Raw genomic sequence first — 113912 nt, 5'->3', positions numbered from 1 at the left:
GGGCTGGGCGGGCCAGCCGTCCTGGGGGAAGCTGTCGAGAACGACGAGCCAGTCCCGATGCCGTTCCAGCCGATCGCGCAGGGCGGCCGGGGAGGACGCGACGTAGGGTTCGTCGGCAGGGGAGAGGGCGGACCAGAGCTGACCGAGCCCGAGCTCCAGGGAGCCGGGCGAGTGCGCGTCGATCCAGTGGGTGAAGCTGTGGCGCCCGCCGTACGCCTGGACGTACTCCTGGACCAACCGGCGTCGCCCCATACCGGCGTCGCCGACGACGACGACCACGGCAGGCTGCTCGGGCGGTCCGGACGCCGCCCGGCCAGGGTCGAAGGCGGCTGCCAGAGCGGCGAGTTCGCGCTTCCGTCCGATCATCCTCGGCGGTTCCGGTGGGCTCAGGACCGGCCGGACCGGGGACAGCCGATCGGGCCGGAGCAGTGGCGGGTCCGGCCGGGGCGTCGGCGTCGCCTCCGCCTCACGACGCGCCGTCCGCGTCACCGCCGCGGCCAGCCGCGCGGCCAGTGCTGCGTGCTGGCCGCCCGCGCTCGCGAGGACCGTCACCGCGACCTCGGCGAACGGCAGGCTCCGCGCCGACAGCCGCACCTCACCGCCGGCCTCCTCGCCCACGTCGACCGCACCGACCAGCCTGGCGACGGCGCGGAAGTCGCGGGTGCCGCCGAAGGTCGCCGCGACCCGGCCGGAGACCTTGGTGAGCACGTGCTCCAGCACCTGGACGGCCTCGGTGCGGGTCAGCTCGGCGAGCAGTTCCTTCCGCACGCCGTCCCGGAAGTCGTAGACCTGCTCGTCCGGGTCGGTGGCCGCGCCGCCCCGGGGTGCGATCAGCCCGGAGAGGAACAGTTCGGCGAGATCGGTCTGCCCGGACTCCGGCACGGCGGCCCGCTGGACCAGCCGCATCACCGGCAGGCTGAGCGGCGCCGCCGCCAGGTGGCAGGCCAGCCGGTACGCGGCGGGCGAGCTGCCGGCCCGGAACCGGGCGACACGTTCGGCGGGCGTGGCCGGAGCGCCGGCGGGACGGGTCGGACGCTGCCGCTCGGGCATACCCGCGATCGGTGCGGCGAGCATCGGCGTCCACCCGGAGGTGCGGCCCGCGGTCAGGTCGGCCCACGGGGTGATCCAGTCGGCGTCGACCTCCAGCACCGGCAGCCAGCGGATGGCCGCCCGGGCCTCGGCGCCCCGGCTGCCGGGCGGGATGCCGGGCAGGGCGGCGTCCGAGCGGAAGGCCGGGACCGGCCGGCCCGCCACGGAGGCGCGTGCGGCGACGAGGGCGGTGCGCAGCGCCGTCCGGTGCCAGAGCCGCCGGGGCAGCACCTGGAGCGCGGCCGCGGGCCGGGCGGCGGCGACGCCGGCGAGGAACTTCGGCAGCTCCTTCCCGTACCAGGCCGGGCCGACGCCGTCGGTGAGGACGAGCAGGATCCGCCGGTCGGTCGGGTCGTTGAGCGGCCGGGACCAGTCGGCCCTGGCGGCGGCAGGTGCGCCCGGACGGCGCCGGTGGAACGGCGCAAGGGTGGGGACCGGCCGGTCGGTGTCCAGCGCCCAGCACCGCACGTCGGCGAACGCGCCGTGCCGCTCCAGCAGGGTGCTCAGCTCGCCCGCCAGCCGGTGCCAGACGGCCATCGTGGCGCCGGTGTCCACCAGCAGGTCGACCGAGAAGCGCGGTTGCTGGGCGGGCCGCCAGGCCGGGAGCAGGATGCCGGTCTCGGCGGTGGCCTCGGCCGTCGCCTCCTCGTCGAGGGTGGCCCGACCGGGGGCGTCGACCGCGCGGCGCAGCGGGCGCAGGGCCCGGGCCAGGGCGAGGCCGCCGTCCAGGGCGGCGGGCTGGGTGACCCGGATGACGTGGCCGCTGGGCTCGTCGGCTCCGGGGTTCTCGGGGCGACCCTGGCTCCCGGAGCGGTGGTGCAGCGCGACGTGCGGTCCGGTGGGCGGGCGTACGGGCGGTGGTGGCGGGGGCGGTGGGGGCGGTAGGGCGACGACGGGTGCCGGACCGATCGGGGTCCGCCCGGCGGGCGGGGGCGGCGAGGACTGCCACGGTACGACGGTCGACCTCGGCCGGGCCCGTGCGGGCCGCGGCGCTGCGGACGGTCGAGGTGCGGAGGGCATCGGTAGCGGTGGGGTCGGCGGGGACGGAGGCGACGGCGGCGCGGGCGGCGGCGGAGGAGGCTCCAGCATTCCGGCCAGCCCGGCGATCCACAGGACGTCCGCGAGGTCCTGCGGCTGCGGCCCGCCGTCGGCCTGCCGGAGCAGCTCGGCGAGCGCCTCCGTCAGCCCCTCCACCGGCCCGCCCGGCGATGCCGAACCCATCGCCGCTCAGCTCTCGTTGAGCGGACGGAGCAGGGCTTCACGTACCGCGTCCCGCCCCTGCTGGTCGGCCCTGAGTACACGTCCGGCCATCAGCAGGGCGTTCAGCAGCTGGTCGTTGGCCAGTTCCGCCCCGTCCTGCTGCCGGCGGAGGAACTTGGCGATCAGATCGGTGGTCGCGGCCGCGGCGGCGGTCTCCTCGCCCAGGTGGGCGGCGACCATCGCGGCCAACCGCTGCTCGTCCGGCGCCCGGATCTCCAGCCGGACGCAGCGCCGCAGCAGAGCGCTCGGGAAGTCCCGCTCGCCGTTGCTGGTGAGGACAACCAGCGGGAACTGCGCGCAGCGCACCACACCGCCGCGCACCACCGCCGTCCGGCCGTGGTCGGCCGTGCCGACCTGTTGCGGTTCCGGGCCGAGCCGCAGCAGTTCGGGGATCTCGAACTCGCCCTCCTCGAAGACGTTCAGCAGGTCGTTGGGCAGATCGATGTCGCTCTTGTCGATCTCGTCGATCAGCAGGACACGCGGTGTCCGCCAGGGCAGCAGCGCCGTCCCGAGCGGGCCCAGCCGCAGGAACCTGCCGATGGCGGGGGCCGCGCGTTCCTCCGTCGGGGGAGGGATCAGGAAGTCGTCCTCGGGCCCGCCCCGCCGCCTGGCCAGGCGTACGGTCCGGTCGTCTCCGTACGGGCCGGGCTCCGGAACGTCCGGGTGACGGCCGTTCCGGGAGAGTCCGGCCTCGTGCAGCCGCCCGATCGCGTCGTAGCTGTACAGCCCGTCGCGCAGGCTGGTTCGGCTGCTGATGGACCAGCGCAGCACCGGGCCCAAGCGCAGCTCGTGGGCCACGGCGTAGGCGAGGGTCGACTTGCCGACGCCGGGCTTGCCGGTGATCAGGAGGGGGCGGCGCAGGTGCAGGGCGAGGTTGACCAGCCGGACCTCCCGCTCGTCCGCCTGGTAGGCCGCCGCTTGCCGGACCCGGCCGAGCCGGCGGGCCGCGGAACCGGCCGCCGAGTCCTCCGGGGGCGGTGGCGGCAGCCGTTCGGGGTCGCCGTCCGGGTCACCGAAGGCACGCCACGCGGGCGCGGGCGGGAGCCCGGCGATCCCGCCGTGGGGGACACCGGTGCCCCGGTAGATCCACCAGTCCTCGGTCATGTGCGCTCCTGGCTCGCTTCGTGTCGCTCCGGGTTCCGCGGGGCGGGGGTTCGCGGTACGGCGTTCGCGCTCATTCGGCCATCCCCTCGTAGGGGTAGTCCTGGTCCGGGTCGACGCAGTCGGGATCGTCCCAGACCAGCGTGAGCGTTCGGTCCGGGGGCGGGGTCGGGTCCCGCACCCTTTTTCGGTGCTTGAGGACGGTGTAGGGCAGTTCGGCCAGCCGGGTGGGTTCGTGCTTCCGGAGGTCCTTCAGGAGGGTCTCCTTGCCTCCGGCGACCCGTCGCCAGAGCAGCACGGGCACACCGTCGAGATACATCGCGTCGTCCACTGCGCGTTGCATCGCGGGGTCGAGCTGCTCGTACGGGACATCGAGGCCCATGCAGGAGAGCTCGTGTTGATCAAAGATCCAGTCCGGTAGACCGGCTGCGTCGGCCGGACCGAGTGGCGGCCAGCCGATTCGCTTGAGGACCTCGGTCGGATCGGCTCCGTGGGTCCCGAGGTACTTCCAGCGTTTCCGCCAGTCACTCCGGTCAAGGTTGTAGTCGGAGTACCGTTCGAGCTGTCGGACCACCACCGGGTGCTGCTGGCCCAAGTGCCGGTCGGCGGTTCCGGTGGACCAGAGTTCGGCGGCGTACCCGAGGAGGGAACGCGGTAGCAGGAACTCGATCCGGACCGGGGCGTTCGGATCGAGGAGCGCCAGTCGCAGTTGCTCCCAGGCCGTCAGTCGCCCGCCGCCGGAGGCGAACAGCTCGCTCCTGGTGAACATCTCCTTGTCGCGGTGGCGGCCGACCCGCCGGAACTGCCCGCCGGCCAGCGGCTGGCGGTAGTAGGCGACGATCAGGCGGTACAGCGGGTCGCCGGTGTCCGGCGGGCTCTCCTCGTCGAGTCGAATCTGGACGATCAGCCGCTCGCGGGGGCCCGCCGCCGGGGCGGGCGCTCGGTCGGCATGGGAGGCGAGGAACCGGCGCAGAACCGGGAGCGATTGTTTCCGAGTGGCTTCGAGATGGTCGCCGAGCGCGCGGAGGAAGACGATCAGCGGGCCGAGCAGGTTGTCGTCGATCCGGCTGACGAGGAGGTCCAGGATTTTGGGCAGGTTCATCCCCGCCGTGTTGCGCTCCCGCAGCCCCGGGACGTCCTCCGGCAGGTGGCGGGCCGGCTCCGTCGGCTCCTCGATTGAGCTCAACTCAAGTATCACCTGGAGAAGTTCGCTACATGGAAGGTCGTCTCCGCTCTTCAGGACCCGCAGGACGAGCGCCAGCCATTCCCCTGCGCGCCTTTCCGGAGCCAGCGCCTCCAGTGCCTCGGCGAGGGAGTCCAGCGCGGTCCACGGATCGAGGGAGGTACGGATTGCTCGGAGGATCTCCCGAACGTGCAAATTCGGGGTGTAGTCCGCGCGGATGCCGGCCTTGATGCCGAGGGTCTTCGGTGACGTGTTCATCTCCCTCAGGACATCCTGGCGGAAGGTGAAATCGTACATCTGGTCGAAGCAGAAAATGATCTCCACGAGGACGTCCTCCGCCCCCGCCGGCCACGGCCCCCCGCCGCCCGGGGGCACGAACGGTGTCGCGCGCATCCGGCTAGCCGTCCTCCCGCTCGCCGAGGGCGCGCCCGACCACGGCGTCGAGTGCGTCGAGGGCGCCGTCGTCCGGGGCGAGTTCGGCCATCGCGGTCCGCAGTGCCCGCAGGGCCGCCCGGCCGTCGCGGAAGCTGCGGCAGGCGCGCACGATCTGGTGCAGATGGGTGCGGCGGTCGGGGCGTTCCTCGGCCTCGAAGGAGTGTGTCAGGCCGAGGTGCACGCCCATGGTGTCGAGCAGGTCGTAGCGGCCGTCGGCGCGGCGCAGCAGCTCGAAGGCCATCAGGGCGTCGACCAGCTCGCCGGGCCCGGGCGGCGCGGGCGGCGGAGGCGGTGGTCCGGGCGGGGCGACGCCCGCCGTACCCAGCAAGGCGGTCAGCGCGCCCACCGGGGTGTACCAGCCGCCCGCGTCCAGCTGGAAGGCGCGGCTGCCCTTGAGCACACCCCGCACCAGGCCGTCCCCGTCGACCAGCATGCTGCCGCTGTGCCCCTCGCGGATGCCGTCGCCGCGCACACCGAGGTACCGGTCCGCGAGGCCGACGACCCGCAGTCGAAGGGTGTCGGGCCGGGCGCCGGGGCCCGGCGTGTGCGTGGAGTACCCGAGGGCGGTCAGGACGGTGTCCGGTTCGGCCTCGGCGGCCGCGAGCCGGACCACCGGGTGGCCGGTCCAGTCGGGGACGCCGAGCAGGGCGAGGTCGGGGAAGGGGTAGTGGCCCTTGCCGTTGCCACTGCTGCCGCCGCCGTCCTCGCCCGTCTCCGGGGCGAGCCGGATGCGGTCGGCCGGGACGGTGTACTCGCCGGACTCGTGGCGGACGCCCACCGGCTCCGCCGCGCGCGCCGCCGGTGCGACCACGTGCGCGGCGGTGACGGCGAGGCCCGGTGCCACCAGGAAGCCGCTGCCGCGGAAGCCGCCCGCGACGGTGATCACGACGGTGCTGCGGCGCAGTTCCTCGGCCGCGGCGAGGCCGGGCCGCGCGGACACGGTCACTCGGCGTCGGCCGCTCTGGCGGCCGGGGCGCTCGCGCTGTCGGACGCGTTCTGTACGGGCAGACCTGCGGTGGCCGCCGCGGCCTCCTGCTGCCGGCGGCGTTCGGCGAGGTCCCAGGAGAGGCGGACGGTGAGCCCGGCCTCGCTGCCGGCCTCGGCGATGACACCGAGCAACTGGCCGGACTTGACGGCCAGTTTGAGCCCGAACTCGACCTCGAAGGTGTCGGGGGAGCCGGCCTCCCCCTGCGCGATGCTCTCCGCCGCCCAGCGGCCGACGCCCTGGACGGTGCTGCGCACCTGGTCCAGCGTCAGCGCCACGGCCGAACCCAGCTGCCCGGCAGCCCGTCGGCCCCCGCCCCAACCGGCGTCGCCGGAGTCCGCCCAGACGTCCGAAGGGGTCTCCGGGTGCTGGAAGTTCACCTCGCCGATGACCTCGGCCCGGACGGTCGTGCCGTCCCCGAGATCGATCGTCACCGTTTCGGCCATGCGTGTCCGCCCCCTTGGAGATCCCGCCCCCCGACGGTCCCTCACCATACCGGCGTCCTCGCACCGTTTGGCCTGGACGCCCAAGTCGGTTCGGTGGTGCGGGAGTCCGGCCCGGGGCGGGGATGGGCGGGGGGCGGGCGGTGGCGGTCAGGCGTCGGTGGGGAGGGGCCTGGACGGGTGGCCGGCCGGTGGGGCGGTGCGGGGGTAGCGGGGGAGGGGGAGGTCGAGGGCGGCGATGGAGTGGGAGGGGAGGGCGAAGGCGGTCGCTGCCTCCGGCGGGAGGTCGCGCAGGCCGAGGAGGCCGGCGGACAGCCGGGCGGTGGCGCGGTGCCAGTCGTTGATCCGCCGCATCAGGGTGTGGCCGGTGCCGAGGACGGTGTAGCCGCAGACCCTGGCCCCGGCGGCGCGGGCCCGGGCGGCGAAGGCGCGGGTGCCGGCGGGGGAGGTGACCCGGTCGAGGTCGCCGTGCAGCATCAGGACGTCGCGGTCGGCGAGCTGCTCGCACGGGTCCTCGGCCGGGCACCACGGGGCGAGTGCGACGACGCCGGTGACGACGGGGTGGCCGGCGACCCGGAGGGCGGCGCGGCCGCCCATGGAGTGGCCGACCAGCACGGTCGGGACCGGGCCCAGCTCCTCGGCGAGGTCGTCGAGGGCGGCGATCGCGTCCTTGGCGGCGTCGGCCCGCTCGCCGTTCCAGCCCCGGTGTCGGTAGCGGACGGTGCCGACGGCGACCCCGGCGCCCTCGGTCTCCCGGCGCAGCGCGTGCACGAAGCCGGCCATCCGCAGGCCGGCCAGGTTGACCGGGCCCGGGCGGGCGAGGCTGTGCTCCTGGCCGCCGTGCAGGACCAGCACCGCGGCGCCGGGCCGCTCGGGCAGCCCGCGCCAGACCAGCGCGCGGTGCCCGCCGGTTCCGGTACCGGTGCTGGAGCTGTTGCCGTTGCCGTTGCCGGGGGCGCCGCTCCTGCCGTTGCCGCCCGTCCTGATCCCGCTCACGCTGTCCCGTTCCCGCCCGCCGTCCGGGCCGTGCCGCGGACGGCCGTCCGTGCCGTGTGGACCGCCACTGTACGCACGGGGTGCCGGGGTGTTTCCAGCCGTTCTCCGTATTCCGCCCGGACCGCGTGCGCGGACGGTCCCGCAGGACCGGGCGGTCAGGCTGCGAGCAGGCCGTTCTGCCGGACCAGCCAGCAGATCGCGGTCAGCCGGTGCACCGCGAAGTCGTACCCGACCGGCTCGCGCCAGCCGATCTCGGCGAGCCGGTCCAGGAAGCCGCGCGCGTAGTCGGACAGCTCCGCACGGTTCAGCCGCCGCGGCAGCAGCTCCGGTCCCTGCGCGTACAGCAGCTCGCGCAGCTCGGCGGCGTGCTGGTCGACCGCCGCGACGAGGCAGGGCTCGAAGGCGAGCTCGGCCAGCCGGGGGCCGAAGGCGGCGACGATCCCGGGCAGCGGGCAGCCGTCCGGCCGGGGGTGCGGGGCGGCGGAGTCGAAGGGGAGGCGCCGGGGCGACTCGTCGGGCGTGGCGGGCATCCGTCCACGGTAGGCGAGCGCGGCGCCGGGGACGGCGGCCCGGGGAGGAGACCTTGGCCACCCCGGCGCGCGGGTCCGGGTGGACGCCCGGTGCGCGCCCGCCGGACACCGGGCCGACGGCGCCGCTTCCCCGGTTCGGGCGTGGGCACGGGGTGGTCTGTACCAGAATGGCCGGTATGGATCTTCGAATCTTCACCGAACCCCAGCAGGGCGCGAGCTACGACACCCTGCTCCGGGTGGCCAGGACCGCCGAGGAGCTGGGGGCCTTCAGCGCCTTCTTCCGCTCCGACCACTACCTGAAGATGGGCGGCGTCAGCGGCCTGCCCGGCCCGACCGACGCCTGGATCACCCTGGCCGGCCTGGCCCGCGAGACCAGCACGATCCGCCTCGGCACCCTGATGACCGCCGCCACCTTCCGCCTGCCCGGCGTGCTGGCGATCCAGGTCGCCCAGGTCGACGCGATGAGCGGCGGCCGGGTCGAGTTCGGCCTCGGCGCCGGCTGGTACGAGCAGGAGCACGCCGCTTACGGCATCCCGTTCCCGAAGGAGAAGTTCGGCCGGCTGGAGGAGCAGCTGGAGATCGTCACCGGCCTCTGGGGCACCGCACTGGGCGAGACCTTCGACTTCGCCGGCACCTACTACCAGCTGAGCGAGTCGCCCGCGCTGCCCAAGCCGGCCCAGGCGAAGATCCCGGTCCTGGTCGGCGGCACCGGACCGACCCGCACCCCGGCGCTGGCCGCCCGGTTCGCGGACGAGTTCAACCTGCCGTTCGTGTCGGTGGCGGACACGGAGGCCCAGTTCGGCCGGGTCCGGACGGCCGTCGAGCGGGCCGGCCGCAAGGCCGACGACCTGGTGTACTCCAACGCCCTGGTCGCCTGCGTCGGCCGGGACGACGCCGAGGTGGCCCGCCGGGCCGCCGTGATCGGCCGCGACGTCGACGAGCTGAAGGCCAACGGCCTGGCCGGCACCCCGGACGAGGTGGTGGAGAAGATCGGCCGCTACGCCGCCGTCGGCAGCGAGCGGATCTACCTGCAGATGCTGGACCTGGACGACCTGGACCACCTGGAGCTGATCGCCTCCCGGATCGCCCCGCAGCTCGCGCAGCTCGGCTGAGGCGGCTCTCGGCCGGGGTCCTCCGGGTCCCGGCCGAGGTCCTTCCGGATCCCGGCCGGAGGAGGCCGGGTCCCCGGGAACCGCTCGCTGTGACGCGCCCGGAGCGCTTCTGTGACGATCCTGGAGCGATAAAGGCTCGGCCCGGACCCGGTCTGACCATTAGTCTTTACTCTCTCTTGAAGGGGGAAAGCTCCTCGGGAGGAGGGACCGGGAGCACCCGGACCGGTGGGGAAGCAGGGGGAGTGCCGATGTCGGACGTGCAGGTCTTCGGGGCGGCTCGCGACCGGGCCGCGGCCCGCGACGGGGCAGCCCGCGACCGGGTGGTTCGTGACCGGGCGGCCCGCGACCGGGCGGTCCGCACCGTGCCGCGCCCCGGCTGCCGGGAGCTCGCGGCGGAGCCGTCGGCCGGCGTGCTGCGCCCGCGCGGCCTCCAGGACCTCCGCTCCGGTCGCGGTCCGGCTGCCGCGCCGAGTGCCCTGCGGTACCCGGCGGGCGACCTGCTGGTGGTCTCCGGGCTGCCGGGCAGCGGCAAGAGCACGCTCATGCGCCGCTGCGTACGGGCGCCGATCGTGGACTCGCAGCTGGTCCGCGAGGAGTACGCCTCCCGCGTCCCGTCCTGGCTGCCGTACGCCCTGTACCGCCCGCTGGTGCGCCTCGCGCACTACCGGCGGCTGCGGCGCGCGGTGCTCGCCGGCGGGCCGCTCACCGTGCACGACTGCGGGGCGGTGCCGTACGTGCGGCAGTGGCTGGCGCGGACCGCCGAGCGGCAGGGGCGCCGGGTGCACCTGATCCTGCTGGACGCCAGTGCCGAGGAGGCCCGCGACGGTCAGCGGGCGCGGGGCCAGGCCGTCTCCGCGTACGCCTTCGCCCGGCACCGGGACGCCGCGCACCGGCTGCGCCGCCGCCTGGCCGGGACGGGGCGGCCGCCGGCGGGCTGTGCGTCGGCCGTGGTACTCGACCGGGCCGGTGCGCGTGCCCTGCGGGAGATCGTCTTCGCGGCGTCGTAGTCTCGCCGGAGGCGGTCCGGGCGCCCGGTTCACCCCGTTCGTCCCGTCCCGCCGGTGGCGCGCCGCGCCGCGGGGCAGACGGGGTGTCACGTTTCGGACAGACCGGGGCCGGTACTGTGCGCATGCGCGCGACGGGAAATGCTCCATGTGCGGTGCCGTTCGACCGCTCAAACTTCCGGATTATGTCCGATTTGCCGTCAGAAGTTCCAGGCCGGAACATGTCTGACGCGTACACGCGACCCTGCGTAGCCTGTGGCTCGGCGGCCCCCCTCAACCGCCGTCCCCCACCACCCCCCTCAGGAGCGCAGATGCGTCGTTCCGCCCGTGTTTCCTCGCGTGCCACCGGCAGATTCCTCGGCGCGGCCGCCGTCGCCGCCGCCCTCGGGCTCACCCAGTTCGCGGCCCCGGCCGCGTTCAGCACCGCCAGTGCGGCCGCCAAGGCCCCGACCTCCACCGAGTGCAGCACCGGCGAAGCGGCCCAGGCCCAGGACTCCGCCGCCCGCAAGCCCGCCGGACACCCCGCCGGCCAGGAGCCCAACGCCGTCACCGACGCCCAGGCCAAGGCGATGGACAGCGACCTCCAGGGCCGACTGGCCCAGCTGGCGCACTCCGCCCAGGGCAACACCCTGCTGGCGCCCGGCGAGCTGGCCGCCACCACGACCGTCCCGGTGTACGTGCACGTCGTCCACTCGGGCACCACCGGCAAGCTGTCGGCGGCCACCGTCTCCAAGCAGATCGACGTCCTCAACGCCGCCTACAGCGGCCAGGGCACCGGCAACACCGCGAGCCAGTTCCGGTTCCAGCTGGTGGCCACCGACTACACCGACAACTCCACCTGGTACAACGGCGTCAGCCCGGGCTCCAGCGCCGAGAAGGCGATGAAGAGCAAGCTGCGCAAGGGCGCGGCCAACGCCCTCAACCTCTACACCGCCAAGCTCGGCCAGTCCCTGCTCGGCTGGGCGACGTTCCCCAGCTCCTACCGCTCCAACCCGACCGACGACGGTGTGGTCATCCTCGACTCCTCGTTCCCCGGTGGCTCCTCCACCAACTACAACGAGGGCGACACCGCCACCCACGAGGTCGGCCACTGGCTCGGGCTCTACCACACCTTCCAGGGCGGCTGCTCCGGCCAGGGCGACTACGTGGCCGACACCCCCGCCGAGCAGAGCGCGGCCTACCAGTGCCCGGCCGGCCGGGACACCTGCACGGCCACCGGTGTCGACCCGATCCACAACTTCATGGACTACACCTACGACTCCTGCATGACCCAGTTCACCCCGGGCCAGGTCGCCCGGATGGCGAACTCCTGGGCTGCCTACCGGGCCTGACGGGCCCCTCGGCCCGAACGGGCCGCACCCCGAGACGCTGGCGGGTGCGTGGCGACTGCGCCGCGCACCCGCCAGTACCAGTTCCGGCGCGGCCATGACCGGGCGAATGTCCGGGTTGATCTAAGTTTGGCGGGATACGAGCAGGTCGGACGAGCCGGTCGAACCCGTCGAGCAAGGAGCAGCGGCATGGCCAACAGCGCCAACCCCAGGATCGTCGTCGGTGTGGACGGCTCGCCCGCCTCGGAGCAGGCCCTGCGCTGGGCGGTCGACTACGCGCGGCTGGCCGGCGGCACCGTCCACGCCGTCGCCGCCTGGGAGTACCCGGCGTTCTACGGCTTCGGCGGGGCGAGCGTGCCCGCGCCCGAGTTCAACCCCGAGGAGCTCGCCGGCCGGATCCTCTCCGAGGCCGTCGCCCAGGTCGCCGGAGCGCGGCCCGAGGTGCCCGTCGTCGAATCGGTGCTGCCGGGCAACGCCGCCCAGGCCCTGCTGGAGGCCTCCGGCGCCGCCGTGCTGCTGGTGGTCGGCAGCCGCGGCCGGGGCGGGTTCGCCGGCGCCCTGCTCGGCTCGGTCAGCCGGCACGTCACCGAGCACGCCACCTGCCCGGTGGTCGTGGTCCGCCACGGCGTGGCCGGCGGCACGGCCGGCCACGCCGGGTGACCGGAGGGCGGTGGCACGGCGGACCGCCGCGCCGGGGAGGATGGACCCGTGCCCGAAGGTGACTCTGTCTTCCGCGTGGCGACCCGGCTGCGCGCCGTCCTCGCCGGGCAGGTGCTGACCGCCGCCGAACTGCGCGTGCCCGCCCACGCCACCGCCGTCCTCGCCGGACGCCGGGTGCTGGAGGTCGTCCCGCGCGGCAAGCACCTGCTCATCCGCCTCGAAGGCGCCGGCCGCTCCGAAGGCGGTCTCACCCTCCACACCCACCTGCGGATGGACGGCCGCTGGTCGGTGTTCGCCCCCGGCGAGCGCTGGACCGGCGGCCCGCCCGCACAGATCCGCGTCGTCCTCGGCACCGGGCTCGGCACCGCCGTCGGCTACCGCCTGCCCGTCGTCGAGCTGCTGCGCACCGCCGACGAGCAGCGCGTGGTCGGCCACCTCGGACCCGACCTGCTCGGGCCGGACTGGGACCGGGCCGAAGCCGTCCGCCGCCTCCGCGCCGACCCCGCCCGGCCGCTCGGCCAGGCCCTGCTCGACCAGCGGAACCTCGCCGGTATCGGCAATGTGTACGCCAACGAACTGTGCTACCTGGCCGGGGTCACCCCGTGGACGCCGGTCGGCGCACTCCCGAACCTCGACCGACTGGCCGCCCGCGCCCACCAACTGCTGGAGGCCAACCGGCTGCGCCCCGGCCACATCACCACCGGCGACACCCGCCGCGGCCGGGGTCACTGGGTCTACGACCGCGCGGGCCGCCCCTGCGCCCGCTGCGGCACCCTGGTCCTGACCGCCCAGCACGGCACCCCACCGCAGGACCGCCCGGCCTACTGGTGCCCGTACTGCCAGCGCGGCCCGGCCCCCCAGGGCCGCGGCCCGACCCCACGCGGCCGGCGCCCCCACCGCTGAGGCCCCGGCCTCAGGCCTGCTCGACCAGGGCCGGGTGGCGGGGGTCGTCGAGGCGGACGGTCAGGTCGGCGGCTTCGGTGGGGACGGTCTCCGCCGCGTAGCGGGCGAAGGCGGGGAGGGTCCACTGCTCCTCCGGTGGGGTCCGGCGTTGCAGGGCGGCGGGGGAGAGGGCCAGGTGGACGGTCAGTTCCAGGGGGAGCCAGCGGCCGAGGAGCAGTGCGCCGTCCAGCAGCAGGACCCCGCCGGCGGGCAGCTCGGTGTAGGGGGCGCGGGTGGCGCGGTCGGTCACCGGGTCCCGCAGGGACGGGAGCACCCGGCCGTCGCCGCCCGGTTCGAGTGGGTCCAGGACCTCGCGGAGCAGTGCCCCGTCGTCGAGCCACAGGTCGTGGTAGGCGTCCGCATCGTGTTTGCCGTACTCCAGCCGGACCGAGGCCGGGCGGAGGAAGCCGGCCGCCGGGACGCGCAGCGTCGGCAGGCCGCGCAGGCGCAGCGGTTCGACCAGGGCGTCCGCGAGCTCCCCGGGGCGGGCGGCCGGGGCGCCGTCCACGGCCACCCGGAGGCGGCGGTCGCCGGCCCCCGGGAGGGCGGCGATCCGGTCGGCGAGCAGCTCGACGAGGCGGTCGGGCGAGATCGGGCGAATCGGCACGGCGTCATCCTGCGGTCGGGGAGCCAGCGGGCCTGGGAGGTCGGCGTTCGTCGTCGAAGGGGGCGGCCGTTCAGGGGACGGGCAGCTCGCCCAGGCAGTACAGGGTGGTGTCGTGGCCCGCGTAGAGCCGGGTCCCGTCGCTGGCGACCGACCAGACGTCGACGCCCGGGCCGGTGTCGGTGAAAATCGTGGACAGTCGGCCCTTCTCCGCCTCGACGACGACGACGCCCGCGTCGGCCGGGCCCGGTACGAGCAGTCCGGAGCTGAGCAGCAGCGGCTGGCAGCGGCGGTCCAGTCGGAACGGCAGCTGGCACTGCCAGGTCTGCTCGCCGCTGCCCGCCTCGTGCGCGGTGATCAGGCCGTTGTCGCGCGGCACGTACACCCGGTAGCTGTCGCTGAGTGGCGGCAGGACGCGCCACTCCTCGCCCGGGCCGGGGCGCACCGACCAGCGCGGCGTGCCGTCCTCCATGCGCAGGGCCTGGACGCCGGCGGCCCCGGGGGTCGGCAGGTAGACGTGCCGCTGGTCCATCATCGACCAGGCCGGGGCGGAGCCCGCGGTGGTCCAGAGCCGCCGCCCGGTGGTGCCGTCCACCAGCGACGTGCCGGCGCTCGGGTCGGTGCCCCAGGTGAGGAGCCGGCCGCCGATGGGCAGCACGGTGACGGCGTTCTCGCCGCGCTCCGCGAACGGGCGGGACCAGAGCAGGCCGTTGCCGGTGACGTCCAGGGCGAACAGGGTGCCCCGGGTGTCGCCCCGGCTCCCGACCGTGCCGTAGACCTGCGCGCCGTCGCTGCCGTAGAGGGTGATCTGCTCGCCCAGCTCGGGCGGGAGCGGCTGGCTCCAGCCGGCCGCCGGGCCGGTCAGCGCGCGGGCGTCCACATGGCCGGTCGAGGTGGTGAAGAGCCGCCCCGCCCCGACGATCAGCGGTGAGTCCTCCGGCCGGCCCCTGAGCGCCGGCTCCTCGACGTTGCCGACCACGGCGCCGGTCGCCGCGTCGAGGATCCGCAAGCCCTTGGCCGTCACGTAGGCGGGCGCGAACAGCCGGCCGTTCAGCCGGCCCGGCGTCATCGGCTCCGACCCCCGGTACACCCAGAGCGGCTCGGACCCGTACAGCTTGCTGGGCAGCGGCTGCGGCTTCGGTGTCTCGGACGCGGAACCGCCCGCCCGCCGGGACACCCCCCAGACGGCGGCGCCCGCCGCCAGCACCCCGGCACCGATCAGCAACCGCCGCCGGCTCGGCCGGGGCCCGCCGCCGTCCTCACCACCGCTCACCACGTCGGCGGGCGCGGTCGTCCCGCCCTCGTCCTCGCCGTCCCACCGCCAGGACGCCTCGCCCGCCGATCGGTCGGCCGGTGTGCTCCCCATACTTCGCCACTCGTCTTCCCCCGGGGCAGCCGTCGCGCTGCACTGTCCACGGAGAATACCCAAGCCGCACGGCCGAGCGGCCCCTGCGGGCGGTCCCGGGCTCAGCCGGGGAGGCCGTGGTCGGCGAGGTCGGCCAGGACGTCCGCGTGGCAGGGCAGTGGGGCGCACCAGCAGGCCAGGCGGTGCCCGCGCAGCTCGGGAACGAGGGCCAGCAGGTCGGGGCGGGCCAGCAGGTACGCCCGGTACTTCCGCAGCATCTCCTCGCGCGGGAGCCCGGGGCCCGGGCGGAACGGGCAGTGCAGCGGTGACTCGGGGAGGGACCAGCCGCCGCGGTGCATCGCCCGGCCGACGTAGCGCACGTCGGCGAAGGCCGGGTCGTCGCGGTGGCCCTTGAGATTGACCACGGTGGTCGGGCCGGGGCCCGGGGTGCGGGGCGTCATGGGGACGATGGTGGCGCGGCCGGGGCCGGTGGGCACCCCGGGGCGGGTGGGGTTCACCTTGACAGCCCCTGGGGCCCGGCGTAGCAAGAGAGGATGCGCCAGGGTGTTCCGGCGGACCCGCCCGGTCCGCCTCCCAGCGACGGGGAAACCCGGGCGGTGCGTCCCGACCCGCGCCGTCCCGTGATGGGCGCTGCCCAGGACCCGCTGGGGCCGGCGGGCCGGGACCCGGCGCGGGAGCGGGAGGCCCTGCTGACCTCCGCCGTCCGGACGGTGCTCGGCGGCACCGACGCGCACGGCGCGACCGTCTACCTGCGCTCCCGCGACCGCCGCTCGCTGGTGCTGTGCGCGGTCGCCGGCGTGCCGCTGTCCGTGCTCGGCCCGTTCCGGCGGATCGCCGCCGCCGGTCCGCTGCCGATCGCGGTCACCTACCGCACCGGCCGCACGGTCCTGCTCGCCGACACCGAGGACACCATGCGGCGCTTCCCGCAGCTCGCCGTCGGCCTGCCGTACGACTTCGCCTCCGCCTACGTCCCGGTCCGGGCGGGCGAGGAGGTCTTCGGGGTGCTCGGGATGCTCTGGGCGGCCTCGGACGACGGAGTGCCCGAGGGCGCGCGCCGGCATGTGCGCGCGGTCGCCGCCCGGCTGGGCGCGGGACTGGCCGCGCTGGAGGAGGCCGGGCACCCGGTGGAGCCGAACGGCGAGACCACGGTCGTCGAACTCACCCCGCCGTCCGCGCCGACCACCCGGGTCGGCCTCTTCGACTGGGACGTGGCGCTCGGCGAGGTCGCCGCCGACGACCAGTTCTGCGAGATCTTCGGGCTCGCCCCGGGCGACTTCGACGGCCGGGCCGAGAGCCTGGCCGCCCGGATCGCCCCCGGCGACCTGCCGGAGTTCCGGGCCGCCGTGCGCGGGGCCCTCGACCGGGGCCGGGTGCTCGCCGCGCGGCTGCGGGTGCTGGACCGCGACGGCCACCCCTACCCCGTCGAACTCTGGGCCCGGGTGCCCCGCGACGGCCCCGGGGCCCGCGGGCGCCTGGTCGGCGCCGTGCTCGACACCCGGACCGGCACCGCCGCGGCCGCCGCCGTGGAGCGGCTGCGCGAGGGCGTCTTCTCGCTCGACCCGGACGGCCGGATCACCTACGCCAACCACAGCGTCGAGCTGCTGCTCCAGGCCCGCCGCGAGGACCTCGTCGGCCACCACCCGTGGCAGGTGCTGCCCTGGCTGTCCGACCCGGTGTACGAGAACCGCTACCGCGCCGCGCTGCTCTCCCAGCAGCCCACCGCCTTCCTCGCCCGCCGGCCGCCGGACCACTGGCTGGCCTTCTCGCTCTACCCCGACGCGCACGGCGTCACCGGCCGGGTGGTCGCCGCCGACCCGCCGCCCGACGCCGCCGCCCCGGCCGCCGAACCCTCCCCGCCCGGCACCTGGACCGGCCTCGGCGTCATGTACCACCTGCTCCAGCTGGCCAGCGCGCTGAGCGAGGCGGTCACCGTCCGCGAGGTCTGCCGGGCGGTGGCCGACGAGATCCTCCCGGCCCTCGGCGGACAGGAGCTCGCCATCTACACGATCCGCGAGAAGCACCTGCACCTGGTCTCGCAGAGCGGCTACCCGGACGGCTTCCTCGACCGCTTCGAGGGCACCCCGGTCGGCGCCCGGGTGCCCGGGGCCGAGACGCTCAGCACCGGCACCCCGATCTTCTTCGAGAACGTCGGACAGCTCGCCGCCGCCTACCCCGGACTGGCGCTGGACGACATGGGCGCCTGGGCGTTCCTGCCGCTGATCGCCTCCGGCCACCCGGTCGGCAGCTGCATCCTCGGCTTCGACCGGCCCCGCCCGTTCACCCTGGAGGAGCGCGGCCTGCTCACCGCGCTGGCCGGCTTCATCGCCCAGGCCCTGGAGCGCGCCCGGCTGTACGACGCCGAGTTCACCCTCGCCCGGGGCCTCCAGCAGGCGCTGCTCCCGCACCGGCTGCCGCGCCTGGACGGGATCCGGATCGCGGCCCGCTACCTGCCCGGCACCCAGGGCATGGAGATCGGCGGTGACTGGTACGACGCCATCGTCACCGGGCGGGACCTCTGCCTGGTCATCGGCGACGTCGAGGGCCACAGCGTCGGCGCCGCCGCCACCATGGGCCAGCTGCGCAGCGCCGTGCGGGCCTTCGCCACCGGCGGCGTCCCGCCGGACGAGGTGCTCGCCCGGACCAATCAGCTGCTGCTCGACCTCGACCCCGGACTGCTCGCCAGCTGCTGCCTGGTCCGCCTCACCCCGGGGGAGGGCACCGCCCTGCTCGCCCGGGCCGGCCACCTGCCGCCGGTGCTGCGCCACCCGGACGGCCGGGCCGAGGCGCTGGACGTGCCGGGCGGGCCGCTGCTCGGCGTCGACCAGCACGCCGTGTACCCGGTCAGCGACCTGCGGCTGGAGCCGGGCTCGGTGCTCGCCCTGTACACCGACGGCCTGGTCGAGGACCCGGCGGTGGAGATCGACGCGGGAGTGGACCGGCTGCGGGCCGCGCTGGCGGGCCCGGAGGTCGGCCGGCTGATCGCGGCGGCCGGGCTGGACGGCCTGGCCGACCGGGTGCTGCGGGAGGTCGGCTCCACGCACCGGGTCGACGACGTGGCACTGATGCTCACCGGGTACCGCTGACTGCCGGCGCGGGAAGCGCGGCGTACGCGGGGTACGTGGGGCAGGCGGGGCAGCGGAGTGCGCGGGGCCCCGCCGGGCCGTCCCGGCGGACCGGGAACGACTTTCGTCGGAGCCTGTGGCGACGAACGATGACGGCGGTGACCAGGGGCGATTCGTTAGCCTCGACGGGTGGACGTCATAGCGAGAGCCTGGTCGAAGGCGGTTCGAACGGCACTGCCCGGGCCCTGGCGGTTCGGGCTGGTGGTCCGCGAGCTGGTGGGAGCGCTGCTGATCGCCGGGCTGGCCGCGCCGATCGAGGTGCTCAGCGGCACCGGGCTGGCCCTGCCAATGGCGGTGGCCTCCGGCCTCGTCTTCCTGGTGCGCCGGGGACTGCCCGCGACCGCCCTGGTGCTCACCGCGGTGGCCAGCGGCCTCGGCGGCGGCACGCTGCCGCTGCTGGTCTGCGTCGGCTGGTCGGCCGGTGCCAGGATCCGCCGGGTCGGGGTGCTGGCCGGTTCGTTCGCCGCCGGCTGGGCGCTGATGACCCTGTTCGGGGTGCTCAAGGACGCCGGGCAGGTCCCGGTCAAGCTGATCGTCGGCTTCTCGCTGGGCGGCTACCTGCTGCTCGCCGTGCTGCCCGCGCTCTGGGGCCGGTACCGGGCGCAGCGCCGGGCGCTGACCGACGCGCTGCGCGAGCGCAACGAGCAGCTGGTGCGCGAGCACGCGATGATCGCGCACCAGGCGCGGCTGCGCGAGCGGCACCGGATCGCCCAGGACATGCACGACAGCCTGGGCCACCAGCTGGCCCTGATCTCGGTGCACACGGGGGCACTGGAGGTCGACCGGACGCTCACCGACCGGCAGCGCGAGGCGGTCGGGGTGCTGCGGCTGGCCGCGGTCGGGGCGATGCGGGAGCTGCGGGAGGTGGTCGGCGTGCTGCACGACGAGTCGACGGCGCTCCCGCCGGGACCGGGGCCCGGGCAGGCCGCAGTAGTAGGTGTCGGAGCGGGAGCCGGGGCCGGGGGCGTCGGGACCGGGGGTGTGGACGGGATCGAGGGGCTGGTCGAGTCCTCCCGCGCGGCCGGTACATCGGTCTCGCTGCTCCGGGACGGTGAGCGCCGTCCGCTGGCCGCGTCCGCCGGGCACGCGGCGTACCGGGTGGTGCAGGAGGCGCTGACCAACGCGCACAAGCACGCTCCCGGGGCGCCGATCACGGTGGCGCTGCGCTACGAGCCGGACGCGCTGGTGGTGGAGGTGGTGAACCCGGCGGCGCCCGAGCCGGTGGGGGTGCGCGCCGGAGGCGCCGCCCCGGCGGTGGTCAGCGGCGGTCAGGGCCTGACCGGGCTGCGGGAGCGGGCGCGGCTGGTCGGTGGCATGGTGCACGCCGGTCCGACCCCGGGGGCCGGGTTCCGGCTGGCCGCGGTGCTGCCGTACCGGGGCGCGGACGGTGCCGGGGCCCAGGGCGTCGACGCCGCTTCGGCGGCCGGCCCGGAGACCGGGGCCGGGTACCCGGCGGTGGACGCCTGGCCGGGCGGGGTGCCCGGGGCGGCGGCCGGACCGCCGAAGCGGCGCAGCCCGGCGATCGGCTGCGCGGTCGGCGGGGTGGTGGTGCTGGCGGCCGTGCTCGGGCTGCTGGTCTGGGGTGTGGTCGGCTTCGTCCGGGGCGCGGAGGAGTCGACGGTGAAGCGGTCGGTCTACGACAGCGCGGAGCTGGGCACCCCGGAGGCGGAGGTGCGGAAGCAGCTGCCGCGGGGCAGCGAGTTCTTCCTGAAGAACCTGGAGGGCACCGGCCCCACCCCGCCGGAGGGGGCGGACTGTGTCCGCTACCTCTCCGACGACAACGGGGGGACCGCCTGGGGCGAGGACGCCGTCGTCCGGTTCTGCTTCAAGGACGGGGTGCTGGTCGAGAAGCAGCACTACCGGGTGAAGCAGTGAGCGACGGGGATGCCAGGATGGTCCGCGGGGCACCGGCCGGTCCGCCGCCGCACCGTCCGGACCAGTACCAAGGGGATGACCAGCAGTGATCCGAGTCCTCGTCGCCGACGACGAGCCGCTCATCCGGGCCGGGATCAGGATGATCCTGTCCTCCGCCGACGACATCGACGTGGTGGCCGAGGCCGCCGACGGCCGGCAGGCGCTGGAACTGGCCCGCGCGCACCGGGTGGACGTCGTGCTGCTGGACATCCAGATGCCGGTGCTGGACGGCCTGTCGGCGCTCGCCGAGCTGCCGAGGGTCGCCCCCGGCGCGCGGGCGCTGATCCTCACCACCTTCGGGGAGCGCGACAACGTGCTGCGCGCCGTGAGCGACGGCGGCGCCGGCTTCCTGCTGAAGGACACCGCGCCGGCCGAGCTGATCCAGGCCGTCCGGGCGGCCGCCACCGGGCACGCCTTCCTGTCGCCCGCCGCGACCCGGCACATCGTCGACTCGCTGGCGGGCGGCGGGGCGGGGCCGGTCGCGGCGCGCGGTGCCCGGGCCCGGCAGCGGCTGGAGGTGCTGACCGAGCGCGAGCTGGAGGTGCTGGCGCTGCTGGGCGAGGGGCTTTCCAACGCGGACGCCGGGGCCCGGATCCATATGAGCGAGGCGACGGTGAAGACGTACGTCAGCCGGATCCTGGCCAAGCTGGGCTGTGAGAACCGGGTGCAGGCGGCGCTGCTGGCGCGGGACGCGGGGCTGGGCGGCGTGGGCTGAGGGGTGCTGACGGACGTTCGGGCAATGCCGACGGACCGTCCGGTCGAGGGCTGACGGGACGTCCGGTCAGGCGTCGACGGACCGTCCGGTCAGTGGCCGACGGGCCGTTCGGTACGTGCAAGGACGGGTCGTGTGCCATGCGCTGAGCGACTTCTCGCTCACACTCGGTAGTCGGAGTGGCGAACGCCACCTCGCCGGTCGGCGGAACCGGGAACTCCGGTCGGCGAGATGACGGCGCGTCAGTGATCGGTGACGGTAAGTCGACAAAGCGCCCGAACTTTCGGCCGACCCGATGTGAGCGAGCGCACGGAAATCGACCGTTTGGGCCGGGGAATGCGGTCAAAGCCGGTCGTTTCCGGGTCAGTTTCATGATCGATACCGCCGGTAACAGTCGACTGACCTGGGACGACCAAGAATTGCTTGATGCGGCCCGGTAGCGCCCGTAGCTTCTTTGGCGGTGCAACGAGCACCACCCGGGTTCACCCCCGACCCACGGCCCGCCGACCGACCATCGGCACCAGGGCGGTGGCCGTCGACGCGACCGGCCTCAACCGGCAGTCGGCGAGCGGAGGGTGGCCGGGGCGGCACGGCACGTCGGACACGTGTGCGGCCGCCCGTCGAGTGAGGGAGCGAAACCGGCCCCGGCAGGGGTCTGGTTCCGCATGCCTGCCCGGGGCCTGCCGAAAGGACTTCCATGAATCCCCGTCACGAGACCGCCGCTGCCACCCCCGCCGCCACCAAGCGCAACCGCGTTCGGATGGCCGTGGTGGCGGGCGCCGCTGTCGCGGCCCTGCCGGTGGCCGGCCTCGTCACGGCCACCTCGGCCGCTGCCGCCCCGACCTCCGCCTGGGACGCCGTCGCCCAGTGCGAGAGCGGCGGCAACTGGAGCATCAGCACCGGTAACGGCTTCTCCGGCGGACTGCAGTTCACCCCCTCGACCTGGAGGGCGTACGGCGGCGCCGCCTACGCCCCGCAGGCCCACCAGGCGAGCAGGGCGCAGCAGATCGCCGTCGCCGAGAAGGTCCTCGCCTCGCAGGGCCCCGGCGCCTGGCCGGTCTGCTCCGCCAAGGCGGGCCTGAGCCGCGGCGGCGCGCCCGCCGTCGTCGCCGACACGCCCGACCCGGAGCCCAAGGCCCCGCAGCCGGTCAAGCAGCAGCCGGCCAAGGCCGACCAGGCCCCCGCCCAGAGCCAGAAGTCGCCCGCCCGCAAGGCCCCGGCGCAGACCCCGCCGCAGGGCGCCGCGAAGCCCGCCGCGCCCGCCGCCGGGTCCGCCGCTGGGCCCGCCACGCCCGAGAAGGGCTTCACCGGCGGCGGCTACGTCGTCAAGAGCGGCGACACGCTGAGCGGCATCGCCGCCAAGTTCGGCCTCGACACGGCCGGCCTGCACGCCCGGAACATCAAGGCGATCGGTGCCAACCCGAACCTCATTTTCCCGGGTCAGACCCTGTCCTTCTGACCCCCTCGCCGGGTCCCGCACCCCGGTGACCGAACGGCCGCCCTGCCCCCGGGGCGGCCGTTCGGCGTGTCGGGGGCAGGGGTGGGGACGGGGCGGGGGCGCGCGGGCCGGACCCGGCGCGCGGCGGCGTGCGGCGCGCGCCGAGGCCCGCGGATCGAGGCGCGCGGATCGGGGCGTGCCGCCGGTAGTTGAACGTTGAACGCGACGTCCGAATACCGCCGGACTCCAGGGCCGCCACGGCCGAGGATCGAGTCATGTCCACGAACGACACAAGGAGTTCTGACGAGATGACGATCACGACGGGTATCGCGGCGCTCGACGGCAAGGTGGCTCTGGTGACCGGCGGCAGCCGGGGGATCGGGGAGGCGGTGGCGCTGCGGCTCGCCGAGGACGGCGCCGACGTGGTGGTGACCTACCTGGGCAGTGCCGAGCGGGCCGAGGCCGTCGCGGCCAAGATCACCGCGATGGGCCGGCGCGGCTGGGCGGTCCGCGCCGACAGCGCCGACCCGGAGGAGGTGCGCGCGGTGGTGGCGGCGGTGGCCGAGCGCTTCGGCCGCCTCGACATCCTGGTCAACAACGCCGGGGTGGGCCACGTCGGCCCGATCGAGGAGACCGGCCTCGCCGAGATCGACCGGGTGCTGGAGGTCAACGTCCGGGCGCCGTACCTGTTCGCCCAGGCGGCGGTCGCCCACCTGACCGAGGGCGGGCGGATCGTCACCATCGGCAGCTGCATGGCCAAGCGGGCCGCCTTCGCGGGCGGCAGCCTCTACGCCACCAGCAAGGCCGCGATGATCGGGCTCACCAAGACGCTGGCCCGCGAGCTGGGCCCGCGCGGGATCACCGTCAATGTGATCCACCCCGGCCCGATCGACACCGAGCTGAACCCGGCGGACGGCCCGGGCGCCGACTTCCAGTCCGGCTTCACCGCGGTGGGCGGCTTCGGCCGGCCCTCCGACATCGCCGCCACGGTCGCGCACCTGGCCGGTGCGGAGGGCCGGTACATCACCGGCGCCGAGATCGCCGTGGACGGCGGCTTCGCTGGCTGACCCGGGCCGGACACGCGGGCGGTCGGCCCGCTACGCCGACGGCCGGCCGGACACGCCGACGGCCGGCCCGGGGTGTTGCTCCGGGCCGGTTGTCGGTGCCCGCGTTTACGATCGGCCGGTCCGACCACGTGTGCGGGCGCGCGTCCGACCGGCCGCGCGCCCGCGCACGGGTCCCGCGCGAGGGGCCGACACGCGGCCCCGCCGACGGAGAGGTGCGTCATGACCGGAGCGGAAGACCCGATCGAGCTGCTCGCCCGCGCGCTCGCGCAGACCGCCGGGCTGATCGACGGCGTCGGCACCGAACTCGCCGGCCACCCGACCCCCTGCCACTCCTGGGATGTCGGACAGCTGATCAGTCACCTGCTGAACGACCTGCGGCAGTTCACCGTCCGGGCGGAGGGCGGCACGCCCGACTGGTCGGAGCCCTTCGACCGGGTCGAGGACGACTGGCTGCACCGCTTCGAGGCCGACGCGGAGCGCCTGGTGGCCGCCTGGCGCGGGGCGGGCGACCTCGGCGGCGTCATCGAGATCCCCGGCGTCGGGGAACTGCCGGCCCGCTTCCCGGTGGACCAGCAGATCGCCGAGTTCGCCGCACACGGGTGGGACCTCGCCCGGGCCACCGGCCAGTCCACCAGCGGGCTCGACCAGGAGGTCGGGCAGGCGGCGCTGGACTGGGCGCGCGGCGCGCTGCGCCCCGAGTACCGGGGGAGCGAGGAGGAGCAGCACGCCTTCGGCCCGGAGGTCGCGGTCGCCGAGGACGCGCCGGTGTACGACCGGCTCGCCGGGTTCTTCGGCCGCGACCCCGGGGCCGCCGGGTAGCGCGGAGCGGGGCCGGACCGCCCTCAGCCGCGGCTCCAGACGAACGAGATCTCCGGGTGGCGCGGCGAGGGCGCGTTCAGCAGCGGCGAGGGGCGCCCGCGCAGGAACCGGTCGAAGTACACCCGTACATACGTCCGCGCCAGCTCGGTCGCGCGCTCCGGCGCGATGGTGCCGAACAGTTGGGCGTAGACCTCCGGCGGTGCGTGCTCGGCCATGTGCCCAGGACCGGCCGCGTGCGCCAGGTCCGTGAAGCTCAGATGACCGGAGTCGTGCTGCCGCAGGTGCCGCCCCCACCCGCGCTGGTGCTCGCGCCAGCGCCGCCAGGTGTCGTGGTCGTCCAGCGCGGTGAACAGCAGGAACGGCCGGTCCAGGCCCTCGTCCGGCACCGGCGAGCCGAAGAGTCCGCCGTCCAGGTCCAGTCCGGCCGCGAACCGCCGGTCCTGCCGGACCGCCTCGGCGGCCGCCGCGCCGCCCATCGAGTGGCCGAGCACACCGATCCGCGCCGGGTCCGCGCACGGCAGCCCGGGGTGCCGCCGGACGGTTCGGCCGGTGGTCAACTCCGTTGCCACGAAACGGAGGTCGGCGGCCCGGACGCCGACCTCCTTGCGCTCGGCCGCGTCCCAGTCGGCGGGCTCGTCCTCCAGCACGCTGAGCACCACCCGGCCGTCCGGGAACTCGACGGCGGCCGCGTCGTAGGTGTGGTCGAGCGACGCGACCAGGTAGCCGTGCGCGGCCAACTCCTCGGCCAGCGCGGTGCAGTTGCTGCGCCCGCCCTTGCGACCGTGCCCGAGCAGCAGCAGCGGGAGCGCCCCCGGCACCGGCGGCGCGCCCACCCGCGCGGTCGGGCGCAGCCGGCCGAGCGTGCCCGGGTCGAGGAAGGCGGTCCGGTCCAGCACGGCCGCCACCCGCTCCGTGGCGTACGCCGCGCGCGCCCGTCCGGCGTTCCCGGTCGCGGGGTACCAGAGCTGCACCATCAGCTCGCGCGGTCCCGGCACCGGGGCGAACGGGTCCTGCCGGTTCTCGTCGACCAGTCGCAGTGACACGGTGCCGACGGTCCGCCGCACGGTCGGTCCCGGCAGGTCGATCGGCCCCGGCCCGGAGGGGGGAGCGGGAACGGGGGAGGGAGCGGCACGCGCGGCGGCGGCACCCGGCAGGGTCAGCGCCGCACCTCCCACGCCCGCGAAGGTCAGCAGTGATCGGCGCCGGATCATCCTCAACCACCTTGTTGCATAGGCGACATTGGTGCCGCCTCACCCTAGGCGGCCCGCCCCGCCGCCACCAGATCGGCTCCGACCGAACCCCCGGCGGGCACCTCGGCGCTCCCTCGGGTGCGGGGGAGGGGAAGATCGTCGCAGTGCGCGGGCGGAGGCGCGGGGAACGGACGAAGGGGCGGGGTCGTGGCGGGAGAGGTGTCGGCCGAGCGGCTGCTGCGGGCGGCCGGGGAGGCGTGCGAGAGTCAACTGCGCACCTGGGTCAACCGGTTGGGCGGGAGCGCAGGGCAGGTGGCGGCGTACCAGTTCGGCTGGTCCGGGGAGGGCGCCGGGCGGGGCGGGAAGTTCGTCCGCGCGGCGCTGACACTGGCCTGCGCCGGGGCGGTCGGCGGGGACCGGCGGCGGGCGGTACCGGCCGCCGCCGCGGTGGAGGTGGTGCACAACCTCTCCCTGCTCTACGACGACGTGCTGGACGGCGACACCGTGCGGCGACACCGGGAGGCCGCTTGGCGGGTGTTCGGCCCCTCGGCGGCCGCGCGTTCGGCGGACGGGCTGCTGCTCACCGTCCTCGACGTGCTGGTGGACGGCGACCAGAGCGGTGACCAGGACGGCGCCGGGGACGGCGTGGGCCGGGAGGCCTCGGCCGCGCTGCTGACGACGTTGGTCGACCTGGCCGTGGGGGAGAGCCTCGACCTCGTCTTCGAGCGGAGGGACCGGGTGGGCCCGGACGAGTGCCTGGAGATGGTGGCGGCCAAGACCGCCTCGCTGTTCTCCTGCGCCTGCCGCCTGGGCGCGCTGTACGGCGGGGCCGGGCCGGAGGCGGTGGCCGGGTGGGCGGCGTTCGGCCACGACCTCGGGATGGCTTTCCAGCTGGTGGACGACCTGCTGGGGATCTGGGGCGACCCGGCGGTGACCGGCAAGCCGGTCTTCAACGACCTGTGCCGGCGCAAGCTCTCGGTGCCGGTGGTGGCGGCGCTCGAATCCGGTACGGCGGACGGCGACCGGCTCGCCGAGGAGTACCGGCGGGCCGCCGCCGGCGAGGCGGTGGATCCGGCCGGGCTGGCGCTGCTGGTGGAGCGGGCCGGTGGTCGCCGGTGGACCGAGGCGCGGGCGGCCGGGCACGCGGCCGCGGCGCGTGACCGGCTGGGCGCGCTCACCGGGGATCCCGTGGCCGCGGCCGAGCTGGCGGCGCTGGCCGGACTGATCACCGACCGGGAGCACTGACGCCGGACACCACCTCGCGCACACCCGGTCACGGACATCCGGTCACGGACACCCGGTCACGCGCCCCGCCCGGTCTCCTCCCAAGGAGCCGGACCGTCCAGGATGTGCGCCCGGCCCTGGCGGTACAGCTCGGCGTCCACCTCCTTGAGCCGCCGCAGTTCGGCCGGCCGGTGGAGCTCGTGCACCTCGGCCGGCGCGGCGTCGTCCCCGGCGGCCGCGAGCAGTGCGTTGACCGCCAGCCGCGCCGACTGGTTGGCGCCCTCCATGGTGGCCAGGTTGACCGGGCACCGGGCGTAGTCGCCGGCCATGAAGAGGTTGGGCGCCGCGGTCGCGGCGGCCGGGCGGGCCGGCCAGGAGCCGGTGGTGTTGATCAGCAGGGGCTCGTCGTTGACGGCCGGGCCCGGTCCGTCCAGGCCGCGCACCGCCGGGTCCAGGTGCCAGGAGTGCAGCAGCCCCCGGTGCAGGGTCGGCCGGCCGGGGCCGTTGAGTCCGTCGCAGAGCTGGGCCCAGACCTCGGCGGCGACCTCGGCCCGGGTGCACTCGCGGGCCGGTTTGCCGTAGCGGATGCCCGGGGTGTCCCAGTCCGAGATGTCGACCGACAGGCAGTCGGCCACCGTGCCGTCGCCGTACGTCGCGCGGAAGTCGCAGTCCCAGAACTGGGCCTGGCTGATCGAGGTCAGGGCCCAGGCCGAATCGAGGTACTGCACATGGCCGCGGACCACCGGCACCGGTTCGGTCAGGTAGAACTGGATGCCCACCATCCAGTCGGTCCGCAGCTCCGTGACGCTCTTCAGCTCCGGGTCGGCGGCCGCCAGTCCGCGTTCCAGCAGGGCGCCGATCCGGTCGACCGGCAGCGCGCAGATGTAGTGGTCGGCCGTCAGTTCCTCGCGCCGCCCGCCCGGTCCGCGCAGTTCCGCGCCGGTGACCGCGCCCCCGGCCACCGTCAGCCGCTCCACCGCCCACCCGAGCTCGGTCCGGACACCCAGGGCGTCGAGGTGCGCGACCCACGGGTCGATCCAGGCGGTGCTGGTCGGGGCGTTCAGCACCCGGTCGGCGGCCTGCACCTCGCCGAGGCCGAGGAAGCCGTAGCCGAACGCCTCCAGGAAGCCGCCGACGGTGTGGGTGCTGCACACCTCGGCCCGGGCGGCCACCACCGTGCGGGTGTTGCCGACCACGCACGTCCGGCGGTACTCCTCCGAGGCGCCGTCGGCGCGGGTGAAGTCCCACCAGGAGGTGGACTCCCACTGCCCGAGCCGCCGTTCGTCGCTGCTGGTCATGTAGACCAGCAGCCGGTTCGCGTAGTAGAGCAGTTCCTCCTCGGTCAGGCCGGGGCCGAGGGCGGTTCCGTTGCCGGGGCGCAGGCCGGTGGCGCGCAGGAACTCCAGCGGGCTGCGCGCCCCGGCCGCGAGCGAGACGTCCGTCAGGAGCTCGCCGACCCGGCCGGAGCGGGCCGTCAGCATGTGGGTGGCCTCGCGGAGGTTGCCGTGGACGCCGTCCGGTCGGCCGGCCAGCGGTATCCGGCGGAGGGTGTCCGGCAGGCTGCGGTAGAAGCCGGGGAAGAAGCGGAAGCCGTGCTCGCTCGGCAGGTCGAGGCGTCCGGCGGTCCCGGTGCCGGGGACGGCGGAGCTGCGCGCCTTGCCGCCCCAGCCGGCCGGCTCCACCACCGTCACCCGGTAGCCGCGCTCGGCGAGTTCCGTCGCGGCCGTGAGCCCGGCGACCCCGCCGCCCAGTACGGCCACCCGTCCGCCGCTGATCACCATGTCCGTCTCCCCCTCCGCCCACCGACCGGTCCCGATCGGTCCCGACGGGCGATTCGATCATGGCCGGGGCGGGCGCGGCGATCGGGCACCGCGAGCGTGCGGCCGCGCGTACGCTCGGGGGGATCACGACGGTGCGGCGCGGGGGAGGGGTGACGGATGCTCGGCTGGTGGTTCGTGGTGACGGTACCGGCGGCGGGGGACGGCGAGGACGTCGTGCTGGCCAAGTGGGAGACCGGGATCGGCGGGCTGGACTGGATCGCCGGGCTGGCCGCGGCCGGGCGGGCGGAGCAGCTGCGGTTCGACGGCTACCCGCACCGGTACACGGCCCGGGCGGGCGAGGTGCTGCCGCTGCTGGCCGACGGTTCGGTGCCCGACGCCGGGCCCGGGGCGGAGTTCCGGCCGCGCGAGCTGCACCCGGACCGGATCGCCGCCTGTCCGGCGGACGCGCTGCTGACCGTCGACGTCTGGGACCAGTCCTGACTCAGCTTCCGGGCGCGGTCATGGCGGCGGCGCGCTTGATGGCCTCGCGGATCCGGGGGTAGCTGCCGCAGCGGCAGATGTTCTGGATCTGGTCGATGTCGGCGTCCGTGGGCGCGGGATTGCGGCGCAGCAGCGCGACGGCCGTCATGATCTGGCCGGGCTGGCAGAACCCGCACTGGGCGACGTCGCAGTCCAGCCAGGCCTCCTGGACGGGGTGCAGGGTGTCGCCGTCGGCGAGGCCCTCGATGGTGGTGACCCGGCGGTCGGCGCAGTCCTTGACCGCCACGGTGCAGGGCTGGATCTCCTCGCCGTCCAGGTGGCTGGTGCAGGCGCGGCAGACGCCGACACCGCAGCCGTACTTGGGGCCGGTGACGCCGAGCTTGTCGCGCAGTACCCAGAGCAGCGGCATGTCGTCCGGTGCCTCGACGGTGACCGGTCGGCCGTTGAGGACGAAGGTGTGGCTGGGCATCGGAGGCGCGTTCCTCGGGGGTTCGTGGGAGCGGGTCGGAGGTGGTCGGGCGACCAGGGGGCGTGGCGGGTCAGAAGTTGATCGGGAAGGAACGCGGGCTGGTCCCGGTGGCCCGGGCGTAGGCGTTGGCGACGGCGGCGGAGGCCGCCGGGACGCCCAGTTCGCCCGCGCCGCCGGGCGGTCCGCTCGGCGGCAGCAGGTGGATCTCGACCACCGGCGGGGTGTGCCGCTGCCGCGCGTAGTGGAAGTCGCCGAAGCTGCCCTCGCGCACGGCGCCGCGGTCGATGTGGTTGCCGGCCTGGAGGATCACCGAGATCCCGTCGATCAGCGCGCCGGTCAGCTGGGCCTCCAGGCCGGTGGGGTTGATCACCGTGCCGACGTCGGCGGCGATCACGGCCTTGGTGACCCGGGGCTGCTTCGGGTCGGTCGCGTCGATCTCGACCAGGTAGGCGGCGCGCCCGCCGTTCTCGGCGTGGTAGCCGATGCCCTGGGCCTGTCCGGCCGGCATGGCGCGGCCCCAGGAGCCCGCCCGGGCGACCGTGTCGAGCACGGTCCGGCCGGCCGGCTCCCGCAGCCGGGCGCGGCGGAAGGCCACCGGGTCCTGGCCGAGGCGGCGGGCCAGTTCGTCCATCATGATCTCGTCGGCGACCCGGACGGTGCCCGAGTAGACCGAGCGCCAGCTGCCGGTCGGGATCTTCAGCGGCACCTCGGCCAGCAGCTGGGTCGGGATGCCCACGTTGTACGGGTTGCTCTGGCTGAGCAGGAAGAAGGCCTGGGCGAGCGACAGCCCGGCGACCGAGAGCTGGAAGCCGGCGGCGGTGAGCGCCTCGCCGAGTCCGTGGCCGAAGTCGGTCATCACGGTGGCCGCGCGGTGCTCGTAGCTGAGCACCTGGCCGAGCCCGTAGGTGGCGCGGACCCGGTGGTGGCTGGCGGGGCGCATCCGGCCGTGCCGCATGTCGTCGTTGCGGGTCCACATCAGCTTGACCGGCCGGCCCGCGGCGCGGGAGATCCGCGCGGCCTCCAGGGCGGCGTCGTAGAACAGCCGGCGGCCGAAGGACCCGCCGCCGCGCACCACGTGCACCGTCACCGCGTCCTGCGGGAGGCCGAGTTCGGCGGCGAGGGTCTGCTGCGCGACGATCGGGGTCTGCGCGGCGAACCAGAGCTCGGCGCGGTTCGGGCGGACGTCGGCGACCGCCGTCAGCACCTCCATCGGCGCGTGGTTGACGAAGGCGAAGTCGAACTCGCCGTCCACGTACTGGGTGAGCAGCGGCGGGATCAGGAACGGCGCGTGCGCGGCCCGCAGCTTCCCCCGGATGTCGGGATCGGAGAGCGCGGCGACCGGGCCCGGGTTCCAGGTGGTGCGCAGCGCGTCGCGGGCCTTGAGGGCCTGGTCGAAGGTCTCGGCGAGCACGGCGACCCCGGTGGGCACGGTGACCACCGCGAGCACGCCCGGCATGGCGCGGGCGGCGGAGGCGTCGAGCGAGGCCAGGGTGCCGTTGATGGTGGTGGGCCGGGCGACGACGGTCGGCACCGCGCCGGGCACGGCGAGGTCGCCGGCGTACTTGGCGCGGCCGGTGACAATGTCGCGGGCGTCGATCCGGCCGGTGGGGCGGCCGATCACCCGGCGCTGCTCGGGCGGCTTGGGGGTGGCGGGGACGGCGGGCACCACGACGGTGGCGGCCTCGGCGGCGAGTTCGCCGTAGCCGGCCCGGCGGCCGTCGGGGGCGGTCACGGCGGAGTCGGCGGTGCGCAGGGTCTCGGCGGGCAGCGACCAGCGGCGCGCGGCGGCGGTGACCAGCCGGGCCCGGGCGGCGGCGGCCGCGCCGCGCACCGGGTCGTAGAGCGTGCGGACCGAGTTGGAGGCGCCGGTGAGCTGGTTGAACAGCAGATCGGGGCGGCTGTCGGAGAGCGGGACGTCGACATCGCTCAGCCGGGCGTCGAGTTCCTCGGCGACCATCATGGCGACGGTGGTGGTCAGCCCCTGGCCGACCTCCAGGCGGGGCAGGTGGAGGACGGCGCGGCCGGCGGTGGTGATCTCCAGGACGAGCAGGTGCGCGGTGGGCAGACCGGCGACCTGCAGGGCCTGGCCGAGGTCGACGATGTCCGGGATGCCGGGCAGGCCGAGCAGTTGGGAGGGGGCGGCGGGCGGCGCGGCGGCTGCGGGCGCCGCGGGCGCGGCCTCGGCGGCCCGGGCGGTGGCGGGCGCGACGGTGTCGAGTCCGGCCCGGGCGGCGATGGTCAGGGTCGGCGCGGCGAGCAGGTAGGTGAGGAAGCGTCGGCGGCCGGTGTCGGCCTCGGCGGGCAGTTGCTCGGCGGTGGGACGTGGTTCGGCGGCGTCCGGCTGCTCGGCGGTGGGGCCCGGGCCGGTCGGGGGCACGATGGAGATGCTGATGGGAGGAGCCCCTCTCGCCGGGTGACGGCTCCGGACGTGCGGGCCGTGAGGGTCCCGCCCCGGTGCCGGGCGGTGCCGGTCAGTGCTCGCGACGGCGGGCACATTTGGTCGTGTCCACGTTCGCGAACGAGAACGCGGATGAGCATAGGAGGGGCCTACTGGCCGGTCAACACGGGCACTTGGGGCATGGTCGGACAACTGTACGGATCTCGGACGGGGTGGACACGGAGGGCACGTGGCACACCGGGCAGGGCGCGCGGTACCGCCGTACGAGTGATGCGCACTCAGGGGGCGCGTGCGAGCCGGCAGGGGCGGGTGGGGCGCCGTCAGCGCCGGAGCGGAGGCGGCCCGGAGCGCGGGCGTCCGGAAGACGACTTGCCGAAGTGGCCCAGGATCATGATGATCCACTGGACCTTCCGCGTGGTCCGCCATCGGCGCAGACTGGTGTCCACACCGAAGAACCACTGATGGCCCACCACCCCAGGAGCATCGTGCCGTCCCGCCGCACCCCGCTGTCCGGATCCCAACGAACTCTCGCGACAGCACAGTTGGTGAGCGCGATCGGAGACGGCGCCTACTACACCAGCTCCGCGCTGTACTTCACCCGGATCGTCGGACTCTCGCCCACCCGGCTCGGCCTCGGCCTCGCGGTGGCCTGGGCGATCGGCTCGGTCGCCGGTGTACCGCTCGGCCACCTCGCCGACCGGCGCGGACCCCGGGGCACCGCCGCGGCGCTCGCGCTCGTCACGTCGGTGGTGGTCGCCTCGTTCCTCGTGGTCGACGACTTCCTGCCGTTCCTGGTCGCCGCCTGCCTCTACGCCACCGCCCAGTCCGGACTGAGCGCGGCCCGGCAGGCACTGGTCGGCGGACTCGTCCCCGAGGGCGAGCGGACTGCGGCGCTCGCCCGGCTGCAGGCCACCCTCAACGCCGGGCTCGCGGTGGGCGCCGCGCTCGGCGGCGTCGCGCTCACGGTCGGGACCAGGGCGGCCTTCCTCGCCGCGTTCACGCTGACCGCGCTGGGCTTCCTGGCCACGGGCCTCATCCTGCTGCGGCTGCCGGCGGTGCTCCCGGCCGTCCCGGCGGTCGAGGCCCGACCGGCGAACGGCGCCCCGGGTCGGGGGCGGGGCCGGGGCCGGGACGGCGGCTTCGCGGTGCTGGCGGACCGCCGCTACGCGCTCGTGACGCTGGTCAACACCGTGCTGCTGCTGCGAATGCCCCTGCTCAGCCTGGTGATCCCGCTCTGGATCGCCGACCGCGCCCCGCAGCTCGGCTGGCTCGGCTCGGCGCTCTTCGTCCTCAACACCGTCGGCGTGACCCTCTTCCAGGTCCGCACCGCCCGCGCCGTCACCGGCCTCCCGTCGGCGGCCAGGGCCGTCCGCCAGGCCGGCGCGGTCCTGCTCGCCTCCTGCGCGGTCTTCGCGCTCTCGGCTGCGCCCGTCCCGGTCTGGGCGATGGCGGCCCTGCTGGTCGGCGGCGCGGTGCTCCAGGTGCTCGGCGAGATGAAGCAGTCCGCCGGATCCTGGCAGATCGCCTTCGACCTCGCCCCGGCCGACCGGCTCGGCCAGTACCAGGGCTTCTTCGGCACCGGGGTCGCGGTGGCCCGTACCGCCGGACCGCTGCTGCTGACCACCCTCCTCCTCGACGGCGGCGGCCCGGGCTGGCTGGTCCTCGGCGTCCTCTTCCTCGCCGCCGGCTGCGCCATGGGCCCCGCCGTCCGCCATGCCGAACGCGACCGTTCCTCCTGGCTCGCCCCCGCCCCCGCTCCCGCCACCGCGCCGCTCGCTCCCACCGGCTGAGGCCGGTGGGCCGGGTGCGGGCGCGCCCGCACCCGGGTTGCGGAGCCGGTTACAGGTGCGGGAGGACGAAGTCGTACCCGGCCACCGAGTGGGCGTTCCCGGCCGGGCAGACGCCGTTGGTGGGGTAGCCGTAGAAGTAGAGGCCGTAGCACTTGGGACAGAAGCGCCAGTTGCGCTGCGAGCCGGGCGGCTCCGGGATGTCGTGCGGGAGGACGAAGTCGTAGCCGGCCGCCGCGTGGGCGTTGCCGGCGGGACAGCGGCCGTTGTCGGGGTAGCCCCAGAAGAACATGCCGTAGCACTTGGTGCAGAAGCGCCAGTTGTGCTGGGCGGTCGGCGTCTCGGGGATGTCGTGCGGGATGTTGAAGTTGTAGCCGGCCGAGTCGTGGCCCGCGCCCGCCGGGCAGGCGCCGTCGGTGGGGTAGCCGCGGAAGAACAGGCCGAAGCACTTGGTGCAGAACCGCCAGTCGGTCTGACTGGCGAGGATCCTGGCGTCCTCGGCCTTGTCGGTCTCCTTGGCCTCCTTGGCCTTCTCGGTCTCCTTGGTGTCCTTGGCCGCCGCCGGTCCGGCCGTCGCCCCGATCGAGGCCACGGCGCCCAGGCCGGCCACCGCCGTGAGGCCCAGTGCCCGGGTCAGTACCGCGCGGCGGCCCGGCCGGGGGCCGGGTGCGGGATCGTCGTCGTGCGTGGTCGGGAAGCCCATGACTGTCCACCTCTCCGCCGGTGGTGGCCGGCGAATCCTCGGGAACGGCTCGGTCGGGTTTCGCAACGCCGAGTATCGAGTCGGGGCTGTACACGGTCAACGGAGCGCAGGCGCACGACCCGGCGTCCGCCGCTCGCGGCGCGCCCCCGGGTTGCCAGACCATACGGTTAATGATGATCTTCGGCCATCGGCCGCACTGTTTCCCGTCAATCTGGCTCCGATAAAGGATATTGACGGCCAATCGGGCACTCCTCGCAAGAATCTGCGGTCACGCACGTCTTCCGCTGTTGATCGAGGGCTGACAGGCTGTCCGGCGTTCGCAGAACCGGAGGAGGTTTCGTGTCCCGATTCACCGGCACGGTACTGGCGGTCACCAGTGCCCTCGCCCTCGTCGCAGGCTCGGCCGCGGCGGCCGTCGCAGCACCGGCCCCCGGCGCAGCCGCCGAGGCCAAGGTGGCACCGGTCGACTGGAAGCCGTGCAACCCCGACCCGAGCCAGCCGGACCCCAAGATCTACGACTGCGCCGTCTACCAGGTGCCGCTCGACTACGACCACCCCAAGGGCGACACCGTCGGCATCGCGATGATGCGCCGTCGCGCCGGCGACCCCGCGAAGCGGATCGGCTCGCTGTTCCTCAACCCCGGCGGCCCCGGCGGCAGCGGTTACCTGTGGGCGACCACCACCCGCTTCGGCAAGGACGTCCAGGACCGCTTCGACCTGGTCGGCTTCGACCCGCGCGGCGTGGCCCGCAGCAACCCGCTGAAGTGCTTCACCACCGACGAGGAAGCCGCGGGCGTCAACGACCGCATGATCGGCGTCCCGGTGACCAGGGCCGAGATAGCCCAGACCATCGACGCCACCGAGGACTACAGCGACGCCTGCTCGCGCAACGCGGGCCCGCTCATCGAGCACATGTCGACCATCAACGTGGTCCGTGACCTCGACCGGATGCGGCGCGCCGTCGGCGACAGCAAGCTGAACTTCGCCGGCTTCTCCTACGGCACCCTGATCGGCGCCACCTACGCGGGCATGTACCCGGACAAGGTGCGCGCCGTGATCGTCGACGGCAACGTCGACCCCAATCTGCGGATGCACAACGGCGTCGAGTACGACCGCCAGCGCGCCACCGGCTTCGAGGTCGCCCTGACCGAGTTCCTGAAGCGCTGCCAGACCGCGGGCGCCCCGCGCTGCGCCTTCGGCGAGGGCGACACGCGGGCCAAGTTCGACGCCGTCCGCGACCACCTGCGCACCAACCCGGTCACCCTGCCGGACGGCACCCAGGTCACCCTGTCCAGCTTCACCAGCCAGGTCGCCAACGCCCTCTACGCCCAGAGCCGGCAGGCGCCGCTCGCCAAGTCGCTGCAGGCGCTGCACCAGGTGATCAACGCCCCGGCCGCCGCCGCGCAGAGCCTGGCCGCCGCCGCGACCGCCGCCCCGGCCGTCGACCCGGCCGCGGTCGAGGACGCCAAGGTGCTCGCCAAGACCGTGCCCAACGCCCTGCGCGAGGCGCTGCCGGAGACCCCGTACTCCGCCGACGACTCCTACTACGGCGTCAACTGCCAGGACAAGCCGTACCCGTCGAACCCGTGGACCCTGGCCAACCTGGCCAAGCCGTGGGAGAAGGAGTCGCCGACCTTCGGCCGCTACCAGGCCTTCGACGGCCCGACCTGCGCCTCCTGGCCCGCCCCGGCCCGCGACGCCGAGACCTTCACCGGCCCGTGGAACCGGAAGACCGCCACCCCGGTGATGGTCATCGGCAACCTCTACGACCCGGCCACCAACTACGGCTTCGCGCAGCGCATGCAGCGCCAGCTGGGCAACGCCGTGCTGGTCTCGGTCGACGTGGTCGAGCACTGCGCCGTCGGTCGCAGCAAGGAGCTGAACAAGCTGGTCACCGACTACCTGGTGAACCAGAAGGCCCCGGCCCCCGGCCAGCTCCTGAAGCCCGACGCCGAGGCGTTCCCGCCCGTCGCCTGAGCCACCCCTGAGCCACCCCTGAGAAACACCGAACGGCCCGCCCCCGGAAACAGCCTTCCGGGAGCGGGCCGTTCGGCCGTGCGGCAGTCGTCGTCGATCACGCGGACGGCGGCAGCTCCGGTGTCACGCTGTACCGCTGGAGCACGTCCTCGGCTGTGGATCGGTCCAGCAATCGAAGCTCCCACGGGCCCGTGTTGACGTCGAACTCCTTCCCGAAGCCCACCCACTTGCCGGCCATGTGGCGACCCGTGGGATCGACGAGCAACTGGATCGCGCCGTGGTAGCGGGCGCCCCGGTAGTAGCCGGCGTCGGCGGTCTGCTCGGTCCAGGTGCCGGTCACGATGTTGCGGTCGACGGTGAGGTCGAGCGTGAGCGGTGAGTCGGGGTTGGAGGAGGCACCGGGCAGCGAGGTGGCCGTGATCCGGTTCCCGTGGTGTTGGAGCAGCACGTGGTGCAACCCGGAGAAGGTGTTCGCCCGGCTGCTGCTGAAGAACTCGTAGTGGCTCAGCCACACCCCGCTGTAGTCGTCGCCCAAGGGCTCCGGGGCCGGGGCGGGACGCCGGTCGGGCTGGTTCCTTGTCACGTCATGACCTCCGGATCCGTCCTCCGTAACGCGTGCCGGCGGCAGGTTGACGGACTCGAAACCCAGCCGGTCCGCCGACAGCTTGGTCACGGCTTCAAGCGCGCGCAGGTAGACCGGGCGTGGTGTGCGCACATCGCCCGATTCCCAACGCTGGACGAGGCGCTTGCTGGCGTCGTTGGGCTCTCCGAGGACTTGCCCCGCATCGCGGATCCGCTGGGCCATCTCGTCCTGGCTGAGACGTAGGCCGATGCGGACGGCGCGGAACACCGTGTTCGGGGTCGTCATGCGTCCGAATGTATCCGGTGACGCCCTTGGTACGACACCGAAATGACGCCTTGCATCCGGTCGAAGTGACGTCTTGTCGACGTTACTTCGACAGTGCGTGACGAGCGAGGATCCGATCTGTCCACCGGTGACCGATCGGACCGAAAAACGCGCCCGGTGGAAGCACAGGGGCTCCTGAGTCCCCGCTCCGGCCGCCGAGTCCTGGCGGAAAGCAGCAGCCGAAGCGGGTTCCGCAACACCGAACGACCCAGTACCTACCGGTGGCTGGGGCCGCCGCAGCGTGAGGAGACACCCAGTATGGCCGAATTGACGGTCGACCCGAACCGGCCGCCCGGACCGACCGCGCCGGAGCCCGGGGCAGTTCCGGACGTCAGCTAGTTCATCTGAGATCCGGCTCCGCGGAGGGAGCGGAGCCGGCTCTCCCACTCGAAGTCGCATGCCTTACAGGAGGGAACAGCACCATGGCAAAGCACGGCGGAGGATCGGGCAACGACGGCCCCGGCAAGGCCGGCGGGGGCAAGGGCGGCGGACACTCGGGGTCGCCGGACACCGCGCCGCACGACGGTCAGCGGGACGCGCCGCCGAAGAACCTGCCCAAGCCCGAGAAGCCGTAGGGGACATCATGACGTGGGAAAAGCTGACCGACGCGCTCCGGGAGTCCGGCGCGCTCTCGGCCGACTGGGAGCAGATTTTCCGATCCACCCCGCGCGACCGCTTCACCCCGGACCGGATCCGGGTCGACGGGGAGTGGATCGAGCGGACGGAGCACCCCGACCGGTGGGCGGAGGCCGTGAGCTCCGACCTGCCGCTCGTGACACAGGTCTACGGAAGGACCACCATCCCGTCGTCCTCCAGCTCTATGCCCACCGTGGTCGCGAAGATGCTCCGGCACCTGGACGCGGCCCCCGGGATGCGGGTCCTGGAGATCGGCACCGGCACCGGGTGGACGGCGGGTCTGCTGACCGGCCGGCTCGGCGCCGAGAACGTGGTCACGATTGAAGCGGACCCCGGGCTCGCGATCGACGCCCGAGCGCAGCTCGCCACCATGGGGGGTACGCCCACGGTGCTGGCGGCGGACGGGATGCTCGGCCACTCCGCCGGGGCGCCGTACGACCGCGTCCACCTCACGGCGGCCGTGCAGAGGCTGCCCGCGACGCTGATCGAACAGACGAAGCCCGGCGGCGTGATTCTCGTGCCCTACGGGACGGCCTTCTGCAACGGAGCGCTGGCACGGCTGACCGTCGCGGACGACGGCAAGTCGGCCTCCGGGCCGTTCGTGGAGGACGTCGCCTTCATGTGGGTGCGCGACCAGCAGCCCGACAGCGGCGAGTTCGACATCGACGAGGTCCGCTACGGCCCGTCGGAGATCGACCCCGCAGACGTCGCGGACTCCACCGACGCCGCGTTCGCGATCGGGCTCCGCATGCCGGACCTCTTCCGCCAGAGTGTGGCGGCACCCTACGACCGCTTCGGCACCGGTCGGTTCGAGGTCTGGGACGGCACGTCCTACGCGCACTGCCGGCTCGCGGACTGGGACGGGATGCATGCCGTCTCCCAGTCCGGCCCGCGCGACTTGTGGGCCGAGGTGACGGCCGCGTACCGGTGGTGGCAGCGTCAGGGCAGGCCGAGCCTGCACCGGTTCGGGCTGACCGTCTCGACGGTCGGTGAGCACCGTGCCTGGTTGGACGACCCGGACAACGTGATCGGGTAGTCCCCGGGCCCCGGTCGGACTGTGCCGACCGGGGCCCGCGCCGGATCAGACGTCGCCGAGCGGCACCTCGGGGTCTGCCAGGCGGGCCGGGTCCACCGTCCGGCCGGAACGGATCAGGGTGCGGATCGGGTCGGTGACGTCCCAGATGTTCACGTTCATACCCGCCAGGACCTTGCCCTCGCTCAGCCAGAAGGCGATGAACTCCCGAGTCGCCACGTCGCCGCGGAACACCACGCGGTCGTAGCCGCCGGGCTCCACCCAGCCGACGTACTCCATGCCGAGGTCGTACTGGTCCGAGAAGAAATAGGGGACACGGTCGTACACCGCGTCCTCGCCGAGCATCGCGCGGGCCGCCGTCTGGGGCTGGTTGACGGCGTTGGCCCAGTGCTCGACGCGGATGTGGCGCCCCAGCAGCGGGTGGTAGGCGTTGGCGACGTCGCCCGCCGCGTGGATGTCCGGGTCCGAGGTGCGCAGGTGCTCGTCGGTCTTGATCCCGTTGTCGACGACCAGCCCGGCCGCCTCGGCGAGTTCGGTGTCCGGGGCGATGCCGACGCCGACCACCACCGCGTCCGCCGCTACCGTGCTGCCGTCCGCGAGCCGGACGCCAGTGACTTGGCCGTCCTCGCCGGTCAGTTCGGCGACCTTCACCTCGAACCGCAGGTCCACGCCGTGGTCGCGGTGCAGGTCGGCGAAGACCTGGGCCACCTCGCGGCCCAGCACCCGCAGCAGCGGCAGCTCGGCCGCCTCCAGTACGGTCACCTCCGCGCCCGCCGCCCGGGCCGCGGCCGCCGTCTCCAGGCCGATCCAGCCCGCGCCGATCACCGCGATCCGCGCGCCGGGGCGGAACGCCTTGCGGATCAGGTCGCTGTCCTCCACCCGGCGCAGGTAGTGCACCCCGGCGAGGTCGGCTCCCGGCACCGGCAGGCGGCGCGGCACCGAACCGGTGGTCAGCAGAAGTTTGGAGTACTCCACCGGCCCGTCGGCGGCCAGAGCCACCGTGTGCGCGGCGGGGTCGATCGACACCACCCGGGTGCCGAGCCGCAGTGTCACGTCGTGCTCGGCGTACCACTCCGGCGGGTGGACGTAGATCTTCTCCCGGGAGCTCTTGCCCAGCAGGTAGCCCTTGGAGAGCGGCGGGCGCTCGTACGGGCGCTCGTGCTCCGCGCCGATCAGCACGATGCCGCCGGTGTACCCGGCCTCGCGCAGCGCCTGCGCCGCCTTCGCGCCGCCGAGGGAGGCGCCGACGATCACGATGGGACGCTGCCGCCCGGCGCCGTCGGTACCCGTACTGTCCGTGGCCATGCTGAACTCCTCGCTCTGCGGCGGAAACCGGCGGAAACCACGGACAGCCTGCCGCCGGCCGACGGGCCTGTCGAGACGGCGTCCGGCGCGCCGCCCCGGCTCCCCCGAACGGGTGACAGGAGCCGGGTGCGGGGAGGGCTCAGGGCGTCGTCGCGTCCCGGACCAGGGCGGTGTCCGTGAACTGCTCGAACCGCACGATCCGCCCGCCGCGCACCGTGAAGTGGTGCGCCACCCGCACGTTCAGCGGCCGCCGGGTGGCCCGGTGCACCGCCGTGTAGCGGGCCAGCACCACCACCTCCTCGCCGTCCACCACGTACCGGTCGTCGTGCGCCGTCCAGTCCTCCCACTCGGCGGCCAGCCGGTCCATCACCCCGCCCGTGACGCCCTTCGGCGTCCGGTAGGTGCCGGCCAGCGGGAAGCCCGCCATCTCCGTCCACTCCACGTCCTCGGCGAGCGTCGCCCGCAGCGCGGCCAGGTCGCCCCGCGCCGAGGCCAGGTACTGGCGGCGGACCACGTCCGCCGGGGCGTCCGACTCGGCGAACGCGGCCGCGGCCCTCGGAATCTCGATCATCGCGCTCAGCCCCAGACCAGTTCGCCCTTGGCGACCTTCGTCCCGAGGTCGACCGCCAGCGGCATGCCCAGCCCGGGGAACCGCTGCTCCAGCGCCTCCCGCGCCGAGGCCGCGTCCGGTGCCCGGCCGACCTCCGTCTCGAAGCCCCGCAGGTAGTCGCGGGTGTGGTCGATCGAGGAGGTGTCGGTGGGCGCGTCGGCCGTCCGGTGCCCGGCCACCACGAACTCCGGCTCCAGCGCCGCCATGCCGTCCAGCAGGTCGATCCAGGCCGAGCGCTGCTCCGGCGTCGGGGTGTCGGCCGTCCACACGTGCAGGCCCTGGAACAGCAGCACCCCGCCGAACAGCGCGCGGTGGTGGTGCTGCCAGAGGTAGTGCCGGTCCGGCAGGTGGAAGTCGGCGCCGCGCAGTTCGAAGCGGTGGCCCTCGAAGACCAGCTCGTCGCCGGGCAGCGCCTCCGGGAGGACCAGCCGGGTCGGCAGCTCGGGCCCGAGGTGCGCCCAGGCGCGGAGCTTGGCCTCGAAGGTCTCCCCGATGTGCTCGACGGTCGACGCGGTGGCCAGGAACCGGGCCTCCGGGAAGGCGTCCCGCACCTCCTGGGCGCCGAAGTAGAAGTCCGGGTCGCCGTGGCTGACGAAGACCGTGGTCAGCCGCTTGCCGGAGGCCCGGATCCGCTCCACCAGCCGGCGGCCGTCGGACCGGGTGAACCCGGCGTCCACCAGCAGCGCGTCCTGGGGGCCGGTGACCAGCACGGAGGTCTTGTTGAGCGAGCTGTCCGGGCTGTCGATGACCTCGAAGTCGAGGGCGCTCATGAACGATGTCCTTCCTCGCGGCCTGGCGGGTCGTGCCGCGTGCCGGGTGTCCGTGCCTGGCGTGCCGGGGAGGGTACGCCTCGCGTGCCGGGTTGCGCACGCTTCGCCGCCCAGCATCGGCGACCCGGCGCCCGCCCGCACCCCGGGACGGCGGCCTGCGGTTCACCCGCTCGGGCGCAGCCGGGCCACGGCGACCGAGGAGAGCAGGGTGGCACCGGCCAGCACGGGCCAGAGCGCGCCGGGACCGACGGCCAGCAGCGCGGTCAGCGCCGCCGGGGCCAGGGCGCGGCCGACGCCCATCGACAGCTCCCAGCGCGCCAGCGCCCGGCCCAGCAGGTGCGGCGGGGCGGTCGCGGCCACCAGCGCCGTCCCCGAGCCGGAGTAGAGGATCTCGCCGAACGTGTAGAGCACCGACACCGCCGCCACCGCGCCCGCCGCGGCCGTGCCGCCGAGGCCGCCGGCCGCCCAGAAGCCGAGGTAGGAGAGGGTGAGCGCGATCCCGCCGGCGGCCAGCACGGTGTGCCGCGACCGCTGGCCGAGCCGGAGCACCACGGCCAGCTGGAGGGCGATCACCAGCACGGTGTTGCCGACGAAGATGCCGGAGGACCAGGCGGCGGAGGCGTGCAGGTGCAGCACCAGCAGGGCCGGCAGGGCCACCTCCAGGACGTCGAAGGTGAAGGCGAAGGGGAGGTTGGCGACGCTGAGCAGGGTGATCCGGCGCAGCGCGGGATCGGCGGCGGGACCACGGGCGGGGGCGGCGGACGTCTCGGGCTGCGGTGCCGCCGCCGGTGGTGCGGACACCCGCAGCGAGTGCACCAGCCCCGCCGCCAGCAGGCAAGCCGCCGCCGTGACCCCGGCGAGCAACTGGAGCGTCCCCGTACCGCCGGCCACCGCGAGCGTCGCCAGCAGCGCGCCCGCGCCAAGTCCGGCGTTGCGCAGCGTCCGGCCGGCCGCCAGGGCGGCGTCCCTGGTGCGGCCCTCGGTGAGGGTCGACACCACGGCCGCGTGGGTGGCGGGCCAGGACTGGCTGCCCACACCGAGCAGCACCGCCGCCGCCGTGAACCCGGCCACCCCGTCCGCCAGCAGCAGCGTCACCGACCCGGCGGCCCGGACCAGCAGCGTCGCCGCGGCGGGCAGGCTGCGCGCGCCGAGGTCGATCCACCGGCCGGTCAGCGGGAGCACCAGCAGCCCCGCGACCATGCCGGCGGACATCGCGAGGCCCGCCGCCCCGGGGTCCAGGGCGAGGACGCCGATGCCGTAGAGGAGCAGGAACGGCCGCAGCAGTCCGGTGCCGAGGGCGTCCACCAGCAGGGCGGCGGCGTAGCGGGGCCCGCCGGCGGCGGTCAGCAGGCCGAGCAGCGCGGCCGGTCCGCTCCGGGGCCGTTCGACGGCGGCACCAGTGACGGCGGTAGTGGGGGAGGGAGTGGGGGAAGGAGTGGGGGCAGGCTTCGGGCTCTGGATCAGGCTCATGGCCGGTACCGTCCGTCCGCACCCGGCCCGCACGCACGTCGATTGACGAGTCCCGTCAATCGACGCCGGACCGGGCCGCCGCAGGTGACAGGATCGGGACGTGAGCCTGACCATCGACATCACCGGCCTGTCCGACGAGCGGCTGCTCTTCACGCCCTCGCCGCTGGCCGAACTCAGCGCCATGCTGCACGTGCTCGCCGAACCGGCGCACCACCCCGACCTGCACGGCTGGGCGGCGAGCACCACCGCCACCGTGCCGCCCGCGCTCGCCGAGCGACTGACCGAGGCGGAGTTCCTCTGGCGCTCCTCGCGCGCCGACTTCCTCGTCCCCGGCATCCCCGGCGCCACCCTCGCCGAGGAGCTCGACGCCGTCGACCGGATCGACGACGAGCAGTACGTCCGGGCCGCGCTCGTGACGGCCTGCGGCGTCTCCCGGCTGGCGCACCGGACCGCCTCGCCGCTCACCGACCCGGAGGCGCAGGAACGGGCCCGGGAGCTGGCGCTCGCCCGCGGCCCCCGGCAGGCGGACTTCGCCGACCGGCTGCTCACCGACCCGCCCGCCGTCCGGTCCCTGGTCCGGCGGCTGCTGGAGGACTGCGCGGACGCCTTCTTCGCCGACGCCTGGCGCCGGGTGCTGCCGGAACTGGCCGCCGACGCCCGCCGCAAGACGGACCTGCTGGTGCGGCACGGCGCGGTCGAGGCGCTGGCCGCCGTCTCCTCCTCGATCGTGCTGGAGGACGCGGGAGAGGGACGGCGCCGGATCGTCGTCGACAAGCTCCAGGACAACACCACCAGCGCGACCGGCGCGGGCGGCGCCACGTTCATCCCGACCGCGTTCGGCCGGCCGCACCTGCTGGTGGTGTCCGCGGCCGGCTGGCGCCCGGTGGTGCAGTACCCCGTGGCCGAGCCGGGCGTGCCCGAACCGGTCTCGCTCGCGGTGGTCCAGCAGCGGCTGGAGGCGCTCGCCCACCCCGTCCGGCTGCGGCTCGCCCGCACCATCGCGCGGGGCCCGCACACCACCGGCGAGCTGGCGGCCGCCTGGCAGCTGAGCGCGCCCGAGGTGTCCCGGCACCTGGCGGTGCTGCGCCGGGCCGGGCTGCTGACCACCCATCGGCGCGGGCGCTACATGCTGTACCAGCTGGACCTGGCGGGCAGCGCGCGGCTGGGCACCGACCTGCTGGAGGCGGTGCTGCGGTGACGGTGCTGCGGTGACGGGGGCCGGTGGTGACGGTGCTGCGGTGACGGGGCCGCTGGTGACGGTGCTGTACGGACGGGGAACACCGGCCGGGCCGAGCGCGTTCGTGCGGGCATGACCACTGACGCCACTCCCGCCGCTGACGCCGCTCCCGACGCTCCCGACGCTCCCGAGATCCTCCGCTACGCCGCCTTCGCCACCGACCCGGCCGGCGGCAACCCGGCGGGCGTGGTGCTGGACGCCACCGGCCTGAGCGCCGACCGGATGCTGGCGATCGCGGCCGAGGTCGGCTACTCCGAGACGGCGTTCCTGGTCCCCGGCCCGGTTGCCGGCGAGTACGGCGTCCGCTACTTCAGCCCGCTGACCGAGGTGCCGTTCTGCGGCCACGCGACCGTCGCCTCCGCCGTGGCCCTCGCCGAGCGGACCGGCCCCGGCCGCTACCTCTACCGCACCGCCGCGGGCGAGGTGCCGGTCGAGGTGACGGAGGACGCGGACGGCGGCCTGCGGGCCACCCTCACCAGCGTCGAACCCCGGGTGGAGGAGACCGACGCGGCGGACGTCGAGGAGGCGCTCGCCCTGCTCGGCTGGGCCGCCGAGGACCTCGATCCTGCGCTGCCGCCCCGGGTCGCCTACGCGGGCGCCCGCCACCTCGTGCTCGCCGCCGGGACCCGGGACCGGTTGGCCCGGCTCGACTACGACTTCGACGGGCTTGCGGCTTTCATGACGGCTCGGGATCTCGTCACCCTCCAGCTGGTGTGGCGGGCCGCGCCCGACGTCTTCCACGTCCGCGACCCGTTCCCGGTCGGCGGCGTGGTGGAGGACCCGGCCACCGGGGCCGCGGCCGCCGCCTTCGGCGCCTACCTCCGCGACCTCGATCCGGCCGCCGCCCCGGCCGTGCTCACCCTCCACCAGGGCGAGGACCTGGGCCGCCCGGGCACTCTCCACGTCGATCTGGGCAGCGCGGCCCCGCGGGTCCGGGTCTCCGGTGCGGGGGTCGCCATCGGCCAGGAGGAGCCTGCTTCCTGAGTGTTGAGGGAGGGTCAGGCGAGGGCGGGCGGGTGGCTTCGCGGGGCCGCGATGCCGGGTGCTCGTGAGCCGTAAATATGGTGGTGTGAAGATCGGTTTGAAGGCCCTATGCTTCGTGCGTTCACGATGTCTTCGCACGAAGCAAGGTCCGCAGGATGAAGCTGCCCAAGGTGTCCGCCGTCGTCGCGGCCGCCGTCCTCGCCCCCGCCGTCCTCTTCCCCTCCTCGGCCTCGGCCGCCGACGCGCCCCGGCCCACCGGGGCCTCCGGACCTGACACCGGTTCCGCCGGCACCCCCGACGCCGCGCCGGCCGGCACGGGCCAGGAGGACCTGGACCGGGCCGAGGTCCGCCGGATCCTCGCCGACAAGGCCAGCGGCGTGTCCGTGCGCGAGGCGGCCGAGAAGGCGCTGGCCGCCGGGACCGCCGCCGCGCTGCGGGAGTTCCTGACCACGGGGCTCCAGAACGCCCGGTACACCGATCACCGGGTGGAGGCCACCCAGATCCTCGCCGTCGGCGGCCCGGCGGTGAAGAAGGCCGCCGAGACCGCGCTGCGTGGCTCGTACGAGGACCTGCTCGCGTTCCTCAAGGACGGCCAGCACACGGCCCGGGCGCAGGACGACCGGGTGGAGATCGAGCGGCTGATCGCCGACCTGCCGACCTGGTCGAAGGTGCGGGAGGAGGGCACCAAGGTGCTGGCCGTTGGGACTCCCGCCGCGCTGCGGAAGTTCCTGGCGGTGGATCTCCAGGGCTTCCGGCACACCGACTACCGGGTCAGGACCGTTCAGATCTTCAGCGGCGGCGGCCCGGCCGTTCGCGAGGCCGCGATGGTCGCGCTGGACGGCTCCTACGAGGAGATCGCAGCGTTCGTCGAGAAGGGCCAGTACACGGCCCGCGCCGAGGACGACCGGGCGGAGATCGAGCGGCTGATCGCGGACCCGGCGACCGGCCGGGGCGTGCGGGAGACGGGCCAGAAGGCGCTGGACACCGGCACGCCCGCAGTGCTGCGGCACTTCCTGGAGGCCGAGCTCCCCGTCCAGCGTGAGCACGACGCCCGGGTGGCGCTCAGCCAGATCATGGCCAAGGGCGGTCCCGAGGTGCGTGCCGCCGCGAACACCGCGATGGACGGCTCTTACGCGGACGTGGTCAAGTTCCTCCAGGAGGGCCAGTACACGGCCCGCGCCAAGGACAACCGGGCGCAGGTCGCGCAGATCGCCGAGACCGGCGGACCGGCCGTCAAGAAGGCCGCGCTCGCCGCGCTGGACGGCAACGAGCAGGCCGTGGCGACCTTCCTGATCGAGGGCTGGGCCAAGGCGCGGGCCGAGGACGAGGCCGCGGCCAAGCCGGGCACCGGGCCGACGGCCCGGCCGACCGAGCAGCCGACCACCGCCCAGGCAGTGCCGGCGGCCCAGACCGCCGCCACCGGCGGCCAGGTCGTCCAGGCTGCCGCCCGCACCACCTCGGACACGCGCACCGGCACCACCGCAGGCACCCGGACGACCACCGGCACCACCGGCAGCGCGACCGTCGGCTCCGGCCAGCTCGCGGCCACCGGCACCGAGGGCCTCGGCCTGGAGGCCGGCGGCGCCGCCGCTGCGCTCGCCGCCGGTGCTGCGCTGGTCGTGGTGTCCCGTCGCCGTCGCTCCGCCGAGGGCTGAGCGCCCAGCAGCACCCGACCCTGACCTCCTGACCCCCGGCTGCCTGCACGGCGGCCGGGGGTCAGGAGGTCGGTCGCCCGGTGGGGCGGGCTCGCGGCCGGGTTCAGCCCGCCGAGAGGAAGAAGGTGTCCCCCGACAGGGCGGCGTACTCGTTGACGTTGTCGGGAGCCGTGCCCGGATTGAACTCGCGGTCCTGTCCCGTCCGGGCGTCCAGCACCACGCTGCCGTTCTGGGTGCGGCCGTAGACCGCACCGTGCCAGACGGCCGTGACCACTGGCGCCACCCGCGCTCCGGCACCGGCCGACCTCCCGATCCGCCACAGGACGGTGACCCCGGCCGCGTCGATGCCGAGCAGCTCTCCACCGTCCGTACCACTGGCCGAGCACACGGTGGTGGCACGGCCGTCGAACCGGCAACTGCTCGTGTCCAAGGTGTACTTCTCGGTCAGCGTCGGCAGGGGCACGCTCTCCCCGGTCCCGGTGGACAGCAGGGTGGGCCCTCGTTCCCCGTCGGCGAGGATCTTGTCGGAGGCGAACACGGACAGCCTCGTCCGGACCTCGCCGGTCCGAGCCGTCCAGCGGACCGCGCCGTCGGCCGCCGAGAATGCCCTGACCTCCAGGGGTGTGTCGTGGAAGTAGGTGTCCCACTCCCCGGTCGTGGAGGAGACCCCGACGACGGTGTCGCCCTGGAGCAGTCGGACCTCGTAGTTCTCCGCCTTCCAGGAGACCGTGCCGGTGGCCAGGTCGATCGCGTAGCTGGCGGGAGGGCCGGTCGGACCGGCGGTGACCACGAGGGCCCGGCCAGCGGCGATGCCCGCGACGACAGGTACCTGGTTGCCGATGGTGCCGTCGTCGATGGTGACCCGGCGGGCTTCCTTGTGGGTGTCGAGGTCGAGGATGTCGACCTCGACACCGTAGTGGTCGGACACGGTGCCCTGGCCGGTGACGGTCCGGGGGAAGGCGGCCACCGCGTATCGCTTCCCGCCCGAGGTGCCCACGGCCGGGCGCGCGAGTTCGGCGTACCCGGACAGCCAGTTCGACAACCCCTTCAACGACCCCTTGGGCAGCTTCCCGCCGGAGGTCATCTCGGCCGTCTGCTCGCCGTCACGGACATCGTGGGAGACCAGGCTCTCCACACCCTCCACGGAGACCACGTCGAGGCCGTCCAGCACGAGGGGCCGGAGACCGGGGTCTGCGCTGCCTGCGACGACTTGGGTGAATCTCAGCGGCGGGTCGGCCCGGACCGGTTCGGGCCTCGGCGGCCTGGACGGCCAGGATGCCGACGGACCGGTGGCGGCCGACGGATTGCCGCCCGAGCCGCCACCGGTGGTTGCGGCGGCAGCACCGGAGGCCCGGTCGGACGTGCCGGGAGCCGCGCTCGTCGCGGCGGCCTTCGGGTCCGACGAGTCGTCGGTGAGGAGCCTGGTGCCTCCGTAGCCGGCCGCCACCACGAGGACCAGGACCAGGAGCAGGAGCAGGACGGTGCGGGGGTCGCCCCGGCGGATGTTCTGGATCAGCTGGTCGCCCAGCGCCAGGTTTCCCGTGTTGCGGGACCTGCCGTCGATGATGATGCCGTCCCGGCCGATCCGCGGCGGCTCCGCGGGCGGCGGCGGGGCGGGCGGCAGCGGCGGGACCGGTGCCGCGGGAGCCGGGACCGGCACGAGCGCCGTCAGCTGGACGGCGAACTGCGGCTCGGTGGACAGCACCTGTATCAGCACCCGGCAGAGTTCCGCCTGTGCGGCCGGTTCCTGTGGACCGGAGTCGAAGGCCGCCACAGCGGCTCGGCCGTCCGGCTCCGACGAGAGCCGCCGCCGGACGGCCTCCCCCGCAGCCTCCGCCACGGCCCGGCCGGTGGTTCCCACGATCCCCGAAGCCACGTCGGTCATGAGCCCGACAACAGTCGAGGCAAGATCTGACTCGCTCAAAGTGCCCCCCCAGCACAGTCGTTGACACTCAAGCGTGGCAGCAGAAGCTGCCCGCGTCCGCCTTCCGGTGGACCACTGCGACCGAATCGTGACCCCCGTCGCCGCCCGGTCACCCGGCGGACCTCGGGCGGCCACCGTGGACCGCGAACCGGAAGACGGGCGTCAGGAGCTCGGCCGGGTGCCGACCCGCCCCGCTGGCCCCCGTCAGCCGTGGAAATAACGGGTGGCGCCGATCGTCGAGGCGCGAGAACCTGCGCAGGTGGATCAGGAAACAGGTCGGACGGCTACCGTCCATCTCACCCATGACGGCGACCACCTGGGGCAGCTCGGCCCGTTCGAACTGGCGGATCCGTGGTGGTCCTCGGTCGGGGAGCTGGCCGGGCGGGCCTCGGCGGAGGCCGGGGGGCCGGTGGCGGTGGTGCGGCTGGTCGGGGTGACGGGCGGTGAGGGCGGCCGAGGTGGTCACACGGTGTACCACGCCGAGGCGCTGGAGCGGCCGGTGGACCGGGCCCCGGGCCCGGTGGGGCCGGAGCTGGACGCACTGCTGGGCCCGGCCGAGCAGCGGGCCGGGTGGGCCACGCCCGCCGGGCTGCGGGCCGCCCTCGGCTGGGCGGAGCGGGTGTCGGCCGCCGCCGGACGGCCGGTCACCGGGCCCGTCGAGCAGGTGCGGACGTGGAACCTGTCCGGGATCTTCCGGCTGCCCACGGCCGCCGGGCCGGTCTGGCTGAAGGTGATCAACCCGGCCTTCAACGCCGTTGAGGCGGAGGCGATCGCGCTGTTCGCCGCCGCCGCGCCGGAGCTGGTGCCGACGGTGCTCGCCGCCGACCCGGCGCACGGGCGGGTGCTGCTCGACGACGTGCCGGGGCGGGACTGCTGGGGCCCCTCGGTCGAGGAGGTGGCGCTCGCCGTGCCGGGGCTGGTCGCCGCCCAGGCGGCACTGGCCGCGGGCGGGCGGGCCGCCTCGGCCGGACTGCCCGACCGCACCCCGGGCGCGGTGGCCGCCGCCGCGCCGGGCCTGCTGGACCGGCTGGCCGCGACGGCCGAGCTGACGGGCGAGGAGCTGGCCGCCGCCCGGGCGCTGGCCGCGCGCCTGCCGGAGCTGGCCGGGGAACTCGCCGCCTGCGGCCTGCCGGAGACCGTGGTGCACGGAGACTTCCACCCCGGGAACTGGCGCTCCGACGGCTCCGGGCTGGTGGTCATCGACTTCGCCGACACCTGTTTCGGCCATCCGGTGGCGGACGGGCTGCGGCCGCGCGGCTTCCTGGACGGGGAGCGCTGGGCGCAGGTGGCCGAGGAGTGGGCGCGGGCCTGGCGCGAGCGCGTACCGGGGTGTTCGCCGGAACGGGCGCTGGAACTGGCCGGTCCGCTGGTGCACTTCGGGTACGCGCTGCGGTACCAGGAGTTCCTGGACCACATCGAGGACAGTGAGCGCCCGTACCACGAGGGCGATCCGGCGGCGGAGGTCCGGCAGGCGCTGGCCGCGGCGGGCTGACCCGACGGCGCCGCGCCGGACGGGGCACGGCGCGGCGCCGGGAGTGGGTCAGCGGTGTCAGGGTGTCGGCGGTGTCGGTCGGGTCAGCCCGTCGGGTCGATCCGCCGCCCGTCCCTCACCCCGTACAGGGAGAGCGCCTCGACCGGGCAGTAGTCGACCGCGTCGGCCAGTTCCGAGGTCAGCGGTTCGCCGGCGGCGCCGGTCGGCTGCTCCCGCACCGGCCGGGCGAGCCCGTCGGCGCCGAGCGTCAGCGAACCGGGCGCGGTGGCCGCGCACATGCCCGAGCCGATACAGCGGTCCCGGTCCACCTGGACGATGACCGCCGGCGCCGCCCCGGTGGCCTCCCGACCCGTCACCAGGAGACCTGCAGGTGCTGCGGGCTGCGGGTGAGCAGGCCGCGCCGCCAGTCGATGGCCTCCACCGTCCCGGCGAGCCGCAGCGAGGGCAGCCGACGGGCCAGCCGGTGCAGGGCGAGCTCCAGTTCCATCCGGGCCAGCCAGGCGCCCAGGCAGTGGTGCGGCCCGGCGCCGAAGGTGTACATCGGTGCGGCGAGCGGGGAGAACAGTTCGGTCAGCAGGTCGCCGGTGAACACCTCGGGGTCGGTGTTGGCGGCGTCGGTGTCGGCGGCGACCACGCTCCCGGCCGGGATCCGCACCCCGCCGATGTCGAGGTCCTCGACGGCCCGCCGCAGCAGTCCGGGCAGGACGTCGGAGTCCCCGAGCGGGACGGCGCGCAGCAGCTGTTCGGTGGCGGCGGCCGCGCTCTGCTCGTCCGAGGCGAGCTGCTGCCAGGCGTCGTGCCCGTCGCTGAGCAGGTAGACCAGGGCGTTGCCGAGCGAGGTCATCGTGGTCTCGTGCCCGGCCACCACCAGGCCGATGACGAGCGTGACGATCTGCTGCTCGGTGATGCCCGGGGTGTCGGCGGCGGCCGCGAGCAGGCTGCTGACGAGGTCGTCGCCGGGCGCGGCACGGCGTTCGGCGATCACCTCGGCGCCGAAGCCGGCGAACTCGGTCATCGCGGTGCGGATGGCCTCCGCCGAGTACGCGGTGGCGGACAGGGCGTGGTCGCTCCAGTGTTCGAGGCGCTTGCTGTCGAGGCCGTCGAGGCCCATCAGCCGGCTGATCACGGCGATCGGCAGCGGGCGGGTGTAGCCGGCGACGATGTCGGTGGGCGAGCCCCGGTCGATCAGCTCGTCGATCAGGCCCTCCACGACCGAGGCGACCCAGGGGCGCCACCGGGCGATCGCGCGCGGGGTGAAGGCGCGCTGCACGGTGCGGCGCAGCCGCTGGTGCTCGACGCCGTCGATGTTGAGCATCGAGGACGGGTCGTCGAGCAGGTTCGGGGTGAGCGAGACGGGCGGGGCGCCTGGGGCGTGCAGCGGCGCGCGCCCCAGGCGCGGGTCGGTCAGCACCTGCCGGACGTCGGCGTGCCGGCTGACCAGCCAGACGGGGGTGCCGGTGGGCAGGGCGGCCAGCCGGGGCGGGCCGGGTTCGAGCAGCCGCAGGCAGTGCAGCGGCGGCAGGACGGCCTGGGCGGTGCCACCGCCGGCGGGACCGGGGTCGGTGGCGGTGCCGGTACGGGCACCGGTGGCACTGTTCTCGGCGGACATCCGTACTCCAGACTCCAGGGCGGTGGCCGCTCGGAGGGCGGCCGGCGGGGGTGGATCCGGGCGGTGCGCGGGGACGGGCGGCGTGGTCGACGGCGTGCCGAGTAGGCCGGGTTCGCTACGACCGTACGTGGGCGACGCGCCACAGTCAGCAACGAATCCAGCCAACGCCGGGGTGGGGCGGGAGCGGTGAGGGCGTGGCAGCACTGACGGGCGCCCAGTGGCGCCCGCGCGCCCCGCCTCGCGCCCCGGAGTGGCCCCGGAGTGGCCCCGGAGAGGCCCCGGGGAGGCCCCGGAGGGGTCGCCGAAGGCGTCGCCGGCGAGGTCGCGGACGGGCCGCCGGAGGACCGGGCCGACCGGTGAGGCGGATCACCAGGGGCGTTCCCCGGCCGCCCGCCGTGACGGGCGCTAGGCTGCGTGGGCGGGTCGTTCGATCCGCGTCGACGCAGGTCACGCCGGTACACAGGGGTACCGGCCGACGGAGGAGAACCGGATGGCCCAGCAGGTCAAGGCAGTCGTCGCGCGCGCCAAGGGCGCGCCCGTGGAGGTGACGACGATCGTCGTGCCCGACCCCGGGCCGGGCGAGGCGGTGGTGCGGATCCAGGCCTGCGGCGTGTGCCACACCGATCTGCACTACCGCGAGGGCGGGATCAACGACGAGTTCCCCTTCCTGCTGGGCCACGAGGCCGCGGGCATCGTGGAGACGGTCGGCGAGGGCGTCACCGAGGTCGCGCCCGGCGACTTCGTGGTCCTCAACTGGCGCGCCGTCTGCGGCCAGTGCCGCTCCTGTCAGCGCGGACGCCCGCAGTACTGCTTCAACACCCACAACGCCGAGCAGAAGATGACGCTGCTGGACGGCACCGAGCTGTCCCCGGCCCTGGGCATCGGCGCGTTCGCCGAGAAGACCCTGGTCGCCGCCGGGCAGTGCACCAAGGTGGACCCGGCCGCCGACCCGGCCGTCGCCGGGCTGCTCGGCTGCGGCGTGATGGCGGGCATCGGCGCCGCGATCAACACCGGCAACGTCGGCCGGGGCGACTCGGTCGCCGTGATCGGCTGCGGCGGGGTCGGCGGGGCGGCCGTGCTGGGCTCCCGGCTGGCCGGCGCGGGGAAGATCATCGCGGTGGACATCGACGACCGCAAGCTCGCCACCGCCCGGAAGCTCGGCGCCACCCACACCGTCAACTCGACCGCCACCGACGCGGTCGAGGCGATCCGCGAGCTGACCGGCGGGAACGGCGCGGACGTCGTGGTCGAGGCGGTCGGCCGCCCGGAGACCTACAAGCAGGCCTTCTACGCCCGCGACCTGGCCGGCACCGTCGTCCTGGTCGGCGTGCCGACGCCGGAGATGCAGCTGGAGCTCCCGCTGCTCGACGTGTTCGGGCGCGGCGGCGCGCTGAAGTCCTCCTGGTACGGCGACTGCCTGCCCTCGCGGGACTTCCCGATGCTGATCGACCTCTACCTCCAGGGCCGCCTGGACCTCGGCGCGTTCGTCAGCGAGACCATCGAACTCGACGCGGTGGAGCAGGCGTTCGAGCGCATGCACCACGGCGACGTGCTCCGTTCGGTGGTGGTCCTGTGAGCACCGGCAGCCTCCGGATCGACCGGCTCGTCACCGCCGGCACCTTCGAACTCGACGGCGGCAGCTGGGAGGTGGAGAACAACGTCTGGATCGTCGGCGACGACGCCGAGGCCGTGGTGATCGACGCGGCCCACGACGCCGCGGCGATCGAGGCGGCGCTCGGCGGGCGCCGGCTGCTCGCCGTCGTCTCCACCCACGCCCACAACGACCACATCGACGCCGCCCCCGCGCTCGCCGAGCGCACCGGCGCGCCGATCCTGCTGCACCCGGACGACCTGCCGCTGTGGAAGCTCACCCACCCCGACCGGCTGCCGGACGGCGAACTCGCGGACGGGCAGCGGATCGAGGTCGCCGGTACGGAGCTGACCGTCCTGCACACCCCGGGCCACGCGCCGGGCGCGGTCTGCCTGTACGCCCCGGAGCTGGGCACCGTGTTCACCGGTGACACCCTCTTCCACGGCGGCCCCGGCGCCACCGGCCGGTCGTTCTCGCACTTCCCGACCATCATCGACTCGATCCGGGACCGCCTGCTGACGCTGCCGCCGGAGACGGTGGTCCGCACCGGCCACGGCGACCCGACCACCATCGGCGCCGAGGGCCCGGCCCTGCCGGAGTGGATCGCCCGCGGTCACTGACGCTCACCCGCACCCGGACGCGCCCACCCCGTATCCGGACGCACCCACCCCGCACCCGGACGCGTTCACCCCGCACCCGGACGCGCGCACCCGGGCCCGGCGGCCTTCCGCCGGGCCCGGCGACGTAGCATCGCGGGCATGGCCCATGATCCCCGCGCGCTCGACGACACCCTTCTCGCCTTCTGGCGGGAGCGGCACATCGCCACCCTGACCACCCTGCGCCCGGACGGTTCGCCGCACGTGGTGCCGGTGGGGGTGACCTTCGACCCGGGGACCGGGATCGCGCGGGTGATCAGCAGCCGGACCAGCCGGAAGGTGCGGAACGTGCTGGAGGCCGGGGCGGCGGGCCAGCGGGTCGCGGTCTGCCAGGTGGACCGGGCGCGCTGGTCGACGCTGGAGGGGGTGGCCGTGGTCCGGCAGGAGCCGGAGGAGGTGGCCGAGGCGGAGCGCCGGTACGCCGAGCGCTACCGCGAGCCCCGGGTGAACCCGGACCGGGTGGTCGTCGAGATCACGGTGGACCGGGTGCTCGGGCGGGCCTGAGTTCCCGGTTCGAGCTCCGCCGGTGGACGGGGTTCCGTTCGGCCGGTTCCCCTCCGTTTATCCGGCGTTGATCGTCGGCGCCTAGGGTCGGGGCATGACCGAGGGAACGAGGGGCGGGCGGGGCATGCGGACCCCGGCCGAGGGCGGCCGGATGACCGCCGAGGACACGGACCGCTTCCGGGTGCTGCTGGCCCGGCTGGAGGACTCGCTGGCGGCCGACCGCCGCGGCACGGCGTCCGTGACGACGGTTGGGGCGCCGAGACCGGCGGTGGGCCGCGATGGGTGAGCGCCGTCCGGCGGACCACCGGCCGGTGGACCGCCGCCCGGCCGCGCGGGTCGAGGTGCTGCCGCTGTGGCAGCGCGGCGCCCGGACGGGAGAGCCCGCCCGGAGCGCCGTGCCCGGAGCGCTACTTGGCGAAGCGGACCTCGGGGAAGGCGCGCGAGGGCCGGTCGAGCAGCGGGGCCGGGCGGCCCAGCAGGTGCCGGTCGAGGAACGCGCCGAGGTAGGCGCGGGTGGCGGCGAGCGCGCGCTCGCCGCGGACGGTGCCGAAGAGGTCGGGCCCCGAGTCGGCCGGTAGCTGGTCGCGGCTGCCGAGGGCGTCCACCACCCAGTGCTCGTCCGAGAACGAGAGGTGCCCGGCCGTCGGCAGGTCCACCCAGTAGCGGGGGCCGGTGAGCCGCTTCCAGCTGTCCTCCCAGTTCCCGGTGGCGCCGGGGGAGCCGCCGAGCTGGGCGCTGAACAGCAGCACGGGGCGGGAGCGGAGGCCGGTCGGCGGGATCCAGACGGTGCCGTCCAGGTTCGCGGCGGCGCGGATCCGGCGGTCCTCGCCCATCGCCTCCAGGGCGGCCGCGCCGCCGAGCGAATGGCCCGCCGCGGCGATCCGCCCCGGGTCGACGGCGAGCCCGCGGACCGGGCCCCGGCCGCCGGGGGCGGTGAGCCGGTCGATCACGAAGCGCAGGTCGGCCGCCCGGGCGCGGGAGGCCGTCGCGCCGAAGTCCGGGTCGGTCCCCTCCCGCCCGCAGACCAGGCAGGGTTCGATCCGTCCGCCCGGGAACTCCACCAGGGTCTCGTAGGTGTGGTCGACGGCGGCCACCGCGTAGCCCCGGGCGGCGAGTTCCTCGCCGAGCGCGGTGAGCGTGGTGCGGCTCAGGCCGAAGCCGGGGGAGAGCAGGACCAGCGGATGACGCCCCGGGGCGGGCCGGGCCCCGGCCACGGCGCCGGTCCGTACCCCGGCCGGTGCGTCGGTGCCGTACAGGGCGGTGGACAACTCCGGTGACAGATAGGGCGCGTGGGCGCCCCGGGCGGAGTCGGTCGGGTACCAGAAGGTGACCATCAGCTCGCGGGACGGTGTGTCCGGGCGCCAGGGGTCGGGCCGGTCCCGGTCGACCAGACGGGCCGAGGTCGTCCCGACGGGCCGGTGGGTGCTGGTGGCCGGCACCCGGGGACCGGCGGCATCGGGCTTGCTGTCCGCCGCGGCGTCCGTGGCGGTCGTGGCGGTCGTGGTGGCGGTGGCGGCAGCCGGGGCGGAGGCGGCGGCCGGTCCGGCGAGGGCCAGCACCAGGGCGGTGGAGGCGATCGGCAGGGCGGCGGAACGCCACCGGGCGGTCTTCGACATGACGCCACGTTAGGAGGACGCCGTCCGTCGCCGCGTCGCTCCGCCGGGGGACGGCGGATACGCCGCGAGGTGGAGCCGGTCCGGCAGCGCGTACGCCTGTGGGCCGGGTCCGGCCTCCACCTGCGGGAGCTCTGGACCCGCGTCTCCGCGCTCCCGCGGGCCCTGGGTCCGGAGACGGTCGGCCCGGGGACGGTGGCCGGTCGGTCTCGATTCGATCACGACGTGTCCCATTGGTCGGCCATTGGGCGTGACTGTGGTGATTGATCTTGGTCGCGGCCGAGGCCGATCGCCTGCATCATTCCTTTCAGACGCGACGAACGGCCGGGTGCGGATGGCACCCGTTGCCGCGAGTGCGGTCCCTGCCGCCGGTGCGTCCGGCCCCGCGGACCCGCCGCCGCGTCGGATCCGACGAACGGCCGGGTGCGGATGGCACCCGTTGCCGCGAGTGCGGTCCCTGCCGCCGGTGTGTCCGGCCCGCAGACCGCCGCCGCGTCGGAACGTCCCGCGAAGAATGCCCCGGCCGTCCCGTCACATCGGGCGCGTGCCGCGGGTCGGCGACGTCGACCGACGAACCGCCGGGCGGAGCGAGCGAGTCGCCTCCCGCCACCCCTTCCGCTTCCACTTCCGCTTCCACGTGAACGAGGTACCACCATGTCCGTCGCCCATGTCGTGCTCGCCGTCGTCAGTGCCCTCTGGGTCGGCTTCTCCGGCGTCTCGCTCGCCCGTCGGGCCGAGTTCGTCACCCAGCCCCTCGTCGACTACGGCGTGCCCCGCGCGTGGTGGACCTGGCTCGCGGTGGCGAAGCTCGCCGGCGCCGCCGGTCTGCTGGTCGGCCTCGCCGTCCCGGCGATCGGTGTCGCCGCAGCGGTCGGCCTGATTCTCTACTTCGCCGGCGCCGTGCTCACCAACATCCGGGCCCGCTCGTACGGGACCGTCCCCTTCCCGCTGCTCTACCTCGTCCCCGTCGCCGTCACCCTGGGCCTCGGCCTCGCGGCCTGACGCCGACTCGGGTCAGGCCGGTCCGCTCGCCGCCGGGTCCGGAGCAGCGCCCCGGACCCGGCGGCGGGCTCCCCGCCGGGCGGTGCGGCCTCAGCAGTCGCAGCCGCAGTCGCAGCCGTCACAACCGTCGCAGCAGCCGCAGTCGTTGCAGCACTGGGCGTTCTCGCCGCAGCACTGGCAGCCGTCGCAGCAGTCGCCGCAGTCGCAGCACTCGTTGCGGACGCAGAAGCCCTCGCGGCGCTCGCCGGAGAACGGGTGGTTGTGCTCGCAGCAGAGCAGCTGGCAGGTGCAGCCCATCAGCGCCCAGGCGGCGCAACCGGCCAGCAGATTACGGCGGTTGGGCGGCGGTGCGCCGGGCGGGGTGAAGCCGGGGCCCTGCGGCACCCAGGGCGGGACGGGAGCGCCCGGGCCCTGCGGCGGGGCCTGGCCGGGGTCGTGCCGCGGCGGGCTCTGGTAGGGGTTGGAGCCGGTCGGGTCCAACTGGGCGTGGGCGTGCGGCGCGTGGCCGTGCGGCTGATCGACGGCCGCCGGCGCCGCGCCGGGCTCGTGCCCGACCCGGCAGGCGGCGTGGCCGGGCCGCCCGAAGACCCGCTCGACGGCCCGCTCGGTCTCGTGGGCGAGCAGGATGTGCACCAGCGCCCGGTCCGTGAGCTCGACGTCCCGCAGGGCCAGCCGGATGCCGTGCACGGCGTCCCGGCACAGCCGTTCGGCCTCGGCGCGGTCGGTGCCGGTGGCGTCGAGCGGGTTCCACGCGCCGCTCGCGGCGTCGGCCTCCTGGTCCTCGGCGGCGTCCAGCAGGTGCGCCAGCCGTCCGAACAGCCGCCCGGCCTCGGCCAGCGGCGCCTCGTTCCCCGGCCGGCCGGCCAGCACGGCGGTGTGCGCGAACGCGGCGGCGGTGGCGGTCTCGGTGGGCTCGGTGACCAGCAGCACCGAGCCGCCGGCCGGCAGTTCGCGCTCCAACTCGCCCTGGCGGGCGGCCGCGTCCAGCAGGACCGAGGTGTCGAAGCCGACCACCGAGGCGCTGCCCGCGCTCTTGCGGTCCCAGCGCCGGGTGACCGCCCGGGCGCCGGCCGCGACCGGGCGCCGGGCGAACACGCCGTCCTCGTCCTCGACATGGTCGCGGATCTTCACCGAGGCGAGCGCCAGCGAGACGGCGGCCGCCAGCCGGGCACCCTCGCCCCGGGCGACCGAGGCCGTCCGCATGCCGCGCAGCGGACACGGCCCGGCGGTCCGCCGGCCGGCCCCGGCGGCGGTGTGCCCGGCGGCGGCCTGGGCCTCGACCAGCACCGAGATGATCAGCCCGTCGTAGTTGGTGGCGGTCCTCGCCAGTTGCCCGTGGTCGTCGCGCAGGGCCAGGCAGAGGCCGCAGAGATGGGCCATCCAGCTCGCCTGGAGCCGCTCCGAGAGCCGGTGGCGGCACGGCCTGATGATGCCGAACATGTGGTTCCCCCGTGTTGTGCATGGGCCACCCGGCCCTCGATCGCGGACATCATATGATCGACAGCCCGTTCTTCCGGAACCGAAGACGGCTCCCGAACCCGTCGGCCGGGTCCGCCCGGCCAGGTCCGCCGGGCCCGGTCCGTCCGGATGCGGAGGAAAAGCGGGCACCCGGTGTTTATTCGTTGTCCATTCCCGCCCGTCATCATTCCGTCCGCACGTCGCCGAGTGAACCGGCCTGCCAGGAAAGCCGGTTGGCGAACCGAGCCGCGGAGGAACCCCCCTTGACCCGAGACCTGTCCCCGGCCGAGCAGAAGGTGCTGGCCACGATCACCGCCCGGATCGACGCGATCGTCGCCCTCGGCACCGTGGCGGAGCTGACCGCGACCACGGTGCTGAACGGCCCGGGAGCCGCCCCCGACTACCCGGCCTTCCAGCAGCGCTTCGCCCGGTTGGGCCGCCGGATGCGCGAGGTGCGGTTCGTGGTGCGGGAGGACCTGCCCGCCACGATGGGGGCGAACACGGTCATCACCGGCGACGAAGTCCCCTCGGTGCAGGAGATCCAGCTCCGCCCCAGCCTGGTCGGCCCGGGCACCCGGGATCTCACCGACCGCGCCCTCACCTTGGTGCACGAGCTGTCCCACACCCTGAATGAGGGCCTCGGGGACCACCCGGTCAAGGACTACGCGTACCGCTCCGGCTGGGCCTGGACCTACCTCTCCGCCGAGGTGGCCCGGAGCAACGCCGACACCTACGTCGAGGCCGCCGTCATGCTCATCGAACGGAGCGAGAACGCCTGGGGCCGGTACCAGCGTTTCGGACGGCTCGCGGCCCGCCGCGGGCAGCTGGCGCGACGGTCGGGGACCACCACCCTCGGCGGCGCGCTGGCCTGGCTGGACATCATGGTCAACCGGGCCTGGATCCGAGCCGGCGACTGCGAGGGCTTCGCCCGGACCACCTTCACCGAGGCCAAGTGGAAGACGCCCGAGTGGGCCGTCTGGAAGCGCCACGCCCGTTCGCTCGCGCTGGAGAACCTGCTGGCCTCCTGGGGGTACATCACCGAGCGGACCGTGCGCGGCGGCGTAGCCTGCCTGCTCCCCAGGGACCAGACCGTGGTGGCCCAGCTCTTCCCCTACCTGAGCGAGCTCAAGCACGCGGTGGACCTGATCGACCCGCTCCTGGTCGAGCGCGGCGACCGGATCACCTTCGACCCGACCTCCGGCGCCCTGCGCGTCCCGCGCGGCACGGTCGACCGCGCGCCGCTGGCGCTCGCCGAACTCCTGTTGGACGCCCTGATCGAGGGCACCGCCGGCCTTCCGGCGGCGAAGCCCTTCGCCCAGCGGGCGCGGGAACTCGTCCGCGCCCTGGTCGACCAGGACCGGGACGCGGAGCGCCAGGTGGTCGCCACGCTCCGGAGCGTCTTCGCGGCCGTTCCGGCCCTCCTGCCGAACGCCGACCGGTGGGCGGACCTCGCGGTCGAGCTCGATGCCGCCGTCCTCGACGACCTGCGGTTCCGCTGGGAGCGCCTGGCGAAGGACATTCCCGCGGTGGCGGGGCTGCCGGACGAGGTGGACCGCGAGGTCCTGGCCGGCCTCGCCGCGTACTTCGCCGAGGACGTCGAGCGGCTCCGCGCCGGGCACGGCCGCACACCCGTCCCGCAGGACGTCCACAGGGAGCTGGCCGCCACCCTGAAGGAGGCGGCCCTGCACATCACCAACGCCTACCCGGGCCAACGGCCGGAGCTCGACAGGCTGCGCGTCCGCCTGGAGGCCCTGGCCTGACGCCGGTCGCGGAAGGCCGGTCGACACCGCCCCGTCGGACCTCGTCCGGCGGGGCGGAGCGCTGTCCACGTCCTGTCTCGGCCCTGCAGCCCGCCCGGAACGCCGGGCGAACGCCAGGTTCCCGCCATGGAAGGAACCGGGGCCGAGGCACAGGATGGTCCGCGACGCCGCCGCCCCCGGGTCGGGACCACCCCCTCGTCGGGCGGCGCCGATCCGACCTGTCGCCGAACCCGGCCGGGGACAGCCGTCGCACCGCGAAGCACAGGCCGACGCGACCGGGCCACTGGGGGATGTGTGCTGACCGTCAACTTCGCTGTCCCGGATCTCGCCCGTACCCGGTTCGTGGTCTCACCGATGGACCACGTACTGACCGCCCTGACCGGATCCCGCACCTGGGCCGGCACCCGCCGGGCCCGCTGGTGGACCCGGATGCGCGGCCGGATACCGCAGACCGCCGCACCGCTGATCGAGGTGGTGGGCGCCTGCCGCACCGGTGTCCCGGACTTCCTGGTGACCCATCCGCAGGGCACCCACCGCGGGCTCGCCGACGAACTCGACGCCCTGGTGGCCACCACCCCGGCCGAACTGCGGCAGGCGCTCTCCGGGTACGGCGCCGGCCGGGGCGTGCCCCGGATCGTCGTCGAGCTCCGCGACGGCGACACCCGCGGGCTGCGGCTGCTCGCCGACGGAGCCCTGGCCCTGTTCCGGGCCTGCCTCGCCGAGGACTGGTCCGACATCCAGCGCCACCTGCAGACCGACATCGCCCACCGCGTCCACGTCTCCGGCGAGGCCGGGATCGGCGCCATGCTCGGAGTGCTCCACCACCGCGTCGGCTGGCAGGAGGACGGGGTGCTCCGCTGCGCGGTGGGCGGACCGGACCGGACGGTCGACCTGGACGGCCGCGGTCTGGAGCTGCACCCGAACTTCTTCGTGCAGGACGGTGTCGGCGCCGTCCTGGTGCCGGGCCGGCCGGCGGTGCTGCTCCACCCGGTCATCGGTCCGTCGGTCGACCGCGAGCGGAGCACGGCCGATCCGCTGACCGGTCTGATCGGTTCGGCCCGCGCCCGCGTCCTGCGGGCCGTCGGGCAGGCCCCCTGCAGCACCACCGAACTCGCGGCACGCCTCGGTGTCGGCCTGTCCACCGCGAGTGCCCACGCCACCGCCCTGCGGACGACCGGGGCGATCACGACGCAACGGCAGGGGCGGCACGTCTGCCATCTCCTGGCGCCGCTGGGGCGCGCCCTGCTGTCGGCGGGCGCGTGAGTCACCGCGTTCCGAGCTGGGCCGAGCCGAGTCGGGGCGGGGCGAGTCGGGCCGGGCCGGCTGGTGTCGGCCGGTCGGCCCCGGCCGCGCGATGCGGCCGGGGCCGGACCCCGGGTGGGGCCGGGGTCAGTTGAGCGGGCCGCAGCTGGGGGTGCCCAGCGGCGTGCCGTTGTAGTAGCGCTGGACGCAGGCCTTCATGGAGTGGCCCGGACCGTCGTAGAACCACGGCGACTGGGCCCCGCTGCCGGGCGCGGGGGAGGAGCTCCAGATCAGGCCGCCGTTGTCGTAGACCGTGAAGCGACACCGGTACGGGTCGGTGGCCGAGTTCTGGGTCGGGTTGTTCGCCATCTCGTCGTGGTAGGCGCCGTTGACGAAGTGCAGCTCGATCTTCTCGACGGCCTGGCACGACCCGGAGCCGATCGGGAAGCTGCCCTCGGCGGCGAACGCCTGGCCGGGGCTGAGGGCGAGGGTGGCGCCGAGGCCGAGCGTGGCCACGGCGAGCAGACGGGCGGCACGGGCAGAAAGCATGGTGGTCCTTCCGGAAGACACGGCCTGACTGGTCCCGGGCGCCCGCCGGCGCCCGGGACCAGTTCACCGCCGGCGCGGCCGGGGCGGCCAGCTGTTCGTCCCCGGGGCGAAGGGTCGGCCCGGATCCGCGTCCCCTTCGTCCGGATCCGCGTCCCCGCCGTCCGGCTGTGCGGCCCGGACCGGGGGCGTCCCATATCCGGGATAGCATCACGGATATGGGAATGGACACGGCCGCCGACGAGCGGCTGGCGGAACGGCTCGCCGAACTGCGGGTCGAACGCGGTTGGACACTTGAGGAGTTGGCGCGCCGGGCGGACGTCAGCCGCTCGACGCTGTCGCGGGTCGAACGGGCCGAGGTGAGCCCGACGGCGGCGCTGCTCGGGCGGCTCTGCACGGTGTACGGGCGCAGCATGTCGCGGCTGCTCGCCGAGGTCGAGGCGGCCCCCGCCCGGCTGGTGCGGGCCGGGGACCAGCGGGTCTGGCGGGACGAGGCGACCGGGTACGTCCGGCGCTCCGTCTCGCCGCCGCACGGCTCGCTGCGGGCCGAGGTGATCGAGGGCCGGCTGCCGGCCGGCGCCGACATCGCCTACGACAAGCCCGACGACACCGGCCGGGAGCACCACCTCTGGGTGCTGGACGGCCTGCTGTCGATGACCGTCGACGGCACGGAGCACCTGCTGGAGGCCGGGGACTGCCTGCGCTTCACCGCCGAGACCAGCCGCTTCCACTGCCCCGGCCCGGCCGGTGCCCGGTACGCGCTGGTGGTGGTCGAACCGTGAGCGCGACCGGCGCGATAACGGCCCCGCCGGTCAGGGAGCGGTTCGACGCGGCCGGGCGGCGGGTGCTGCTGGTCTGCGTCGCCGGCGGCTTCACCACCCTCATCGACCAGTCGGTGCTCAACACCGCGATCCCCGCGCTGCGCGAGTCGCTGCACGCCCATCCCGCGCACCTGCAGTGGATCGTGGCCGGCTACTCGCTGGCCTTCGGCCTGGCCCTGATACCCGGCGGGCGGCTCGGTGACGTGCGCGGCCGCAAGTGGTTCTTCGTCGGCGGCCTCGCCCTGTTCACCGTCGTCAGCCTGCTCTCCGCGACCGCCACCGAGCCCTGGGTGCTGGTCGCCGCCCGGCTGCTCCAGGGCGCCGGCGCCGGACTGGTGAACTCCCAGATGATCGGCACCCTCCAGGACGTCTTCCAGGGCCAGCTGCGGGCCCGCGCGCTCGGGATGTACGCCGTGACCGGCGGCCTCGCCTTCGCCCTCGGCCCGCCGATCGGCGGCGCGGTGCTCGCCGCCGTCGGACCGGAACAGGGCTGGCGGCTGACCTTCCTGCTCAATGTGCCGTTCGGACTGGCCACCCTGCTGCTGGCGGTCCGCCACCTGCCGCGCCCGCGCCCCAGCGCCCGGCACGCCGACCTCGACCTGGTCGGACTGCTGCTCGTCGCCGCGCTGACCCTTGCGCTGATGCTGCCGTTCGTCCAGCCCCCCGGCTGGGCCGGCTGGCTCGGGTTCGCCGCCGCGGCGGCCGCGCTGCTCGGCGCGCTGGCCCGGTGGCAGCGCCGCTACGCCCGGCGCGGCGGCCACCCGCTGATCCACCCGGCGCTGACCCGCTCAGCGCCGTACGCGCTCGGGACGGCGGTGGCGATGTTGCAGTTCGGCTCCTCGCTGGCCGCCGGACTGGTGCTGACGATGTTCCTCCAGGACGGGCTCGGCCTCTCGCCGATGGGCGCGGCCCTGGTCGCGCTGCCGTCGGCGGTCGCGATGGGCTTCGCCTCGGCGTTCGCCTGGCGGGTCGTCCAGCGCTTCGGCCGGCGGACCGTCACCGCGGGCATGGCCGGCTCGGCGCTGGTGATGCTCGCGGGCGGCCTGGTCGCGCGCTGGGCGCCGACCGGCCCGCTGCCCTGGCTGCTCGCGCTGCTCCAACTGCTGGGCGGCGCCTCGGTCGGGCTGATGGCGGCCTCCAACCAGGCGTTCGTGCTGCGGCACGCGCCGGCCGAGGCGGCCGGGGTGAGCGGGGCGATCCTGCAGATGGCGCAGCGGATCGCGGCGGCGGTCAGCATCTCGGCGCTGTCCGGCGTCTATCTGCGGGCGACCGGCGGGGGCGGCGGGCACCGGGCGGCGTACGCGTGGGCGAGCGGCGTCTGCGCGACGGTGGCGGCGCTGGCGGTGGTCGCCTCGGTGCTGGCGGGCCGGGTGTCGGCGCGCGAGGCGGCGTCGGTCGAAGCGGCGTCGGTCGAAGCGGCGGCCGGGGAGGTCGCGGACGCGCCGGGTGCCGCTGCCCGGGAGAACACCCCGAGCCGCTGACCGCCGACCGCTGTCCGGACCCGGCTGTTCGCTGTGCGAAAAGCCGGGTCCGGACGACGCGGGCCCCGGCTACGGTGCCGGTATGACCGAGCCTCTGAGAGTCGAACTGCCGGGCCTCTCCCTCGCCTGCCGGGAGAGCGGCCCGGCCGACGGCCCGCCGCTGGTCCTGCTGCACGCCCTCGGCGAGCGGGCCACCGACTGGGACGTGGTGCTCCCCGCCCTCGCCCCGCACCACCGCGTGCACGCGCTCGACCTGCGCGGCCACGGCGACAGCGGACGCCCCGGCCGGTACAGCCTGGAGGCGATGCGGGACGACGTGCTCGCCCTGCTGGACGCGCACGGCCTGGACCGGGTGGACCTGGTCGGCCACTCGATGGGCGGGGTGGTCGCCTACCTGGTCGCCCAGGAGCGGCCGGAGCGGGTCGCCAGGCTCGTCCTGGAGGACGTCCCCGCCCCGCGCCCCCGCCCGGCGAGCCCGGTGGCCGACGCCCCCGAGGAGCCCGTCGACTTCGACTGGGCGGTGGTCCGGCAGATCAAGGGCCAGATCGACCGGCCGGACCCGCTGTGGCTGGAGCGGATGACCGCCGTCACCGCCCCCACCCTGCTGGTCGCGGGCGGCCCGACCAGCCACGTCCCGCAGGCCGGACTGGCCGAACTGTCCCGCCTGATCCCCGACTGCCGCCTGGTCACCGTCGACGCCGGCCACCTGGTGCACCAGGACCGCCCCGAGGAGTTCGTCGCCGCGGTCGCCCCGTTCCTCGCCCCCTGACCGGGAGCGAGGGACCGGGTGTCCGTCAGACGCCGTGCTCGGCCGGGAGGCGGCCGGCGCGTATGGCGGTGAGGAGGTCGGCGTGGTCGGCCTCGGTGCGGTCGGCGTAGGCGACCGCGAAGCCGGCCACCGCCTCGTCCAGGGCCTCGTTCTTGCCGCAGTAGCCGCTGATCACCCCGGGGTCGGCGGTGTGGGCGTGGGCGCGGGCGAGCAGGGCGCCGGTGATCCGGGCGTAGTCGTCCAGCTGGGCGGGCAGCAGGGCGGCCGGGTCCACGCTGCCCTTGCGGTTGCGGAACTGGCGCACCTGGTAGGGGAGTCCGTCGACCGTGGTCCAGCCGAGCAGGGTGTCGCTGACCACCTGCATCCGCTTCTGCCCGCGCACCACCCGGCGGCCCTCGTGGACGTCCGCGGCGGCGACCGGGTGGCCGGCCCGGGCCAGGTGCGGCAGCAGCACCGACGGGCGCGCCTCCTTCACCTGGAGCACCAGCGGCTGCTCGCGGTGGTCGGTCAGCAGGACGACGTAGGAGCGGGTGCCGACGCTGCCGGTGCCCACGACGCGGAACGCCACGTCCTGCACCCGGTAGCGGGACAGCAGCGGATGCAGCTCGCCGGGCACGGTCCGGACGTACTCGCCGAGCGAGGCGGCGACGGCGGCGGCCGTGGCGTCCGTGACCTCGCTGAGCACCGGCGGTGCCGCGGTGAAGCGCCAGGAGCCGTCCTCGGAGCGGACGGCGGACTTGGCGGCGAACCGGGCGCTGGTGTTGCCGAGCGCCTTCGCGCCGACCTTCTCCAGCAGCTCGGTCAGGTCGTGCGCCTGGGCGAAGGAGACCAACTGCTCGTCCGCGACGGCGTTCCAGGCGTCCAGCGCGGGCAGCTTGGCCAGGGTGCGCATGGTCCGGCGGTAGGCGCCGGCCGCGTCGAAGGCCGCCCGGCGGGCGGTGGTCTCGTCGGCGCCGATCTCCCGGCCGGCCAGGACCAGGCTCGCGGCGAGCCGCTTGAGGTCCCACTCCCACGGGCCGGGGACGGTCTCGTCGAAGTCGTTGATGTCCATCACGAGCCGGCCGCGCGCGTCGCCGTACAGGCCGAAGTTGGCGGCGTGGGCGTCGCCGCACAGCTGGGCGACGGTGCCGCTGGTCGGGGTGGCGGCGAGGTCGGCGGCCATCAGCCCGGCCGAACCGCGCAGGAAGGCGAACGGGGTGGCGGCCATCCGGCCCAGCCGGATCGGCACCAGCTCGGCCAGCCGGCCCTCGTTGGAGGCCTCGATCGCCTGGACGGCGCTCGGGCGGTCGGTGACGGGCGGGAACTCGGCGTGCCGCTCGCGCGGGGTGCGGGTGCGCAGGGCCTTGCCGCGCTCGCGCGCCCCGCCGTCCTGGCGCGGCGCGAAGCCCTCGACGGTGAACCGCCGCCCGGGCCCCTGCCCGGCCCCCGCCACGTCCGCCGGTGTCCCGGACCCGTTCACCGTATCGGTCAGCTGCGTCACTGCGCCCCGCCCTGTCTCTGTCGTTCCCGCCCGCGGCCTGCGCGGACCCGGCCCGGAAACGGGCCGGCCAGCAGGGTACCGGTCCGCCCGTCCGGTCCTCCGGCAGGGAGGGACGCACCGGGGGGCGACCGCGGTTCCCGGGGCGGCCGCAGGGTCGTGGCAGGTGGGCGGGCCACGGCCGGTCGGTGGCAGGCGCCGGCCGGCCTTAGGGTGCGGGGATGGACGATCTTCGGGGGCGGTGGGCGGTCCGGGGCGCGGCCGCGGTGGCGGCGGTGCTCACGGTCGGTGCGGGGCTGGCGGTACGGACGGTGGCGGGCGGCGAGGCGGCCAAGTACGCGGGCGACGCCCTCTACACCGTGCTGCTGTACGCCCTGGCGGTGCTGGTCGCGCCGCGGCTGCGGCCGGCCGTCGCGGCCGCCTGGGCGGCGGGCCTCAGCTGGGCGGTGGAGCTGTTCCAGCTCACCGGGGTCCCGGACGACCTGGCCCGGCGCAGCACGCTCGCCCGGCTGGTGCTCGGCTCCACCTTCAACCCGCCGGATCTGCTCTGGTACCTGGTCGGCGCCGGTCTGGCCGCCCTCGTGCACGCGGGGGTCCGCGCGGGTGCGAGGGCGGCCGGTCGACCGGCCGCCGTCCGACGGTCCGTCGGCTGACGGATCGTCAGAGCGGCATCAGCTCGGGGCGCTTGGCCTCGACGTTGTCGCCGGAGGACTCCCCGCGGAGCCGGCGGCCGACCCACGGCAGCAGGAACTCGCGGGCCCACTGGAGGTTCTCCCGGCGCTGCTCGGCGGGGGAGAGCGCCGGGGTGGACGGCCAGGGGGCCTCCGGGTCCTGCTCGGTGCGCAGGCCCAGCGAGCGGGCGGCCAGCAGGGCGACCCGCTGGTGGCCCTCGGGGGAGAGGTGCAGGCGGTCCTCGCTCCAGGCGCGGCGGTCCTGGACGGCCCGCAGCGACCAGAGGTCGGCCACCTTGCAGTCGTACCGGTCGGCGACGGCGCGCATGTGGTTGTTGTAGGTGGCGATCTTCCCGCGCAGGTGCTTGAACAGCGGCACGCCGCGCGTGTCGAAGCCGGTGCAGATGAGCACCGTGCCCGCCGCGTCGACGAGTTGGGCGACGGCGACCTCGAAGCGCTCGGCCACCTCGTCCGGGTCGCTGCCCGGGCGCAGGATGTCGTTCCCGCCGGCGCAGAAGGTGACCAGGTCCGGCCGGATCCGGCGGACCTCCGGCACCTGCTCGGCCATGATCTGGTCCAGCAGCCGGCCTCGCACCGCGAGGTTCGCGTATTGGAAGCCGCCCGGCGGCCGGTCACCGGCGAGCAGCCCCGCCAGCCGGTCGGCCCAGCCGGCGAAGGCACCGTCGGCGCCGGGGTCGTTCAGGCCCTCGGTGAAGCTGTCCCCGAGGGCCACGTACGAATTGAGGTCAAGAGTCTCCTGGAGGTACGACATGAAGGAGATAGTTCACTGTCTCAAGTGACCTACGCCACCGTAGGTGGCCGGTAGCGGTACGTGAGATCGGCCACGTGCGGCCGGAAGGCCCGGACCGCAAGGGCCGGAGGGACGCGGGCGGAAGCCTCGGAGCGGTGCGGACGGAAGGGCCGAAAGGCCCCGGGCGGAGGCCCGCAGGGGCCGGAACGACGGGTTCGGACGTTCCGGAACGGCTCGCGAGCGCCCTTGTGCGCCAGGGGCGCGCGGGTGGGCGCACCGGATGCGCGGGGTACTGCGCCACCCGGTGCGCCCGCCCGGGTGTGGAAGCGGCACTCCCGGGGCAGCCGCCCTCTGGGACCGTACGGACGTAGGCGGCGGGCGGTGCCCGCGCCCCGTACGGGGGCCCGTTTCCGCTCCGCCACTGCTTCCTCTCTGCACCGTCCCGTTCCCGACCGCGGAGGTCGCCGCATGCCGTACCGAATCCCGGAGCGCACCGCGAGGCCGCGGCGCTACCTCATGTGCCGGCCGACGCACTTCACGGTCGAGTACGCGATCAACCCCTGGATGGACCCGGCGCAGCCGACGGACACCGCGCTCGCCGTGCAGCAGTGGGAGCGGCTGTACGCGCTCTATCAGCAGCTCGGCCACACCGTGGAGCTGATCGACCCGGTGCCCGGCCTGCCGGACATGGTCTACACGGCCAACGGCGCCACCGTGATCGACGGCCGGGTGCTGGTCGCGAACTTCCGCCACCCCGAGCGGGCCGGCGAGTCCGACGCCCACCAGGCCTGGTTCGAGGCCGGCGGCTACCGCGAGGTGCGGCGCGCCGCGCAGGTCAACGAGGGCGAGGGCGACCACCTGGTGGCCGGCCGCCGGGTGCTGGCCGGCAGCGGCTTCCGCACCGACCCGGCCGCGCACGCCGAGGCCCGGGACCTCTTCGGCCTCCAGGTGCTCACCCTGGCCCTGGTGGACCCGCGCTTCTACCACCTGGACACCGCGCTCGCCGTCCTCGCCGACGACCAGGTCATGTACTACCCGGAGGCGTTCACCCCGGACAGCCAGGCGCTGCTGCGCAGCCTCTACCCGGACGCCGTCCTCGCCGACCTGGAGGACGCCGAGGTGTTCGGCCTGAACGCCGTCTCCGACGGCCGCCGGGTGCTGCTGCCGGAGGCCGCGAAGGCGCTGGCCGCCCGCCTCGCCGACGAGGGCTACGAGCCGATACCGGTCGACGTCTCCGAGCTGTTCAAGGGCGGCGGCGGCCCCAAGTGCTGCACGCTGGAACTCCGGCCCTGAGGCGCCGCGCCCCGGCCCGCGGGCGGTCCCGCGGTCAGTCTCGGGGTCAGTCCCGCACCAGCACCACCTCCAGGGTGCGGGGGCCGTGCACGCCCTCCACCCGGGTGAGTTCGATGTCGCTGGTGGCCGACGGCCCGGAGATCCAGGTCTGCGGGCGGGCGGGGTCGAGGCGGGGGAGGGCGAGCGGGACGGAGGCGACCACCTGCCCGGGCGCGCGGACCACGCAGATGTGGTGATCGGGGACGAGCGTGAGCAGTCGGCGGCCCTGGCCCGGACCGGCGTCCAGGACCAGGGTGCCGGTCTCGGCGATCGCCAGGGCGCAGCCGGTGAGCACGCTGTCGACGCCGTCCAGCCGGGCGGCGGTGAGCGGTCCTCCGGGGCCGTCGTTGGCGAGCGCCTCGGCCCGGACGGCCGCGGTCCAGGCCGGCGGCAGCCCGGGCGGCACGGCCACCGTGCGGGCGCCGCGGGCGTCGAGCAGGGCACCGATCAGGTCCGGCAGTTCGGCCGGGGTGCAGCGGTGGACCAGGGCGCGGTAGTCGACCAGGTTGCGGTGGAGCAGGTCGAGCAGCGCGTCCGGGTCGTCCGCGGGCACGTGGCTGCGCAGGTAGTCGCGCGGGACGGCGCTGTCGTCCGCCGGGCCGTTCCCGTCCTCGGGTCGGTCCGCGGGCGTCGTTGCGGCTCGGCCCAGGGCAGCCCGGATCCGGGACAGCACCAGCTCGCGGGAGCCGCCGGTGGGGGAGTCGGGGTTCATCCTCGGTTCCTCCGCCACCAGTCGCGGAACGGTTCGGGCGGGACGGCCGGGAGCTCGCGGGTGTCGGTCCAGGCGCGCCCCGGGCCGGGGAGCCGGCGGGGGTGCAGCCGCCGGGTGCGGGCGGCGGCCCGTTCGGCGGCCCGCAGCAGGCCGGGGTGGTCGAGCACGTAGGCGGCGGCGGCCGCCGCGGCCCGCGCCAGCCGGTGGCGGGGCCCGTCGGCGACCCGTTCGCGCAGGTGGACCAGCACTTCGGGGATGTCGATCGCCACCGGGCAGACCTCGTAGCAGGCGCCGCAGAGCGACGAGGCGTACGGCAGCGATGCGTCCAAGGGGGTTTCGGTGCCCCGGAGTTGGGGTGTCAGGATGGCACCGATCGGCCCGGGGTAGACCGAGCCGTAGGCGTGCCCGCCGGCCCGTTCGTAGACCGGGCAGACGTTGAGGCAGGCCGAGCAGCGGATGCAGCGCAGGGCCTGCCGGCCGGTCCGGTCGGCCAGTACGTCCGTGCGGCCGTTGTCGAGCAGGACCAGGTGGAACTCCTCGGGGCCGTCGCCGTCCGGGCCGTCGGCGTGGGTGCCGGTCCAGAGCGAGGTGTACGGGTTCATCCGCTCGGCGGTGGCGGAGCGGGGCAGCAGTTGCAGGAAGATCTCCAGGTCCCGCCAGGTGGGCAGGACCTTCTCGATGCCGACCACCGAGATCAGGGTCCGGGGCAGGGTCAGGCACATCCGCCCGTTGCCCTCGGACTCCACGACCACCAGGGTGCCGGTCTCGGCGATCATGAAGTTGGCGCCGGAGACGGCGACCTTCGCCCGGAGGAACTTCTCCCGCAGGTGCAGCCGCGCGGCCTCGGCGAGTTCGGCGGGCTCGTCGGTGAGTCCCTCGGGTGCCGGGCGGCCCAGGTCGGCCATCCGATCGGCGAAGATGTCCCGGATCTCGCCCCGGTTGCGGTGGATCGCCGGGACCAGGATGTGCGAGGGCCGGTCGTTCCCCAACTGGACGATCAGCTCGGCGAGATCGGTCTCGTAGGCGCGGATGCCGGCCTCGGCGAGTGCCTCGTTGAGCCCGATCTCCTGGGTGGCCATGGACTTGACCTTCACCACCTCCCGCTCGCCGGTGGCGCGGACCAGGCCGGTGACGATCCGGTTGGCCTCCTCGGCGTCGGCGGCCCAGTGCACCTGCCCGCCCGCGGCGGTCACGTTCTGCTCCAACCGGACCAGGTAGTGGTCGAGTCGGTCCAGGGTGCGGTCCTTGACGGCCTTGGCGGCGGCGCGCAGTTCGGCCCAGTCGGCGAGTTCGGCGACGGCCCGGGCCCGCTTGGCGCGGATGGTGCCGGTGGCGTGCCGCAGATTGGCGCGCAGCCGTTCGTCCTGCACGGCCGCGGCGGCGGCCTCGGGGAAGGCCGGCAGTCCGAGGAAGGTTCCGCTCACGGTGCCCGCCAGGGCTCGGCCTCGGTGCTGGCGAGGATCTCGGCGAGGTGCAGCGGACGCAGCGGCGCGCCCTGCCGGCGCAGGGTGCCGCCGAGGTGCAGCAGGCAGGAGGTGTCGCCGCCGCACAGCACCTCGGCGCCGGTGGCGAGGGCGGCGGCGGTCTTGTCGGCGGCCATCGCGGCCGAGACCGCCGCGTTCTTCAGCGCGAAGGTCCCGCCGAAGCCGCAGCACTCCTCGGCGCCCGGCAGTTCGAGCAGTTCCAGCCCGCGCACGGCCCGCAGCAGCCGTAGCGGCCGGTCACCGAGGCCGAGCAGCCGCAGCCCGTGGCAGGACGGGTGGTAGGTCACCGGGTGCGGGAACCACGCGCCCACGTCCTCGACGCCCAGGACATCGACCAGGAACTCGCTCAGCTCGTACACCCGGGGCGTCAACTCGCCCACGGCGGCGGCCAGTCCGCCGCCGGCCCGGGCGGCGATCCGCGGGTGGGCGGTGCGCACCGTCGCCACGCAGGAGCCGGACGGCGCCACCACGTGCCGGTACCCGGCGAAGGCCCGCACGGTGCGGCGGACCAGCGGTTCGCAGGCCCGCCGGTAGCCGCTGTTGAACTGCGGCTGACCGCAACAGCTCTGCGCGGCGGGGAAGTCGACCTCGACCCCGAGCCGTTCCAGCAGCCGCACGGTGGCGATCGCGGTGGACGGCATCAGCGCGTCATTGACGCAGGTGGCGAACAGCGCGACGCGCAACGGTCCTCCCCGTGGCCCCGGCGCGGGGCCGGGTGGTTCTGGAGTCGGTTCTCGCGCCGGATGCTACGGGAAAGCCTCGCGGGACACGCGGACACGCGGGTGCTCCGTCCCCGCGTCCGTGCGGCTTGCACGGACGGAGGACGGAGGACGGGGGACGGAGCGCGGTGGCCGCGGTCAGGCGTCCTGGCCGAGCCAGAGGTCGGGGCCGAACACCTCGTAGTGGATGTCGGCGGCCGGGACGCCCGCCGCGAGGAGCTGGGCCCGGACCGAGCGCAGGAAGGGCAGCGGGCCGCAGAGGTAGGCGGTGGCGCCCGCGGGGACGTCGACCGTGGAGAGGTCGACCAGGCCGGTCCGCCCGGCCGGCCAGTCGCCGAGCGGCCGCTCGTAGAAGACGTGGGCGGCGGCGTCCGGCAGCTTGGCGGTCAGCTGGGCGAGCTCGGCCCGGAAGGCGTGCGACAGCTGGTCGCGGTCGCCGTGCACGGTGACGACCCGGCGGGTGGATCCGGTGGCGGCGAGATGGGCCAGCATGGCGGTGATCGGCGTGTTGCCGATGCCGGCCGAGGCGAGCAGCAGCGGGCCCTCGCCCTCGGCGAGCGCGACGTCGCCGAACGGCGGGGCGACGTCGAGGACGTCCCCGGCGCGCAGGTGCTCGTGCAGGTGGTTGGAGACCTCGCCGGCCGGGCCGCCCGCGGCCTCGGCGGCGGCCCGCTTGACGGTGAACCGGAGCGCGCCGTCCGCCACGCCGGACAGGCTGTACTGGCGGATCTGCCGGGCGCCGTCGGGGAGTTCGGCGCGCACCGACAGGTACTGGCCGGGCCTGGCGGCCGGCAGCGGGCCGCCGTCGGCCGGGCGGACCAGGTAGGTGGTGACGTCGTCGGTCTCCGGGTGGCGGGCGACCAGGGTGTACGGGCGCCAGAGGTCGGCGGGGTCGAGGTGCTGGGCGGCGGCGCTCTCGGCGCGCAGCCGATCCTCGACGGCGATCAGGGCGTTCGCCATCAGCCAGTAGACCTCGTCCCAGGCGGCCGCGACCTCGGGGGTGACGGCCTCGCCGAGCACCTCCACGATGGCGGCGAACAGGTGCTCGTGGACGATCCGGTACTGGTCCTCGCTGATGCCGACCGAGACGTGCTTGTGCGCGATGCGGGCGAGCAGCGCGTCCGGACGGGTGTCCGGGGCGGCGATCAGGGCGGTCGCGAAGGCGGCTATCGAGCCCGCGAGCGCCTGCCGCTGGCTGCCGTTGGACTGGTTGCCCCGGTTGAACAGGTCGCGCAGCAGCTCCGGGTGGGCGGCGAACATCCGGTCGTAGAACAGCGGCGTGATCTCGCCGATGGCACCACCCACGACGGGCAGGGTGGCTTCGACGACCTCGGCGGACTTGGCGGACAGCATCGGAGGCGCTCCAAACTGGAATCTGAGAGTCGTATTTTTGCCCGTGCGGATGCGCGGACCGGCGTGCGGTGGTGCCGTGCGGTGGTGGGGTGCGGTGGTGGGGTGCTCGGGGTCGGGGTCGGGGTCGCGATAGGGGCCGGGGCGGGTCAGTCGGAGGGGCCGGCGTCGCGGCCGGGCCCTGTGCCGGGACCGGGTCGAGCGGTGAGGCCGAGCAGGACCGGGCCGGTCGGCGCGGCCACCAGATCGCCGATCGAGAGCGGGTCCAGGGTGGCGAAGAACGCCTCCTGCGCGGTGCGCAGTGCCCCGCGCAGTCGGCAGGCGGCCCGCAGCGGGCACGGCGGTTCGTCCTCGCAGCCGACCACGTCGCCCACTCCCTCCAGCTCGCGCAGCAGCGGGCCGAGCGAGCCGGTGCGGCCGGCCGCGGTGAGGGACAGGCCCCCGCCGTGACCGCGCCGCGCTTCCACCACGCCGAGGTGCTGCAGTCGGCTGACCACCTTGGCGGCGTGGGTGTAGGGCACGCCGACCGCCTCGGCCACCTCGCGGGTGGTCGGGTTGGCCCCCTCGTCGAGGACGGCCAGCCGCATGGCGATGCGGAGGGCGATGTCGGTGCTCTTGGTCAGCCTCACGTTCGAAAGGCTAGCGAATGCGACTCCAGGACTCCAATTCCCTGCACGCGCCACTCGGCGGAGCCGAACCGTTACCCGCCGAAGCGTCCGGCGCGCTGTCCGTCGGGCAGGTCAACTGCTTTACTGGCCGAGCTCGTTCGCCGGAATACGACCTGGGGAATGGGGACAGCATGGACAGTGGCACCCCACCGCCACCTCCGCCGCAGGAACCCTCGCGGACACCACCGCCCTACCCTCCGCCCTCGCTCTACCCGCCGCCCCGACCGCCCGCCCCGCCGCCGGGGTATCCGCCGCCGTCACCGCGGTCGCCGTCACCACCACCGGCACCGCCACCGCCGCCGATCAGGACCGGGCCGGTCCTCCCACCGGGATCGAGGCCGGTACCGCAGCAGCGGTCGACGCCACCAGAGCCGGTACCCGCCGGGCCGGCGCCCGCCGATCACGCGCCCGTCGATCAGGTGCCCGCCGACCCGCCGGAGTCCCACGACACCCCGACGTACCTCGGCCCCTCGTTCACCTCCGCCGGTACGCCCGGCCCCGCGCCCGCTGCCGCTCCCGCGTCGGGCCCCGCACCCGCCGCCGCTCCCGCCTCCGGCCCCGCCGTCCCGGCGACGCCCGAGAACCTGCACCACCAGGCGGGCACCGTCCCCGGCGACGCCACCCGCTACCTGTGCGCCGCCGCCTGGCTGGACCGCCGCTTCCGCGCCGCGCTGATCGAGGAACTGGTCGAGCAGTCCTTCCGGATCCCCGCCCCCTCGCCCGGCACCGACCTCGTCCGGGTCCTGCACGAGGCCCTGACCGCCCGCCGCTGGGAGGCCAGGACCGGCCTGTTCTGCGTCCTGGTCGTGGTGCTGGCCTTCCCGGTGCTCGGCGTGGGCGCCGGACTCGCGGCCCTGGCGCTGCTCGTGCTGCTCACCCTGGCCGGCGGCGGCCTCGGGTCCGGCCGGATGGACCACCGGCTCGGCCTGGAGATCGAGCGGCTGATGATCACCCCGAGGTCGCCGCGCGCCACCGGCTGGCGCGGCGCCGTCGCCGGCCTCGGCCGGCTGCTCGCCACCCTGACCCTGGTGGCCGCCGCCGCGGTCTACCTCTACGGCCCGCTCGAGGGCTCCGACCTGAACCGGGTCTTCGTTCCAGACCTGTTCGGCCCGATCGGCGCCGGTGTACTGGTCGAACTGGCCCTGCTCTGGCTGGCCGCCGCCCGGCTGCGCTACCGGCTGCGGCGCCGGCTGTCCGCCCTGGTGGGGATGGACCCCACCCCCGTCCCGCCGCCGAGCCCCCGCGGCCCGCGGACCGCCCGGGTGTACGAGCGGCTGGGCGAGCAGCAGGCCGGACCGGAACTCCTCTACCAGCGCCAGGCCCCCCTGGTCGGCCTCGGCAAGGCCGGCCGGATCTGGCGGATGACCTTCGAGCTGCGCCCCTCCGCCGACCGGGCCGCGCAGGGCCGGGTGCCGGACCCGATCGACACCACCACCCTCTACCGCTCCGTCGCGGCGCGGGTCCGCGCGCTCGCCCAGGACCCGCGCTACCCGGAGGACTCCCTGCGAGGACTCTCCGTCACCGACCGGGTGTTCCGGCCGAGCCTGCGCGACGACGCCCCGGACAGCTGGCTGGGCGCGATGTCCGGCCGGGCCGGGGAGCAGGTCCTGCTCGAACCGGCCTGGGCCGACCTGCTGAGCCGCTCCGGCCACGAGCGGCTCCGGCACTACCTGGCGATCCGGGTCGGCTCCTGGCAGGAGGAGGTCGTGGTCACCGTGCTGGTCCGGGCGAGCACCCGCGGCGGCCTGCTGTACCTGGAGTGGCTGCCGTACGTGCTGGGCCCGGTGGCGCAGGAGTACCACGTGGTCGACCTGCTGGGGCACCGCTCCGGCTTCATGCACGCGATGAACGCGCTCGCCTGGTCCGGGCGCCGGCTGGGCGGGGACGCGGCGATCGCCGTCGGCCAGGTCCGGCAGGTCTGGCAGTCGCGCCGCCGGGCCGCCCGGCTCGCCCGCCGGTACCGCCACCTGACCCGGGCCGGCTACGCCGTGGACTACGCGCCCCGGTCGAGTGTCCGCGAACTCGGCGCCGGCGCGACCTACCAGAACATCTTCCAGGAGCACGACGTGCAGCGCTTCCTGAGCACCGTGACCGAGCGGGTGTTCAGCGCGGTCGGCGCCGAACTGAAGGCGCGCGGCTACGACAGCGCCGCCTTCGAGGAGCAGTCGCAGAGCATCACCAACATCAACAACGGCGGTGTCCAGGTGGTGGGTTCCACCGTGCACGGCCCGGTCGCGGGCGGTGCCGGGGCCCGGGTGGACATCGGCAAGGAGAAGGGGAAGGGCAAGTGACCGAGGACACCGACGCCACCGCCGGGCCGGAGGCGAACCGGCCTCCCGCCGGGGCCAATTGGAACACCGGCGGGGTCCAGGTGGTCGGCTCCACCGTGCACGGCCCGGTGGCCGGCGGCCAGGGCGCGACCGTGCGGATCGGCGCCGACGCGGCCCCGGCGGCCCCGCCCGGACCGGAGGCACTGCGCGCGGCGGCCGAGTCGCTGCGCGCCGCGCTCGCCCGGCTGCGGGCCGAACGGCCGGGCGCCGTCGCGGACGCCGACGCCGAGGACGCGGACGCCGCCCTGGCCGGGATCCTCGCCGAGACGGCGCTCGACGAGCCCCGCGAGGGCCCGCTGCGCCGCCGGGTCGGCACCGTGGTCGACGCGCTGCGCACGGTCGCGGTGCTGGCGGCGGCGGTGACCGGTCTGGAGGCGGCCTTCGCGGCGCTGTTCGGGCAGGTCTGAGCCGCTGCCCGATCGCGCCACCCGTTCAGGCACCGCCCGTTCCCCTGGTGTACGGTCGGTTTCCGTGCGCACGAAGGCGCGCCTGCCGCCGAGTTGACGCGGCGGGCCGCCGACGGGGCCGGACCGGAACGTCACACGGGGAAGAGCGGGAGAGCGACATGGGGCGCGCTGACTGGGTGTCGGGGGAGCGGCCGGGCGAGGCGGCCCGGGAGTCGTGGACGGGAGTGGACCTCCGGATGGACGTCCCGCACTCGGCCCGGGTGTACGACTACCTCATCGGCGGCAAGACCAACTTCGCGCCGGACCGGGTCGCCGCCCACGCCTCCGTGCAGGCCTGGCCGGCCCTGCCGACCTCGATGCGGACCACCCGCACCTTCATGGAGCGGGTGGTCCGCCACCTCGCCGAGAAGCACGGGGTGCGGCAGTTCCTGGACATCGGCACGGGCATCCCCACCTCGCCGAACGTGCACGAGATCGCCCAGGCGGTGGCCCCGGAATCACGGGTGGTGTACGTCGACAACGACCCGATCGTGCTGACCCACGCCCGCGCGCTGATGTCCAGCGCGCCGGAGGGCCGCACCGCCTACCTGGACGCCGACCTGCGCGACGTCGACTCGATCCTGGACTCACCGGCGCTGCGCCAGGTGCTCGACCTCTCCCGGCCGGTGGCCCTGTCGCTGATCGCCATCGTGCACTTCGTCCTCGACGCGGACGACCCGCAGGGCCTGGTGCGGCGACTGATGGACCGCCTGGCGCCGGGCAGCTTCCTCGCCCTGACCGTCTTCACCGGCGACACCGACCCGGTGGGCGTCGGCGGCGTGGGCCGCGAGTACAACGCGCGGGGCATCCCGCTGCAGATCCGCGACCGCGCCGAGACCCTGGCCTTCTTCGACGGCTACGAGCTGCTGGACCCCGGCGTCACCCTGGTCCACCACTGGAACCCGGACCCGGACGCCGCGCCGATCCGGGACCAGGACATCGCGATGTACGGCGGAGTGGCCGTCAAGCGCTGAGCCCGCGCCGCCCGGGCCCCCGCCAATGGGGGGCCGGGCGGTTCGAATAGTGACCAATTGAACAGACTTGAACGGTTGGCAACAATCCCGGTCATCTCCTGACGCTTCGTCAATCGACCTTCTACGCTTCGGGCGATCCGGACGGTCCCCCCGGGTCGCCCGGAAAGCCCGGTGCGGCCGTGAAGCGTCCGGTTCCGACGATTCCGACGAGTCTGGAGATCCCGTGACAACACGCCCGTCCCCGCGCCGCTTCTGGACGGCCGCGGCCGCCGTCGGCGCGGCCACGGCCGCCCTGCTGGCCCAGCCCGGTGCCGCGTCCGCCGACGCCGCAGGCGCCGCCGCGGCCGCCGGGCTGCCGCCCGCGGTGGCGGCCACCGTCACCGTCGCGCCCTACCCGGCGGGCGTCGCGCTCACCCCGGACGGCGCCCGGGCCTATGTGACCAGCCAGGGCAGCGGCACGGTCACCGTCCTGTCCACCGCCACCGGCACGGTCGCCGGCACCTTCACCGCCGGCACCGGCTCCTACGCCGCCGCCGTCGCGCCGGACGGTCTGCACGCCTACCTCACCCACCACCTCGACGGCACGGTCAGCGTGGTCGACACCGCCACCGGCACGGTCGCCGCCACCGTCCCGGTCGGCGCGGGCGCCTTCGGTGTGGCGGTCGCCCCCGACGGGGCCCACGCCTATGTGACCAACGCCGAGGCCGGCACGGTCAGCGTGCTGGACACCGCCACCGCCACCGTCACCGCGACCGTCCCGGTCGGCGCCGAGCCGCACGGTGTGGCCGTCGCCCCGGACGGCGCGTCCGTGTACGTCGCCGCCTCCGGCGACCAGCGGGTCGACGTGATCGACACCGCCACCGCCGCGGTCGGCGCCTCGATACCGGTGGGCCACGGCGTGTTCGGCCTCGCCCTCGCCCCCGACGGCTCCCGGCTGTGGACCGCCAACGGCGGCGACTCCACCGTCAGCGTGCTGGACACCGCGCACCGGACCGTCACCGCCACCGTGCAGGTCGGCACCAACCCGTACGCGGTCGCCGCCGCCCCCGACGGCCGGTCCGTCTACGCGAGCAACTACGCGGACAACACGCTCACCGCGATCGACGCCGCCAGCGGCACCGTCACCGGCACCCTCCAGGTCGGCGCGAGCCCGTTCGGCCTGGCGATCACGCCGGACAGCCGGCGTGGCTACCTGGCCGACTTCGACGGGTCCGCCGTCAGCGTGCTGGACTTCCCGCCGCCCGCGCCGGTGGTCACGGGCGTCAGCCCGGCCTCGGGCCCGCAGGCCGGCGGCACGGCGGTCATCGTGACCGGCACCGACCTGGCCGGCGCGACCGCGGTGAGCTTCGGCGGGCACAACGCCGCGTCGTTCTCCTGCACCGCGACCTCCTGCACCGCCACCGCACCGGCCTCGCCGGTCGCCGGGACGGTCGACGTCCGGGTCACCACGCCGGGCGGCACCAGCGCCGTCGTGCCCGCCGACCGGTTCGGCTACGTCGCGCCGACCGCCGACGCCGCCGTCGCGCTCACCGCCTCCCCGGTGTCCGGCCTGCTGGGCGGCCGGGTCGACTACACGCTGACGGTGACCGCTCACGGTCCCGACCCGGTGACCGCCGTCACCGTCACCTCGGCGCTGCCGAGCGGCATGATCGCCACCAGCAGCGACTGCACCGTCGCCTCCGGCCGTCTGACCTGCGCGATCGCCGGTCCGCTGGCCGTCGGCGCGAGCGTCACCCGCCACTTCACCGTGCAGGTCGGCCTGCTCGACCTCGGCCGGACCTTCGCCGTCACCACCGCCCGGACGGCCGGCACCCCGGCCGACCCGGTGCCGGGCAACGACTCGGCCGGCCGTACCTGCAAGGTGGCGCTGCTCCAGATCACCTGCAGCTGATCCCACCTGATCCGTCGGATCCCACCTGATCCGGCGGATCCCACCTGATCCGTCGGATCCCACTTGATCCGTCACGGGCCCGTCCCCCGGGGTTTCTCACTCGGGGGACGGGCCCGTGCCACTTCCCGGCCTGGACGAAACGTCCAGTCTGGACGTACAGTCCAGTCATGACCTCCGAGACCCCCGACCCGCGCCTGCGCGCCTGGGCCCCCGTCTGCCAGGCGGTCGCCCTGCTGCTCGGGCCCTACGCCGAGGTGGTGCTGCACGACGCCGCCCGCGACGAGGTCCTCGCCGTCTGGAACCCGATGGGCGGACGCGGGCCGGGCGACCCCTCGCTGCTCGGCGAGCTGGACGCCCTGGACCAGGCCGCCCCCGACGTCTACGGCCCCTACCCGAAGCTGCTGCCCGACGGCCGACGGCTCTCCTCGGTCAGCGCGGTGCTCCGCGACGAGGACGGCCGACCCGCCGCCGTCCTGTGCGTCAACCTCGACCGGGGCCCGCTCGAACACGCCGCCGCCCTGCTCGCCGCCTTCGCCGCGCCGACCGCCCCCCGCCCGGAACCGCTCTTCGAGCAGGACTGGACCGAGCGGATGAACGAGGTGATCGGCGGCTATGTGCGCGCCCACGGCCGGCCGCTCCAGCGGCTCGGGCGCGAGGACCGGCTCGCCGTGCTCCGCGAACTCGACCGGGCCGGGGTCCTCGCCGTCCGGCGCGCGGTCCCGGCCGTCGCCAGGGCGCTGGAGGTGTCCCGCTCCACCGTCTACACCCTGCTCGCCGAACTGCGCGAGACCCCCGAAACGCCCGGCTCGCCCGCCCTCCCGGCCGACTGACCCGCACCGACGAAGGAGACCCGCCATGACCCGGCTCCCCGACTTCCGCCTGGAGACGTACTTCTCCCGCTGGGAGTTCTCCGCCCGCCACCACCTCACGGCCTCCGACGCGCAGACCATGGCGATGTCCGAACTGCTCGCCCTCGCCGACCCGGAGGACCGCCACGCCTGGGACACCCTCGCGCTCGGCTACACCGAGACCTTCGGCGACCCGGCCCTGCGCGAGGCGATCGCCGGACTCTACGAGCGGGCCGACGCCGACGACGTGATCTGCTTCGGCGGCGCCCAGGAGGGGCTCAACCTGGCGATGCAGGTACTGCTCGGCCCCGAGGACCACGCCGTGGTGCTCACGCCCAACTACCAGTCCGCCGAGACCGTCCCGATGTCGCTCTGCGAGGTCACCGGGGTCGCCCTCGACCCCGGCCGCGACTGGGCGCTCGACCTCGACGAACTCACCGCCGCGCTGCGCCCCAACACCCGGGTGGTGTCCGTCAACTTCCCCAACAACCCCACCGGGGCGGTGATCGACGCCGCCGACTTCGTCCGGCTGGCCGAGATCTGCGACGAGCGCGGCATCCACCTCTTCAGCGACGAGGTCTACCGGGGCCTGGAGCGCGACCCGGCCCGCGCCCTGCCCCAGGCCGTCGACCTGTCCGAGCGCGCCCTCTCGCTCAACGTCACCTCCAAGTCGCTCGGCCTGCCCGGCCTGCGGATCGGCTGGATCGCCTGCCGCGACCGGGAGTTGCGCGGACGACTGGAGCGCGCCAAGCACTACACCACCATCTGCAACGCCGCTCCCAGCGAGGTCCTCGCCCGGATCGCGATCAAGGCACGCGAGCCGATCCTGGCCCGCAACAGGGCGATCGTCGCGGCCAATCTGCCGCTCTTCGACGAGTTCTTCGCCCGCTTCGACGGCCTGTTCGAGTGGCGCGCCCCGGACGGCGGCTGTGTCGCCTATCCGCGCTACCTGGGCGCGGACGGCGTCGAGGCGTTCTGCACCGGGCTGGTCGAGGAGGCCGGCGTCCTGCTGCTGCCGGCCTCCATTTTCGGCTCGGAGCTGACGCCGACACCCGCCGACCGGTTCCGGATCGGCGTCGGCCGCCGCGACCCGGCCCCAGCGCTCGACGCCTTCGCCGGCTGGCTGAAGGGTCGGCACTGAGACGCCGAGTCCGAGCCGTCGTCAGTGCACGGCGGGGACGGCCTCCGTCGCCGGTGACGCGTCCGTATCGGGCGCCGACTCCCGACGGGCTGCCTTGGCACGGTACTTGAGCCCGAGCAGCGCCCCCGGCAGACCGCGCGGCACCAGCCAGGAGACGTCCTCCCGGTCCACCGCGTCGAAGCGGTACTTGTACGGCTCGGTGCCGCGCAGGAAGTCGAAGGTGCTCAGCCCCTGCCCGTCGGCCGCCCGGATCGCCTCGGCGATCACCGCCGTGCCGAGCCGCAGCGGCGCCCAGCTCTGGTCCCAGCCGATCTGGTAGTAGGCGAAGGTGTCCCGCCACTGGAACCCGTAGAGCACGCCCACCACTTCGCCCGCCCGCTCCGCGACCAGGAACGCCGGGCCCTCGCCCCGACCGGTGTCGGCCGCCCGTTCGATCACCCGCAGGTGCAGCGGTGCCCTGGCCTCGTCGAAGGTGGTCGGCCGGCCGAGCGCGGCCCGGCGCAGCCGGTGCAGCCGGACGGCGGTGTGCAGGAGCTCGAAGCGTTCCGGGAGTTCGGCCGCCGCGAGGGCGGGCGGCACCCAGCGGAAGGTGATCCCCTCGGCCGCCAGCTTCCGGCCGTAGCGGCGCAGGTTGGCGCGGAACTGGCGGCTCCCCAGCGCCTCCGGGCCGGCCGCCAGATCGGCGCGCGGGCACGCGGTGCGTCCGATCTCCACCGCGCCGGGCGGCAGCAGGGCGGCCTGTCCGGGGTCCAGGTCGGCGAGCAGCAGGCTGGTGCGCCGCCCGCGCCGGGCCAGCCAGTCGGCCACCTCGGCGCGGCGGTGCGGCGCGACGACGAAGCCGCAGTGGTCGGCCGCGCCCGCGCCGGAGCCGAGCACCGTCAAGCAGGGGACCGGCAGTGGCGCGCGCGGGTGGAGCCGCTGGACGGTGCGCAGCAGGGGGAGCACGGCGTCGATCCGGCCGTCCCCGTCCCGCCACACCACGATCTCGCCGTCGCCGGCGGTCGCGCCCAGCGTCTCCCACCAGGCGAGGGTCCACTCCGGTGTGCTGAACCACGCGCCGCCGCCCTCGCCCGCCGCCAGGGCGCGCCAGCCGTCGACCACCTCCGCCGGCAGCGCGGGCGTCCGGTGGCGGACCGGCACCGTGCGCGCGGTGGCCGTCCTCGTAGCCGTTCCGGAGTCTCGCGCTCCCACGTCCTCTGCCCCCACGTCCCTGCCCCCAGGTCTCCGCCGCCCCGGTGCGCCGCCGGTCGGCGCTCCGGTCGCGGTCAGGTCCGCATTCTCCCGGATTCCCCGCCGCGATCGATGCGGTTCGTTCTGCTCCCCCGCCGCTACCGGGCTTCATCGGTGGGGGAGTTGGTGCTCCGGGCCGCAGGCGGTCAGCTGCCGCCGCGCAGGTGGTGCACGGCGGGGTGGAGCCCGGACAGGATGGTGTCGAACCGGTCCCGCCCGGTGGTCGAGTTGACCCGCAGCCGGCTGATCCGCAGGGGGTGCGGCGGCAGCAGCCGGTCGTGGCGGTGGTCGAAGAGGAAGCCGGTCCGGTAGCCGAGGAGCCGCAGTTCGGCGTCGGCGCGCGGGTCGACGTTGCCGTTGGGGTAGGCGAAGGCGGTGGGTGCCTCGCCGCCGAGCCAGCCGGTGAGCGCGTCGTGGGCGCGGCGGATCTCGTCCCGTACGGTGCCGCCCTCGCAGCGGTCGAGGCACGGGTGGCCGGCGGTGTGGTTGCCGACCGCGACGCCGTTCCGGGTGAGCGTCAGCAGATCGGCGGGGGTCAGCTGTTCCTGGCGGGGGGCGCGGGCCCGGGCGCTCTCCCGGAGTTCGGCCAGCGCGGCCCGGCGCTCCCCGTCCGGGAGGGTCTTCATCCGGCGGACGGCCTCGCCCGGCGGGCAGTCGGCCAGGTTGCGGGCGGTGCCGCCGTGGGCGGCGAGGAAGGCGGCCTCGGCCCACCAGAACGGCTGGTCGCCGCCGATGAGGTCGGTGACCACGAAGGCGGCGGCGGGGATGCCGAGCCGGGTGAGCACGGGCAGGCCCTCGGTGAGCACGGTGCGGTCGCCGTCGTCGAAGGTGACCAGCACGCTGCGGGGCGGCAAGGGCCGGCCGGTGCGCACGGCCTCCTCGACGGCCGCGAGCGGGACCGGGCGGGCGACGCGGACCAGGCGTTCCATCTGGAGCGCGAACACCCGGGGGTCGTCCACCCCGTGGTAGGCGAGGACGGCCAGCCGCCGGGTGGCGGCGAGCCGGAACAGCGGCTGGAGCGGCGAGTTGCGCAGGACGGCGTCGACGGTGGCGCGGCGGCCGGCGAGCCGTGCCCTCGGCGGGGCGGCGGCCGGTGCCGGACCCGGTGTCGGATCCTCGGGCGGGGCTGCGGCCGGTGCCGGGGCCTCGCTCGGTGCCGGGCCCGTTCTCGTGGCCGTCCCGGTGGCGCTCCCGCCGCCTCGTCCGGCTCGTTCGCCGGCTCGTCCACCGGCCGTTCCGGTGGCCGTCGCGTCGGTCGTTCCGGTGCTCGGGCCGTGCTCGGTCCCGGTCGAATGCGCGGTCCCCTCGGGCATGGACACGCTCCCCCCTTCCTCCCCGTGTGATGCTGCGGCGGCGGGGGTGGGACACGTCGCGCGGGCAGTTCCGGCCGTTCGGCACAGGTCTGCCCGGTGGGCGGCCCGCCCCGTCCACGAATTCCCAAGATAGTGCAAAAACCCATGCTCCGAACCGGGTTGTGCGTTGCGAACGGCCTTCGGGGGGAGGTTGGCGAATTCGGCGACGCGGCGGTGACCTGTGCGACGGCTGGGAGCATTCTGAGTGATTGCTGGTGGGAGCGGGGACGGGTGCGCTGCGAGGGGAGCGGTCCGGCCGCCGGTTGCGGACCCGGCGGCCGGCCGTGGCCGGGGCTGCGGGGCCCCGACCGCGTCACCCCTTCCTCGCCCGACGGGGCCTCAGAAGGGGTAGGTGCAGGTGGTCACCTGCTGCCCGGCCTCCAGGGCCGGGCCGGCGGTGGCGCAGACCATCTTGAGGTCGCTGGTGACCACGCGGGGGGTCACGGCCCTGGCGGAGCCCTTGGTGACGGTGGTGGCCGAGGCGGTCGTCAGCCACGGGCTGCCCCAGGCGCGCTGGGTGCGTACCTCGACCTTGACTATCGTCAGCTGCCCGGGGTCGGCGGACACCTGGGCGACGCCGACGAATCCTCCGCCGTCCTTCTCCTGCCAGACGCACGGCTGGTTGAGCACGGTCGTACAGGCGACGCCGCCCGCCCCGTTCGTGACGGACGGCGTGCCCCCGGTGGTGACCGTCGCGGCCGAAGCCGGAGCGACCGTGGCCGCCATGATCCCTGCCGCCGCGACCATCAGAGCTGCGATACGAGCGTTCATGATGTCAACCTCCTTGGAATGAAAGGGAATCTCACTCTGTGGGATGAGTCTTGCACAAAATATGGACGTGTCTTGTGTGTGCTGCATCACACTCATGGTGACCGTTCAACTACAGCTTGCAATCTCGCCAGTGACCCCACGATTACCGTCGGATGTCACTCCGCCGACGAACGGGTGCCGCCCTCCGGGCGCGCCGGGCGCGGCCTTCTGGCGCAACTCGCCGGTCATGACGCGGTGTTCACTCGTTCGGGTGGCCTTGCGCCCGTAGGTCGTTCGGGCAGCTACGATCGGGCCGACCCCCGGAGGTGACCTGGATGAACACGGTCATCGTGCAGCTGCCCGACCCCCATTCGCCGGCCCGAGCCGACCGTCGGTTCGCCCGGCTGCCGCGGCCGCCCCGCGGTGCCCCGCCCGCCCGACCTGCCCTGTTGCACCTCGGGCCGGGCGACAGTGTGGAGTTCGGGCGCGGCGAGCCCGGCCGGCCGCTCGCCGTGCCGATCCCCGACCCCGGCGTGTCGCGTCGGGCCGGCGAGATCACGGCCGCCGAGGACTACTGGCGGCTCTCCAACTTCAGCGCCACCGCGACCTATGTCGTCGAGAACCTCGAAGGCGCGGGCGAGCACGTCAAGGTGGCGCCCGGACGGCTCGGCGCGCCGGTGCCGTTCGAGTTCTCCCGGGTGCTGCTGCCGGCTCTCGGCGAGCCGGCCTCGTTCAAGGTCTTCGCGCCCCAACACGCCTATCTGGCAGGCGGATCGGCCGGCGCGGCGGGCCCGGTCGACGGCGGCGCGCCGGGCGTCGGGCCCGGCGAACCGACGGTCAGCCCGTTCGCCCTGGACCCGGGGGCCAAGTACTTCCTCGTCCTGCTCGCACTCTGCGAGCCGCGGTTGCGCTCGCCCTCCGCTGCGGCCGTGCCCGGCGTCACCGAGGTGCTGGCCCGGCTGCGCTGCCTGCCCTCCTGCCGCGACCTCACCCGGTCGGCCGTCAACTACCACATCGACTACCTGGTCGGCAGCAAGCTCCGGCTGCGCGACCCGGCGGAACCGGCCGACCCCGAGGGCGCCGGCGCCGGCGGCAAACGCGAGGAACTCGTCGCGCTGGCACTGAGGTTCGACCTGGTGCGGGAGGAGCATCTGGTGCTGCTCCCGCCCCGGCGCGGCGGGTGACCGGGCGGTGGCGCCACGCGCGGTGGACCCGCCCGGAGCCCGGCCGTCCGGCGGTGGGGCGTCCGGCAGTGGGGCGGGGTTCGCGGTTCCGGCGGGCTACCCGGTCGGCGGCTACCTGGTCGGTGAGCGGATCGGGGCGGGCGGCTGGGGCAGCGTCCACGTCGCCCGCGCGGCCGATCCGGAGCGTGCGGCGGGTGGCGAACCCGCCGAAGTGGCCGTCAAGTTCCTCCATCCCGGTCGGCTCGGGCCGGGGCAGCGGCAGGCCGTCGCCCAGGTCGCCCGCAGCGAGATCCGGTTCAGCCGCCGCGCCGACCACCCGCACCTGATCCGCACCTTCGCGGTGTTCACCCTCACCGACCCGGACCGGCCCGAACTCGACGGCGCCGTCGCCCTGGTGATGGAACGCGCCGCGCGCAGCCTGCACGACCTGCTCGCCGAGGCCCGGCCGCCGCACCCGCCGCCGGGCGCCGAGCGGATCCTGACCGAGGTCGCGGCCGGGCTCCGCCACATGCACGGCTCCGGTTGGGTGCACGGGGACCTCAAACCCGGCAACGTCCTGCTGATGGCCGACGGCACCGCCAAGCTCGCCGACTTCGGGCTGACCGCGGAACTGGAGGGCACCCACGCCTACGCCCCGCCGCTCGGCTCGCCGGACCACGTGCCGCCCGAGTGGTGGTCCGAGCGGACCGGCGCCCGCGGCGCGGCGCTCCGCCCGAGCGCCGACCTGTGGGCCTACGGCGTGCTCGCCCACCAGGTGCTGACCGGCGGACTGCACCCCTTCCTCGGTGCCACCGCCCGCGCCCGCTCGCTGGCCGCGGTCGCCTACGCGCGCGGCAGCGCCCCGCTGCGGCTCGACGCCGCGCTGCCGGAGCGGTGGCGGCCGCTGGTCACGGCCTGCCTGACGGCCGACCGGCGGCGGCGTGCGGAGCTGGACCTCACCGCTCTGCTCGCCGGCGCCCTGGGCGGAGGCGGGGGCGGAAGCGGGGGCGGGGGCGTCGCGGCCGTGACCCGGGCCGCCGACATCCGCCCGGGCGCCGTCGCACCCGGGCGGCGGAAGCGCCGGGTCCGAACCGCCGGACGCGCGGCCCTGCTGCTCGTCGCCGCCGCGAGCCTGCTCGTCCTCACCGGAGCACCCGAGCGGTCCGGGCCCACCGGCCCCACGCTCTCCGGCCCCCCGTCCGTCGGCCCCGTCCGCGCCGCTCCCGCGCGCCCCGGCGCCATCCCGCCCGGCGCCGACGTCCCCGCCGCCCTGCGCGGTCCGATCGAGGACGCCGCCCGCCGCTGCCCCGAGCCCGAGATCACCCCGGCGCTGCTGGCGGCGATGCTCAAGGCCGAGTCCGGCTTCGACCCGGCCGCCGCCCGGCCCGCCACGGGCGAGTACGGGGTGGCGATGTGGACGCCCACCGTCTTCAACGCCTGGGCGCTGGACGCCGACCACGACGGCGTCAAGAGCTATCTGGACCCGGACGACGCCATCGCCGCGATGGGCGGCTACGTCTGCTGGCTCGACCAGCGTTTCAAGCAGCGGGGCTTCCCGGCCGCGCAACTGCCCGCCCTGGTGACGGCCGGCTACCGGACCAGCGACAAGACGGTCGCCGACACCGGCGGCGTCCCCGAACGGGTGAAAGCGCACGTCGCACGCGTGCTCGGCTACCTCGCCGAGTACGGCGGCGTCAGCGTGGCGGGGCCATGAGGTCGGCCACATCCGCCGCCTCCCCGGCGGCGTCGCCACGGAACCCGGGCTTCCGGATGGGATGCTCGGCGGCATGTTCACCAAGCTCCGACCGCTCGTCACGCAGTGGACCACCGTCGTCCCGCTGCTGGCCCTCCTCGTCCTCGTCCTGACCTGGCACCGCGACCTCCCCGGCTGGGTGGTGGGGGTGGTGTCCTGCTTCCTCGCGGGCGCCGTGCTCGCCGCCGTGCACCACGCGGAGGTGGTCGCCCACCGGGTGGGGGAGCCGTTCGGTTCCCTGGTGCTCGCGGTCGCGGTGACGGTGATCGAGGTCGCGCTGATCGTGACCCTGATGGCGGACGGCGGTGACAAGTCGGCGACGCTCGCCCGGGACACCGTGTTCGCGGCGGTGATGATCACCTGCAACGGCATCGTCGGCGTGTCCATCCTGGCCGCCGCCATCAAGCACCGGGTGGCGGTCTTCAACGCCGAGGGGACGGGCGCGGCGCTGGCCACCATCGGGACCCTCGCCACGCTGAGCCTGGTCCTGCCGACCTTCACCACCAGCTCGCCCGGCCCCCAGTTCAACCCCACCCAGCTGGCCTTCGCGGCGGCCGCCTCGCTCGTGCTGTACCTGCTGTTCGTGGCCACGCTGACGTTCCGGCACCGGGACTACTTCCTGCCGGTCACCTCCGACGGCAAGGTGCTGGACGAGGAGGACCACGCCGACCCGCCGACCAAGCGCGCCATGGTGTTCAGCCTGGTGCTGCTCGGTGTGGCGCTGATCTCGGTGGTGGGCCTGGCCAAGGGCGTGTCGCCGACCATCGAGTCGGGGGTCGAGTCGGCGGGGCTGCCGTCCTCGGTCGTCGGTGTGGTGATCGCCCTGCTGGTCCTGCTGCCGGAGACCATCGCGGCCGTGCGCGCCGCCAGGCGCAACCGGGTGCAGACCAGCCTCAACCTGGCGCTCGGCTCTGCCCTCGCGAGCATCGGCCTCACCATCCCGGCCGTGGCGATCGCCTCGCACTGGCTCTCCGGTCCGCTGGTCCTCGGCCTCGACCCCGCGCATCTGGTGCTCCTGACGCTCACCCTCGTGGTCGGTACCCTGACGGTCATCCCGCGCCGGGCGACCCCGCTCCAGGGCGCGGTGCACCTGGCGATCCTGGCGGCCTACGTGGAGCTCGCGATCGTCCCCTGAGCGCCGCCCGCCTCCCCTGCGGGGCGGAGCGGGACGGTCGAACGGGCCGGCGACCTGGTGAGGTCGCCGGCCCTTCGTGCGTCCGCCCGTCCGCCCGTCCGTCCGTCCGGTCCGGGGCGTTCCGGGGCCGGGCCGATGTGCGGTGTTCGCGACATGATTGTCTGACTGATCGACCGTCATAATCCGGTCACTCCGGGGCGGGGGACCGGTGCGCCGGATCCGCCCGGAGCGGCCGGGCGGGCCGCCGGATGCCCGCGTGTCGGGTGCGGCGCGACCGCCGGGCTCCATATCGTCGGGTGTCCGCCGAATCAGCCGAGTCCGCCGCAGGACCGACACCCGTGGGAGCGTCGCATGCCCGGCCCAGCACAGCAGCCGTCCACCCGCCCGGCCGACCCGGCCAACCCGTCCGCCGACACCGCCGACGTCATCGTGGTCGGCGCGGGCCCCGCCGGCTCCACCGCCGCCTACCACCTGGCCCGGACCGGCCTGGATGTCCTCCTGCTGGAGAAGTCCGCCTTCCCCCGGGAGAAGGTCTGCGGCGACGGCCTCACCCCGCGCGCGGTACGGCAGTTGATCGATCTCGGCATCGACGTCTCGGAGTCCGCCGGCTGGCTGCACAACCGCGGACTGCGGATCGTCGCGGGCGGACACCGGCTGGAACTCGACTGGCCGGAACTCTCCGCCTTCCCCGGCTTCGGGCTCGTCCGCCGCCGCGCCGACTTCGACGAACTGCTCGCCCGCCGCGCCGCCGCGGCCGGCGCCCGACTGGTCGAACGGGCCAACGTGGACGGCCCGTTGCTCGACGAGCGGACCGGCCGGATCACCGGCGTCACCGCCCGGCTCGGCGAGGAGCGCCGCCCCGTCTCCTACCACGCGCCCCTGGTCGTGGCCGCCGACGGCAACTCCACCCGGCTCTCGCTGGCGATGAAGCGCTACCGCCGGACCGACCGCGCGATGGGCGTCGCCTACCGGACCTACTTCACCACCCCGCGCCACGAGGACCGCTACCTGGAGGCCTGGCTGGACCTGCGCGACCCGTCGGACCGGGACCGCCGCCTCCTCCCGGGCTACGGCTGGGTGTTCGGCATGGGCGACGGCACCGCCAACGTCGGCCTGGGCGTCGTCGACACCGGCGCGGTGCCGCGCGAGGTGGACTGGAAGCACCTGCTCCGCCGCTGGTGCGAGAACCTGCCCGCCGACTACGGCTACCACCCCGAGGCCGTCACCGAACCCATCCGGGGCTCCGCCCTCCCGATGGGCCTCAACCGTCAACCCCACTACGCCGACGGCCTGTTGCTGATCGGCGACGCGGGCGGCACGGTCAGCCCGGCCACCGGCGAGGGCATCGCCTACGCGATGGAGTCCGGCCGCTACGCCGCCGAGACCGTCGTCCAGGCCCTGGCCCGCCGCACCGACCGCGGCCGCGACCTCGCCCTGCGCGCCTACCCCCAGACCCTCCGCGCCGCCTACGACGGCTACTTCGCCCTCGGCCGCCTCACCGCCGCCGCGCTGAGCCGCCCCCGCCTGGTCGGCGCCGCGGGCGCCGCCGGCCTCGGCAACCCGGCCCTCCTCCGCGCCGCCTTCCGGCTGATGGTCAACCTGACCGAGCCCAACTCCCGCGACGCCCTGGACCGCCTCCTCCACATCCTCGGCCGCCTCGCCCCGAGCAGCCGGGGCTGACCCCACCGGCCGGCCGGACCGGTGGTCAGGGCCGCGGAGCGGTCGGACGATCCCCGCGGAGCCGCTGCCCCGGAATTCTCACGGGCAGTACTGGAAGAAGTCGAGGCACTGCGACGCGTTGTTGTTCTTCAGCTGGTCGTTGAGGTTGGCGCCGGTCAGGCGCTTGATGAACTGGCTCGGGCCGCTGTTGTTCGAGTTGAAGTAGACCGTCACGCTGTAGTTGAGGTTGAAGTTCCACGCCGACGCGGCGTTGTTCTTCACGTACGACCCGGCCCCGTTGCCCCCCGAGAACCTGTACCAGTTCGGAGCGCCGTAGTTCTCGGGGGTCTGCGAGTTGCCCCGGCCGTCCTCGAACGTGGCGCCCTTGAAGTCGGAGTTGAAGTAGAGGCAGAAGTCGCTACCGCTGCACGTGCCCGGGTTCGGGGCGGCGGAAGCGGCCGGCACCGAAATCGCGAGACCGCCGGCGGCGAGCAGCGCCGCGACCCCGATCCTGATATTCCCCGTGAGTTTCATGGTCACCTTTCGGGTGCTCGAATCGGCACGTCGAGCCGGATCGTGGACCGAAGCCCGGGCCGCCGGTCGCCCGCTCGAATCGCGGTCCGGCCTGCTCCGAATCGGCTGACGCCCCGGAGGTGGAAGTGCGCCCGTCCCACCGGGCCCTGAGTATCATCAGACAGCGCCCCACCCCGGTCAAGGCTCCTGACGGCCACTCACATCAGCTTTGCGGTAAGGAATGCGGGGGATATCGACCGCTCCGTGACGTATGCCAACAGCACGACCGCTCCCGGACTCGGCGTCCATATCGGGCGAACGCGGACGCACCGCGTGAACGGGGGGCCAGGGGGCGAATGGCCGACCGATCGACCGGAATGCACGAGTACCACCAAGAAATCGGAAAAAGCCTCGAAGGGACCGAATGCCGTGCCGCGCGGAAATCCGATGATTCGAGCGACCCTTCTTCTGGCGGGACTCCTCGCCGCGACCTCCGCGGCCTGCACGAGTGCGGGCGGACCGGACTCGGGCCGCCCGCCGGACTCCCCGGCACCGGCCGGCTCCGCTGCCGCAGTCCCGGCAGTCCCCGCTCCCGCCGTCCCGGACGTCCCCGTGCTGGCGAGCACCTCGGACCGGGCGCTCCCGGTCGAGAAGTACCTGATCAACCCGGAGGAGAACGCGCGGATGGACCGCGGCTGGGCCCGTCTGGTCTCGACCTGCATGAAGCGGTTCGGGCTGGACTACGAGCCGGCGGTCCGCGAGTCCGACCGACGCACCGGCCAGACCGCGCACCGGTACGACCCCACCGACCCGGCCGTCGCCGCCGTCCGCGGGTACCACGGCGATGCCTCGGGGGACGGGTCGACGCCGACACCGACCGAGTCCCTCTCCCCGGACGTGCGCCTCGTGCTCGGCGCGGGGAGCGGGGCACCCCAAGCTCCGGGGGGTTCCCGGACGGGGGTCTTCCGCGGGACCCCGATCCCCCCGGGCGGATGCGCGGGCGAGGCCCAGCAGGCGGTCACCGCGGGCGGCGGGACGTTCCAGGACGCGCAGGTGGCCGTGGACGTCAACTTCGGCAACTACCAACGGTCGACGGCCGACGAGAGGGTCAAGGAGGTGTTCCGGAAATGGTCCTCGTGCATGAAGGCGAGCGGATTCGACTACGGGACGCCGGCCGCCGCCGCGAACGACGCCGCCTGGCACTCCCCGGTCCCCTCGGCGACCGAGCTGGCCACGGCGGCCGCCGATGTCCGGTGCAAGCGGGAGAACAACGTGGTCGGCGTCTGGTTCGCGGTCGAATCCGCCTACGAGGAGCGGGAGATCGAGGAGAAGCTGCCGGAACTCACCCGGGTGCGGGAATCGATCGACATCACCCTCCGGAACGCGGCGGCCGCCCTGCTGCCCTGAGCGCCGCCGCCCCGCACCGGCCCACGCAGCCCCGCACCCGCCGCCCCGCACCGCCGCCTGGCTCGGCGAACACCGGGTCGTCGGCGGTCGGTTCACCCGGACGGGGCCTGGTCGTCGAACCAGGCGCGGCCGACGGGGGAGAGGAAGGTGCGGAGGACGAAGGCGCCGAGGGCGATGCCGGTGAGGGCGGCGAGGGAGCCGGTCAGCAGGAGGAGGGCGGCCGTCGCCACCGAGAGGGCCTCGACGACGACCACGGTGGTCCTGGTCCAGCCCGCGCGGCGGGAGGCGAGGCCGGCGCAGGTGCCGAGCAGCAGGCCCACCAGGACGGAGGCCATCGCGATGAACCGTACCGGTGCGACCTCGCCGCCCTGGTTGCGGCCGAGGGCGGCGAGCAGCACGAGGCCCGCGAATCCGCTGAGTGCGGCGTGCACCCACACGCCCGCGACCGCCCACCTGACCGCCCGCGGCATGCGCCGCGCTGTCCACTGGTCCGTCATCGCTGACCACCCCCGGTCGTCGAGCGGCCCTGCTCGGTGGCCGGGCCGTACCGGCGAGGATCGGGGCGGTTCCGGCGGACTGTCAATGGAACGGATGCGCTCCGCGTCGGTGCGGTCACCGTCCGCCGCTGGTTGCGGGGGCTGCCGCGACCCGAGCTTGGGGGCGCGACCGAAGGGGCCGCGCGCCCCCAGGGACCGGTCCGCGCGGGGGTGCGTCGCCGGAGGCCGCCGTTCCGCGAGTCGTCCCCTTCCCCGTCCCCGTTCGGTGCGGTGGGGCGGGCGGTGAGCGGGGTGATCATGGCTCGATCCTGGCACGGCCGGGCGTCGGCGCCGAGAGGATTCCGGACAGCTGCGAGTCGTCACCCGGAGTGACCCGGGACGCCGGGCGGTCCCGGGGGCGCGGGCCTAACCTGGAAGGGCGCGCCGGTGCGTGGTGCGGAACGGGAACGGTGGGCCATGACAGTCGTCTCGGCGGCACTCTTCGGGGCCGGTTGGCGTGCGACGTCACGCGGTTCCGCCGCCCTGCTGCGCGAGTGCGCGGCACGGGGCTGGACGGTGGTCCTGACCGCCCCCGGCCCGAGCGGGACCCCGGCACTCACCGTGACCGATCCTGGCCGCGATCCGGTCCGGGTCGCCCTCGACCTGGTCGACGGCAAACCGTCGCACGCCGTGTTCGTCGCCGCGAGCGCGCCCGAGGTCCGGGTCGCGCGGCTGGCCGGAGTGCCCTGTGTCGCGGTGCTCGGTCCCGGCCCCGGTGTCACGGCCGCGGAGGTGAGGGCGGCGGGAGCCGCCGAGGTGCACCCCGACGCCGCGGCCCTGTTGTGTGTGCTGGACGACAGCCTGCTCGCCCGTCCGCGGGCGTTCGGCGACCGTCGCCCGGCCGCGTCCGTCGCCCTCGCGGGCCGGAGCGGTTAGCGCACCCCCCACCGGGCAGACGCCCGGACGGGATGTCGTCGTCACCGGACGTGCCGGAGGTGACCGAGATGGACGGACCCGCTTTGAGCGGACGGGAGCGGCGGCTCCTCGCCGAGATCGAGTGCGATCTGAGCCGGGACACCCGCCTCGACCGGCGGTTGAGCACGATGGGAGCGGAACGGCCGCACCGCGTCGGGAGCGCGCTGCGCGGCCTCGGCCGCCGATTGCCGACCGGCGTGCTGATGACGGCGCTGGTGATGGCGGCGCTCTGCCTCAGCATCGCGGTGCGCAAGCCGACGGCCGTGGTGGCGATCGCCACGGGAGCCGTGTGGGTCGGCAGCGTCATGATCGCGGCCGGTCTCTCGGTCGTGCTGCGCCGCCACCGGCGGCACCGGGTCGACCCGGCGGACGGCTCGCCGGACCGGGGGGACCACTGGGGCCGCGGGCCGTGGCCCGGTGAGCACCGGAGCTGGGGCCCGTACCACGACCGGGGCGACGGCCGGGGCGCCGGTCGGGCCGACGACCCGGGTGACGACCGCGACGACCCGGGCCGCCGCGAACGCCGCCCGTGGGACCACCCGGAGGCGTGATGACCACCGAGCTGAGGGAGTACCGTCCGGGCTCCCACCATGCCGCCGACCTCGTCCTGGTCGGCTACGACGTCGAGGCGACGGACGGCCCGCTCGGCCGGGTCGACCAGGACGCCGGGGACCACCTGCTGGTGGACACCAGGCCGTGGGTGCCGGGCGCCCCGCTGCTGGTCCCGATCGGGACGGTCGCCCGGGTCGACCACCTGGAGCTGGTCGTCCACCTGGACTGCCCGCGCGCCCGGATCCGCCTCGCCCCGCCGCCCGCCGCCGTCGAACTGGCCGGGCGCGGCCCGACCGCCGCCGACCGCGTGGACCGGTCCGGTGCGCGCCCCGGCGGCTGAGCCGGTGCGAGCCGTGTCCGTGAGCGGAGGGAGAACCGGGTGGTGGCCCGGATGCCGCTGACCGTCCTCACCGGCCGGACGATCGCCTTCCTGGTCGCTCCCGAAGGTGTCGAGCAGGTGGACCTCACCGTCCCCTGGCAGGCCGTGGCGGAGGCCGGCGGCACGCCGCGGCTGCTGTCCACCCGCCCCGGACTCGTCGACGCGTACCGGCACCTCGACCGGGCGGACGCCTTCCCCGTCGACGACGTGGTCGCGCTGGCACACCCGGGTGCCTACGACGGCCTGGTACTGCCGGGCGGCGTCGCCAACCCCGACTGCCTGCGCCTGGACCGCGCGGCCGTGGCCCTGGTCCATCAGCTGGCCGCCGTCGGCCGGCCGGTCGCGGTGACCGGCCACGGCGCGTGGACGCTGATCGAGGCGGACGCGGTGCGCGGACGCACCCTCACCTCCTCGCCGAGCATCCGAACCGACCTGGTGAACGCCGGTGCTTACTGGGCCGACGAACCGGTCCACGTCTGCCGGGACGGCCCCGGGGTGCTGGTCTCCGGCCGTCGGCCGAGCGACCTGCCGGCCTTCACCGAGGCCCTGGTGACGGAGTTCGCGCACGCCCGGCCGGCTGGCGGCCCGCACCCGCCGTGGGCCCTCGCCCACGAGCCGGTCCCGTCCCGCCACACCGAGGGAGAAGCGGAACCGAACTGACGGCGCAGGTCCTCAGTCGCCGCGCAGGCGGACGAACAGCGCCGCCGGCGGCCGGCCGGTGACGGTCACCTCGGCCCGCAGCGGGGCGGTCAGCGGCCGGACGTCGCCGTACTGCGGATCGTGGACGGGCGCCCCGAGCCGCCCGGCGGCCAGCTCCGCCACCTGCCGCGACTGGAGCGGCGACAGCGGCGGGGAGGAGAGCAGCACCCGGCCGTCGTCCAGCTCCAGGACCACCGCCCGGGGCCGCGCGGGCGGTCCGGTCACGGCGCGGACGGTGGCGTCCACGGTGTCGCCGCGCCGGTACTTCACCCAGACCCGGCCCGCCCCGCGCGGCCGGTACGCCGAACCGGCGGCCTTGCAGACCAGCCCCTCCACGCCGGTGTCGGCGAGCTGCTCCGTCCAGGTCAGCGCCTCGGCCCGGTCGGTGGTCGCCAGGACCGGCTGGACCGGCGGCGGCACCTCGGCCAGCGCGGCCAGCAGCAACCGCCGCCGGTCGGCCAGCGGCAGGGACCGGACGTCCCGGCCGGGCAGGGCGAGCACGTCGAAGGCGATCAGCCCCAGCGCCACGTCCTCGGCGGCCCCGTCCCGCCTGGTCCGCAGCAGTTCCTCGAAGGCGAACCGGCCACCGCGCCAGGCGACCAGCTCCGCGTCCAGCACCAGCCCGGCCGGCAGCCGGGCGACCGCAGCGGCGATCGGCGGGAACTCGGCGGCGAGGTCCCGTCCGGAGCGGGACTGCAGGAACGCCGGGCGGTCCGGACCCCGGGCGAAGGCCACGCAGCGGAAGCCGTCCAGCTTCAGTTCGTAGAGCACCCCGCCGCCGCCGAGGCCGTCCGCCGGCGGCACGGCGGGCACGGCGGCCGGGCGCATCACCTCCACCGGAGGGGTCAGGACCACCGGGTCGCGGCCGCCCGAGGACGGGGACTTGGACTTGGACGGGGCCGGGGACGGGGACGCGGGTCGGGCGCGGTGCGGCGCGGCCGCGGGCAGCGGCCGGGCCCGCGCCGGGTCCAGCAGCGGCCCGAGCGGATCCCCGTGGGCCGCCAGCCGCTCCGGCACCTCGGCGATCGTGAACACCAGCTCCGCCGCCGACCCGGCCGCGTCCAGCTCCGCCCAGGACAGCGGCGCCGACACCGTCGGCCGCTCCTGCGCCCGCACCGTGTACGGGGCGGCCGTGGTCTTCTTCGCCGAGTTCTGGGACCAGTCGACCAGCACCCGGCCGGTGCGGCGGGCCTTCGCCATGGTGTGCACGACCAGCTCCGGGCGGGCCGCCTCCAGCTCGGCCGCCAGCTCCTTCGCGTAGGCGGACACCCGGGCGCTCGGCGTGGGCTCCAGCGGCACCAGCAGATGGAGGCCCTTGCCGCCGGAGGTCTTCACCCAGGCCTCCAGACCGTCCGCCGCGAGCCGCTCGCGGAGCAGCCCGGCCACGGTGCGACAGGTGAGGACGTCCGCCCCCGCGCCCGGATCGAGGTCCAGCACCAACCGGTCCGCCAGCCCGGGCGCGGCGGCGTGCCACTGCGGCACGTGCAGCTCCAGACAGCCCAGGTTGACCACCGAGAGCAGCCCGGCGCCGTCCTCCAGCACCACCTGGCGCAGCTCGCCGCTGTTGCTCGGCACCTCCGCCGTGCGCACCCAGTCGGGCGTGCCGGGCGGTGGGTTCTTCGCCACGAACACCTCGGCCGCCACGCCGTCCGGGCAGCGCAGGAAGGACACCGGACGGTCGCGCAGGTGCGGCAGCAGGGCGCTGTGGACGGCGGCGTAGTAGCGCAGGACCTCGCCCTTGAGGGTGCCGGTCCGCGGGAAGTAGACCTTGTCCAGGTGCGAGAGCGCGAGGGTGCGCCCGTCGACCGTCATCTGCGGCATCGCCGCCTCCGGGGCTGCGCGCGGGCCCGGGTCCACCGGGCCCTTCGCGGCCAGTCTGCCCGCCGCCGGGGCACGGCGCGAGCCGTCCCGCCGGTGCCCGCCGCCCGGAATAGGTGCGGTCCCGGCCCTGTTGGCCACCGGTGATCGCAGACGATCACCGGAATCCAGGGGGACGAAATGAGTGGACCGATCACCGCTGTCGCCAGACTGAAGGCCGCACCGGGGCAGGAGGAGCTGGTACGGGCCCAGGCACTGTCCCTGGTCGCGCCGACGCTCGCCGAGCCCGGCTGCCTGTTCTACCGCCCGTACCAGGACCCGCTCGACCCCGCGTCCTGGGTGGTCGTCGAACAGTGGGCGACCCGGGCCGACTTCGACGCCCACCTCGCCGCGCCCCACATGGCCGAGGCCTTCGCCGCCGGCCCCACCCTGCTGGCCGCCCCGCCGGACCTCCAACTCCTCACCGACCTGGCCTGACACCCGCCCGGGGCACCGGGCCGAGGGAACGGCGCGGCGGCCGGCCTGCGCCCGGGGATCGGGGCCTTCGCCCCCGTCCCGGCCCTCGTCCGGTGACCCGGCGGACAGGCTCCGCAGCAATGACCCAACTCCGCCTGATCGGCCCCAGCCTGGCGCTGCGCGAGGTCGAACCCGCGGACACCGGCGACCTCCTGGCGATCTACGGTGACCCCGAAGCCACCCGGCACCTCAGCTTCGAACCCCGCACCCGCGAGCAGGTCGACGCGATCACTGCCCGCTCCGTCGACTCCGCGCACGCCACCCCGTGTACCGAGTACTGCCTGGCCGTGACCCGACGCGGCGAGCACCGGCTGATCGGCTACGCCCGCCTGGCCACCGAGCCGCAGCAGGCCGCCACCATCGGCTTCGCCCTCCACCCGGCCGCATGGGGCAAGGGCCTCGGCACCGAGACCGTCCACCTGCTCTGCGCCCTCGGCTTCGACGTCCTCGGCCTGCACCGCATCTGGGCCGCCCGAGCACCGCTCAACGAGGCCTCGGCCCGGACCCTGCTCCGGGCCGGAATGACCGAGGACGGCCGGATCCGGGACCACGTGTTCGTCCACGGGGCATGGCGCGACTCGATCACCTACTCGATCCTGGAACACGAGTGGGCCCCGATCGACGGCCTGGACACCGGCGGAGCCGCCGGATCCGATCGCGGACCCGGCCCGGCAGGGTGATCCGCCCCTCGGCGTCGGATCCGAAGACGACCGACCCGGCGGCGCGGGTGTGTACTTCGGAACCGGGGGGCTCTACCGCTGGAGTGGGCGACGGGGATCGAACTCGCGCGACAAGCCCGGGTAGGTCAGGATCCGAGCAGGGCGTGGGCGGTGCGGACCAATGCCTCGTCGGTGGCGGGGTCGCGTTCGCCCGCCACTCCGGAGCGGAACAGCGATGCGCCCTCGATCAGCATGATGAACACCCCGGCGCGGGCGCGCAGTTCCTCCTCGGGCAGGTCGGGGTGGCGGCGGGCGAGGAAGGCGGTCACCTGGGTCCGGTAGTCGCCGTAGAAACCGCGGACGGCCGCGGACACGGTCGTGTCGCGGGCGGCCAGGGCCCACACCTCGACGAACAGCCGCATCAGGCGGGCGTCCTCCTGTTCGGCCAGCAGGGTGGTGACCACCCCGGCGGTTGCCCCGGGGGCATCGGCATCGGCGTCGGCGGCGAGCAGGGGCGCCAGTCGTTCGGCGGAGCGCCGCAGCACCCGCTCCAGTACGGCGGCGACCAGGTCTGCGTGGGTGGGGAAGTAGTACTGGAGGTGGCCCAGCCGTACGCCGGCCGCCGCGGCCACGGCGCGCATCGTCCACTCCGGGCCGCCCTCGGCGACCAGGACCTCCTCGGCGGCGTCCAGCAGGGCTTCCCGCCGTTCCGCGCCCTTCCGCCCCCGCCCTCGGGCCGGGGCGGCGGACGATGTGGACGGGGTCGGGTCGGGTGCGGTGCTCATGCTGCAGCATCCAAGCCCGGAGCGGAGCCGATGTCGACCGCTACCCCCAGGGCGGCGAGGTCGGCCACCACCCGGTCCGGCCGGGGGGTCTGCTCGGGGAAGGAGACGCCGGCCGGGGCTGCCGCCGCGCCGTCCGAGCCGAGGGCGCGGCGCAGGGCGAGCAGGCCGCCGACGGCGGTGAGGTGGGCCTGGCCGGCGCGGTCCTCGACGACCGCGGTGAGGGTGCGGCCGGCGTGCCCGACGTCGACGCGCAGCAGTGCGGTGCCGCCCGCGCCGGGGGAGTACAGCAGGGCGCGGCGGGCGGACTGCCAGCGTTCGCCCCGGCCCCAGCGGAAGAAGCCGGTGTGCTTGGCGGCCAGCAGGGCCCGGGTGCTGAGGTCGGAGCTGAAGCCGATCCGGGTGGTGGCGGTGGTGGTGCCGAGGGTGAGCGGCAGGGTGAACTGCTCGGGCGTGTCGATCCGGGCGACCCGGGTGGGGTGGTCGCCGATCCGGACGGTGTGCGCCTCGGTCAGCGGGGCGACGGTGCGGCGCCGGCCCTCGCTGATCACCTCGTAGTCCAGCCCCAGCCGGTCCATGAACTCCACCGAGTCCGCGCCGGCCCGGTCGGCGAGGTCCCAGCGGATCGCGGTCTCGACCCGGTCCGCCCCGCCGAGGCGTTCGGCGAGCGCGGCCGCGACGAGTCCGACCACGCCGCCCATCCAGGCCGAGGAGAGCAGCACCGGCGCGGTGGGGCGCAGCAGCGCGGCCACGGTGGCGGCGCGCTGGAGGCGGACGGTCCAGCGGGTGACGTCCACGTACGGGACGCCTGCGCGGGCCGCCGCCCGGAGCACCCGGTCGTCGGGGTCGTTGACGACGCCGACGACGGCGCTCACCGCCGCGGTGAAGGGCGTCGGGTCGGCGAGGTCCCAGCGGCGGACGGCGGCGTGCGGGGCGCCGCCGAGTTCGCGGACGAGGTCCGCGCCGCGCTGCTCGGAGCGGCCGGTGAGCAGGACGGGGTGCTCGGCCGCGACCAGGCGGGCGAGTTCACTGCCGACCGTCCCGTAGCCGCCGACCAGCAGGACCGGTCCTCGGGGGTCGGGCGTGAGGAGGTCGGGCCCGAGGAGGTCGGGGCTGTCGAGGTCGGGGGCCGGGGAACTCTTCGAAGTGGTCATACGCAAAAACTAGGTCAGGTGACCTAAAAATTACATCAAGAGAGCGAGGCGGCGACGGTCAAGGCCGCCGCCCGCCACCCCCGCCGGTCACCAGGGCGTGCGCGTCCGCGACCAGGTCCTCGACCCGCTCCCAGTCCACCGGCGGGACGTCGATGCGGACGCCGACCCAACCCCGGTGGCCGACGTAGGGCGGGCGGAAGAAGAGCTCCGGCTCCTCCGCGACCAGGAACTCCTGCGCGCCGGCCGCCGCCGGGCACCAGAACGCCAGGCGGTCGTCGTGGTGGCGCTCGGCGAGCATCACGAACACCCGCGCCCGGCGGCCGACGCCGGCGAACCAGGTCGGCTCGCCGTGGCTGACCCGCTCGTCCACCTCCGGCAGGGCCAGGCAGACGGCCCGCAGCCGCTCCACGGCCGCCCCGCCGTCGGCCGGCACCGGGCCGGGCCGACCGGTGGTCGGCGCCGGACGGTCGGCGGCCCGCACCGCTCAGCCCGCCGAGGGGCGCGGGGCACCCGGGTAGCTGCCGAAGTACCAGCGGTTGCCCTCGGGGTCGGCGGCGGCGAAGTCGCGCGAGCCGTACTCGGTGTCGTACGGCGCGGTGGTGATCCGCGCCCCGGCGGCGGCCGCCCGCGCGTGCAGGGCGTCCGGGTCCGCCGTCACCACGTAGCCGGTGAAGGTCCCGGGGCCGCCGGGCCAGGGCTCGCCGCCCTCGGGAGTCGGCCGGTCGGAGCCCAGCATGATCCCGCCGCCCTCCGGCCACGCCAGTTCGGCATGGGCCACGAACTCGCCCTCGCCGTAGGCGACGACCTCCTCGAAGCCGAACGCCTCCACCAGGAAGCGGATCAGCGCCCGGGCGTCACGGGCCCGCAGACTGGGCCAGACCTGCGGGGCGGGCGCCGCCCCGCCGCCGGTGCCACTCGTGTTCGCGTTGTCGGTGGCCATGGCCGGTACCTCCTCGGTTCGGGGCGGCCCGCCCGGGTGGGGCCGGTCCGCCGTCATGCCTCCCACTCTGGCCCGGGCCCGGCCGCCCCGCCTTGGACGTTTCGGAACTTCGCCCCGTCCGGGCCCTCCTCGGCGAGCCAGACCGTCGGCGCGCACCCCGCGAGCGTGCGGAACTCGCGCGCCAGATGGGCCTGGTCGAAGTACCCGCAGCGCACCGCGAGCTCCGCCAGCCGGGGCGCCGGACCGGGCGCGGCCAGCAGCCGCCGGGCGCGGTCGAACCGGATCACCCGGGCGGCGGCCTTCGGCGTGAGCCCGGTCTCCCGGCGGAACCGGTCCTGGAGATGCCGGCCGCTCCAGCCGGTCTCCTCGGCGAGCGCGGCCACCGGCAGCGCCCCGCCGCTGCGCCGCAGCGCGTCCCAGGCCCGCAGCACCTCGGGCGGCACCCGGCCGGACGGGTGCGCGAGCCGCAGCAGCGCGCCGTCCAGTGCCGCGAACCGCTCCGGCCAGGTCCGCGCCTCCCGCACGGCCTCCTGGAGCCGCTCGGCGACCGCGCCGAGCACCGCCTCCGCCGGTACGTCCAGTTCGGCGAGCTCCCCGGCCGGCAGCCCGAACAGCGCCCGCGCCGCCAGCGGGTGGACGGCGACCTGGATGCCGGACTGCCGGCCGTCGTGGCTGATCAGCGCCGGGGCCGTGTGCAGCCCGCCGAGCAGGGTGGCGAACCGGCCGGGGGGCTGGGCCGGGTCCGGGTGGCCCGCCATGGTGAGCGGTTCGTCCAAGGTCACGATGAAGGTCAGGTACGGGGACGGCAGGCCCCGGTGCAGGGCGGGCGGCAGTCCCCGTTGGCGGTAACCCGAGTACCAGGCCACATAGGGGCGCAGCGCGGTGGCGGGCCGTGCCCGGACCGCCTCGTCGACCAGGTCGGGGGTGGTCGTCACCGCTGTCCGGTCCGGCGCCCGTACTGCACCGGGCGCCCCGGCGAACTCCTCCGTCACGTCCCCAGTATCGTCCCGCCGGAGCCTCGGCGACGCCGTGGCGACGGCCTGCCACCAGGCCCGCCGACGGCCTCCCGGCCCCACCCGCCGACGGCCTCCCGGCCACGCTCGGCAACCGCCGCCCCGGATGCGCTCGCGGACCCCCGGCACCCGTGCGTAGGGTGGGCGCACCGGAACACCCGGTGCTCGGGGGAGACCCTGAGGAGGAGTCCCCGTGACTACTGCCCGAGACATCATGCACGCCGGCGCCCAGTGCGTCGCCGCCGACCAGAGCCTCGCCGACGCCGCCCGGATGATGCGCGACATGAACGTCGGCGCCCTCCCGATCTGCGGCTCGGACCAGAAGCTGAAGGGCATCATCACCGACCGCGACATCATCGTCCGGTGCATCGCCGAGGGGCGGGACCCGGCGACGATGAAGGCCATGGAGCTGGCCGGCCACCTGCACTGCGTCCACGCGGACGACAGCATGGACGCGGTGCTGCACAAGATGGAGCAGCACCAGATCCGCCGCATCCCGGTCATCGACGGCGACCGGCTGGTCGGCATGATCAGCGAGGCCGACCTCGCGATGGGCCACCGCGAGGGCCAGCGGCTGACGGACCAGCAGATCGTCGACTTCATGGACAGCGTCTACATGACCCGGTGACGCCTCGGCCGGTGACGCCGCCGCCCGCCGCGGACGCCCCGGGACCCCCGTGCCGCACCGGCACGGGGGTCCCGTTCGCTCCGGGCGCTCTGTAACAGAATCCCCGGACCGGTTAACGCGGGCGCCCCGCCGGCCCTCCTGGTCGTGGAAGTGTGGCGACGACGACAGGAGCGCTGGTGGATCCCGTGACGGGCTCGGTGGTGGCAGGTGTACTGGGGTTGCTGGGGGCCCTGGTCACCCTGGTGGGGCAGTTACGGCCGCGCCGGCGGGACCGGCCCCAGCCGCCCCCGGTCGTGGTCGTCCTCGCGGTCCGCGCGAGCCGGTCCGAGGACGACCGACGAAAGCGACCGGAGCCGCACGAGGAGCGGAGTCGCGGCGCGCATGAGTGAGACCGGCCCGGAGGGGGAGGCCGCGTCGGCGGCGTCCCTCGGCCACCTTCCGGCCCCTGCCGACGGCAGCGGGACCGGAGCCCGGCACGGCGAGTTCGCGTACTTCTACCGCACCTGCCTCCGCCGGCTGGTGGCCTTCCTGATGTGGCAGGGGGCCCCGGCCGCGCTGGCCGCGGACCTGGCCCAGGACACCATGGTCAAGGCGTACGAACGGTGGGACCGGATCCAGTCGCCGGAGGCCTGGTGCCGAAGAGTCGCGTCCCGTGAACTCGTGCGCGCCTTCAGCCAGGTCGAGGACAGCATCGAGGAACTCGCGCTCGAACCGACCTCGCTGCTGCCGGCACCGGGCCGTGCCGCCGAGTGGGAGGACGAGCAGGAGATCCTGCGGTTGCTGGGCGGCCTGCCCGCCCGTCAGCGCCAGGTCCTGGCGTGGACGCTGGACGGCTACACGCCGACGGAGATCGCGGCCGAGCTGGGCATGCGGCCCGCGGCGGTCCGCGCCAGCCTGTTCAAGGCGAGGCTGGCCGTCTCCAGCAGAATGACCGATCGAGAGGGGGAATGATGGCCGAGCGCGGTTCTCCCGAGCGCCGCACCCGTGATTACTCGGACCGGATGGCGGCGCTGCGGAAATCCTTCCTGCACGGGCTCGACACCCATCTGGACGTGGAGGCCGGGCTGCGCGAGGTGATGCTGTGCGCCCGTCACAAGGAGCTGGCGGAGGGCCTGGACGCCGTGCTCGACATCGAGGCCGGGCTGGTGTCCGTGTTGTCCCGCGGCACGGCCAGGACGGAGTTCGAGGAAGCGGCCGCCCCGCTCTACGACGTCGGCCTGATGCACCAGCGGTTCGAGCTGATCGGCCCCGAACAGCGACTGGTGCTGCGCGGGCACCCGCTGGTCACCTCGGCCATCCTCGCGGACCTGCTGATCCGTACCGTGGTGCTGGCCCAGGACCTCACCTACGGCCTGGGATTCGGCCGCTACCACGGGATGCCGCTGCAGCGGGCGGTGTTCGCCGCCCAGGGGGTCGCCCGGGGCATCGCGCAGGAGCTCGACCGGCGGGCCGCCCTCGCCTGGGACCTGCGGGACCGCGCCCACGAGATCGTGGCGCTGCTCGAACCCCACTACCCGGAGATCGACCGGGCCCGCCGGGTCGGACAGCTCCTGGTGCGGGAGATGGTGACCACGATCGACGCGCGGGTGCGGACGGCGGACCACCCGGCGATCGCCGAATTCCTGCGCGCCTGCGAGGTGTTCATGTACGCGGTGATCGGCGGCGACCTCACCCGGGCGGTCCGGGAGGTGGAGTACCTGTCCCGGGTGCTGGTCGAGCAGGTCGGCGAGCTGCTCGAACTCGGCGAACCGGAGACCCTGGACCTGGAGTTCCTGGCCGAGGTCCTGGACGACTTCACCACCGCCGACCTCACCTCGGTCGACCTCGCCGGGGTCGACCTGGCCGGCGTCCGCTGGTCGGAGCTGCGCACCCGGTGGCCCGCCGCCATCAGCGTGGACCAGCTCCGGGCGGACTCCCGCGAGACGCTGCCCGGGTCCGGGATCTACGTCGTCAGGCCGGGCACCGGGACCCGTGACGTGACCAGGGTCTGAGGACGCCGGACGGGCGCGGCGCCGGGGTTCCGGCGCCGCGCCCGCCCTCGACCGCGCCCGCGGTCGCCCGCCGGCCGCGTCCGCTGCCGCGGCCGGCGGGGGTCGACAGGTGGATCAGTGGATCAACGGTCGGGCATCAACGGTCGGGCATCAGCAGGTCAGCACCGGAGCGGCCCAGTCGGCGTGGTCGCTGTTGGTGCCGTCGCCGCCGTCCGTCACCACGAGCCGCAGCTCGTTGGCCCCGGCCAGTGCCGCCGTCAGGTGCTTGACGCCGGACGCGGAGGTGACCCGGCCGCTGTCGGCGACCTTGGTGTCGTCGGCGTAGATCTCGAAGGAGACCGAACCGCGGCCCTGGGCCTCGGCGTCGATGCCGACATCGGTGCTGAACGAGGAGCAGGCGCCGCCGAGGTAGTAGACGATCTCGCTGAACGCGTTGACGCCCAGGCCCTTGGCGTAGGTGGTGCCGCCGATGGTGATGGTGCTGCCGTCCCGCGCCTGGTTGTCGCCGTTGCTCATGTCGCGCTCGACCGGGCCCCAGCTGTTGCCCGCCGCCGACCAGTTGAGGTCGGAGACCTGGTACGTCCCGGCGGCCGGGCCGTCGCCGCAGGCGACCCGGACGTTCGCCCAGTCGGCGTGGTCCCAGGAGGTGCCGTCGCCGCCGTCGGTGACGACCAGCTTCAGCTCCTGCGCCCCGGTGAGGTCGGCGGTGAGCCGTCGCGCCGGGTCCTGGCCGGTGACCGGACCGCTGTCGGCGGCCTTCACGCCGTCCTTGAAGACCTGGAACACCACCGAGCCGTGGCCGTAGGCGTCGTCGTCGATGCCCACGTCGGTGACCAGGTTGCGGCAGGTCCCGCCGAGGTGGAAGCCGATCTCACTGGGGGCGTGCACCCCGAGGCCGTTGGCGAACTGGGCGCCGCGGATGGTGATCGTCCCGCCGTCGCCGGCCACGTGGTCGCCGTTGCTGCGGTCGCGCTCCACCGGGCCCCAGAAGTTGGACGCCGAGGTGAACGGCAGGTCGCTCAGCCGGGTCACGCCCGAGGGCGGGGAGACCGGCGAGCTCGGGGTGACCCGGAACATCGCCGTGCCGTGGCCGGGCACCACCGCGCTGATCGCGCCGTTGCCGGTGCTGCTCTTCTTCGACCACAGGTCCTTGACCTTGTAGGACTCGGCGCCGCCGATCCCGACCGCCTGCGCGGTGGTGCTGATGGTGGCGTCGTAGGAGCCCTCGTTGGTGAGGGTGACCGAACGGCTGCCGTCCGCCAGCGGCTTGCTCATCACCACCAGCCCGTTCTCCCGGGAGACCACGGCGCCCTGCTTGCCCAGCGGGTCCTGGTCCACCGCGATCACATCGGTGTTGGTGAGGATCTCCAGGGTCTCCGGCTCGGCGGTCCGCAGGTCGGTGCCGATCATCAGCGGGGCGGCCATCTGCGCCCAGAGGCTGAAGTGGGTCCGGTACTCGGTGCCGGTCATGCCGCCGTTGCCGACCTCCAGCATGTCCGGGTCGTTGAACGCCCCGGCCTTGGCGTAGTTCGCCAGGCCCTGGTTGGCCTGCGCGATGGAGATCATGCTCTGCCAGTTGTCGCTGATGTCACCGGTGGTGCGCCAGGAGTTGCCGACCGGCTGGGCCCAGTTCCACGGCCCGGTGCTGCCCCACTCGCAGATGCTGTAGAGGATGGAGCGGCCGGTCTTCTTCAGCGCGTCGCCCATGGCCTTGTACCGGGTGCGCGCGTCGATGCCCTTGTTGTTGCAGTTGTCGTACTTGAGGTAGTCGACGCCCCAGGACGCCCACAGGTCGGCGTCCTGCTGCTCGTGGCCGAGCCCGCCGGGGAAACCCTTGACGTCGCAGGTGTGGTCGCCGGCGCTGGAGTAGATGCCGAACTTCAGCCCCTTGCCGTGCACATAGTCGGCGAGGGCCTTGATGCCGTGCGGGAAGCGGACCGGGTCGGCCACCAGGTTGCCGCTCGCGTCGCGCTGGGGCAGGGCCCAGCAGTCGTCGAGGTTGACGTACTGGTAGCCGGCCGCCTTGAGGCCCTTGGAGACGAAGATGTCGGCGATGCCCTTGATCATCGCCTCGTTGAACTGGGCCCCGCAGTAGGTGGAGTTCCAGTTGTTGAAGCCCATCTGCGGCGTCAGGTTGAGGCCGTTGTCGAGGGCCGCGGCCGCCGGTGCGGTGGCGAGCTGGAGCCCCACCGTCACGGCGCCGCCGCCGGCGAACAGGGCCAGTGCGGTGAGCGCGGACGCGGCACGGCGCGCCGGTCGGGCGTCGGGGGTTCGCACGAATCCTCCATCGGGGGATCGGAGTTGGACGGGGGAAACAGACCGGCCGGCCTGGCGGGGGAGCCTGGCGGCAGACCGGTCGGACCGGCTGGAGGGGGTTGGTCGGGTCCTGCGGATCACACCGGACGGGGCCGGTGGAGCGGCGGTCCGCTCAGTTCAGCGGCGTCCAGGCCTGGCCGGCCGCGGCCGGGTTCGGCGGGTCGAGCACCACGGAGGACGTCGGTGCGGACCGCGGGGCGTCCAGGGCGAGTCCGCTGGCGACGTTGGTGATGGTCAGCGCGCCGGTGGCGGCGTTCTGGGTGACCCGCCACTTCTGGTTGGGGCTGTTGGGGTCCCAGCGGTTGAGCACCCAGGCGGGCGAGCCGTTGCCGCTGCCGCCGGTCAGCGTGCCGTGGGTCTGGGTGGGCGTGTCGCAGTTGTCGGTGATCCGGACGGTGCCGTCGGGGTTCGGGGTGAACTTCCACTGCTCCGAGGTGTGCCAGTCCCACCAGGTGTTGATGTCGGTGGTCGAGCCGTCGGGCGCGGAGCACATGCCGTTGACCTCCAGCACCTGCCCGCCGGTGCCGCCGGCGCTGATGCCGTGGTAGCGGCCGTCGCCGACGACCGCCGCCGGGACGGTGGCGGGCAGCGCCTTGAGGCGGTACATGGTGACGCCGTGGGCCGGGACCCAGCCGCCGAGGGAGCCGGTGGAGGTGCCGGTGGCGCCGGTCCAGAGGTCCTTGGCGGTGTAGCCGGGGCCGGTCAGTCCGAGGTCGGCCAGCGTGGTGGTGATGTTCCGCCAGCCGGACGGGTCCTGGTTGATCAGCAGCACCGCCGTGTCGCCGTCGGCCAGTTGGCGCTTGAGGACGATCGGGTCGGTGGCGTTGTTCGGCGCGTGGCCGACGAGGGTGGCCGGCTTGCCCAGGCGGTCCTGGTTCACCGCGACGACGTCGGCGTTCTTGTAGACCGCCAGGGCCGAATCACTGATGCCGGTGGACCAGTTGTAGCCCTGGGAGCTGTGCTGGGAGTCGGCGGCGGTGCGCAGGTCGGCGCCGCTGATGAGCGGGGAGGCCATCATGGCGAGGACGGACATCTCGCTGCGCGACTCGTCGTCGGTCATCGGCTTGTGGCACACGCAGCTGTCGGTGGTGCCGTAGATGCCGTAGGGGTTCAGCCACCCCGCGAACATCATGTCCATGTCGTTCCAGCTGCCGGGCCGGACGTTGGCCGGGTACTGGAGCGTGGTCCGCAACTGGCCGTTGTAGAGCACGCCGTCCAGGTCCGGGCCCCGGTCGCCGCCGATCCGGCACAGGTTGGCGACCTGGCCGCACCACTTGCCGGTCGGCGCGTAGCCGGGCGCCTCGCGCTCGGGGGTGCCGGCGGCGACCACCACCGGGTCGGTGCGGGCCGGGTCGTCGGGGGCCAGCAGGTAGGGCACGCCGCTGTGCACCGGCTGGGCGGACACGCTCAGGGTGACCTTGGGCCGGTTCTGCGCGGCCGAGGCGGCGTCCAGCGCCCGGCGGAAGTCCTGCACCCGGGCGTAGATCGAGCGGGTGAGCTCGCGGCCGATGCCCTGGGTGTAGTAGTCGTGGCCGTCGGGGCCGACGATCCTCGGCCCGTAGGGGCAGTCGTCGTACTTCACGTAGTCGACGCCCCAGGAGACGAAGTCGGCGGCGTCGGTGCTCTCGTGGCCCAGGCTGCCGGGGCGGCCCTGGCAGGTGGTGTAGGTGGTGGTGGCGTAGAGGCCGAACTTCATGCCCTTGCTGTGCGCGTACCAGGACAGGTACTCGATGCCGTTGAGCGTCCGGCCGTTGACGGTGCGGGCCGGGAAGCGCTCCGGGTCGGGCACCAGGTGGCCGCTGGTCGGGTCGATGCCGTTGCCGTCGGTGCCGCTGACCGGGTTGCGGTTGGCGTCGTAGAGCTGCATCGCGCCCTCGGCGGTCTTCGCGAAGTTCGCGGTCTGCCCGTCGCGGTGGCCGAGCGACCATCCGTCGTCGATGGTGACGGTGTTGTAGCCGGCCGCGACCAGGCCCCGGGAGACCATGAAGTCGATGGTCTGGAGGACCTGTTGCTGGGTGACGGCGGTGCCGAGGGTGTTCCAGGAGTTCCAGCCCATCGGCGGGGTGAGGGCCTGTCCGTTCTCGACGGCGGCGGCGGGGGTCGCCGAGGGGCCGAGCGCGAGCGTGCCGAGTCCGGCCGAGGCGAGGGCCAGGGCGAGCAGCGTGCGGGGCACTGCTCGGAGCGCTGCTCGGGACAGGGAGAGGGGCAGGGGGCGGGACGTGGTGCGGGACGTGGTGCGGGGGCGGTGCGGCGCAGTTCTGCGCATGGGCGCTCCAGGGCGCGAGTGGGGGTGGGTGGGGGTGCGTGGAGGCGCTGAGGTGCGGCAGGGGAGTCGCCGTGATGCTTTCTGTCTCTTTTTCGAACAGAAAGCAACGCAGCATAGACACGTCAGAACCTGTCACTCAAGAGGGCGTGCGAACCGCGGAGGCCTTGTCATCACTTGCCCCATATGACATGTCACGGCTTGATCTCGGCAGCGAAGGGCACTTGACGGCCCGTCAAAACAGGGTGTGGTATTTCACATTGCGTTTGAATGTGTTTGGTTCTGCTGCTGAGGAGCGGCTCGGCGAACGGGTGGTCGGTCGGCCGGCCGCCCCGGGCGTGTACGGGACGGCGTCGGCGGGCAGGTGACACCTCGTGACGGGTGACCGCCCGGGCAGGGGCCGTTCGGCGGCCTCCGGCGGGTCACCGTCCGTCAGCAGGACGGGAGGGCGCGGCAGTGACCAGGGAATGGACCGGGGTGTCGCTGGAGAACGTTCGGCTCGAGGTGGCGGAGATCGCCGGCCAGGCATTCCGGCCGGATCCCTCGGCTGCGCTGCCGGAACGGGTGGAGGTCTACCGGATCCTGGACGGCCGGGGCGAGCCGCTGCCCTGCACGCCGGCCGAGCACGAGCGCTGGGAGCTGGCCGCCGTGGCCTGCCTCGGCCGGCTGTCGCGGGCCCTGGAGGAGTTCTACCGGGCGCACGGCGGCACCATGATCGAGATCGACCTCGTCACCGGCCGGGGAATCCGCTACGGCATCGGCCGGCCGCGTCGCTGGCCGGGATGGGAGCGGCGGGCCGTCGAACGGTCGGCCCGGGCCCAGCAGGTCCTCGCGCTGGAGGTGGCGCGGGCCGTCGAGGAGTACCGGCCGGTTCGGGCGGAGGTCGCCCTGCGGGTGACCGAGGAGCGCGCGGCCCGCCGGGCGGCGATGGAGGCCGAGCAGCGGGCGACGCGGCACCGCCGGACGGTCCTCGACGAGCTGGCCCAGCGCCGGGTGTGGCAGTACCGGAGCGCCGGTCCGGGGGAGCCGGTCCTCGTCCGGCGCATCGACCTGTCAGGGACGGGGACGGGGACGGAACCGGGTGGCGCGGTGGCCGCCGCTTTCGACGGCTCGGTGATGGTCGATCAGGAGTCCGTTTCGGCACGGGAGTTGGCGGATGCGCTGAACGCCTTCGCGCGGCGGGCGGAGAGCCCGGTCGACATCCGGTGGGACGAGCGCGCCAGGGCCGGGACCGAGGCGGAGTGCCTGGCCCGGGAGGTGCGCCTGACCTTCCTGGAGTGGTGGCAGGATCTGGCCGGGCCCAGCTGGCGGCCCGGCCCGCACGGTCCCGTTCCGGTCTTCGTACCGCCCGGGCAGCGGGCCTCCGCTCCCCGGCCGAGTTTCGGCGGCACCGGCATGGGCGGCACCGGCGGCTTCACCGGCGGGCACTCCTACGGCGGGTTCGGCGGCTACTGACCCGGCCGCCGGGCTCCGGCACGGCTGCCGCCGCTCGGCGTCCGGCTCCCGCCCCGGTGACGGGCGGTCAGGACCGGCGGTCAGGCCCCCGCGACCGGGGCGACGACGAGCTCCCCGACGGCTTCGGTCAGGGCGGCCCGGGCCTGGGTGTTCAGCGCCGAATCGGTGACGAACACATCGATCTCGTCGAGCGTGGCGAAGCCGCTGAGCGCGACCACGCCCCACTTGGTGTGGTCGGCGACGACGGCGACCCGGCGCGCCGAGGCGACCAGCGCCCGGTTGGTCTGGGCCTCCGCGAGGTTGGGCGTGGTCAGACCGGCCCGCTCGGACACCCCGTGGGCGCCCAGGATCAGCAGGTCGACGTGGAGCGAGCGGACGGCCTGGTCGGCCAGCGGCCCGACCAGCGCGGCCGAGGGCGTGGGCGAGCCGCCGGTCAGCAGCAGCGAGGGGGCGCCCGTCCCGTGCTCGTCGCCGGCCGAGCGGACCAGCTCCGCGACCGGCAGCGAGTTGGTGACCACGGTGAGGCGGGGGATGTGCAGCAGCCGGGCCGCGACCGCGTAGGCGGTGGTGCCCGCGGCGACGGCGATCACACTGCCCGGCTCGACCAGGGTGGCGGCGGCCTCGGCCACCGCGGCCTTCGCGGCCGACTCCAGGCCGGACTTGGCCTCGAAGCCGGGTTCGTCGATTGCGGTGTCCGAGGCGGAGACGGCGCCGCCGTGCACCTTCTTCACCACGCCCGAACGCTCCAGGGCGTCGAGGTCGCGTCGCACGGTCATGTCCGAGACGCCCAACTGGTCGACCAGCTCGGCGACGCGCACCGCCCCGCTGCGGCGCACCATCTCGGCGATCAGCGCTTGCCGCTGGTGGGCCAGCAGTCCGGTGTCCGCCACGGATGCGCTCCCTCGTGCTGGTGTGCCATCAGGCCCGACAGTCCGTAAAGGATACTGGCTGGCCGCATACGCCCGACCACCACGGTGCTCGCCGATACGCGACCGAGACGCCTTTACCGGATCCTGACCCGATCGACGGACGCCCGCGACGCCGTCCACACAGAAGCCTGACGGGGCGCGGCTAGCGTCCCGCCCATGTCCAAGACACCTGGTACCACTGCCGAGACGCCCGGAACCACCGCCGGAACCACGGGCGCCGACCGGACCCTGCCGCGCGGGCGCGCCCTCCTGGGGGCGCTGCTGCTCAGCGCGACCGCGGCCGCGCTGCTGCCGACCACCGCGGTCGCCGCGGAACGCGAGTCCGTCACGGCCCACGCCGGCGCCACGACCACCGAGGAGCGCGACCGGATCGACGCCTACTGGACCCCCGACCGGATGCGGCTCGCGGGCGCCCTCGTCCCCGAGATCACGCCCGTGCCCGAGGACGACCGCACGCCCGACGACCCCCGGCCGCTGCCCGCCGGCACCCCGGACCCGGGCGCCGTCTGGACCCACGGCGGGGCGGTGGAGCGCAGCGTGGGGCGGCTGTTCTTCACCTTCTCCGACGGCTACGACGGCAGCTGCACCGCCACGGTCGTCACCGCCGCGAACCGCAGCACCGTCATCACCGCCGCGCACTGTCTGCGGGGCGTCGGGTCCCCCACCGCCGAGGGCACCTGGCGGCACAACCTGTACTTCGTCCCCGGCTACCGCAACGGCACCAAGCCGCTCGGCGGCTTCAGCGTCCGGAGCATGGCCACCTCCTCGCACTGGGACGCCGACCCGGGCGGCACGAGCTCGGACGCCGTCGCCGCGGCCGGCCACGACACCGGGATGCTCGTGCTGAACCGCTCGGCCGACGGGCGGCGGGTCGCCGAGGTCACCGGAAGCCAGCGGATCGCGTTCACCCGGCCCGTGGCGGGCGAGTTCGTCGACACCTTCGGGTATCCGAAGGACCGGCTCAACGATCCCGCCGCCAAGTACGCCGGCTCGCGCATGATCCACTGCGCCGGACCCGCCCGCCAAGGCCCGGCGGCCCCGCTGCTGTGGGGCGAGTCCTGCGACATGTCGCACGGGGCGAGCGGAGGCCCCCACCTGATCGGCTTCGACCCCCGGACCGGTACCGGCACGGTCGTGGGCGTCACCACCACGACCGAGGAACTCGCGGGCGGAAGTGCCGGCACGCTCTACGCGACCCGTCTGGGTGACGGTGCGCGCCGTCTTTACGACTGGGCGTGTGGTCGGGCGGTCTGACACCGGCCGGGAGTTGTCTGCGGGGGAACGCACGACGCCGCTGGTCACCTGACTGTCCCCTGTGGGGGTGGTCGGGTGCAGCGGCGTTGTTGTGGTGCGCCCCCGTGGTGGTGGGGGTGGGGGTGTTACTTGGTGAGGCCGGCCTTGACGGAGCAGACGGGCC

At 74.9% G+C, this 113912-nt stretch carries 101 protein-coding genes and 2 pseudogenes (1 of these 103 running past the window's edge); 55 read left to right on the top strand and 48 right to left on the bottom strand.

The features are described from left to right. From IF01_RS47515 to IF01_RS0115495, 7 genes are all read right to left on the bottom strand, one after another. Positions 1-2310 carry the start of an ATP-binding protein gene (locus IF01_RS47515; protein WP_030393995.1) on the bottom strand. The gene continues 2433 nt to the left of window position 1, outside the view, so the window shows 2310 of its 4743 coding nt (coding positions 1-2310); the start codon lies at positions 2308-2310; its stop codon lies off the left edge, out of view. 6 nt (positions 2311-2316) lie between these two features. Beyond that, positions 2317-3453 carry an AAA family ATPase gene (locus tag IF01_RS0115520; protein WP_030393994.1) on the bottom strand — a complete coding sequence of 379 codons (1137 nt, stop codon included), beginning with the start codon at positions 3451-3453 and terminating at the stop codon, positions 2317-2319. A gap of 70 nt (positions 3454-3523) precedes the next feature. Further along, positions 3524-4957, bottom strand: coding sequence for a VMAP-C domain-containing protein (locus IF01_RS0115515; RefSeq protein WP_157855239.1), 1434 nt, complete (start codon positions 4955-4957; stop codon positions 3524-3526). A 73-nt stretch (positions 4958-5030) separates the two neighbouring features. Next, complete coding sequence (locus tag IF01_RS0115510; RefSeq protein WP_157855238.1) at positions 5031-6008, bottom strand: trypsin-like peptidase domain-containing protein; 978 nt, start codon at positions 6006-6008, stop codon at positions 5031-5033. Positions 6009-6010: 2 nt separating this feature from the next. Beyond that, positions 6011-6499, bottom strand: coding sequence for a CU044_2847 family protein (locus IF01_RS48275; protein WP_051755387.1), 489 nt, complete (start codon positions 6497-6499; stop codon positions 6011-6013). Positions 6500-6646: 147 nt separating this feature from the next. Then, a complete protein-coding gene (locus tag IF01_RS0115500) occupies positions 6647-7492 on the bottom strand; it encodes an alpha/beta fold hydrolase (protein ID WP_063764218.1) in 846 nt (281 codons plus the stop codon). A gap of 155 nt (positions 7493-7647) precedes the next feature. Continuing rightward, positions 7648-8022 (bottom strand): DUF6401 family natural product biosynthesis protein, encoded by a 375-nt coding sequence (locus IF01_RS0115495; protein WP_244215516.1) that lies wholly within the window; start codon positions 8020-8022, stop codon positions 7648-7650. 176 nt (positions 8023-8198) lie between these two features. Between IF01_RS0115495 and IF01_RS0115490 the strand changes: the two genes are divergently transcribed. The 5 genes from IF01_RS0115490 to IF01_RS0115470 all read left to right on the top strand — a co-directional run bounded on the left by IF01_RS0115490 (position 8199) and on the right by IF01_RS0115470 (position 13029). Beyond that, positions 8199-9134, top strand: coding sequence for an LLM class F420-dependent oxidoreductase (locus IF01_RS0115490; RefSeq protein ID WP_030393988.1), 936 nt, complete (start codon positions 8199-8201; stop codon positions 9132-9134). Positions 9135-9382: 248 nt separating this feature from the next. After that, entirely contained in the window at positions 9383-10141 is a 759-nt protein-coding gene (locus tag IF01_RS41775; RefSeq protein WP_106981211.1) for an AAA family ATPase, read from the top strand. A gap of 308 nt (positions 10142-10449) precedes the next feature. Further along, positions 10450-11469, top strand: a complete 1020-nt coding sequence (locus tag IF01_RS0115480; RefSeq protein ID WP_030393987.1) for a zinc metalloprotease — start codon at positions 10450-10452, stop codon at positions 11467-11469. Between the two features lie 186 nt (positions 11470-11655). Beyond that, a complete protein-coding gene (locus tag IF01_RS0115475) occupies positions 11656-12126 on the top strand; it encodes a universal stress protein (RefSeq protein ID WP_030393986.1) in 471 nt (156 codons plus the stop codon). A 48-nt stretch (positions 12127-12174) separates the two neighbouring features. Beyond that, positions 12175-13029 carry a DNA-formamidopyrimidine glycosylase family protein gene (locus IF01_RS0115470; protein ID WP_030393985.1) on the top strand — a complete coding sequence of 285 codons (855 nt, stop codon included), beginning with the start codon at positions 12175-12177 and terminating at the stop codon, positions 13027-13029. 10 nt (positions 13030-13039) lie between these two features. Here the strand turns inward: IF01_RS0115470 and IF01_RS0115465 are convergent, their stop codons facing one another. The 3 genes from IF01_RS0115465 to IF01_RS0115455 all read right to left on the bottom strand — a co-directional run bounded on the left by IF01_RS0115465 (position 13040) and on the right by IF01_RS0115455 (position 15478). Next, a complete protein-coding gene (locus tag IF01_RS0115465) occupies positions 13040-13675 on the bottom strand; it encodes a nucleoside/nucleotide kinase family protein (protein WP_030393984.1) in 636 nt (211 codons plus the stop codon). A gap of 70 nt (positions 13676-13745) precedes the next feature. Next, entirely contained in the window at positions 13746-15038 is a 1293-nt protein-coding gene (locus IF01_RS0115460; RefSeq protein ID WP_030393983.1) for an outer membrane protein assembly factor BamB family protein, read from the bottom strand. A gap of 101 nt (positions 15039-15139) precedes the next feature. Further along, a complete protein-coding gene (locus IF01_RS0115455) occupies positions 15140-15478 on the bottom strand; it encodes a DUF4326 domain-containing protein (protein ID WP_030393982.1) in 339 nt (112 codons plus the stop codon). Positions 15479-15661: 183 nt separating this feature from the next. On the opposite strand from IF01_RS0115455, the gene IF01_RS0115450 reads away from it, so the two are divergent. The 6 genes from IF01_RS0115450 to IF01_RS0115425 all read left to right on the top strand — a co-directional run bounded on the left by IF01_RS0115450 (position 15662) and on the right by IF01_RS0115425 (position 24110). After that, positions 15662-18121, top strand: coding sequence for a SpoIIE family protein phosphatase (locus IF01_RS0115450; RefSeq protein ID WP_030393981.1), 2460 nt, complete (start codon positions 15662-15664; stop codon positions 18119-18121). Positions 18122-18289: 168 nt separating this feature from the next. Beyond that, the gene (locus IF01_RS50990) at positions 18290-20035 is read left to right on the top strand and encodes a sensor histidine kinase (RefSeq protein WP_279617262.1); all 1746 of its coding nucleotides are present in this window, start codon (positions 18290-18292) and stop codon (positions 20033-20035) included. A gap of 85 nt (positions 20036-20120) precedes the next feature. Further along, positions 20121-20789 carry a response regulator gene (locus IF01_RS0115440; protein WP_030393979.1) on the top strand — a complete coding sequence of 223 codons (669 nt, stop codon included), beginning with the start codon at positions 20121-20123 and terminating at the stop codon, positions 20787-20789. 694 nt (positions 20790-21483) lie between these two features. After that, positions 21484-22245, top strand: coding sequence for a LysM peptidoglycan-binding domain-containing protein (locus IF01_RS0115435; protein WP_037779912.1), 762 nt, complete (start codon positions 21484-21486; stop codon positions 22243-22245). A gap of 287 nt (positions 22246-22532) precedes the next feature. Beyond that, complete coding sequence (locus IF01_RS0115430) at positions 22533-23291, top strand: SDR family NAD(P)-dependent oxidoreductase (RefSeq protein WP_030393977.1); 759 nt, start codon at positions 22533-22535, stop codon at positions 23289-23291. A 219-nt stretch (positions 23292-23510) separates the two neighbouring features. Further along, entirely contained in the window at positions 23511-24110 is a 600-nt protein-coding gene (locus tag IF01_RS0115425) for a TIGR03086 family metal-binding protein (RefSeq protein ID WP_030393976.1), read from the top strand. Positions 24111-24133: 23 nt separating this feature from the next. Here IF01_RS0115425 and IF01_RS0115420 read toward each other — a convergent pair whose 3' ends face one another. Further along, complete coding sequence (locus tag IF01_RS0115420) at positions 24134-25321, bottom strand: alpha/beta hydrolase (protein WP_037779909.1); 1188 nt, start codon at positions 25319-25321, stop codon at positions 24134-24136. Between the two features lie 186 nt (positions 25322-25507). On the opposite strand from IF01_RS0115420, the gene IF01_RS0115415 reads away from it, so the two are divergent. Next, entirely contained in the window at positions 25508-26545 is a 1038-nt protein-coding gene (locus tag IF01_RS0115415; protein ID WP_030393974.1) for a polyprenyl synthetase family protein, read from the top strand. Positions 26546-26601: 56 nt separating this feature from the next. On the opposite strand, the gene IF01_RS0115410 is transcribed toward IF01_RS0115415, so the two are convergent. Continuing rightward, positions 26602-28305: a hydroxysqualene dehydroxylase gene (locus IF01_RS0115410; protein ID WP_051755383.1), complete on the bottom strand. Its 1704-nt coding sequence runs from the start codon at positions 28303-28305 to the stop codon at positions 26602-26604. A gap of 156 nt (positions 28306-28461) precedes the next feature. Between IF01_RS0115410 and IF01_RS0115405 the strand changes: the two genes are divergently transcribed. After that, complete coding sequence (locus IF01_RS0115405; RefSeq protein WP_030393972.1) at positions 28462-28785, top strand: hypothetical protein; 324 nt, start codon at positions 28462-28464, stop codon at positions 28783-28785. A 1-nt stretch (position 28786) separates the two neighbouring features. On the opposite strand, the gene IF01_RS0115400 is transcribed toward IF01_RS0115405, so the two are convergent. Together IF01_RS0115400 and IF01_RS0115395 are read right to left on the bottom strand one after the other, a co-directional pair. After that, on the bottom strand, positions 28787-29254 hold the full coding sequence (locus IF01_RS0115400) for a (2Fe-2S)-binding protein (RefSeq protein ID WP_030393971.1): 468 nt from the start codon (positions 29252-29254) through the stop codon (positions 28787-28789). A 70-nt stretch (positions 29255-29324) separates the two neighbouring features. Then, the gene (locus tag IF01_RS0115395) at positions 29325-31631 is read right to left on the bottom strand and encodes a xanthine dehydrogenase family protein molybdopterin-binding subunit (RefSeq protein ID WP_244215515.1); all 2307 of its coding nucleotides are present in this window, start codon (positions 31629-31631) and stop codon (positions 29325-29327) included. Positions 31632-32113: 482 nt separating this feature from the next. Between IF01_RS0115395 and IF01_RS0115390 the strand changes: the two genes are divergently transcribed. Beyond that, on the top strand, positions 32114-33442 hold the full coding sequence (locus IF01_RS0115390) for an MFS transporter (protein WP_051755381.1): 1329 nt from the start codon (positions 32114-32116) through the stop codon (positions 33440-33442). A gap of 49 nt (positions 33443-33491) precedes the next feature. Here IF01_RS0115390 and IF01_RS0115385 read toward each other — a convergent pair whose 3' ends face one another. Continuing rightward, positions 33492-34142: a P1/P2 acidic ribosomal protein gene (locus IF01_RS0115385; protein ID WP_030393968.1), complete on the bottom strand. Its 651-nt coding sequence runs from the start codon at positions 34140-34142 to the stop codon at positions 33492-33494. Positions 34143-34481: 339 nt separating this feature from the next. Here IF01_RS0115385 and IF01_RS0115380 point away from each other — a divergent pair, with 339 nt between their 5' ends. Then, positions 34482-36119, top strand: coding sequence for an alpha/beta hydrolase (locus tag IF01_RS0115380; RefSeq protein WP_037779907.1), 1638 nt, complete (start codon positions 34482-34484; stop codon positions 36117-36119). Between the two features lie 97 nt (positions 36120-36216). Here IF01_RS0115380 and IF01_RS0115375 read toward each other — a convergent pair whose 3' ends face one another. Further along, a complete protein-coding gene (locus IF01_RS0115375) occupies positions 36217-36987 on the bottom strand; it encodes a helix-turn-helix domain-containing protein (RefSeq protein ID WP_030393966.1) in 771 nt (256 codons plus the stop codon). A 461-nt stretch (positions 36988-37448) separates the two neighbouring features. Here IF01_RS0115375 and IF01_RS48270 point away from each other — a divergent pair, with 461 nt between their 5' ends. Further along, positions 37449-37601, top strand: a complete 153-nt coding sequence (locus IF01_RS48270) for a hypothetical protein (protein ID WP_157855237.1) — start codon at positions 37449-37451, stop codon at positions 37599-37601. An 8-nt stretch (positions 37602-37609) separates the two neighbouring features. Then, entirely contained in the window at positions 37610-38698 is a 1089-nt protein-coding gene (locus IF01_RS0115365; RefSeq protein WP_030393965.1) for an rRNA adenine N-6-methyltransferase family protein, read from the top strand. A gap of 45 nt (positions 38699-38743) precedes the next feature. On the opposite strand, the gene IF01_RS0115360 is transcribed toward IF01_RS0115365, so the two are convergent. From IF01_RS0115360 to IF01_RS0115345, 4 genes are all read right to left on the bottom strand, one after another. Further along, positions 38744-40000 carry an NAD(P)/FAD-dependent oxidoreductase gene (locus IF01_RS0115360; RefSeq protein ID WP_051755379.1) on the bottom strand — a complete coding sequence of 419 codons (1257 nt, stop codon included), beginning with the start codon at positions 39998-40000 and terminating at the stop codon, positions 38744-38746. A 139-nt stretch (positions 40001-40139) separates the two neighbouring features. After that, on the bottom strand, positions 40140-40571 hold the full coding sequence (locus tag IF01_RS0115355; protein WP_030393963.1) for a nuclear transport factor 2 family protein: 432 nt from the start codon (positions 40569-40571) through the stop codon (positions 40140-40142). 5 nt (positions 40572-40576) lie between these two features. After that, complete coding sequence (locus IF01_RS0115350) at positions 40577-41380, bottom strand: MBL fold metallo-hydrolase (RefSeq protein WP_030393962.1); 804 nt, start codon at positions 41378-41380, stop codon at positions 40577-40579. A 162-nt stretch (positions 41381-41542) separates the two neighbouring features. Then, entirely contained in the window at positions 41543-42850 is a 1308-nt protein-coding gene (locus IF01_RS0115345) for an MFS transporter (RefSeq protein WP_078879981.1), read from the bottom strand. 100 nt (positions 42851-42950) lie between these two features. Here IF01_RS0115345 and IF01_RS0115340 point away from each other — a divergent pair, with 100 nt between their 5' ends. From IF01_RS0115340 to IF01_RS0115330, 3 genes are all read left to right on the top strand, one after another. Then, positions 42951-44048: a DUF5937 family protein gene (locus IF01_RS0115340; RefSeq protein WP_030393960.1), complete on the top strand. Its 1098-nt coding sequence runs from the start codon at positions 42951-42953 to the stop codon at positions 44046-44048. Positions 44049-44159: 111 nt separating this feature from the next. After that, positions 44160-45071, top strand: coding sequence for a PhzF family protein (locus tag IF01_RS0115335; RefSeq protein WP_051755378.1), 912 nt, complete (start codon positions 44160-44162; stop codon positions 45069-45071). A gap of 155 nt (positions 45072-45226) precedes the next feature. Beyond that, positions 45227-46726 carry an ALF repeat-containing protein gene (locus IF01_RS0115330; RefSeq protein ID WP_030393958.1) on the top strand — a complete coding sequence of 500 codons (1500 nt, stop codon included), beginning with the start codon at positions 45227-45229 and terminating at the stop codon, positions 46724-46726. 103 nt (positions 46727-46829) lie between these two features. On the opposite strand, the gene IF01_RS0115325 is transcribed toward IF01_RS0115330, so the two are convergent. After that, positions 46830-48611 carry a PQQ-binding-like beta-propeller repeat protein gene (locus tag IF01_RS0115325; RefSeq protein ID WP_030393957.1) on the bottom strand — a complete coding sequence of 594 codons (1782 nt, stop codon included), beginning with the start codon at positions 48609-48611 and terminating at the stop codon, positions 46830-46832. A gap of 298 nt (positions 48612-48909) precedes the next feature. Here IF01_RS0115325 and IF01_RS0115320 point away from each other — a divergent pair, with 298 nt between their 5' ends. Beyond that, positions 48910-50142 carry a phosphotransferase family protein gene (locus tag IF01_RS0115320; protein WP_030393956.1) on the top strand — a complete coding sequence of 411 codons (1233 nt, stop codon included), beginning with the start codon at positions 48910-48912 and terminating at the stop codon, positions 50140-50142. A gap of 83 nt (positions 50143-50225) precedes the next feature. Here IF01_RS0115320 and IF01_RS0115315 read toward each other — a convergent pair whose 3' ends face one another. Together IF01_RS0115315 and IF01_RS0115310 are read right to left on the bottom strand one after the other, a co-directional pair. Next, positions 50226-50498 (bottom strand): ferredoxin, encoded by a 273-nt coding sequence (locus IF01_RS0115315; protein ID WP_233290466.1) that lies wholly within the window; start codon positions 50496-50498, stop codon positions 50226-50228. Beyond that, positions 50495-51751, bottom strand: coding sequence for a cytochrome P450 (locus tag IF01_RS0115310; RefSeq protein ID WP_078879980.1), 1257 nt, complete (start codon positions 51749-51751; stop codon positions 50495-50497). Before IF01_RS0115310 ends, IF01_RS0115315 begins: the two co-directional genes overlap by 4 nt. 490 nt (positions 51752-52241) lie before the next feature. Here IF01_RS0115310 and IF01_RS0115305 point away from each other — a divergent pair, with 490 nt between their 5' ends. The 4 genes from IF01_RS0115305 to IF01_RS48265 all read left to right on the top strand — a co-directional run bounded on the left by IF01_RS0115305 (position 52242) and on the right by IF01_RS48265 (position 54788). Continuing rightward, positions 52242-53327 carry an S-(hydroxymethyl)mycothiol dehydrogenase gene (locus tag IF01_RS0115305; protein WP_030393953.1) on the top strand — a complete coding sequence of 362 codons (1086 nt, stop codon included), beginning with the start codon at positions 52242-52244 and terminating at the stop codon, positions 53325-53327. Further along, positions 53324-53962 carry an MBL fold metallo-hydrolase gene (locus tag IF01_RS0115300; RefSeq protein WP_030393952.1) on the top strand — a complete coding sequence of 213 codons (639 nt, stop codon included), beginning with the start codon at positions 53324-53326 and terminating at the stop codon, positions 53960-53962. Before IF01_RS0115305 ends, IF01_RS0115300 begins: the two co-directional genes overlap by 4 nt. 138 nt (positions 53963-54100) lie before the next feature. Continuing rightward, positions 54101-54502 (top strand): pyridoxamine 5'-phosphate oxidase family protein, encoded by a 402-nt coding sequence (locus IF01_RS0115295; RefSeq protein WP_030393951.1) that lies wholly within the window; start codon positions 54101-54103, stop codon positions 54500-54502. 94 nt (positions 54503-54596) lie between these two features. Next, positions 54597-54788: a hypothetical protein gene (locus tag IF01_RS48265; RefSeq protein WP_149030620.1), complete on the top strand. Its 192-nt coding sequence runs from the start codon at positions 54597-54599 to the stop codon at positions 54786-54788. Between the two features lie 121 nt (positions 54789-54909). Here IF01_RS48265 and IF01_RS0115285 read toward each other — a convergent pair whose 3' ends face one another. After that, entirely contained in the window at positions 54910-56118 is a 1209-nt protein-coding gene (locus IF01_RS0115285; protein WP_030393950.1) for an alpha/beta hydrolase family protein, read from the bottom strand. Between the two features lie 651 nt (positions 56119-56769). Here IF01_RS0115285 and IF01_RS0115280 point away from each other — a divergent pair. After that, positions 56770-57117, top strand: a complete 348-nt coding sequence (locus IF01_RS0115280; RefSeq protein WP_030393949.1) for a DoxX family protein — start codon at positions 56770-56772, stop codon at positions 57115-57117. Between the two features lie 90 nt (positions 57118-57207). On the opposite strand, the gene IF01_RS0115275 is transcribed toward IF01_RS0115280, so the two are convergent. Then, positions 57208-58557 (bottom strand): DUF5685 family protein, encoded by a 1350-nt coding sequence (locus IF01_RS0115275; RefSeq protein WP_030393948.1) that lies wholly within the window; start codon positions 58555-58557, stop codon positions 57208-57210. Between the two features lie 281 nt (positions 58558-58838). Here IF01_RS0115275 and IF01_RS0115270 point away from each other — a divergent pair, with 281 nt between their 5' ends. Both IF01_RS0115270 and IF01_RS0115265 read left to right on the top strand, forming a co-directional pair. After that, positions 58839-60335: a M35 family metalloendopeptidase gene (locus IF01_RS0115270; protein WP_030393947.1), complete on the top strand. Its 1497-nt coding sequence runs from the start codon at positions 58839-58841 to the stop codon at positions 60333-60335. Between the two features lie 354 nt (positions 60336-60689). Next, positions 60690-61598 (top strand): ArsR/SmtB family transcription factor, encoded by a 909-nt coding sequence (locus tag IF01_RS0115265; protein WP_157855236.1) that lies wholly within the window; start codon positions 60690-60692, stop codon positions 61596-61598. A gap of 126 nt (positions 61599-61724) precedes the next feature. Here IF01_RS0115265 and IF01_RS0115260 read toward each other — a convergent pair whose 3' ends face one another. Next, the gene (locus IF01_RS0115260; RefSeq protein ID WP_030393945.1) at positions 61725-62126 is read right to left on the bottom strand and encodes a hypothetical protein; all 402 of its coding nucleotides are present in this window, start codon (positions 62124-62126) and stop codon (positions 61725-61727) included. Between the two features lie 215 nt (positions 62127-62341). Here IF01_RS0115260 and IF01_RS0115255 point away from each other — a divergent pair, with 215 nt between their 5' ends. The 3 genes from IF01_RS0115255 to IF01_RS0115245 all read left to right on the top strand — a co-directional run bounded on the left by IF01_RS0115255 (position 62342) and on the right by IF01_RS0115245 (position 65194). Continuing rightward, a complete protein-coding gene (locus IF01_RS0115255) occupies positions 62342-62905 on the top strand; it encodes a helix-turn-helix domain-containing protein (protein ID WP_030393944.1) in 564 nt (187 codons plus the stop codon). After that, positions 62902-64425, top strand: coding sequence for an MFS transporter (locus IF01_RS0115250; protein ID WP_244215514.1), 1524 nt, complete (start codon positions 62902-62904; stop codon positions 64423-64425). The genes IF01_RS0115255 and IF01_RS0115250 overlap by 4 nt, the downstream gene beginning before the upstream one ends. Before the next feature lie 82 nt (positions 64426-64507). Beyond that, on the top strand, positions 64508-65194 hold the full coding sequence (locus IF01_RS0115245) for an alpha/beta fold hydrolase (RefSeq protein WP_030393942.1): 687 nt from the start codon (positions 64508-64510) through the stop codon (positions 65192-65194). Positions 65195-65219: 25 nt separating this feature from the next. Here IF01_RS0115245 and IF01_RS0115240 read toward each other — a convergent pair whose 3' ends face one another. Then, positions 65220-66674 (bottom strand): DUF2252 domain-containing protein, encoded by a 1455-nt coding sequence (locus IF01_RS0115240; RefSeq protein WP_051755376.1) that lies wholly within the window; start codon positions 66672-66674, stop codon positions 65220-65222. 218 nt (positions 66675-66892) lie between these two features. Here IF01_RS0115240 and IF01_RS0115235 point away from each other — a divergent pair, with 218 nt between their 5' ends. Next, positions 66893-67324: a ribosomal maturation YjgA family protein gene (locus IF01_RS0115235; RefSeq protein WP_030393940.1), complete on the top strand. Its 432-nt coding sequence runs from the start codon at positions 66893-66895 to the stop codon at positions 67322-67324. 7 nt (positions 67325-67331) lie between these two features. Here the strand turns inward: IF01_RS0115235 and IF01_RS0115230 are convergent, their stop codons facing one another. Then, on the bottom strand, positions 67332-68114 hold the full coding sequence (locus IF01_RS0115230) for an SGNH/GDSL hydrolase family protein (RefSeq protein ID WP_030393939.1): 783 nt from the start codon (positions 68112-68114) through the stop codon (positions 67332-67334). A 447-nt stretch (positions 68115-68561) separates the two neighbouring features. On the opposite strand from IF01_RS0115230, the gene ddaH reads away from it, so the two are divergent. Next, on the top strand, positions 68562-69386 hold the full coding sequence (ddaH, locus tag IF01_RS0115225; protein WP_030393938.1) for a dimethylargininase: 825 nt from the start codon (positions 68562-68564) through the stop codon (positions 69384-69386). A gap of 46 nt (positions 69387-69432) precedes the next feature. Here ddaH and IF01_RS0115220 read toward each other — a convergent pair whose 3' ends face one another. From IF01_RS0115220 to IF01_RS0115200, 5 genes are all read right to left on the bottom strand, one after another. Continuing rightward, positions 69433-70137: a LutC/YkgG family protein gene (locus tag IF01_RS0115220; RefSeq protein ID WP_030393937.1), complete on the bottom strand. Its 705-nt coding sequence runs from the start codon at positions 70135-70137 to the stop codon at positions 69433-69435. Further along, complete coding sequence (locus IF01_RS0115215; RefSeq protein WP_030393936.1) at positions 70134-71561, bottom strand: LutB/LldF family L-lactate oxidation iron-sulfur protein; 1428 nt, start codon at positions 71559-71561, stop codon at positions 70134-70136. Before IF01_RS0115215 ends, IF01_RS0115220 begins: the two co-directional genes overlap by 4 nt. Continuing rightward, entirely contained in the window at positions 71558-72304 is a 747-nt protein-coding gene (locus IF01_RS0115210; protein WP_030393935.1) for a (Fe-S)-binding protein, read from the bottom strand. The genes IF01_RS0115215 and IF01_RS0115210 overlap by 4 nt, the downstream gene beginning before the upstream one ends. Positions 72305-72478: 174 nt before the next feature. After that, positions 72479-73693 (bottom strand): globin domain-containing protein, encoded by a 1215-nt coding sequence (locus IF01_RS0115205; RefSeq protein ID WP_030393934.1) that lies wholly within the window; start codon positions 73691-73693, stop codon positions 72479-72481. A gap of 146 nt (positions 73694-73839) precedes the next feature. Continuing rightward, positions 73840-74319: an RrF2 family transcriptional regulator gene (locus IF01_RS0115200; protein ID WP_030393933.1), complete on the bottom strand. Its 480-nt coding sequence runs from the start codon at positions 74317-74319 to the stop codon at positions 73840-73842. A 458-nt stretch (positions 74320-74777) separates the two neighbouring features. Between IF01_RS0115200 and IF01_RS0115195 the strand changes: the two genes are divergently transcribed. From IF01_RS0115195 to IF01_RS0115170, 6 genes are all read left to right on the top strand, one after another. Then, positions 74778-76649, top strand: coding sequence for an AbeC-like domain-containing protein (locus IF01_RS0115195; RefSeq protein WP_030393932.1), 1872 nt, complete (start codon positions 74778-74780; stop codon positions 76647-76649). Beyond that, the gene (locus tag IF01_RS0115190; protein WP_030393931.1) at positions 76646-77095 is read left to right on the top strand and encodes a hypothetical protein; all 450 of its coding nucleotides are present in this window, start codon (positions 76646-76648) and stop codon (positions 77093-77095) included. Before IF01_RS0115195 ends, IF01_RS0115190 begins: the two co-directional genes overlap by 4 nt. Before the next feature lie 158 nt (positions 77096-77253). Continuing rightward, positions 77254-78108 carry an SAM-dependent methyltransferase gene (locus IF01_RS0115185; RefSeq protein WP_078879978.1) on the top strand — a complete coding sequence of 285 codons (855 nt, stop codon included), beginning with the start codon at positions 77254-77256 and terminating at the stop codon, positions 78106-78108. Between the two features lie 223 nt (positions 78109-78331). Next, positions 78332-79999 carry a beta-propeller fold lactonase family protein gene (locus IF01_RS0115180; protein WP_051755374.1) on the top strand — a complete coding sequence of 556 codons (1668 nt, stop codon included), beginning with the start codon at positions 78332-78334 and terminating at the stop codon, positions 79997-79999. 167 nt (positions 80000-80166) lie between these two features. Next, positions 80167-80829, top strand: coding sequence for a helix-turn-helix transcriptional regulator (locus tag IF01_RS0115175; RefSeq protein ID WP_037779902.1), 663 nt, complete (start codon positions 80167-80169; stop codon positions 80827-80829). A gap of 25 nt (positions 80830-80854) precedes the next feature. After that, positions 80855-81988, top strand: a complete 1134-nt coding sequence (locus tag IF01_RS0115170; RefSeq protein ID WP_030393927.1) for an aminotransferase class I/II-fold pyridoxal phosphate-dependent enzyme — start codon at positions 80855-80857, stop codon at positions 81986-81988. Between the two features lie 21 nt (positions 81989-82009). Here IF01_RS0115170 and IF01_RS0115165 read toward each other — a convergent pair whose 3' ends face one another. The 3 genes from IF01_RS0115165 to IF01_RS0115155 all read right to left on the bottom strand — a co-directional run bounded on the left by IF01_RS0115165 (position 82010) and on the right by IF01_RS0115155 (position 85341). Next, entirely contained in the window at positions 82010-83128 is a 1119-nt protein-coding gene (locus tag IF01_RS0115165) for a GNAT family N-acetyltransferase (RefSeq protein ID WP_030393926.1), read from the bottom strand. 236 nt (positions 83129-83364) lie between these two features. After that, a complete protein-coding gene (locus IF01_RS0115160; protein ID WP_094745556.1) occupies positions 83365-84531 on the bottom strand; it encodes a polysaccharide deacetylase family protein in 1167 nt (388 codons plus the stop codon). 378 nt (positions 84532-84909) lie between these two features. Continuing rightward, the gene (locus IF01_RS0115155; protein ID WP_149030619.1) at positions 84910-85341 is read right to left on the bottom strand and encodes a hypothetical protein; all 432 of its coding nucleotides are present in this window, start codon (positions 85339-85341) and stop codon (positions 84910-84912) included. 314 nt (positions 85342-85655) lie between these two features. Here IF01_RS0115155 and IF01_RS0115150 point away from each other — a divergent pair, with 314 nt between their 5' ends. From IF01_RS0115150 to IF01_RS0115135, 4 genes are all read left to right on the top strand, one after another. Then, on the top strand, positions 85656-86504 hold the full coding sequence (locus tag IF01_RS0115150; protein ID WP_094745555.1) for a serine/threonine protein kinase: 849 nt from the start codon (positions 85656-85658) through the stop codon (positions 86502-86504). Positions 86505-86511: 7 nt separating this feature from the next. Continuing rightward, positions 86512-88197, top strand: a complete 1686-nt coding sequence (locus IF01_RS0115145) for a serine/threonine-protein kinase (protein WP_244215513.1) — start codon at positions 86512-86514, stop codon at positions 88195-88197. A gap of 73 nt (positions 88198-88270) precedes the next feature. Further along, a complete protein-coding gene (locus IF01_RS0115140; RefSeq protein WP_030393921.1) occupies positions 88271-89371 on the top strand; it encodes a calcium:cation antiporter in 1101 nt (366 codons plus the stop codon). Positions 89372-89722: 351 nt separating this feature from the next. Continuing rightward, positions 89723-91051 carry a geranylgeranyl reductase family protein gene (locus IF01_RS0115135; RefSeq protein WP_030393920.1) on the top strand — a complete coding sequence of 443 codons (1329 nt, stop codon included), beginning with the start codon at positions 89723-89725 and terminating at the stop codon, positions 91049-91051. Between the two features lie 78 nt (positions 91052-91129). Here the strand turns inward: IF01_RS0115135 and IF01_RS0115130 are convergent, their stop codons facing one another. Beyond that, the gene (locus IF01_RS0115130; protein ID WP_051755372.1) at positions 91130-91564 is read right to left on the bottom strand and encodes a peptidase inhibitor family I36 protein; all 435 of its coding nucleotides are present in this window, start codon (positions 91562-91564) and stop codon (positions 91130-91132) included. 426 nt (positions 91565-91990) lie between these two features. Between IF01_RS0115130 and IF01_RS0115125 the strand changes: the two genes are divergently transcribed. After that, positions 91991-92950 (top strand): hypothetical protein, encoded by a 960-nt coding sequence (locus tag IF01_RS0115125; protein ID WP_157855235.1) that lies wholly within the window; start codon positions 91991-91993, stop codon positions 92948-92950. 92 nt (positions 92951-93042) lie between these two features. Here IF01_RS0115125 and IF01_RS0115120 read toward each other — a convergent pair whose 3' ends face one another. After that, on the bottom strand, positions 93043-93447 hold the full coding sequence (locus IF01_RS0115120; RefSeq protein ID WP_157855234.1) for a hypothetical protein: 405 nt from the start codon (positions 93445-93447) through the stop codon (positions 93043-93045). Between the two features lie 456 nt (positions 93448-93903). Here IF01_RS0115120 and IF01_RS43915 point away from each other — a divergent pair, with 456 nt between their 5' ends. From IF01_RS43915 to IF01_RS0115100, 4 genes are all read left to right on the top strand, one after another. After that, positions 93904-94362 carry a hypothetical protein gene (locus tag IF01_RS43915; RefSeq protein WP_030393916.1) on the top strand — a complete coding sequence of 153 codons (459 nt, stop codon included), beginning with the start codon at positions 93904-93906 and terminating at the stop codon, positions 94360-94362. 68 nt (positions 94363-94430) lie between these two features. Further along, entirely contained in the window at positions 94431-94952 is a 522-nt protein-coding gene (locus IF01_RS46820) for a hypothetical protein (RefSeq protein ID WP_157855233.1), read from the top strand. After that, complete coding sequence (locus IF01_RS0115105) at positions 94952-95293, top strand: hypothetical protein (protein ID WP_051755370.1); 342 nt, start codon at positions 94952-94954, stop codon at positions 95291-95293. Before IF01_RS46820 ends, IF01_RS0115105 begins: the two co-directional genes overlap by 1 nt. A 51-nt stretch (positions 95294-95344) precedes the next feature. Further along, positions 95345-95992, top strand: a complete 648-nt coding sequence (locus IF01_RS0115100; RefSeq protein ID WP_078880003.1) for a DJ-1/PfpI family protein — start codon at positions 95345-95347, stop codon at positions 95990-95992. A 12-nt stretch (positions 95993-96004) separates the two neighbouring features. On the opposite strand, the gene ligD is transcribed toward IF01_RS0115100, so the two are convergent. Then, the gene (ligD, locus tag IF01_RS51350; protein ID WP_063764215.1) at positions 96005-97852 is read right to left on the bottom strand and encodes a non-homologous end-joining DNA ligase; all 1848 of its coding nucleotides are present in this window, start codon (positions 97850-97852) and stop codon (positions 96005-96007) included. A 177-nt stretch (positions 97853-98029) separates the two neighbouring features. Between ligD and IF01_RS0115090 the strand changes: the two genes are divergently transcribed. Continuing rightward, on the top strand, positions 98030-98326 hold the full coding sequence (locus IF01_RS0115090; RefSeq protein ID WP_030393911.1) for a putative quinol monooxygenase: 297 nt from the start codon (positions 98030-98032) through the stop codon (positions 98324-98326). A 119-nt stretch (positions 98327-98445) separates the two neighbouring features. Further along, positions 98446-99045, top strand: coding sequence for a GNAT family N-acetyltransferase (locus IF01_RS0115085; RefSeq protein WP_051755369.1), 600 nt, complete (start codon positions 98446-98448; stop codon positions 99043-99045). 125 nt (positions 99046-99170) lie between these two features. Here IF01_RS0115085 and IF01_RS0115080 read toward each other — a convergent pair whose 3' ends face one another. Genes IF01_RS0115080 through IF01_RS0115060 form a run of 5 tightly spaced genes read right to left on the bottom strand, consistent with a single transcriptional unit; the run spans position 99171 to position 102892 of the window. After that, positions 99171-99809: a TetR/AcrR family transcriptional regulator gene (locus IF01_RS0115080; protein ID WP_078879977.1), complete on the bottom strand. Its 639-nt coding sequence runs from the start codon at positions 99807-99809 to the stop codon at positions 99171-99173. Further along, entirely contained in the window at positions 99806-100960 is a 1155-nt protein-coding gene (locus tag IF01_RS0115075; protein ID WP_051755367.1) for a saccharopine dehydrogenase family protein, read from the bottom strand. The genes IF01_RS0115080 and IF01_RS0115075 overlap by 4 nt, the downstream gene beginning before the upstream one ends. A 58-nt stretch (positions 100961-101018) precedes the next feature. Then, a complete protein-coding gene (locus IF01_RS0115070) occupies positions 101019-101441 on the bottom strand; it encodes an MmcQ/YjbR family DNA-binding protein (RefSeq protein WP_244215512.1) in 423 nt (140 codons plus the stop codon). 3 nt (positions 101442-101444) lie between these two features. After that, positions 101445-101900: a VOC family protein gene (locus IF01_RS0115065; RefSeq protein ID WP_030393906.1), complete on the bottom strand. Its 456-nt coding sequence runs from the start codon at positions 101898-101900 to the stop codon at positions 101445-101447. 53 nt (positions 101901-101953) lie between these two features. Then, entirely contained in the window at positions 101954-102892 is a 939-nt protein-coding gene (locus IF01_RS0115060; RefSeq protein ID WP_244215511.1) for a helix-turn-helix domain-containing protein, read from the bottom strand. Between the two features lie 214 nt (positions 102893-103106). Here IF01_RS0115060 and IF01_RS0115055 point away from each other — a divergent pair, with 214 nt between their 5' ends. The 3 genes from IF01_RS0115055 to IF01_RS0115040 all read left to right on the top strand — a co-directional run bounded on the left by IF01_RS0115055 (position 103107) and on the right by IF01_RS0115040 (position 105532). Then, entirely contained in the window at positions 103107-103541 is a 435-nt protein-coding gene (locus IF01_RS0115055) for a CBS domain-containing protein (RefSeq protein ID WP_030393904.1), read from the top strand. 381 nt (positions 103542-103922) lie between these two features. After that, entirely contained in the window at positions 103923-104492 is a 570-nt protein-coding gene (locus tag IF01_RS0115045; RefSeq protein WP_051755365.1) for an RNA polymerase sigma factor, read from the top strand. Continuing rightward, positions 104489-105532 (top strand): hypothetical protein, encoded by a 1044-nt coding sequence (locus tag IF01_RS0115040; protein WP_157855232.1) that lies wholly within the window; start codon positions 104489-104491, stop codon positions 105530-105532. The genes IF01_RS0115045 and IF01_RS0115040 overlap by 4 nt, the downstream gene beginning before the upstream one ends. 150 nt (positions 105533-105682) lie before the next feature. On the opposite strand, the pseudogene IF01_RS51790 reads toward IF01_RS0115040, so the two are convergent. From IF01_RS51790 to IF01_RS0115030, 3 genes and pseudogenes are all read right to left on the bottom strand, one after another. Continuing rightward, a pseudogene (locus IF01_RS51790) lies at positions 105683-106099 on the bottom strand (NPCBM/NEW2 domain-containing protein); the annotation flags it as partial. Positions 106100-106135: 36 nt separating this feature from the next. After that, a pseudogene (locus tag IF01_RS0115035) lies at positions 106136-107809 on the bottom strand (NPCBM/NEW2 domain-containing protein); the annotation flags it as partial. A 151-nt stretch (positions 107810-107960) separates the two neighbouring features. Beyond that, positions 107961-110021 carry an alpha-galactosidase gene (locus IF01_RS0115030; RefSeq protein ID WP_030393899.1) on the bottom strand — a complete coding sequence of 687 codons (2061 nt, stop codon included), beginning with the start codon at positions 110019-110021 and terminating at the stop codon, positions 107961-107963. 546 nt (positions 110022-110567) lie between these two features. Here IF01_RS0115030 and IF01_RS0115025 point away from each other — a divergent pair. Continuing rightward, the gene (locus IF01_RS0115025) at positions 110568-111566 is read left to right on the top strand and encodes a hypothetical protein (RefSeq protein ID WP_157855231.1); all 999 of its coding nucleotides are present in this window, start codon (positions 110568-110570) and stop codon (positions 111564-111566) included. 80 nt (positions 111567-111646) lie between these two features. Here the strand turns inward: IF01_RS0115025 and IF01_RS0115020 are convergent, their stop codons facing one another. Continuing rightward, positions 111647-112456, bottom strand: coding sequence for a DeoR/GlpR family DNA-binding transcription regulator (locus tag IF01_RS0115020; protein WP_030393897.1), 810 nt, complete (start codon positions 112454-112456; stop codon positions 111647-111649). 195 nt (positions 112457-112651) lie between these two features. Here IF01_RS0115020 and IF01_RS0115015 point away from each other — a divergent pair, with 195 nt between their 5' ends. Then, complete coding sequence (locus IF01_RS0115015; protein WP_244215510.1) at positions 112652-113749, top strand: trypsin-like serine peptidase; 1098 nt, start codon at positions 112652-112654, stop codon at positions 113747-113749. Positions 113750-113912 lie beyond the last annotated feature (163 nt).

Source organism: Kitasatospora purpeofusca (assembly GCF_000718025.1).
Taxonomy (GTDB): domain Bacteria; phylum Actinomycetota; class Actinomycetes; order Streptomycetales; family Streptomycetaceae; genus Kitasatospora; species Kitasatospora purpeofusca.
Note: the sequence above shows the minus strand (reverse complement) of the source record. Positions and strands in the feature narration are given on the sequence as shown.

Coding starts and splice junctions, on each gene's coding strand:
- IF01_RS0115150 (WP_094745555.1), top strand. CDS start 85,656: ATGAACACGGTCATCGTGCAGCTGCCCGACCCCCATTCGCCGGCCCGA.
- IF01_RS0115305 (WP_030393953.1), top strand. CDS start 52,242: ATGGCCCAGCAGGTCAAGGCAGTCGTCGCGCGCGCCAAGGGCGCGCCC.
- IF01_RS0115040 (WP_157855232.1), top strand. CDS start 104,489: ATGATGGCCGAGCGCGGTTCTCCCGAGCGCCGCACCCGTGATTACTCG.
- IF01_RS0115375 (WP_030393966.1), bottom strand. CDS start 36,987: ATGACGACCCCGAACACGGTGTTCCGCGCCGTCCGCATCGGCCTACGT.
- IF01_RS41775 (WP_106981211.1), top strand. CDS start 9,383: ATGTCGGACGTGCAGGTCTTCGGGGCGGCTCGCGACCGGGCCGCGGCC.
- IF01_RS0115310 (WP_078879980.1), bottom strand. CDS start 51,751: ATGTCCGCCGAGAACAGTGCCACCGGTGCCCGTACCGGCACCGCCACC.
- IF01_RS0115105 (WP_051755370.1), top strand. CDS start 94,952: ATGACCACCGAGCTGAGGGAGTACCGTCCGGGCTCCCACCATGCCGCC.
- IF01_RS0115460 (WP_030393983.1), bottom strand. CDS start 15,038: ATGGGGAGCACACCGGCCGACCGATCGGCGGGCGAGGCGTCCTGGCGG.
- IF01_RS0115175 (WP_037779902.1), top strand. CDS start 80,167: ATGACCTCCGAGACCCCCGACCCGCGCCTGCGCGCCTGGGCCCCCGTC.
- IF01_RS0115425 (WP_030393976.1), top strand. CDS start 23,511: ATGACCGGAGCGGAAGACCCGATCGAGCTGCTCGCCCGCGCGCTCGCG.
- IF01_RS0115075 (WP_051755367.1), bottom strand. CDS start 100,960: ATGACCACTTCGAAGAGTTCCCCGGCCCCCGACCTCGACAGCCCCGAC.
- IF01_RS0115265 (WP_157855236.1), top strand. CDS start 60,690: ATGGACCACGTACTGACCGCCCTGACCGGATCCCGCACCTGGGCCGGC.
- IF01_RS0115405 (WP_030393972.1), top strand. CDS start 28,462: ATGCTCGGCTGGTGGTTCGTGGTGACGGTACCGGCGGCGGGGGACGGC.
- IF01_RS0115085 (WP_051755369.1), top strand. CDS start 98,446: ATGACCCAACTCCGCCTGATCGGCCCCAGCCTGGCGCTGCGCGAGGTC.
- ligD (WP_063764215.1), bottom strand. CDS start 97,852: ATGCCGCAGATGACGGTCGACGGGCGCACCCTCGCGCTCTCGCACCTG.
- ddaH (WP_030393938.1), top strand. CDS start 68,562: ATGCCGTACCGAATCCCGGAGCGCACCGCGAGGCCGCGGCGCTACCTC.
- IF01_RS0115330 (WP_030393958.1), top strand. CDS start 45,227: ATGAAGCTGCCCAAGGTGTCCGCCGTCGTCGCGGCCGCCGTCCTCGCC.
- IF01_RS0115355 (WP_030393963.1), bottom strand. CDS start 40,571: ATGATCGAGATTCCGAGGGCCGCGGCCGCGTTCGCCGAGTCGGACGCC.
- IF01_RS0115245 (WP_030393942.1), top strand. CDS start 64,508: ATGACCGAGCCTCTGAGAGTCGAACTGCCGGGCCTCTCCCTCGCCTGC.
- IF01_RS48270 (WP_157855237.1), top strand. CDS start 37,449: ATGGCAAAGCACGGCGGAGGATCGGGCAACGACGGCCCCGGCAAGGCC.
- IF01_RS0115285 (WP_030393950.1), bottom strand. CDS start 56,118: ATGTCGAAGACCGCCCGGTGGCGTTCCGCCGCCCTGCCGATCGCCTCC.
- IF01_RS0115360 (WP_051755379.1), bottom strand. CDS start 40,000: ATGGCCACGGACAGTACGGGTACCGACGGCGCCGGGCGGCAGCGTCCC.
- IF01_RS0115475 (WP_030393986.1), top strand. CDS start 11,656: ATGGCCAACAGCGCCAACCCCAGGATCGTCGTCGGTGTGGACGGCTCG.
- IF01_RS0115160 (WP_094745556.1), bottom strand. CDS start 84,531: ATGCCCGAGGGGACCGCGCATTCGACCGGGACCGAGCACGGCCCGAGC.
- IF01_RS0115430 (WP_030393977.1), top strand. CDS start 22,533: ATGACGATCACGACGGGTATCGCGGCGCTCGACGGCAAGGTGGCTCTG.
- IF01_RS0115450 (WP_030393981.1), top strand. CDS start 15,662: ATGGGCGCTGCCCAGGACCCGCTGGGGCCGGCGGGCCGGGACCCGGCG.
- IF01_RS0115435 (WP_037779912.1), top strand. CDS start 21,484: ATGAATCCCCGTCACGAGACCGCCGCTGCCACCCCCGCCGCCACCAAG.
- IF01_RS0115365 (WP_030393965.1), top strand. CDS start 37,610: ATGACGTGGGAAAAGCTGACCGACGCGCTCCGGGAGTCCGGCGCGCTC.
- IF01_RS0115220 (WP_030393937.1), bottom strand. CDS start 70,137: ATGAACCCCGACTCCCCCACCGGCGGCTCCCGCGAGCTGGTGCTGTCC.
- IF01_RS0115325 (WP_030393957.1), bottom strand. CDS start 48,611: ATGACCGACGTGGCTTCGGGGATCGTGGGAACCACCGGCCGGGCCGTG.
- IF01_RS0115080 (WP_078879977.1), bottom strand. CDS start 99,809: ATGAGCACCGCACCCGACCCGACCCCGTCCACATCGTCCGCCGCCCCG.
- IF01_RS0115260 (WP_030393945.1), bottom strand. CDS start 62,126: ATGCTTTCTGCCCGTGCCGCCCGTCTGCTCGCCGTGGCCACGCTCGGC.
- IF01_RS0115065 (WP_030393906.1), bottom strand. CDS start 101,900: ATGGCCACCGACAACGCGAACACGAGTGGCACCGGCGGCGGGGCGGCG.
- IF01_RS48265 (WP_149030620.1), top strand. CDS start 54,597: ATGACCGAGGGAACGAGGGGCGGGCGGGGCATGCGGACCCCGGCCGAG.
- IF01_RS0115235 (WP_030393940.1), top strand. CDS start 66,893: ATGGACGATCTTCGGGGGCGGTGGGCGGTCCGGGGCGCGGCCGCGGTG.
- IF01_RS0115520 (WP_030393994.1), bottom strand. CDS start 3,453: ATGACCGAGGACTGGTGGATCTACCGGGGCACCGGTGTCCCCCACGGC.
- IF01_RS0115045 (WP_051755365.1), top strand. CDS start 103,923: ATGAGTGAGACCGGCCCGGAGGGGGAGGCCGCGTCGGCGGCGTCCCTC.
- IF01_RS0115350 (WP_030393962.1), bottom strand. CDS start 41,380: ATGAGCGCCCTCGACTTCGAGGTCATCGACAGCCCGGACAGCTCGCTC.
- IF01_RS0115135 (WP_030393920.1), top strand. CDS start 89,723: ATGCCCGGCCCAGCACAGCAGCCGTCCACCCGCCCGGCCGACCCGGCC.
- IF01_RS0115420 (WP_037779909.1), bottom strand. CDS start 25,321: ATGATCCGGCGCCGATCACTGCTGACCTTCGCGGGCGTGGGAGGTGCG.
- IF01_RS0115125 (WP_157855235.1), top strand. CDS start 91,991: ATGATTCGAGCGACCCTTCTTCTGGCGGGACTCCTCGCCGCGACCTCC.
- IF01_RS0115120 (WP_157855234.1), bottom strand. CDS start 93,447: ATGACGGACCAGTGGACAGCGCGGCGCATGCCGCGGGCGGTCAGGTGG.
- IF01_RS0115185 (WP_078879978.1), top strand. CDS start 77,254: ATGGGGCGCGCTGACTGGGTGTCGGGGGAGCGGCCGGGCGAGGCGGCC.
- IF01_RS0115455 (WP_030393982.1), bottom strand. CDS start 15,478: ATGACGCCCCGCACCCCGGGCCCCGGCCCGACCACCGTGGTCAATCTC.
- IF01_RS0115230 (WP_030393939.1), bottom strand. CDS start 68,114: ATGTCGTACCTCCAGGAGACTCTTGACCTCAATTCGTACGTGGCCCTC.
- IF01_RS0115255 (WP_030393944.1), top strand. CDS start 62,342: ATGGGAATGGACACGGCCGCCGACGAGCGGCTGGCGGAACGGCTCGCC.
- IF01_RS0115140 (WP_030393921.1), top strand. CDS start 88,271: ATGTTCACCAAGCTCCGACCGCTCGTCACGCAGTGGACCACCGTCGTC.
- IF01_RS0115400 (WP_030393971.1), bottom strand. CDS start 29,254: ATGCCCAGCCACACCTTCGTCCTCAACGGCCGACCGGTCACCGTCGAG.
- IF01_RS0115295 (WP_030393951.1), top strand. CDS start 54,101: ATGGCCCATGATCCCCGCGCGCTCGACGACACCCTTCTCGCCTTCTGG.
- IF01_RS48275 (WP_051755387.1), bottom strand. CDS start 6,499: ATGGCCGAAACGGTGACGATCGATCTCGGGGACGGCACGACCGTCCGG.
- IF01_RS0115280 (WP_030393949.1), top strand. CDS start 56,770: ATGTCCGTCGCCCATGTCGTGCTCGCCGTCGTCAGTGCCCTCTGGGTC.
- IF01_RS0115155 (WP_149030619.1), bottom strand. CDS start 85,341: ATGAACGCTCGTATCGCAGCTCTGATGGTCGCGGCGGCAGGGATCATG.
- IF01_RS46820 (WP_157855233.1), top strand. CDS start 94,431: ATGGACGGACCCGCTTTGAGCGGACGGGAGCGGCGGCTCCTCGCCGAG.
- IF01_RS0115480 (WP_030393987.1), top strand. CDS start 10,450: ATGCGTCGTTCCGCCCGTGTTTCCTCGCGTGCCACCGGCAGATTCCTC.
- IF01_RS0115100 (WP_078880003.1), top strand. CDS start 95,345: ATGCCGCTGACCGTCCTCACCGGCCGGACGATCGCCTTCCTGGTCGCT.
- IF01_RS0115015 (WP_244215510.1), top strand. CDS start 112,652: ATGTCCAAGACACCTGGTACCACTGCCGAGACGCCCGGAACCACCGCC.
- IF01_RS0115410 (WP_051755383.1), bottom strand. CDS start 28,305: ATGGTGATCAGCGGCGGACGGGTGGCCGTACTGGGCGGCGGGGTCGCC.
- IF01_RS0115335 (WP_051755378.1), top strand. CDS start 44,160: ATGACCACTGACGCCACTCCCGCCGCTGACGCCGCTCCCGACGCTCCC.
- IF01_RS0115275 (WP_030393948.1), bottom strand. CDS start 58,557: ATGTTCGGCATCATCAGGCCGTGCCGCCACCGGCTCTCGGAGCGGCTC.
- IF01_RS0115090 (WP_030393911.1), top strand. CDS start 98,030: ATGAGTGGACCGATCACCGCTGTCGCCAGACTGAAGGCCGCACCGGGG.
- IF01_RS0115345 (WP_078879981.1), bottom strand. CDS start 42,850: ATGAGCCTGATCCAGAGCCCGAAGCCTGCCCCCACTCCTTCCCCCACT.
- IF01_RS0115205 (WP_030393934.1), bottom strand. CDS start 73,693: ATGCTGTCCGCCAAGTCCGCCGAGGTCGTCGAAGCCACCCTGCCCGTC.
- IF01_RS0115490 (WP_030393988.1), top strand. CDS start 8,199: ATGGATCTTCGAATCTTCACCGAACCCCAGCAGGGCGCGAGCTACGAC.
- IF01_RS0115385 (WP_030393968.1), bottom strand. CDS start 34,142: ATGGGCTTCCCGACCACGCACGACGACGATCCCGCACCCGGCCCCCGG.
- IF01_RS0115130 (WP_051755372.1), bottom strand. CDS start 91,564: ATGAAACTCACGGGGAATATCAGGATCGGGGTCGCGGCGCTGCTCGCC.
- IF01_RS0115390 (WP_051755381.1), top strand. CDS start 32,114: ATGGCCCACCACCCCAGGAGCATCGTGCCGTCCCGCCGCACCCCGCTG.
- IF01_RS0115170 (WP_030393927.1), top strand. CDS start 80,855: ATGACCCGGCTCCCCGACTTCCGCCTGGAGACGTACTTCTCCCGCTGG.
- IF01_RS0115495 (WP_244215516.1), bottom strand. CDS start 8,022: ATGCCCGCCACGCCCGACGAGTCGCCCCGGCGCCTCCCCTTCGACTCC.
- IF01_RS43915 (WP_030393916.1), top strand. CDS start 93,904: ATGACAGTCGTCTCGGCGGCACTCTTCGGGGCCGGTTGGCGTGCGACG.